Annotated in this window: 99 protein-coding genes and 5 pseudogenes (2 of these 104 only partly in view); 70 read left to right on the forward strand and 34 right to left on the reverse strand. The window is 68.7% G+C overall.

Features of this window, described 5'->3' with window-relative positions:
- The 19 genes from H7J06_RS22995 to H7J06_RS23085 all read left to right on the forward strand — a co-directional run.
- Nucleotides 1-1,106, forward strand: the 3' portion of a protein-coding gene (locus H7J06_RS22995) for a sugar transferase (RefSeq protein WP_264041572.1). The gene continues 391 nt to the left of window position 1, outside the view; the window shows 1,106 of its 1,497 coding nt (coding positions 392-1,497); its start codon lies beyond the left edge, outside the window; it ends in the stop codon at nt 1,104-1,106.
- Between the two features lie 73 nt (nt 1,107-1,179).
- Complete coding sequence (locus H7J06_RS23000; protein WP_264041574.1) at nt 1,180-2,169, forward strand: GDP-mannose 4,6-dehydratase; 990 nt, start codon at nt 1,180-1,182, stop codon at nt 2,167-2,169.
- Entirely contained in the window at nt 2,166-3,617 is a 1,452-nt protein-coding gene (locus tag H7J06_RS23005; RefSeq protein ID WP_264041575.1) for a KamA family radical SAM protein, read from the forward strand. The genes H7J06_RS23000 and H7J06_RS23005 overlap by 4 nt, the downstream gene beginning before the upstream one ends.
- Nucleotides 3,614-4,519, forward strand: coding sequence for a hypothetical protein (locus H7J06_RS23010; RefSeq protein WP_264041577.1), 906 nt, complete (start codon nt 3,614-3,616; stop codon nt 4,517-4,519). Before H7J06_RS23005 ends, H7J06_RS23010 begins: the two co-directional genes overlap by 4 nt.
- On the forward strand, nt 4,504-5,655 hold the full coding sequence (locus H7J06_RS23015) for a GNAT family N-acetyltransferase (RefSeq protein WP_264041579.1): 1,152 nt from the start codon (nt 4,504-4,506) through the stop codon (nt 5,653-5,655). Before H7J06_RS23010 ends, H7J06_RS23015 begins: the two co-directional genes overlap by 16 nt.
- Nucleotides 5,652-7,160: an amino acid adenylation domain-containing protein gene (locus H7J06_RS23020; protein ID WP_264041581.1), complete on the forward strand. Its 1,509-nt coding sequence runs from the start codon at nt 5,652-5,654 to the stop codon at nt 7,158-7,160. Before H7J06_RS23015 ends, H7J06_RS23020 begins: the two co-directional genes overlap by 4 nt.
- Complete coding sequence (locus H7J06_RS23025; RefSeq protein WP_264041583.1) at nt 7,157-7,378, forward strand: acyl carrier protein; 222 nt, start codon at nt 7,157-7,159, stop codon at nt 7,376-7,378. Before H7J06_RS23020 ends, H7J06_RS23025 begins: the two co-directional genes overlap by 4 nt.
- Nucleotides 7,379-7,386: 8 nt before the next feature.
- Nucleotides 7,387-8,757, forward strand: coding sequence for a flavin monoamine oxidase family protein (locus tag H7J06_RS23030; RefSeq protein WP_275079799.1), 1,371 nt, complete (start codon nt 7,387-7,389; stop codon nt 8,755-8,757).
- Nucleotides 8,754-10,172: a hypothetical protein gene (locus tag H7J06_RS23035; protein ID WP_264041585.1), complete on the forward strand. Its 1,419-nt coding sequence runs from the start codon at nt 8,754-8,756 to the stop codon at nt 10,170-10,172. The genes H7J06_RS23030 and H7J06_RS23035 overlap by 4 nt, the downstream gene beginning before the upstream one ends.
- A complete protein-coding gene (locus tag H7J06_RS23040) occupies nt 10,169-11,536 on the forward strand; it encodes an O-antigen ligase family protein (RefSeq protein WP_264041586.1) in 1,368 nt (455 codons plus the stop codon). Before H7J06_RS23035 ends, H7J06_RS23040 begins: the two co-directional genes overlap by 4 nt.
- Nucleotides 11,533-12,687, forward strand: a complete 1,155-nt coding sequence (locus H7J06_RS23045) for a glycosyltransferase (protein ID WP_264041587.1) — start codon at nt 11,533-11,535, stop codon at nt 12,685-12,687. Before H7J06_RS23040 ends, H7J06_RS23045 begins: the two co-directional genes overlap by 4 nt.
- Nucleotides 12,687-13,952 carry a glycosyltransferase family 4 protein gene (locus H7J06_RS23050; protein ID WP_264041588.1) on the forward strand — a complete coding sequence of 422 codons (1,266 nt, stop codon included), beginning with the start codon at nt 12,687-12,689 and terminating at the stop codon, nt 13,950-13,952. The genes H7J06_RS23045 and H7J06_RS23050 overlap by 1 nt, the downstream gene beginning before the upstream one ends.
- A complete protein-coding gene (locus tag H7J06_RS23055; RefSeq protein ID WP_264041590.1) occupies nt 13,949-16,174 on the forward strand; it encodes a bi-domain-containing oxidoreductase in 2,226 nt (741 codons plus the stop codon). Before H7J06_RS23050 ends, H7J06_RS23055 begins: the two co-directional genes overlap by 4 nt.
- Entirely contained in the window at nt 16,171-19,422 is a 3,252-nt protein-coding gene (locus H7J06_RS23060) for a heparinase II/III domain-containing protein (RefSeq protein ID WP_264041591.1), read from the forward strand. The genes H7J06_RS23055 and H7J06_RS23060 overlap by 4 nt, the downstream gene beginning before the upstream one ends.
- Nucleotides 19,419-20,756 (forward strand): nucleotide sugar dehydrogenase, encoded by a 1,338-nt coding sequence (locus tag H7J06_RS23065; RefSeq protein ID WP_264041592.1) that lies wholly within the window; start codon nt 19,419-19,421, stop codon nt 20,754-20,756. Before H7J06_RS23060 ends, H7J06_RS23065 begins: the two co-directional genes overlap by 4 nt.
- Nucleotides 20,757-20,759: 3 nt before the next feature.
- The gene (locus tag H7J06_RS23070; RefSeq protein ID WP_264041593.1) at nt 20,760-22,250 is read left to right on the forward strand and encodes an oligosaccharide flippase family protein; all 1,491 of its coding nucleotides are present in this window, start codon (nt 20,760-20,762) and stop codon (nt 22,248-22,250) included.
- Between the two features lie 10 nt (nt 22,251-22,260).
- The gene (locus tag H7J06_RS23075) at nt 22,261-23,412 is read left to right on the forward strand and encodes a glycosyltransferase family 4 protein (RefSeq protein ID WP_264041594.1); all 1,152 of its coding nucleotides are present in this window, start codon (nt 22,261-22,263) and stop codon (nt 23,410-23,412) included.
- A 9-nt stretch (nt 23,413-23,421) separates the two neighbouring features.
- Nucleotides 23,422-24,456, forward strand: coding sequence for a polysaccharide deacetylase family protein (locus tag H7J06_RS23080; protein ID WP_264041595.1), 1,035 nt, complete (start codon nt 23,422-23,424; stop codon nt 24,454-24,456).
- Nucleotides 24,457-24,462: 6 nt separating this feature from the next.
- Nucleotides 24,463-25,875, forward strand: coding sequence for a hypothetical protein (locus tag H7J06_RS23085; RefSeq protein WP_264041596.1), 1,413 nt, complete (start codon nt 24,463-24,465; stop codon nt 25,873-25,875).
- Here the strand turns inward: H7J06_RS23085 and H7J06_RS23090 are convergent.
- The 4 genes from H7J06_RS23090 to H7J06_RS23105 form a co-directional block, all read right to left on the reverse strand.
- Entirely contained in the window at nt 25,872-26,729 is an 858-nt protein-coding gene (locus H7J06_RS23090; RefSeq protein WP_264041597.1) for a polysaccharide lyase family 20 protein, read from the reverse strand. The two genes, H7J06_RS23085 and H7J06_RS23090, sit on opposite strands and share 4 nt — an antisense overlap.
- A gap of 117 nt (nt 26,730-26,846) precedes the next feature.
- Nucleotides 26,847-27,377, reverse strand: a complete 531-nt coding sequence (locus H7J06_RS23095; RefSeq protein ID WP_264041599.1) for a YdcF family protein — start codon at nt 27,375-27,377, stop codon at nt 26,847-26,849.
- Nucleotides 27,374-28,348 (reverse strand): thioesterase domain-containing protein, encoded by a 975-nt coding sequence (locus H7J06_RS23100; protein ID WP_264041600.1) that lies wholly within the window; start codon nt 28,346-28,348, stop codon nt 27,374-27,376. The genes H7J06_RS23095 and H7J06_RS23100 overlap by 4 nt, the downstream gene beginning before the upstream one ends.
- Nucleotides 28,345-31,542 carry a non-ribosomal peptide synthetase gene (locus tag H7J06_RS23105; protein ID WP_264041601.1) on the reverse strand — a complete coding sequence of 1,066 codons (3,198 nt, stop codon included), beginning with the start codon at nt 31,540-31,542 and terminating at the stop codon, nt 28,345-28,347. The genes H7J06_RS23100 and H7J06_RS23105 overlap by 4 nt, the downstream gene beginning before the upstream one ends.
- A 491-nt stretch (nt 31,543-32,033) precedes the next feature.
- Here H7J06_RS23105 and H7J06_RS23110 point away from each other — a divergent pair, with 491 nt between their 5' ends.
- The 4 genes from H7J06_RS23110 to H7J06_RS23125 all read left to right on the forward strand — a co-directional run bounded on the left by H7J06_RS23110 (nt 32,034) and on the right by H7J06_RS23125 (nt 36,748).
- Nucleotides 32,034-33,194 (forward strand): hypothetical protein, encoded by a 1,161-nt coding sequence (locus H7J06_RS23110; protein ID WP_264041602.1) that lies wholly within the window; start codon nt 32,034-32,036, stop codon nt 33,192-33,194.
- A gap of 80 nt (nt 33,195-33,274) precedes the next feature.
- Nucleotides 33,275-34,360, forward strand: a complete 1,086-nt coding sequence (locus tag H7J06_RS23115) for a hypothetical protein (protein ID WP_264041603.1) — start codon at nt 33,275-33,277, stop codon at nt 34,358-34,360.
- 21 nt (nt 34,361-34,381) lie between these two features.
- Complete coding sequence (locus H7J06_RS23120; protein WP_308205820.1) at nt 34,382-35,089, forward strand: hypothetical protein; 708 nt, start codon at nt 34,382-34,384, stop codon at nt 35,087-35,089.
- A gap of 114 nt (nt 35,090-35,203) precedes the next feature.
- Nucleotides 35,204-36,748 carry a serine/threonine-protein kinase gene (locus H7J06_RS23125; protein WP_264041604.1) on the forward strand — a complete coding sequence of 515 codons (1,545 nt, stop codon included), beginning with the start codon at nt 35,204-35,206 and terminating at the stop codon, nt 36,746-36,748.
- Between the two features lie 5 nt (nt 36,749-36,753).
- On the opposite strand, the gene H7J06_RS23130 is transcribed toward H7J06_RS23125, so the two are convergent.
- From H7J06_RS23130 to kstD, 3 genes are all read right to left on the reverse strand, one after another.
- Nucleotides 36,754-37,647: an MPT63 family protein gene (locus H7J06_RS23130; RefSeq protein ID WP_264041605.1), complete on the reverse strand. Its 894-nt coding sequence runs from the start codon at nt 37,645-37,647 to the stop codon at nt 36,754-36,756.
- Nucleotides 37,648-37,749: 102 nt separating this feature from the next.
- Nucleotides 37,750-38,610: an enoyl-CoA hydratase ChsH3 gene (gene chsH3, locus H7J06_RS23135; protein WP_264041606.1), complete on the reverse strand. Its 861-nt coding sequence runs from the start codon at nt 38,608-38,610 to the stop codon at nt 37,750-37,752.
- Between the two features lies 1 nt (nt 38,611).
- A complete protein-coding gene (gene kstD / locus H7J06_RS23140; protein WP_308205821.1) occupies nt 38,612-40,315 on the reverse strand; it encodes a 3-oxosteroid 1-dehydrogenase in 1,704 nt (567 codons plus the stop codon).
- Between the two features lie 62 nt (nt 40,316-40,377).
- Here kstD and H7J06_RS23150 point away from each other — a divergent pair.
- From H7J06_RS23150 to dmpG, 3 pseudogenes are all read left to right on the forward strand, one after another.
- Nucleotides 40,378-41,269, forward strand: a pseudogene (locus tag H7J06_RS23150) (2-keto-4-pentenoate hydratase).
- Between the two features lie 11 nt (nt 41,270-41,280).
- Nucleotides 41,281-42,279, forward strand: a pseudogene (locus H7J06_RS23155) (acetaldehyde dehydrogenase (acetylating)); the annotation flags it as partial.
- Between the two features lie 179 nt (nt 42,280-42,458).
- Nucleotides 42,459-43,710 (forward strand): annotated as a pseudogene (gene dmpG, locus H7J06_RS23160) (4-hydroxy-2-oxovalerate aldolase).
- A 37-nt stretch (nt 43,711-43,747) separates the two neighbouring features.
- Here dmpG and H7J06_RS23165 read toward each other — a convergent pair.
- Both H7J06_RS23165 and H7J06_RS23170 read right to left on the reverse strand, forming a co-directional pair.
- On the reverse strand, nt 43,748-44,143 hold the full coding sequence (locus H7J06_RS23165; protein WP_264041751.1) for a hypothetical protein: 396 nt from the start codon (nt 44,141-44,143) through the stop codon (nt 43,748-43,750).
- A 169-nt stretch (nt 44,144-44,312) separates the two neighbouring features.
- Entirely contained in the window at nt 44,313-45,620 is a 1,308-nt protein-coding gene (locus H7J06_RS23170; protein ID WP_264041609.1) for a cytochrome P450, read from the reverse strand.
- 113 nt (nt 45,621-45,733) lie between these two features.
- Here H7J06_RS23170 and H7J06_RS23175 point away from each other — a divergent pair, with 113 nt between their 5' ends.
- Nucleotides 45,734-46,408: a TetR/AcrR family transcriptional regulator gene (locus H7J06_RS23175; RefSeq protein ID WP_264041610.1), complete on the forward strand. Its 675-nt coding sequence runs from the start codon at nt 45,734-45,736 to the stop codon at nt 46,406-46,408.
- 76 nt (nt 46,409-46,484) lie between these two features.
- Here the strand turns inward: H7J06_RS23175 and H7J06_RS23180 are convergent, their stop codons facing one another.
- Nucleotides 46,485-47,042, reverse strand: a complete 558-nt coding sequence (locus H7J06_RS23180; RefSeq protein WP_264041611.1) for a TetR/AcrR family transcriptional regulator — start codon at nt 47,040-47,042, stop codon at nt 46,485-46,487.
- Nucleotides 47,043-47,155: 113 nt separating this feature from the next.
- On the opposite strand from H7J06_RS23180, the gene H7J06_RS23185 reads away from it, so the two are divergent.
- From H7J06_RS23185 to H7J06_RS23195, 3 genes are read left to right on the forward strand one after another with little or no spacing between them, the layout of a single operon-like run.
- On the forward strand, nt 47,156-48,151 hold the full coding sequence (locus H7J06_RS23185; protein WP_264041612.1) for a zinc-dependent alcohol dehydrogenase family protein: 996 nt from the start codon (nt 47,156-47,158) through the stop codon (nt 48,149-48,151).
- Complete coding sequence (locus H7J06_RS23190) at nt 48,148-49,131, forward strand: amidohydrolase family protein (RefSeq protein ID WP_264041613.1); 984 nt, start codon at nt 48,148-48,150, stop codon at nt 49,129-49,131. Before H7J06_RS23185 ends, H7J06_RS23190 begins: the two co-directional genes overlap by 4 nt.
- Nucleotides 49,132-49,179: 48 nt before the next feature.
- Complete coding sequence (locus H7J06_RS23195) at nt 49,180-49,527, forward strand: DoxX family protein (protein ID WP_264041614.1); 348 nt, start codon at nt 49,180-49,182, stop codon at nt 49,525-49,527.
- On the opposite strand, the gene H7J06_RS23200 is transcribed toward H7J06_RS23195, so the two are convergent.
- A complete protein-coding gene (locus H7J06_RS23200) occupies nt 49,524-50,420 on the reverse strand; it encodes an alpha/beta hydrolase (protein ID WP_264041616.1) in 897 nt (298 codons plus the stop codon). The genes H7J06_RS23195 and H7J06_RS23200 overlap by 4 nt on opposite strands.
- A 365-nt stretch (nt 50,421-50,785) precedes the next feature.
- Between H7J06_RS23200 and H7J06_RS23205 the strand changes: the two genes are divergently transcribed.
- The 4 genes from H7J06_RS23205 to H7J06_RS23220 all read left to right on the forward strand — a co-directional run bounded on the left by H7J06_RS23205 (nt 50,786) and on the right by H7J06_RS23220 (nt 54,319).
- Entirely contained in the window at nt 50,786-51,865 is a 1,080-nt protein-coding gene (locus tag H7J06_RS23205; RefSeq protein WP_264041617.1) for an alkene reductase, read from the forward strand.
- A complete protein-coding gene (locus H7J06_RS23210; protein ID WP_264041618.1) occupies nt 51,862-52,284 on the forward strand; it encodes a nitroreductase family deazaflavin-dependent oxidoreductase in 423 nt (140 codons plus the stop codon). The genes H7J06_RS23205 and H7J06_RS23210 overlap by 4 nt, the downstream gene beginning before the upstream one ends.
- A complete protein-coding gene (locus H7J06_RS23215; RefSeq protein ID WP_264041619.1) occupies nt 52,277-53,635 on the forward strand; it encodes an FAD-binding oxidoreductase in 1,359 nt (452 codons plus the stop codon). Before H7J06_RS23210 ends, H7J06_RS23215 begins: the two co-directional genes overlap by 8 nt.
- An 84-nt stretch (nt 53,636-53,719) precedes the next feature.
- Entirely contained in the window at nt 53,720-54,319 is a 600-nt protein-coding gene (locus H7J06_RS23220; RefSeq protein ID WP_264041620.1) for a TetR/AcrR family transcriptional regulator, read from the forward strand.
- Between the two features lie 21 nt (nt 54,320-54,340).
- On the opposite strand, the gene H7J06_RS23225 is transcribed toward H7J06_RS23220, so the two are convergent.
- A complete protein-coding gene (locus H7J06_RS23225; protein WP_264041621.1) occupies nt 54,341-55,255 on the reverse strand; it encodes a serine/threonine-protein kinase in 915 nt (304 codons plus the stop codon).
- Nucleotides 55,256-55,384: 129 nt separating this feature from the next.
- A complete protein-coding gene (locus H7J06_RS23230; RefSeq protein ID WP_264041622.1) occupies nt 55,385-56,380 on the reverse strand; it encodes a cytochrome c oxidase assembly protein in 996 nt (331 codons plus the stop codon).
- 60 nt (nt 56,381-56,440) lie between these two features.
- On the opposite strand from H7J06_RS23230, the gene H7J06_RS23235 reads away from it, so the two are divergent.
- On the forward strand, nt 56,441-56,932 hold the full coding sequence (locus H7J06_RS23235) for a MarR family winged helix-turn-helix transcriptional regulator (RefSeq protein WP_264041623.1): 492 nt from the start codon (nt 56,441-56,443) through the stop codon (nt 56,930-56,932).
- A complete protein-coding gene (locus H7J06_RS23240) occupies nt 56,925-57,374 on the forward strand; it encodes a hypothetical protein (RefSeq protein ID WP_264041624.1) in 450 nt (149 codons plus the stop codon). Before H7J06_RS23235 ends, H7J06_RS23240 begins: the two co-directional genes overlap by 8 nt.
- A 13-nt stretch (nt 57,375-57,387) precedes the next feature.
- Here H7J06_RS23240 and H7J06_RS23245 read toward each other — a convergent pair whose 3' ends face one another.
- The gene (locus H7J06_RS23245) at nt 57,388-58,857 is read right to left on the reverse strand and encodes an MFS transporter (protein ID WP_372515391.1); all 1,470 of its coding nucleotides are present in this window, start codon (nt 58,855-58,857) and stop codon (nt 57,388-57,390) included.
- Between the two features lie 156 nt (nt 58,858-59,013).
- On the opposite strand from H7J06_RS23245, the gene cysK reads away from it, so the two are divergent.
- Genes cysK through H7J06_RS23265 form a run of 4 tightly spaced genes read left to right on the forward strand, consistent with a single transcriptional unit; the run spans nt 59,014 to nt 62,366 of the window.
- Nucleotides 59,014-59,949: a cysteine synthase A gene (gene cysK, locus H7J06_RS23250; RefSeq protein WP_264041626.1), complete on the forward strand. Its 936-nt coding sequence runs from the start codon at nt 59,014-59,016 to the stop codon at nt 59,947-59,949.
- 7 nt (nt 59,950-59,956) lie between these two features.
- A complete protein-coding gene (epsC, locus tag H7J06_RS23255) occupies nt 59,957-60,541 on the forward strand; it encodes a serine O-acetyltransferase EpsC (protein ID WP_264041627.1) in 585 nt (194 codons plus the stop codon).
- 14 nt (nt 60,542-60,555) lie between these two features.
- Complete coding sequence (locus H7J06_RS23260) at nt 60,556-61,725, forward strand: sensor histidine kinase (protein WP_264041628.1); 1,170 nt, start codon at nt 60,556-60,558, stop codon at nt 61,723-61,725.
- Nucleotides 61,722-62,366, forward strand: coding sequence for a response regulator (locus H7J06_RS23265; protein WP_264041629.1), 645 nt, complete (start codon nt 61,722-61,724; stop codon nt 62,364-62,366). Before H7J06_RS23260 ends, H7J06_RS23265 begins: the two co-directional genes overlap by 4 nt.
- Here the strand turns inward: H7J06_RS23265 and H7J06_RS23270 are convergent.
- From H7J06_RS23270 to H7J06_RS23285, 4 genes are all read right to left on the reverse strand, one after another.
- Complete coding sequence (locus H7J06_RS23270; protein ID WP_264041630.1) at nt 62,351-63,856, reverse strand: multicopper oxidase family protein; 1,506 nt, start codon at nt 63,854-63,856, stop codon at nt 62,351-62,353. The genes H7J06_RS23265 and H7J06_RS23270 overlap by 16 nt on opposite strands.
- Nucleotides 63,857-64,007: 151 nt before the next feature.
- A complete protein-coding gene (locus tag H7J06_RS23275; protein ID WP_264041631.1) occupies nt 64,008-67,376 on the reverse strand; it encodes an ATP-binding protein in 3,369 nt (1,122 codons plus the stop codon).
- The gene (locus H7J06_RS23280) at nt 67,369-68,067 is read right to left on the reverse strand and encodes a DUF4194 domain-containing protein (protein ID WP_264041632.1); all 699 of its coding nucleotides are present in this window, start codon (nt 68,065-68,067) and stop codon (nt 67,369-67,371) included. Before H7J06_RS23280 ends, H7J06_RS23275 begins: the two co-directional genes overlap by 8 nt.
- Nucleotides 68,064-69,557: a DUF3375 domain-containing protein gene (locus H7J06_RS23285; protein WP_264041633.1), complete on the reverse strand. Its 1,494-nt coding sequence runs from the start codon at nt 69,555-69,557 to the stop codon at nt 68,064-68,066. Before H7J06_RS23285 ends, H7J06_RS23280 begins: the two co-directional genes overlap by 4 nt.
- A 533-nt stretch (nt 69,558-70,090) precedes the next feature.
- On the opposite strand from H7J06_RS23285, the gene H7J06_RS23290 reads away from it, so the two are divergent.
- Nucleotides 70,091-70,822 carry a TMEM165/GDT1 family protein gene (locus tag H7J06_RS23290; protein WP_264041634.1) on the forward strand — a complete coding sequence of 244 codons (732 nt, stop codon included), beginning with the start codon at nt 70,091-70,093 and terminating at the stop codon, nt 70,820-70,822.
- 4 nt (nt 70,823-70,826) lie between these two features.
- Here the strand turns inward: H7J06_RS23290 and H7J06_RS23295 are convergent, their stop codons facing one another.
- From H7J06_RS23295 to H7J06_RS23320, 6 genes are all read right to left on the reverse strand, one after another.
- Nucleotides 70,827-72,695 (reverse strand): potassium transporter Kup, encoded by a 1,869-nt coding sequence (locus H7J06_RS23295; protein WP_264041752.1) that lies wholly within the window; start codon nt 72,693-72,695, stop codon nt 70,827-70,829.
- 146 nt (nt 72,696-72,841) lie between these two features.
- Nucleotides 72,842-74,215: an NtaA/DmoA family FMN-dependent monooxygenase gene (locus tag H7J06_RS23300; RefSeq protein WP_264041635.1), complete on the reverse strand. Its 1,374-nt coding sequence runs from the start codon at nt 74,213-74,215 to the stop codon at nt 72,842-72,844.
- 9 nt (nt 74,216-74,224) lie between these two features.
- Nucleotides 74,225-75,403, reverse strand: a complete 1,179-nt coding sequence (locus tag H7J06_RS23305; RefSeq protein ID WP_264041637.1) for an LLM class flavin-dependent oxidoreductase — start codon at nt 75,401-75,403, stop codon at nt 74,225-74,227.
- Between the two features lie 193 nt (nt 75,404-75,596).
- Nucleotides 75,597-75,983, reverse strand: a complete 387-nt coding sequence (locus H7J06_RS23310) for a DUF2237 family protein (protein ID WP_264041638.1) — start codon at nt 75,981-75,983, stop codon at nt 75,597-75,599.
- Between the two features lie 25 nt (nt 75,984-76,008).
- Complete coding sequence (locus tag H7J06_RS23315) at nt 76,009-76,794, reverse strand: MBL fold metallo-hydrolase (RefSeq protein ID WP_264041640.1); 786 nt, start codon at nt 76,792-76,794, stop codon at nt 76,009-76,011.
- A 60-nt stretch (nt 76,795-76,854) separates the two neighbouring features.
- A complete protein-coding gene (locus H7J06_RS23320; RefSeq protein WP_264041641.1) occupies nt 76,855-77,352 on the reverse strand; it encodes a DUF1990 domain-containing protein in 498 nt (165 codons plus the stop codon).
- 37 nt (nt 77,353-77,389) lie between these two features.
- Between H7J06_RS23320 and H7J06_RS23325 the strand changes: the two genes are divergently transcribed.
- From H7J06_RS23325 to pdxT, 12 genes are all read left to right on the forward strand, one after another.
- The gene (locus tag H7J06_RS23325) at nt 77,390-78,256 is read left to right on the forward strand and encodes an aldo/keto reductase (RefSeq protein ID WP_264041642.1); all 867 of its coding nucleotides are present in this window, start codon (nt 77,390-77,392) and stop codon (nt 78,254-78,256) included.
- Between the two features lie 45 nt (nt 78,257-78,301).
- Nucleotides 78,302-78,925, forward strand: coding sequence for a PaaI family thioesterase (locus H7J06_RS23330; RefSeq protein ID WP_264041643.1), 624 nt, complete (start codon nt 78,302-78,304; stop codon nt 78,923-78,925).
- Nucleotides 78,922-79,344 carry a TIGR02611 family protein gene (locus tag H7J06_RS23335; protein ID WP_264041645.1) on the forward strand — a complete coding sequence of 141 codons (423 nt, stop codon included), beginning with the start codon at nt 78,922-78,924 and terminating at the stop codon, nt 79,342-79,344. Before H7J06_RS23330 ends, H7J06_RS23335 begins: the two co-directional genes overlap by 4 nt.
- 76 nt (nt 79,345-79,420) lie before the next feature.
- Nucleotides 79,421-81,463, forward strand: a complete 2,043-nt coding sequence (gene thrS, locus H7J06_RS23340) for a threonine--tRNA ligase (protein WP_264041646.1) — start codon at nt 79,421-79,423, stop codon at nt 81,461-81,463.
- A gap of 2 nt (nt 81,464-81,465) precedes the next feature.
- Nucleotides 81,466-82,017: an ATP adenylyltransferase gene (locus H7J06_RS23345; RefSeq protein WP_308205822.1), complete on the forward strand. Its 552-nt coding sequence runs from the start codon at nt 81,466-81,468 to the stop codon at nt 82,015-82,017.
- Nucleotides 82,014-82,691, forward strand: coding sequence for a phosphatidylinositol phosphate synthase (gene pgsA / locus H7J06_RS23350; RefSeq protein WP_264041648.1), 678 nt, complete (start codon nt 82,014-82,016; stop codon nt 82,689-82,691). The genes H7J06_RS23345 and pgsA overlap by 4 nt, the downstream gene beginning before the upstream one ends.
- Entirely contained in the window at nt 82,688-83,650 is a 963-nt protein-coding gene (locus H7J06_RS23355) for a phosphatidylinositol mannoside acyltransferase (protein ID WP_372515392.1), read from the forward strand. The genes pgsA and H7J06_RS23355 overlap by 4 nt, the downstream gene beginning before the upstream one ends.
- A gap of 2 nt (nt 83,651-83,652) precedes the next feature.
- The gene (locus H7J06_RS23360) at nt 83,653-84,879 is read left to right on the forward strand and encodes a glycosyltransferase family 4 protein (RefSeq protein WP_264041649.1); all 1,227 of its coding nucleotides are present in this window, start codon (nt 83,653-83,655) and stop codon (nt 84,877-84,879) included.
- Complete coding sequence (locus H7J06_RS23365; RefSeq protein WP_372515400.1) at nt 84,879-85,904, forward strand: NUDIX hydrolase; 1,026 nt, start codon at nt 84,879-84,881, stop codon at nt 85,902-85,904. Before H7J06_RS23360 ends, H7J06_RS23365 begins: the two co-directional genes overlap by 1 nt.
- Before the next feature lie 72 nt (nt 85,905-85,976).
- A complete protein-coding gene (pdxS, locus tag H7J06_RS23370) occupies nt 85,977-86,882 on the forward strand; it encodes a pyridoxal 5'-phosphate synthase lyase subunit PdxS (RefSeq protein ID WP_372515401.1) in 906 nt (301 codons plus the stop codon).
- Between the two features lie 7 nt (nt 86,883-86,889).
- Nucleotides 86,890-87,738: an acyl-CoA thioesterase II gene (gene tesB / locus H7J06_RS23375; protein WP_264041652.1), complete on the forward strand. Its 849-nt coding sequence runs from the start codon at nt 86,890-86,892 to the stop codon at nt 87,736-87,738.
- Nucleotides 87,735-88,316, forward strand: coding sequence for a pyridoxal 5'-phosphate synthase glutaminase subunit PdxT (pdxT, locus tag H7J06_RS23380; RefSeq protein WP_264041654.1), 582 nt, complete (start codon nt 87,735-87,737; stop codon nt 88,314-88,316). The genes tesB and pdxT overlap by 4 nt, the downstream gene beginning before the upstream one ends.
- On the opposite strand, the gene H7J06_RS23385 is transcribed toward pdxT, so the two are convergent.
- Entirely contained in the window at nt 88,313-90,046 is a 1,734-nt protein-coding gene (locus tag H7J06_RS23385; protein WP_264041655.1) for a CocE/NonD family hydrolase, read from the reverse strand. The two genes, pdxT and H7J06_RS23385, sit on opposite strands and share 4 nt — an antisense overlap.
- A 63-nt stretch (nt 90,047-90,109) precedes the next feature.
- On the opposite strand from H7J06_RS23385, the gene H7J06_RS23390 reads away from it, so the two are divergent.
- Together H7J06_RS23390 and H7J06_RS23395 are read left to right on the forward strand one after the other, a co-directional pair.
- The gene (locus H7J06_RS23390) at nt 90,110-90,733 is read left to right on the forward strand and encodes a TetR/AcrR family transcriptional regulator (protein WP_264041656.1); all 624 of its coding nucleotides are present in this window, start codon (nt 90,110-90,112) and stop codon (nt 90,731-90,733) included.
- A gap of 60 nt (nt 90,734-90,793) precedes the next feature.
- Entirely contained in the window at nt 90,794-91,549 is a 756-nt protein-coding gene (locus H7J06_RS23395; protein WP_264041657.1) for a YebC/PmpR family DNA-binding transcriptional regulator, read from the forward strand.
- A gap of 3 nt (nt 91,550-91,552) precedes the next feature.
- Here the strand turns inward: H7J06_RS23395 and H7J06_RS23400 are convergent, their stop codons facing one another.
- From H7J06_RS23400 to H7J06_RS23410, 3 genes are read right to left on the reverse strand one after another with little or no spacing between them, the layout of a single operon-like run.
- Nucleotides 91,553-92,209, reverse strand: coding sequence for an NAD(P)H-binding protein (locus tag H7J06_RS23400; protein ID WP_264041658.1), 657 nt, complete (start codon nt 92,207-92,209; stop codon nt 91,553-91,555).
- Nucleotides 92,209-92,652: a VOC family protein gene (locus tag H7J06_RS23405; RefSeq protein WP_264041659.1), complete on the reverse strand. Its 444-nt coding sequence runs from the start codon at nt 92,650-92,652 to the stop codon at nt 92,209-92,211. Before H7J06_RS23405 ends, H7J06_RS23400 begins: the two co-directional genes overlap by 1 nt.
- 9 nt (nt 92,653-92,661) lie before the next feature.
- Nucleotides 92,662-93,495 carry an alpha/beta fold hydrolase gene (locus tag H7J06_RS23410; protein WP_264041660.1) on the reverse strand — a complete coding sequence of 278 codons (834 nt, stop codon included), beginning with the start codon at nt 93,493-93,495 and terminating at the stop codon, nt 92,662-92,664.
- A 67-nt stretch (nt 93,496-93,562) separates the two neighbouring features.
- Here H7J06_RS23410 and H7J06_RS23415 point away from each other — a divergent pair, with 67 nt between their 5' ends.
- From H7J06_RS23415 to H7J06_RS23435, 5 genes are all read left to right on the forward strand, one after another.
- A complete protein-coding gene (locus tag H7J06_RS23415) occupies nt 93,563-94,183 on the forward strand; it encodes a TetR/AcrR family transcriptional regulator (RefSeq protein WP_264041661.1) in 621 nt (206 codons plus the stop codon).
- Between the two features lie 175 nt (nt 94,184-94,358).
- Nucleotides 94,359-94,913 carry a crossover junction endodeoxyribonuclease RuvC gene (gene ruvC, locus H7J06_RS23420; protein WP_264041663.1) on the forward strand — a complete coding sequence of 185 codons (555 nt, stop codon included), beginning with the start codon at nt 94,359-94,361 and terminating at the stop codon, nt 94,911-94,913.
- Entirely contained in the window at nt 94,910-95,500 is a 591-nt protein-coding gene (ruvA, locus tag H7J06_RS23425) for a Holliday junction branch migration protein RuvA (RefSeq protein WP_264041664.1), read from the forward strand. The genes ruvC and ruvA overlap by 4 nt, the downstream gene beginning before the upstream one ends.
- A gap of 3 nt (nt 95,501-95,503) precedes the next feature.
- The gene (gene ruvB / locus H7J06_RS23430) at nt 95,504-96,571 is read left to right on the forward strand and encodes a Holliday junction branch migration DNA helicase RuvB (protein ID WP_264041665.1); all 1,068 of its coding nucleotides are present in this window, start codon (nt 95,504-95,506) and stop codon (nt 96,569-96,571) included.
- 25 nt (nt 96,572-96,596) lie between these two features.
- The gene (locus tag H7J06_RS23435) at nt 96,597-96,983 is read left to right on the forward strand and encodes a DUF1304 domain-containing protein (RefSeq protein WP_264041666.1); all 387 of its coding nucleotides are present in this window, start codon (nt 96,597-96,599) and stop codon (nt 96,981-96,983) included.
- 32 nt (nt 96,984-97,015) lie between these two features.
- Here H7J06_RS23435 and H7J06_RS32465 read toward each other — a convergent pair.
- Nucleotides 97,016-98,056 (reverse strand): annotated as a pseudogene (locus tag H7J06_RS32465) (GGDEF domain-containing protein); the annotation flags it as partial.
- Nucleotides 98,057-98,463: 407 nt separating this feature from the next.
- Between H7J06_RS32465 and H7J06_RS23445 the strand changes: the two are divergent.
- On the forward strand, nt 98,464-99,156 hold the full coding sequence (locus H7J06_RS23445) for a hypothetical protein (RefSeq protein WP_264041667.1): 693 nt from the start codon (nt 98,464-98,466) through the stop codon (nt 99,154-99,156).
- Nucleotides 99,157-99,166: 10 nt separating this feature from the next.
- Here the strand turns inward: H7J06_RS23445 and H7J06_RS23450 are convergent, their stop codons facing one another.
- Both H7J06_RS23450 and gabT read right to left on the reverse strand, forming a co-directional pair.
- Nucleotides 99,167-100,600, reverse strand: coding sequence for an aminobutyraldehyde dehydrogenase (locus H7J06_RS23450; protein WP_264041668.1), 1,434 nt, complete (start codon nt 100,598-100,600; stop codon nt 99,167-99,169).
- Nucleotides 100,601-100,602: 2 nt separating this feature from the next.
- A complete protein-coding gene (gene gabT / locus H7J06_RS23455) occupies nt 100,603-101,943 on the reverse strand; it encodes a 4-aminobutyrate--2-oxoglutarate transaminase (protein WP_264041670.1) in 1,341 nt (446 codons plus the stop codon).
- A 335-nt stretch (nt 101,944-102,278) separates the two neighbouring features.
- Here gabT and yajC point away from each other — a divergent pair, with 335 nt between their 5' ends.
- The 6 genes from yajC (at nt 102,279) to H7J06_RS23485 (ending at nt 110,466) form a co-directional block, all read left to right on the forward strand.
- Complete coding sequence (gene yajC, locus H7J06_RS23460) at nt 102,279-102,671, forward strand: preprotein translocase subunit YajC (protein ID WP_264041671.1); 393 nt, start codon at nt 102,279-102,281, stop codon at nt 102,669-102,671.
- Nucleotides 102,672-102,740: 69 nt separating this feature from the next.
- Entirely contained in the window at nt 102,741-104,588 is a 1,848-nt protein-coding gene (secD, locus tag H7J06_RS23465; RefSeq protein WP_264041672.1) for a protein translocase subunit SecD, read from the forward strand.
- 4 nt (nt 104,589-104,592) lie between these two features.
- The gene (gene secF / locus H7J06_RS23470; RefSeq protein ID WP_264041673.1) at nt 104,593-105,867 is read left to right on the forward strand and encodes a protein translocase subunit SecF; all 1,275 of its coding nucleotides are present in this window, start codon (nt 104,593-104,595) and stop codon (nt 105,865-105,867) included.
- Between the two features lie 6 nt (nt 105,868-105,873).
- Nucleotides 105,874-107,529 (forward strand): ABC transporter substrate-binding protein, encoded by a 1,656-nt coding sequence (locus H7J06_RS23475; RefSeq protein ID WP_372515395.1) that lies wholly within the window; start codon nt 105,874-105,876, stop codon nt 107,527-107,529.
- Nucleotides 107,526-108,065 carry an adenine phosphoribosyltransferase gene (locus H7J06_RS23480; RefSeq protein ID WP_264041674.1) on the forward strand — a complete coding sequence of 180 codons (540 nt, stop codon included), beginning with the start codon at nt 107,526-107,528 and terminating at the stop codon, nt 108,063-108,065. Before H7J06_RS23475 ends, H7J06_RS23480 begins: the two co-directional genes overlap by 4 nt.
- A 91-nt stretch (nt 108,066-108,156) precedes the next feature.
- Complete coding sequence (locus H7J06_RS23485) at nt 108,157-110,466, forward strand: RelA/SpoT family protein (RefSeq protein WP_264041756.1); 2,310 nt, start codon at nt 108,157-108,159, stop codon at nt 110,464-110,466.
- 30 nt (nt 110,467-110,496) lie between these two features.
- Here the strand turns inward: H7J06_RS23485 and H7J06_RS23490 are convergent.
- Nucleotides 110,497-111,695 (reverse strand): annotated as a pseudogene (locus H7J06_RS23490) (MFS transporter).
- A gap of 65 nt (nt 111,696-111,760) precedes the next feature.
- On the opposite strand from H7J06_RS23490, the gene H7J06_RS23495 reads away from it, so the two are divergent.
- Entirely contained in the window at nt 111,761-112,120 is a 360-nt protein-coding gene (locus tag H7J06_RS23495; protein ID WP_264041675.1) for an ArsR/SmtB family transcription factor, read from the forward strand.
- Here H7J06_RS23495 and H7J06_RS23500 read toward each other — a convergent pair.
- Nucleotides 112,117-113,133 (reverse strand): peptidylprolyl isomerase, encoded by a 1,017-nt coding sequence (locus H7J06_RS23500; protein ID WP_264041676.1) that lies wholly within the window; start codon nt 113,131-113,133, stop codon nt 112,117-112,119. The genes H7J06_RS23495 and H7J06_RS23500 overlap by 4 nt on opposite strands.
- Before the next feature lie 25 nt (nt 113,134-113,158).
- On the reverse strand, nt 113,159-114,055 hold the full coding sequence (locus tag H7J06_RS23505; protein WP_264041677.1) for a peptidylprolyl isomerase: 897 nt from the start codon (nt 114,053-114,055) through the stop codon (nt 113,159-113,161).
- A gap of 102 nt (nt 114,056-114,157) precedes the next feature.
- On the opposite strand from H7J06_RS23505, the gene H7J06_RS23510 reads away from it, so the two are divergent.
- Both H7J06_RS23510 and hisS read left to right on the forward strand, forming a co-directional pair.
- A complete protein-coding gene (locus H7J06_RS23510) occupies nt 114,158-114,820 on the forward strand; it encodes an MBL fold metallo-hydrolase (RefSeq protein WP_264041679.1) in 663 nt (220 codons plus the stop codon).
- A gap of 17 nt (nt 114,821-114,837) precedes the next feature.
- A protein-coding gene (gene hisS, locus H7J06_RS23515; protein ID WP_264041680.1) for a histidine--tRNA ligase crosses the window boundary here: on the forward strand, nt 114,838-115,343 show its beginning. It continues 754 nt past the right edge of the window; the window shows 506 of its 1,260 coding nt (coding positions 1-506); its start codon is at nt 114,838-114,840; the stop codon falls past the right edge of the window.

Genomic DNA, 115,343 nt, shown 5'->3' on the forward strand with positions numbered 1-115,343 from the left:
ATCTCGCCGTCGCCCTCCCGCTCGGCATCTTCGGACTGCTGCTGAGCAGGTGGCTGGGCCGGCGCCACGTTGCGCGCAAGCGGCGCGAGGGCAAGTACCAGACGTCGGTGTTGGCGGTCGGAAACGGCTCGGCCGTGGTCGATCTGGCGAACGAGCTGACCAGGAACCCCGGCGACGGCTTCCAGGTGGTCGGGGCGTGCATACCGGGAGACCCGACCAGAGTTGGCGACTTCCTTCCGGTCCGCGGCGGCGCGATCCCCGTCGTCGGTGCCCAGATCGACGACGTGGAGAAGCTGATCGTCGAGTGCGGCGCCGATACGTTGGCGGTGGTCGGCACCGACCATCTCGGAGTGCAAGAGATCCGCCAGTTGATCTGGAGGCTCGAGCCGATGGGCGTCCAGCTGGTCGTGTCGCCCGGGGTGACCGATGTTGCGGCGTCCCGACTGTCGATGTTGCCGGTTGCCGGGCTCCCGCTGCTGCACATCGACAAGCCGCAGTATCGCGGCGCGGAACGCCTGCAGAAACGAGGTTTCGACCTCTGCTTCGCGGCCGTCGCCCTGGCGGCGGTCCTGCCGATCCTGCTGGCGGCGGCCGCGGCCATCAAGCTGACCAGCCGGGGGCCGGTGTTCTACGCCTCCGAGCGCATCGGGTTCGGCGGCAAGCCGTTTCGCATGCTGAAGCTCCGCACGATGGTGGTAGACGCCGACCAGAAGCTGGCCGAACTGTTGGCGAGCAACGAATGTGACGGCGACCTGTTCAAGATTCGAGACGATCCCCGGGTCCTGCCGGTGGGACGGGTGCTGCGGCGGTTCAGCATCGACGAGTTGCCCCAGTTCATCAACGTGCTTCGGCGCGAGATGAGCGTGGTGGGCCCCCGCCCGCTGTTCGCCGTCAACGGCCACGAGACCGAGAAGGATTCTCGACGAAGGCTTCTCGTCAAACCGGGGGTGACGGGTCTGTGGCAGGTGAGTGGCAGATCCGATCTGTCCTGGAGTGATGCGATCCGGCTGGACCTGTCCTACGTCGACAACTGGTCGATGGCAGCCGACTTGGTGATCATCGCCAAGACCGTCCGGTCGGTCTTCGAGCACCGGGGGGCGTACTGAGAATGCGCGACGTGGTGTCCCGTCAGCGGGCGTGAGTCCGCACATCCAACAGTCCCGAACAGGAGCACGAAGCATGCGTACCCTAGTGACCGGCGCGGCCGGATTCATCGGTTCCACTCTGGTGGACCGTCTGTTGAGCGACGGCCACGACGTGGTCGGCGTAGACGACTTCAGTGGCGGCGGCGTGGTCGCCAATCTCGAGAACGCCCGTCAACACAACAGGATTGGCCGACCGCGGTTCACGCTCGTGAACGTGGACGTGGGTGCTCCCGAGCTCGCCGGGATCGTGGCCGGGTCCAACCCGGACGTGGTCTTTCACCTCGCCGCTCAGGTCGACCTGCGGGCGTCGGTGTCGAATCCGCTGTTCGACGCCCGAATCAACGTGCTGGGCACCGTCAACGTGCTCGAGGCCTGTCGACGGGCCGGGGTGCGGCGGCTGGTGTACGCCGCCTCGGGGGGCTCCCGGTACGGCGCGCCGACGCGACTTCCGGTCGACGAGACCGCCCACCCGAACCCCCTCTCGCCCTACGCGGCGGCGAAGGTGGCGGGGGAGATGTACGTGGGTGCCTACGCCGCGATGTACGGCATCGCGCCGATCTGCCTGGCCCTGTCCAATGTCTTTGGGCCGCGCCAGAATCCGCGTGGGGAGGCGGGCGTCATCACCGTCTTCGGCACCAAGATGATCAGCGGCCACGCCGTGACCGTGTACGGCGACGGCACCTCCACCCGTGACTACGTCTACGTCGACGACGTCGTCGACGCATTCGCCAGGGCCGGTCGGGCGCCGTTGACGACGGTCGGCACCTACAACGTCGGCACCGGAATGCAGACCACCGTCGCCGACGTGCACCGGCTGGTGGCCGAGGCGCTCGACGTGTCGTCGGTACCGCATTTCGCCGAGACCCGCACCGGCGAGTTGCACGCCATCGCCCTGGATGCGACCAAGGCGGCCCGAGAACTCGGTTGGACGCCCGCCGTGGATCTGGCCGAGGGAGTCCGCCGCACCATGCAGTGGCTGCGGGCGACCCTCGATCCGGAGCCGACCCGGCTGGTCGACGCATGACCGCGGTGGAGGGCGACGCCCCGCGGACGGGGTTCACCGCCGCCGCCGAGCAGCCGTACACCTACGTGCGACGGGAGTTGACCGAGCCCGACTGGCGGCGACACCCGGGCTGGGCCACGGTGACGGAAGCGCAATGGCGGGACGCCCAGTGGCAGCGCGCTCATTCGGTGAAGAACATCGCGCAGTTGCGCGCGGTGATGGGCGATCGGCTCGACGACGCCTTCTACGCCGACCTCGACGCCGATCAGCGGTCCAAGGCGACGATGTCGATGTTGCTGCCGCCGCAGATGCTGAACACGATGGCACCGCACGCTGCGCCTGGGCGACAGGACCTCACGGAGGCCTTCTACGCCGACCCGATCCGGCGCTACATGCTTCCGGTGCTCAGCGATCGGGACCCGGAGTGGTGCTCGCACCCGTATGCCGAGCGAGACTCGTTGCACGAGAGCGAGATGTGGGTGGAGGAGGGTCTCACCCACCGCTATCCGACCAAGGTCCTCGCGGAGTTGTTGTCGACCTGCCCGCAGTACTGCGGACACTGCACGCGAATGGATTTGGTCGGCAATTCCACGCCGACCGTCGGCAAGGCGCGACTGGCCATGCACCCGGTGGACCGTCAGGACCGGATGCTGGACTACCTTCGCGCCACCCCCACCGTGCGTGACGTCGTGGTGTCGGGCGGCGACGTCGCGAACGTGCCATGGCCCAGGCTCGAGGCCTTCCTCGGGCGGCTCCTCGAGATCGACACCGTGCGCGACATCCGTCTGGCGACGAAGGCGCTCGCGGGTCTTCCGCAGCACTGGTTGCAACCCGCGGTGCTCGAGGGCGTGCAGCGAGTGTCGGGCATCGCCGCCGCTCGAGGCGTCAACCTGGCACTACACACGCACGTCAACCACGTACAGTCCGTGACCCCGTTGGTCGCCGCGGCGGCGCGGGCCCTCCTGGACGCCGGACTGCGCGACGTCAGGAACCAGGGCGTCCTGATGCGCGGCGTGAACGCCACCGCCGACGACCTGCTCGACCTGTGTCTGGCGCTCCAGGGTGAAGCCAACATCCTTCCGTACTACTTCTACATGTGCGACATGATTCCCAACGCCGAACACTGGCGGACCTCGTTGTGGGACGCCCAGCAGCTGCAGTTGGCGATCATGGGCTATCTGCCCGGCTACGCGACGCCCAGAATCGTCTGCGACGTGCCCTACGTCGGCAAGAGGTGGGTTCATCAAGTGGCCCAATACGATCGAACGTTGGGGATCTCCTACTGGACCAAGAACTACCGTACCGGCCTCGATCAAGCGGAGGTCGACGGTTCGGGTCGCGTCTACCCGTTCTACGACCCGATCGACACCCTGCCGGCGGCGGGTCGATCGTGGTGGCGCCACCACGGCGACGACGACTGCCCGGTGGACGACGACCTCACCGATCGACCTCGAGCGGGCGTCCAATGATGGTTCCCGAGAGCGAACTCGGCGGTGCGGCCGTACGGGGTCGCCGCACGCGGAACCCGAGCGCGGACGTCGTGCCGATCACCGCCGACCACGTCGAGGCGGTTGCGGACTTCCTTCGCGACAACCTCAACGACCTGGTGCCGTGGCACCTCGCGTGTGCGTCGGCGCCGTGGGAGGCGACGTCGCCGAACCACGGATTCATGCTGCGCGACGACCACCGCGTCGTCGGTGCGTTGCTGGCGCTGTACTCCGAGCGCCTCGTCAACGGGCGACTGGAGCGGTTCTGCAACATGGGCTCCTGGTGCGTACTCCCCGAATATCGTTCGCGGAGCTTGTCGTTGCTCAAGGCGCTGCTGGCGCAGGACGGCTACCACTTCACGGTGCTCACGGCGGACGTCGGCCCCCAGGAGATCCTCGCCTGGTCCGGGTTTCGCTACCTCGACACGTCGGCGGCGCTGATCCCGAATCTCCCGTGGTTCGCCGGCCCGACCGGTACCAGGGTCAGCAGTGACCCGGACGTGATCGAGGGCGCGCTGGCCGGCCGCGCGCGCACGCTGTACCGCGACCACGCCACGGCGCTCGCGGCACGTCACCTCGTGCTGACCCGTGGCGGGCAGGCCTGCTACGTCATGTACCGGGAGTCGCGCTTCAAGGACAAGCCGGTGGCCCTTGTCTTGCACGTCAGCAATCGGGAGTTGTTCCACCGTGCCCTGCGGCCGCTGGCAAGTCACCTGCTGATCCGTCACCGCCTGGTGGCCACCCTCGCCGAGCTGGCGATCATCGAACGCAAACCGCCGCTGTCGTTTTCGATCACCAACTGGCCGAAGATGTACCGCAGCGACAGCTTGTCACCCGGCCAGGTCGACTACCTCTACAGCGAGCTCACATGCGTGCCGTGGTAGCCGGCGGGCGCCGGCCCGCACTCGGGGTCGGCGTGCCGGAGCGCGCCGTCGTCCACTTCACCGTCGAGCCCATCGGCGCACTCGACGAACTGGAGCGGGAATGGCGCAGGCTCGAACGGCACGTCTCACCGTCGTTCTTCGTGTCGTGGAACTGGATTGGCACCCTGCTGGAGATGATCCCGCCCAGGGACCGGCCGCTCCTGCTGAGGGGCGTGTCGGCGGGACGGACGGTCGCACTCGCGGTTCTCGGCGACGCGGTCGTGCGCCGGCGCGGCGTCATCCGCGCGCACCGCTGGGTGGTCAACGCCACCGGCGATCCGGCGTTCGACTGCATTCATCTGGAGCACAACGCATTGCTCGCCGACCCCCGGATCGGCTGGGACGGTCTGCTGGAGGCCTTCGCCGCGGCGAAGGACGTCGACGAACTCGGCCTCCCCGGGGTCGCGGCCGCCCCGGCTGCGCACCAGGTCGAGGATCGAGGGTTGCTTCGGATGGAGGCGCGCGAACCGTCGTTCGCGGTGGACCTCTCGACGCTGTCGCACAGTCGCGGTGACGTCGCGGCGATCCTCAGTCGCAACGCCCGTTCGCAGCTGCGGCGGGCCCGGCGCCGGCTCGACCCGGTGTGGGTCGAGGCGGCGACGAGCGAGGCCGAGGCACTCGACTTCTTCCGAATCATGAAGGGATTCCACGTGTCCTGGTGGCAGCGGCGTGGGGTGGCACACGCCTTCACCCACGAATTCTTCGAGCGGTTCCACGAGCGTCTGATCGAACGCGCCTTCGCCGACGGGTCCATCCAGCTGCTGCGGGTGCGCAGCGGTGACCGCACGATCGGAGTCCTCTACAACTTCGTTCTCGCCCAGCACGTGTACGCGTACCAGAGCGGATTCGTCCAGCCGGCGGCAGGTGAGCGTCCCGGCGTCGTCGCGCACGCCCTCGCCGTCGAGCGGGCGTGGCAACAGGGGGCCCGGGTCTACGACTTCATGGCTGGGGAGAACCGGCTCAAGGTCAGCTTCGCCAACTGCACCGACACGCTGTCGTGGACGGTGGTCCAGAAGCCGCGCCTTCGCTTCCGTGCCGAACACCGGGCCCTCGGCGTCGCGTGGCGACCGCGAACCGACGGGCGGTTCGGCTCGTGACCGTCGAGGACGTTCGGACGTCGCCCGTAGTCGACCCCGGCGTCGACCACGGGGACGTCATCGGTGACTTCACCACCGCGGCAACCGCATTCGCGGACCGCACCGCCGTCGAGTGTGACGGGTCGGCGATCAGCTATCGCGACCTCGAGAACGCGGTCCGAGGGTTGGCGGAGAGCCATCGTCCCCGCGGGGACGGTTCCCCCACGCTGATCGGCGGCCTGGTCGGCCATTCGCCCGGTGCGGTTCGGTTCCTGCTCGGAGTGCTGGCGGCCGGCGCGGTCTACTGCCCGGTCGACGCCGCGCTGCCCGTCGCCCGTCGGCAGGCCGTCGCCGACGTACTCGGCGTGGATCGCGTGCACCCGACGGAACCGGCACCGGTCCCACTCCCGACCGGGCCACGACGCGATCCGTCGAGTCGCCCGACGGACCCGGCGTACGTGCTGTGCACCTCCGGCTCCACCGGCGCGCCGAAGCCGGTGGTGGTGTCGCGGCGGGCGCTGACCGTCACGGTGCGCGCCCTTCGCCGGCTCTTCGAGCTCGTGCCCGAGGACCGAGTGCTCCAATTCGCGGCCCTGGCCTGGGACACCTCGCTGGAGGAAATGCTGCCGGCCCTCACCTGCGGCGCCGCGGTCGTCTTCGACGACCGGGCGCAAGCGGGAGCATTGCCGAACTTCGTCAGGATGCTGGCCGACCGCAGGGTGACCGTGGTGGACCTGCCGACGGCGTTCTGGCACGAGCTGGTGCTCTTCCTCCACGAGGAACGGATGGGGCTGCCCGACTGCTTGCGGCTGGTGGTGATCGGCGGCGAGCGGATCGACCCCACCCGGCTGCGGCAGTGGAGGGAGCTCGACGTCGCCGGCGTGCAGTTGCTCAACACCTACGGGTGCACGGAGACGACCATGGTGACGCACTCGGTCCTGCTGAGTGGCCCCGGCGCCGATGCGGCGCTCGACGGCGCACCTCTCGGGCGCCCGCTGCCCCACGTCCGCGATCACGTCACCGCCGATGGTGAACTGCTGGTGTCGGGCCCGGCGCTGGCCAGCGGGTACCTCGGATCGCCGGAGCTCACCGCGGACCGCTTTCCGGTCGCCGACCACGGCCACGGAACCACGCGCTGGTTTAGGACCGGCGACCTGGTCGGCCGTGCCGACGACGGTCTGCTGTACGGCCGCGGTCGCGCCGACGACGAGGTGAAAGTCCTTGGCGTCCGGATACATCCAGCCGAGGTCGAAACTCAGCTGCTGTCTCATCCCGCCGTCGCCGGGGCCGTGGTCGTCGGCGAACGGCGTCTCGGGCGCACGACGCTGGCAGCCTTCGTCGTGCTCGGCGGGAGTGCCACCGCCGCCGAACTCAAGCGCCACCTACGCGAACGGCTGCCGAGCCAGGTCGTTCCCACGCGCTTCGAATTCATTGCCCGCCTCGTCCTTACGGCGAGCGGAAAAGTCGACCGCACGGCAACGGTGAACGCCGCCGCGGACCACAACAACGAAGGAGCGAACACATGAGCCCCGATGACGTCGTCGAGATCTTCCGCAGGGTCCTCGACACCACCGAGGTCGACTCGACCTCGGACTTCTTCGAACTCGGCGGTGACTCACTGCTGGCAACGAGGGTGCTCAGCGCGGTCGCCCGTGACTTCGGGGTGGAGCTCTCCTACGACGACTTCGCCGACGACCCCACGCCGAGCGGCTTGTTCGCCAGAGTCGCCACCACGGTCTCGTGACGGCGGACATGCGCGTCGTCGTCGTCGGAGCAGGCCTGGCGGGGCTGACCGCCGCCGTCGACCTGGCCGCGGCGGGTGCGGACGTCACGGTGCTGGAGGCACGCGGTCGGCTGGGCGGCCGGATGCACGGCGTCCCGGTCTCCGAAACCGTCGTCGCCGACGGAGGCGCGGCCTATCTCGGCGTGCAGCACACCGAGCTGCTCGCCATGCTCGACGAGCACCGACTGGACCTCGCCTCCACCGACATGGTGGGGGACAGCACCTTTCTGGTGACGGAGCGGCGCTCGACGACCGCCAGCCGGGTGCCGCCCCTGGATGCCGTCGCGCTCGGGGGCCTGTTCGACCATCTCGAGGACCTGGTGGGCGACGTACGGCCGGACGCCCCGTGGCAGAGCCCACGGGCCGAGCACCTCGACCGACTGACCGCGGCGCAGTGGCTGGTCGACGAGATCGGGCACGACGACGCGCGCACCTTCTTCCCGCTGTTCGTCGGGGAGATGATGGCGGCGGCTCCGGCCGCGATCTCCGCGCTTCACATGGCCTTCTATCTGCGCTCCGGCGGTGGGATCCGGTACCTCAACGCCTTTCGGGGCGGAGCTCAGCAGTGGCGCGTCGACGGCGGTGCACACCTGCTGTGCGAGGCACTGGGGCGCCGGCTCGGCGACCGAATCAGGTTGAGCCACGCCGTGTCGGCGGTCGACCAGGACGGCGACGACGTCGTGGTGCACGGTACCTCCGTCGGCGACCAAGCCTTCGAATGTCGGGCCGACAGGGTCGTCATGGCGATACCTCCGCTCCTGGCGCAGCAGATCCACTTTCGCCCTGGGCTTCCCGCGCCCCGGGCGACGGCGGCCACCGGTCGAGGCTGTGCGGTCAAGGTTCATCTGAGCTACCCGACGCCGATGTGGCGTGCCCAGGGACTGTCGGGCTGGTCGGTGAGTACCAGCGGTCCGCTGCTGTCCACGGTCGACGACTCCCCGCCCGACGAATCCGTCGGCGTTCTGACCGGATTCGTCACCGGCAGGGCGGCAACGGCCTTCGGTGCCCTGTCGGCGGCCGAACAGCGAGGCACCGTGCTGGCCCACGCCCGCCGGCTGTTTCCGGCGTTGCCACCGCCGACGCGATGCACGGTGACCGACTGGCCGTCCGAGACGTACAGCAAGGGGTGCTACGCCGCGCTGTTCGGCCCGGGGGACTGGTTGGCCCTTGGTCCGACGCTCACCACCCCGCACGGCCGCGTCCACTGGGCCGGCACCGAAACCAGCCTGGAGTACTTCGGACTGATGGAGGGCGCCATCAGGTCGGCGCGCCGCGTCGCCGGGGAACTTATCCACGGCGCCGAGCCGAAGATCACTGCCAGAAGGAGTGTGCTGCTGTGACTTTCGAGACGAGCCTGAGACGACGCGTCGAGCAGGTCAGGCGCCGGTGGTGGGTGGTCCTGGTGATCGCCGGACTCGCGGCGGTGAGCGCGCTGCCCCTGCTGAATGTCACGCCCACGTACGCGGCGACGTCGACGCTCGTGCTGTCCTCTCCGAACCGCAATCCGCTCGAGGACGCGACGATGATCACCGGATACTCCACCCTGTTCAACGATCCCGCGACGGTCGGCCGGCTGAGGACCACGTTCGACGTCCCACCGGACGTCACCTTCGAGGCCCGGATGGTGGGGGCCAGTCCGATCCTGACCATCGAGGCGATCGCCAAGGATCCGAAGGTCGCCCAAGAAGCCGCGCTGAGGATGGCCGAGGCGTTCACCCAGGACATCAACTCGGTGCGACAACGACGCAACGACAACGCAATTCGAGACACTCAGCGTCAACTCGACGCGCTGATGGCCCAGCCCGGTCCCTCCGGCGTGCTGAACCCACTGGCGCCCGTACTGCAACAGCGCCTGGACGTGCTCCGGGCCGATTCGACGGACCAGATGCAGGAACTTCAGCCGCGGGGCGGCGTCACCGAGATCGCGTCCAAGGCCAAGATCGAGCTCCTGATGCGGGTCGGGGGCGGCGTCCTGCTCGGTGTCCTCGCCGCACTCGCCTTGGCGGCCGTGTCCACGAGGCTGGAGAACTCGGGTGACCTCCGTGACAAGACGGGCGTCGACGCGCTGGCCGACCTTCCCGCCGGTGACACGCTGGAGGAGAGCCGGGTGCGGGAGACTCGGCTACACGGCCTCGTCAACGTCGTCAGCCTCCAGGACCTGCCGAAGGCGACGGTGGTCGCCGTGACCGACGCGCGAGGCGCAGGCGGCGCCCGGGAACTCGCCGAAGCTCTCGCGACCCTGTCGGCACGCCAGGGATCTCGAACGGTCCTCGTCTACGCCGACGACGAGGCGTCACCCGCCATCGAGGACATCGGATTCAACGACGCACTGGTCGATCCCGGGGTGGTCGGCAGCGCGTTGAGGGATGGTCCGGTCGAATCGCTGCGGATCATGCCCGTCGGATCCGGAGTCGACGACCGGTGTTCGCGGGTCAGCCGCGACCGGGTGACGGCGGTCGTCGACGAGCTCAGGACGGACGCCGACACGATCGTCGTCTCGGTGCCTCCGATCACCGAATCCGTCGACGCACAGCCCATCTGTGCAGCCGCCGACCGCACCATCCTGGTGGTCGACAAGCGATGGTCGAGGGCCTCGGGAGTCACCGCGGCAGTGGATGCCCTCGCCGGCGTCCGCGCGGTTCTCCTCGGCGCGGTCCTGGTGGGCGGCAGTCGACGGGGGCGGCTCGGGAAGCTGCGGCGCGTCGACCTGGACGCGCGGCCCGAGTTCGAGTCGACCACCGGCGGTCCCGGATGAGCGCAGTCGACCTGCGTCCCGCCGCCACCACCACCCCGGTTGGCGACGACCGGGACTCCGCACCACCCACCGTCGTCGTCGTGGCCACCGTTGCGTTGCTCGTCGCGATGTTCCTGCGGATACCGGTCAAGGCTCTGGTCAGCCTGCCCGTCGAGCTGTTCCTGATCGCCTTCGTGGCGTTGGGGATCGCGCTGGTGCTGTGGCTGGATTGCACGCGCGACCGGTTGCGCGGCATCGGGGTGATCGGTTGGGCGATGACCGCGTACGTCGCGTGGAACGTCTACTCGATGCTGGCTCCGCACCGATACCCCGCCACCGACGTGCTTCTCGGCGCGGAACTCTCGATACCGCGGCTCATCGTGATCGGCGTCATGATCCCGTTCTCGGCGTACGTGGTGGGTCGCTACGCCTTCGATCGCGTCTCGGCGGTGCGGGCACTGTTGTGGACGGTGTTGGCGTTGACCGCGTACTCGGCGGCGGTGAGCATCATGCCGTTCACCGGGCTCGCCGACTGGGTGTGGCCGCGGTACGTGGTCGTGGTCGAGCGGCCGGGCTGGGCGGGGCGGGCAGTGGGCATCTTCAACCAGCCGGTCATCAACGGAATGGTCCTGGCACTGGGGTTTGCGACCGCGATGCTGGTACTCACCCGGCGCAGCGAACCGCGGTGGCAGCGGGTCCTGGCCCTGGTGATCGGTGTCGCGGCCGGCGTCGGACTCTACGAGACCCGCACCCGCGCAGCCTGGTTGGGTGGACTCGCCGTGCTGGTCATCGGTGCGCTTCTGGCCAAGGGATCCCGCCACTGGTACGTCACGGTGCTGGGGGCGCTGACCGCGTTCGTCGCGGTCAACTGGTCGACGTTCACCAGCGCCGATCGGGAGGCCGGCGGCGTGGGTTCCCAGGCAGAGGTCGAATCCCGGCTCAACGACATCCAGACCGCTCTGTGGGCATTCGTGCGAAAACCACTGGAGGGATGGGGGATCGGTCGGTTTCAGGCGGTCAACTCCTATCACCACCAGCAGTGGACGCCGGACACCGTGTGGAGTGCCGGTCTGGGAGAGGTGTCGCACGAGAACGAACTGGCGATCCTGGCCGAGCTGGGCGTGATCGGGCTGATCGCCTACCTCGGGGTGCTCGCACTCGTCGCACGTCGGTTGTGGCGTGCGTACGGGGAGCTCCCGGACCACGACGTGTGCGGCAAGCCCCTGGTGATCCTGTCCGCCATGGCGCTCGCCATCATGGTCCTTGCCGGAATGACCGTGGACCTGCGGTACTTCGACTTCTCCACGACCATCATCTTCCTCATCGTCGGCGTCACCGTCGGATGGGCCGACCGTGCGGTGTCGAGCCATCGGGAGCGTCGATGAGTGCGCGACCGATCCGGCTCCTGTTCGTCGTCCCCGATCTGATGGTCGGAGGTGCGGAGCGTCACGTCACCACGCTCCTGCCACGCCTGGATCCGCAGCGGTTCACGCCGTCGGTGGTCTGCATCGGTGACGAGGGTGGTCTGTTCGCCGACCTCGTGGCTGCCGGTGTGCCGGCCCGGGCCCTCCATCTGGGCGGCAAACTGCAGGCCGGGCGGGCCGTGGCCGCACTCACCGCGATCATGCGCGACGGGCGACCGGACGTCGTCGTCGTGCGCGGCTACAACGCCGAGACCCTCGGCCGGATCGCCGCGCGTGTCGCAGGCGTCGCACACACGGTGATGTGGGTGCACAACATCGGCGACGCAACGCCTCGAAGCACCCTGCGCCGCAACGTCGACCGCGCCCTGACGCGCTGGACGAGCGCGTACTTCGGCGTCGCCGAGGCGCAGCGTCGATATCTCGTGGACGATCTCGGGTACCCCGACGACCGGATCCGCATCATCCACAACGGGGTGGATCCGGCGGCGTTCGATCCCACCACCGACGCGTCACCGCTGGGCGAGTTCGGTTGGACAGCAGGCGATCCGGTGGTGGCCATCGTCGCCGAGCTGAGCCCGATCAAGGACCACGCCACGTTCCTGCGGGCAGCTCGCATCGTCGTCGACGACATGCCGTCGGCGAGGTTCCTCGTGATCGGGGACGGGGCCTGCCGCACCGAGCTCGAGGGGTTGTGTGCCGAGCTCGGGCTCGGGTCCAACGTGCACTTCACCGGGGTGCGTCGCGACGTCGGCCGACTGCTGCGCGCGGTCGACGTCTTCGCGCTGAGTTCGGTGACGGTGGAATGCTTCTCGATCGCGTTGCTCGAGGCGATGGCGTGTGCCAGGCCGGCGGTGTGTACCGCCGTGGGCGGAATCCCCGAGATGATCGAGGACGGCCGGACCGGCTACCTGGTGCCGCCCAGCAGCCCGCACCAGCTCGCCGCCAGGATCGCGACCCTCTTGTCGCGTCCCGAGGCCGCACGACGCATGGGTCTGGCGGGGCGCCGTCGCGTGGTCGCCGAATTCAGTCTGGACCGCAGCGTGGACCTGGCTCAGCGGGCCCTCGAGGACGTGGTCGCCGACCACGCCCTACTCAGTGATCGGAGTCGATGATGACGCGCCACATACTGATTCTCGTCGAGAACCTCTCGGTCCCGTTCGACCGGCGCGTGTGGCAGGAGAGCCGTGCACTGGTCGGTGCGGGATTCAAGGTCACGGTGATCTGCCCGACCGGTGACGGCCAAGACCGGGAGCGGGACGTGGTGGTCGACGGCGTGCGAATCCTGCGCTATCCGCTGCACGCGGCAACCGGTGGCCCGATCGGCTACGTCAGGGAGTACGGGCTCGCGCTCATTCACACGCTGCGCCTGGCGATCCGAGTTCGCCGCGAGGAGCGCGTCGACGTCGTGCACGCCTGCAATCCGCCGGACCTGCTGTTCCTGATCGCGCTGGCACTGCGTCCGTTCGGGGCGAAGTTCGTCTTCGACCACCACGACCTCGGGCCCGAGATGTTCCTGTCCCGATTCCCCGACGGTGGCCGAATCCTCTACTGGCTGACCAGAGTCGTCGAGCGGGTGACCTTTGCCTGCGCCGACGCGGTCATCTCGACGAACGAGAGCTATCGACGCATCGCCGTCGAGCGCGGCAAGGTAGACCCCGACGACGTGGTGGTGGTGCGGACCGCACCCGATCTCAGCCGGTTCGTCCGGCAGGCCCCGGACGAGAGTCTCAAGCGCGGCAAGCCGTACCTGCTGGCCTACCTCGGCGTCATGGGTCCGTCGGACGGCGTGGACTACGCTGTGCGTTCCCTTCATCTACTGCGTGACCAGCTCGGCTGCAACGACTTTCACTGCATCATGATGGGTGCGGGCGACACGTTCGACCAACAGGTGGCGCTCAGCGAGGAACTCGGCCTCTCCGACGTCGTCGAATTCCCTGGCCGGGTGTCCGACGAATTCGTGCAGCGCTGCCTCTCCACGGCCGACGTCTGCCTGGCGCCCGACCCACGCAATCCGCTCAACGACGTGTCCACCATGAACAAGGTCGTCGAGTACATGGCCATGGGACGTCCCATCGTCTCCTTCGACCTGGTCGAATCCCGCGTATCGGCCGGCGACGCCGCGGTATACGTCCCGGCCAACGACGAGCTGGCCTTCGCCACGGCGGTCGACCACCTCCTGCGTACCCCGGGTAAGCGCCGGGTGATGGGTGCTTCCGGCTACCGCCGGGTTGCCCACGACCTGTCGTGGGACACCTCGCGCAGCACCCTCATCCGGTTCTACGAACGTCTGCTTGGGACGACCACCCCGGCAGTGGAAGACGAGCCGTTGGCATCAGTCGTCGTCATCGACGGCGCACGACGTTGGGAGGCGATGTGAAGCAGGCAATTCAGAACCTGAAGTCCGGTGAGGTGTCGGTGAGCGAGGTCCCGCCGCCGCGGCTGCACCGCGGCGGGGCGCTCGTCGCGACCCTGTCGTCGCTCATCAGTGCGGGCACCGAGCGCAGCAAGATCGAGATGGGTGAGAAGAGCATGCTCGGCAAGGCTCGGGCGCGGCCGGAGCTCGTGCAGCAGGTACTGGTCAAGGCCCGCCAGGACGGCATGCGGGAGACCTACCGGACCGTGATGCAGCGGCTCGAGGCGCCGAACCCGTTGGGCTACAGCGCCGCCGGACGCGTCCTCGCGGTCGCACCCGACGTGCCGGGGGTCGAGGTCGGCGATCTCGTCGCCTGCTCCGGGGCGGGTTACGCGAACCACGCCGAGGTCAACTTCATCCCCAAGCACCTGCTGGCCAGGGTGCCCGACGGCGTGACCGCCGATCAGGCCGCCTACGGCACGGTGGGCTGCATCGCGATGCACGGCGTCCGGCAGGCCGAGCTGGGCCTCGGCGACCGCGTGCTGGTGGTCGGGCTGGGTCTGGTAGGTCTGGTCACCGCTCAGCTGGCCAGGGTGGCCGGGGCCAGGGTGTTCGGCACGGATCTCGACCCGGTGGCGTGTTCGCTGGCCGAACGGCTGGGCGTCGAGCGTGCCGTGCCGAGGGGCTCGTCCATCGAGGCCGTCGTCGACGCCGTCACCGACGGGGTCGGGGTCGACGCCGTGCTGATCTGTGCCGCCGCTTCCTCCAACGATCCGATCGAGCTGGCGGCCCAGCTCGCGCGCGACCGGGCCAGGGTGGTGCTCGTGGGCCACGTCGGACTGAATCTTCCCCGAGAACCGTTCTACGACAAGGAGATCGACCTTCGATATTCGCGGTCGTACGGACCGGGTCGCTACGACCCCGCCTACGAGGAGCACGGACACGACTATCCGATCGGGTACGTCCGGTGGACCGAGCAGCGCAACCTCGGTGAGTTTCTGCGCCTGGTCCGCGACGGTCGGGTGGACGTGGCAGGCCTGACCACGCACCACTTCCCGGTCGACCATGCGGCCGACGCCTACGCACTCATCTCGGGCAAGTCCCCGGACGAGACCCGCCCGGTGGGCGTTCTGCTGCACTACCCGAACAGCGAGGCCGCCGCCGAGCGCCGCCGCGTCGAGCTCGACCCGCACCGCCGTCCGTCGGTCGAACGCGTGAGCCTCGGCATGGTGGGTGCCGGGAACTTCGCCACCCGGGTCTTGCTGCCGGCCTTGATGGCCACCGACAAGGTCGAACCCGTCGGCATCACGACCTCCAGTGGCGCCACGGCGCGTCGAGTGGCCGAGACGTATGGCTTCGCCCACGCGACCAGTGACGCCGAGGCGTTGATCACCGATCCGACCGTCGACGCGATCGTCATCGCCACGCGTCACGACTCGCACGCCGGGCTGACCGCCCAGGCGCTGCGCGCCGGGAAGGCGACCTTCTGCGAGAAGCCCCTTGCCACCACCTGGGCGGGCCTCGAGGACGTCGCGTCGGCTTGGGTGGAGACCGGGGCGCCCCTGCTCGTGGGCTTCAATCGGCGGTTCTCGCCACTGACGGCCAAGCTGCGGGCCGCGTTGCCGCCCGGCGTGCCACGCGTGGTGATCGCCCGTTGCAACGCGGGGCAAATGCCGCCCGACCACTGGATGCGCGATCCCATCTCCGGCGGCGGCCGCATCATCGGCGAACTGTGCCACTTCCTGGACCTCTCGTGTTCCCTGGTCGAGGGCCGCCCGGTGCGCGTCTCGGCCGAGGCCATCGCCTCGCCCGATCCCGCCGAGCTGGCCGACACCGTCGTCGTGCAGGTCACGTTCTCCTGCGGTTCCGTCGCGAGCCTGCAGTACCTCGGCAACGGCGACCCGAGCATCCCCAAGGAGCGGATCGAGGTCTACTGCGGTGGAACCGTCGGGATCGTCGACGACTTCTTCGGCCTGGAGATCGGGCAGGGCGGCAAGCGGAAGCGCACGCGCGGCCGCCGTCAGGAGAAGGGCCATCGCGAGGAGATGGACCTGTTCGCCGACCTGGCCGCCGGCGGTCGGGAGGCGCAGGCCGTGGCCGAGGCTGCGTTCTGGTCGAGCGCGCTGACGCTGCAGGTCCCGATGGCGCTCGCCCAGGGCCGGGCGGTCGTCGTCGACCTGCCGGAAGCGCTCGGCGGCCGCGGCGCCGGCGCCGGCATGGCCGGCGAGCAGGAGAGGCCGGAGTGACCGCGAGTCGGCCCGTCACGGTCGCTCTCGTCGGACCGTTTCCGCCACCCTTTGGCGGGATGGGCGTGTACTTCTCGTCGATCGAAGCAGGTCTGCGGCAGGCGGGGCTGGAGCCGCTCCGGGTGCCGGTCCCGTACGCCGCCGTCGGCGGGTGGAGACGGCACCTGGGCCGGGTGGTCGTCTTCGTCCGCGCGGCGATCGCCCTGGTGCGCGCCAGACCCGACGTGGTCCACTGCGTCACGGGGAGCCAGCCCAACCTGATCGGCAACGTCCTGCCCCTGGTTGCCGCCCAGGTGGTGCGTCGTCCGAGCATCCTGTCCATCGCGGGCGGCGAGTTCCCCGCCGCCGTCGCGAGCTACCGGGGTGCCCGACGGTGGCTCGTCCGCTTCATCCTGACCCGGCCGCAGCTGTTGGTGGCGTGTACCGACGAGATCGCCACGGCGCTGCGGAACGTCGGGGTGCGTGAGTCCCGCATCACCACGGTGTCGAATGCGTTGCCCGTGCGGCTCGACCCCCGCGCCGAGCAGGTGCTGCCCGCCGCAGTCGGGGACTTCGCCGACCGGCATGCGCCGCTCGTCGCGTCGATCAGCGGGTGGTACGACTACTACGGCAGCCAGGATCTGGTGAAAGCCGTTCGGCAGCTTCGCGTCTCGCATCCCCGTCTGGGTCTGGTGTTGATGGTCAAGGGCGGTGGGGACGCCGACTTCCGCGCCGAGTTGCTAGACGTCCTCGCCGACGACGACCTGCGCGACGCGGTCCTGGTCCGCGAGGACGAGCGTGCCGTCTTTCCCATCCTGCGCCGGGCGGACGCCTTCGTCCGTACCCCTCACCACGAGGGGGACGCCATCTCCGTTCGCGAGGCTCTTGCCGTCGGTACGCCCGTCGTGGCGAGCGACGTCGGCTTTCGCCCCGGCGGAGTCGTCCGCTACCGCCCCGCCGACTCGGTGGACCTCGCCGCCCGGCTGCGCGACACTCTCGCCGGTGAGGCAGTCGGTGGCGGCGTCGACCCTGGCGAGGGCGAGCAGAACCTCGACCTTCTCCTCGCCACCTACCGGCACCTCGCCGCGCGTACGGATGAGTCACGCCGGTCGCGCCTCGCGTGGTATGCCGGTCGCGCCGCACGGATGTCACCCCGCGAAATGGTTTGGCGCGCAGCGAGAGTGGCGGACACGCTGACTGGGCGGGACGGCCTCCGCGAGCGTTCCGACGCGAGGATCTTGACCGGTCCGGTCGACTGGGACGCATTGCTGACGCGTTTCCGCGAGGCCGATTCGCGGCCGGTGCTGCTCGACCGGGACCGGGCGCGGCAGATGGCGGTGCGACGACCGGCCGAGGTCGGCCGACTGATCGCCGAGGCCGACCGAATCCTGGCCGGCGAACACACCTACCTGGGATACCCGAGCGCGAACGTGGGCCCGGTCGTCGACTGGAACGTCGACCCGCTCAGCGGCTACCGCTGGCCGACGACGGCCGCCAGCAGGCTCGACCACCGGGTGGCCAGCAGCGATCCGAAGTGGATCTGGGAGCTCAACCGCCTCCAACACCTGCCGATCCTGGCGCAGGCCTGGCTCGTCACCGATGACGATCGTTACGCGCAGCGGGCATTCGACCATCTCGACTCGTGGCTGGACCAGAATCCCGTCGGTACCGGGATGGCGTGGCGGGGAGCGTTCGAGGCGGGCATCCGCGCCATCTCGGTGGCCGTCGCCCTGCAGGGCTTGCGGACCTCACCTGAGATGACCGCGCAGCGGTACCGGCGGGTGGTCCGGATGCTGGACGCGAGTGCCCGCCACTGCTGGCACGGTCGCTCCCGCTTTAGCTCGGCCAACAACCACCTCATCGGAGAGCTGGCGGGCTTGGTCACCGTGCACCTCTTCTTCCCCGAACTCGCCTCGCCGGCAAGGGTTTACCAGCGGGCGCTCGACGCGCTCGCCGACGAGGCCGGGCGGCAGATCCTTGCCGACGGTGCGGGTGCCGAGCAGTCGGTGTCCTATCAGGTCTTCACCGCCGAGCTGTTCTCGTGGGTCGTCGGGCTGCTGCGCCTTGGCAACCGTCGGCCGCCGCCCGAACTCGTCGCGGCGCTGGACCGAAGCGCGCGATACCTGGCTTCGCTGGTGGGATCGGAGGACCCCGACCCCCGGTACGGCGACGACGACGACGGCTTCGCGGTCCGCTTGGGCGCCGAGCCGAAGCGCACCGTGCGCCAGCACCTCGGCATCGTGGCGGCGACGACGGCCCACGACACCGCCGGCAGGCACGGCGAGATGACGCTGACTGCAGCGTGGTTCGCGACCGCGCTGGGTACGCCGGTCCACCAGATCGGCGCGGGCGTCGGCCAGGGCGAGTCCGCCGCAAGTGCGTACGCGCCGGATGGCGGCCTGGTGGTCCTGCGCCCGGGGCCGCACCGGCTGACCATGGACGTCGGACCGCTGGGGCACGGGTCGACCGCCGCGCACGGGCACGCCGACGCGCTCGCGGTGACCCTCAGCGCCGGGGGCCACGAGCTCGTCGTCGACCCCGGAACCGGCAGCTACTACGCCAATCCGCAGTGGCGAGTCGCCCACCGTGGCACCGCTGCTCACGCCACGGTCTGCGTCGACGGTCTCGACCAGTCCGAGATCGGCGGCCCCTTCTACTGGAAGCGGCAGGCGAGTACCACCGTGCACTCGGTCGACCTGACGCGCGGCATCGTCGACGCCGAACACGACGGATACCGCAGGCTCGGCGATCCGGTGACGCACCGGCGCTGGCTGATCGCCCCTCCCGGCGACCCGACCATCGTCGTCGTCGACCTCCTCGACGGCTCGTCGGTGCACGACGTCTCGGTGTCCTGGCCCCTGCACCCCGAGCTGGACTGGATTCCCACCGCCGACGGGCACCTCGTCGACCGGGGCGACGGGCCGGTGCTTCAGTTGTGTTACGCCGCAACGACCTCCGTCGTGTTCGGCCAGATCCGCGCCGATGCCGACTCCGGGCTGGGGTGGTGGTCGGATCGTCTGGAGGCCAGGACGCCGACCTGGTTGCTGACGGCCTCGACCCGCAGTGCCCTCCCGCTCGCGATGCTCTCGCTGTTGCGCACCGCCGACGCCGGGGCGGTGACGAGGCCCGAGATCGTCCGGGCCGGGGACCGCCTGGAAATCAGCTGGTGGGAGCACGACGTCCGACGTGACCTGACGATCGACGTCACGACCCCTGGCGCGGTGACGATTTCGCCTCCGTCGACGATGAGATTGGTGAGTGAACGATGAATCAGCACCTTCGGGAATCGGTAAGCCTCTTCGGCCTTGGCTACGTCGGCTGCGTGAGCGCCGCATGTCTGGCTTCGCGGGGTCACCGCGTCGTCGGCGTCGACGTGAGCGCCGAAAAGGTCGAGTCGCTCCGGCAGGGCCGGTCGCCCGTCGTCGAGGACGAGATCGGCGAACTCACGGCAGACGTCGTCGCCGCGGGCAGCCTCGTGGTCACCGGCGACGCCCACCTGGCGGTCCTGACCACCGACGTCTCCCTGGTCTGCGTCGGCACCCCGTCGACCGCGGGCGGGGGCCTGTCGACCAGATACCTCGAGGAGGTGACCGCCGAAATCGGTGCGGCGCTTCGTGACAAGGACTCGTGGCACGTCGTCGTGTTTCGCAGCACGATGGTGCCCGGAACCTGCGAGGAATTGCTCATACCCCTGCTGGAACGGACATCGGGACGACGCGCCGGAGTCGACTTCGGCGTGTGCGTCAACCCCGAGTTCCTCCGTGAGGGCACCAGCGTCCGGGACTTCCTGGACCCGCCGAAGACCGTCGTGGGCGGCACCGACCCCCGCGCCCGGGACACCGTCCTGCGGCTGTACGACGGCTTGCCCGGCCCGCGCTTCGACGTGCCGATCCGCGTTGCAGAGATGACGAAGTACGTCGACAACGGCTTCCACGCGCTCAAGATCGGGTTCGCCAACGAAGTCGGTGCGCTGTGCGCCGCCCTGAAGCTGGACTCGCATGCCGTGATGGACGTCTTCGTCGCGGACACCAAGCTGAACATCAGCCGGGCCTACCTTCGGCCGGGGTTCGCCTTCGGCGGGTCGTGCCTGCCCAAGGACCTTCGAGCACTGACCCACACCGCGCGGCGCAACGACGTGGACCTGCCGCTGCTGTCGAACGTGCTGGTCTCCAACGAGGTTCATCTGCGCCGCGCGCTCGACCTGGTGATCGCCGACGGGCGGCGCAAGGTCGGAATCCTCGGTCTCTCCTTCAAGGCGGGCACCGACGACCTGCGGGAGAGCCCGTTGGTGGAGCTCGCCGAGCGTCTGATCGGAAAGGGCTTCGACGTCAAGATCCACGACGCCAACGTCGTACTGTCCCGCCTGATCGGCGCCAACCGCACCTACATCGCCGAGCGACTGCCCCACATCGGCGAGGTCCTGACCGACGACGTCGACGCCGTGATCGAGCACGCCGACGTGCTGATCGTCGGCTCGGCTTCCGCCCAGGTCGTCGACGCGGTGGCACGACTCGGAACGCAGCGCCTGATCATCGATCTGGTGCGCCTGCCCAACGCCGTGGAGTTGCGCGAGACGCCGAACTACCAGGGCATCGGTTGGTAGCCGATGACGGCGAGTCTGAGCGGCATTCTCAAACGGGGCGTGGGCTATTCGGCGGTCGGGGTCGTCGTATGCCAGCTGGCCGTCATCGTCCAGACGATCGCGCTGGGCCGAATCCTCGGACCCGGGGAGGTGGGCGTCTACGCAGCCGGGTCGGTGTTGTCGGGTTTCCTGTTGGCATTCACCCAGAGCACCCTCGCTCAAGCGTTGATCCAGCGCGACGACGACATCGAGGACGCCGCCAACACGGTGTTGATCGTGACGTTCGCGGCGGGGGTTCTGCTCGGGATCGGAGTGCTGATCGCCTCGCCGGTGGTCGGGTATCTGTTCCATGACGCGAGAGCCGGGCAGATCTCGGCGGCGACGTCCGGGCTGGTCGTGCTCTACATGTGCGTCAGCGTCCCCGAGGTGCTGATGCAGCGCGACCTGCGGTTCAAACAACGAATGGTCATCCAGCCCGCGGCGAAGATCGCGTTCGCCGGGGTGTCGATTGCGTTCGCCAGCATGGGCTTTGGCGCGTGGGCTTTGGTCGTCGGTTCCTACGCGTCGATCACCGTTCTGCTGGGGCTGAGCTGGTGGATGGCCAGGTGGCGCCCGTTCCGCGGGCGGTTCTCCGTGGCGCTGTGGCGGGAGATGGCGGTGTTCTCGTTCCCCCTGCTCCTGGACAACGTGTCCCACAGCATCCGCGAGGCGTTCCAGCAGGTGCTGCTGGGGCGCCGGCTCGGGACGGCCGATCTGGGGCAGTACCGCTACGGGTCTCAGATGGCCGCGATGCCCGCCATGGCGATCGTCGAGGTGTTCGGCTACGTCCTGTTTCCGGCGTTCACGCGCGTCTCGGCCGACCCGGCGAGATTCCGCGACGCGTTCCTGCGGGCGCTGGGCTGGACGTGGTTCGGCGCACTCCCGGTGGGGGTGCTGCTGCTGGTTCTCGGCAGGCCCGTCGTGGTGCTGCTCCTGGGCGACGCATGGCATCCCGCGGGTACCGCCGCCATGGCGATGTCGGGAATCGCGGTGGGTGCCGCGCTTCAGGCGCTCGGCATCACGGCGATCAAGGGGGCCGGCCGGTCGTCGCTGGTGAACTGGCTGAGCGCCTTGGGGTTGGCGCTGCACATCCCGCTCATCCTGTTGCTCTTGCCCTTTGGCCTCGTCGGAGTCGGCATTGGCCTCTCCGTGACGTACCTCGCTTGCGGCGTCGTCGCCATTCTGCTCGCCCGCTCGGTGGTCGAGGCGTCGCTGCGCGACGTCGTCGACGTAGTCGCCCCGTCGACTCTGGCCGCGGCGGTCGCCCTCGCGGTGGTCTTCCCGCTCGAGCACGTGGTCACGCGGTCGGACCGGTTCGTCGAGCCGGTCGGCCTGGCGGCGGTGGCCGTCGAGTGCGTTCTGCTCGCCGGGATCTACGTCGGCGTGCTGCGGCTGGTGTCGCCGTCGCGGTATCGATCCGTCCGGGGGCTGGTCGGGAACCTGGCATCCCGCCTCGGGGGTGCCGTGCCGAGATGAGGGGGAACGAATGGGACTGAAGGTGTTGATGATTGGCACGTATCCGCTCGAGCCGGGCGTGATACGGGGCGGAGTGGAGTCGGCGACGGGCACCCTCGTGGCCGCACTGGCCGAGCGCGACGACGTCGAGAGCATCACCGTCCTGCGTTTCCACCACGGGGAGGTGCCGTCGGGAGTCCGGCAGGAGTCGCCCAAGGTGCAGGTCCGCTACGTGCGTGGCCAGTACCGGTGGCGCATGCTCACCCGGTCCTACCTGGACCTGCGTCGGGCGCGAAGGGTGTTCGAGGAGGTGAGGCCCGACGTGGTGCACGGTCAGGAGATGGGGGTGAACGGCGACGTCGCGGTGCGTTGCAGCCCCAACGCCGTGGTCACCGTGCACGGGATCACCTACGTCGAGACCCACCTCTACCACGCGCCAAGTCTGCGAACCACCCTGCGAGCCAAGCTGATCCGCGGTCTGGCCAAACGGGTGCTGCGACGCGCCAAGGTCGTCGTCTCGATATCGAAGTACGACGCCGAGGAGCTCTCCGGTTTGGTGCGGGGGACGCGCACGAGCATCGCCAATCCCACCGCCCCCGAGTTCTTCGCGCTGGCGCCCCCGGCACCGACCGCGCCGCGACTGCTGTACGCGGGCGCGCTCATCCCACTGAAGAATCCGCTGGGCCTGGTCAACGCGTTCGCTCAGTGCCGCGCCACGGTACCCGACGCCCGGTTGGCGCTGATCGGTCCGCAACCGGATGCGCACTACCTCGACGAGGTGTTGGGCCGCGTGGCCGCCCTGGGCCTCACCGACTGCGTCGACGTCGTCGACCAGGTGGACAACGATCGGCTGCGACGGGAACTCACCGATGCTCGGGCGGTCGTGTCGTTCTCGCGGCAGGAGAATGCACCGACGATCATCGCCCAGGCCATGGCGGCGGGTAAGCCGGTCGTCGCCACTCGGGTGGGTGGTGTGCCCGAGATGGTCGACGACGGCGAAACCGGATTCGTCGTGGAATCCGAGGACGAAGTGAAACTGGCCGACCGGTTGTGGGCGCTGCTCGACGATCAAGGGCTTTGCCTTCGGATGGGCCGTCGCGCACACGACGTGGCGGTACTTCGCTACGCACCCGACACGATTGCCGAGAAGACGGTCCAGGCCTACCACGCGGCAATGAGATAGGAGGAATCAGTGACCAGTGTTCTGACCCGCGCGGCCGCCAAGCAGCTGATCGCCCGGCTGCTCTGTGCCGTCGGCGTGCCCGCGGTGACCCGGTGGCGCAAGTCCCGGCGACTCGCGATCCTGATGTTCCACGGGGTCGAGGGTGAGCCGGTCGACCCACCCTGTAGTTACGTCCTCGACGCCGCGACCCTGCGCCGAGAGTTGACGTACGTGCGCAAGCACTTCCACGTCCTGCCGCTCGAGGAGGCCGTTGAGCGGCTCCGCGACGGAAGCCTGCCCCGGCGGGCGGCGGCACTGACCTTCGACGACGGTACGCACAACCTCCTGACCCACGCCGCGCCGGTCCTGCGTGAACTCGGGCTGCCCGCGGCGGTCTTCGTCGCGACGGGTCCGATGGGAACGGGTGAGGCGCTGTGGCCCGACCGACTCTGGCTGGCGTTCGCCCGCACGACGCAGCCCGAGGTCGACCTGGCCACCATCGGGCTCGGTACCTGCTCGTTGCGCAGCCCCTCGGACCGAGTCACGGTGCGCGATGACGTGATCCAGCACTTCAAGCAGCTCCCGGACGCGGAGCGGCTGGCGCAGGTGGAGGGGTTGGTGACCGCGTTGGGGCCGGAGTCCGACGCCTATGGCACTCCGTTTCAGATGCTGTCCTGGGACGACGCACACGAGCTTGCCGCCGACGCGAACGTCTCCCTTCACCCGCACACCGTGACCCATCCGATTCTGTCGCGTTGCTCCGACGAGAAGGTCGACCACGAAATCTCCGAATCGTGCGCGACGCTCGAACGCGAGACCGGTCGTGCCCCGGAGATCTTCGCCTATCCCAACGGCGGCGAACAGGACTTCGACCATCGGGCGCGGGAGGCATTGCGGCGCAACGGTGTCCGCTGGGCGCTGTCGACGACGAACGGCTTCGCCGATCGCGACTCCGATCCGCTTGCGCTGCCCCGCATCGGCATCGCGAGTCAGCATTCCCACGCGGTGTTCCGGCTCAAGGTCTCGGGATTCGAGATGCGCCGACCTGCCCTTCGTGCCGGGTAGACGACCGTGGCCACGACGCTGGGCAGCACCGGCACCAGAGCGCTCACCGGCGCCAACTCCACCTCGGGGGTGACGGCGCTCGTGGTCGTCGCCGTCCTGCTGACTCGCCTGCCCCTCCTGGGACACGGTTACGGCGGCGATCCCGACGCATGGCGTGCGATCTCGGCGGCTCGACACCTGGTGGACACCGGCGTCTACGTCCCGTCGCGGGTACCCGGCTACCCGTTGCCGGAGTACGTCGACGCCGTGATGCTGTACCTCGGGGTCGGATCCAGCGTGGGAATCGGGGTGCTCTCGACACTGTTGTCGGCGGCGTCGGCGGTGTTGTTCCTTCGATTGCTGTTGCCGCTGGGGCGTTCCCGCGCGGTGGCCGGAGCCCTCGCGATGTCGTTCACCCCGGTCGTCTACGTGGCTGGGCTCGGCGCCATGGACTACGTCTGGGGTTTGACGTTCTTTCTCGCGGCCACGTCGTGCGTGCAATCGGGCCGCCTCTGGTGGGCCGCGACGTTCCTGGGTTTGGCGGCGGCCTCCAGACCGACATATGCGCTGGCGATCCTTCCGCTGGCCGTGCTGTACGTGCACGGCGACGTCGGACGACTGCGCAGTGCGGCGGGGTGGCGCCGGCTGGCCGTCCTGGCTGGGTGGTCGGGGGCGATCGCAGTGGCGTTCTTCCTGCCGGCGTTCCTCGCCGTGGGTGTGCAAACGCCCACGGCGTACGGCGACTGGAAGTCGTTGGTCTACAACGTTTCCGTCGGGCTGTTCGGCGTCGTGGGCTCCCTCGGGGTGGCGTGCGCCGCAGTGGCGGCGTGGTTCAACCGGCGGCGCGGGGTCACGCTGCCCGAGCCCGACGATCGCGTCATGAACGGCTGGGCGTTGACCACCGTCGTGCTCTTCGCTCTGCCCTTCGTCTGGCTGCCCGACGAGGCGTCCTATCTGATACCCGCGCTGGTGGGCGTGTACTGGCTGCTGTGCCGGTACGCCCCGCACGTCGTGCTTTGGATTTTGGCGGCGTCCTTGGCGTTGTCCTGCTTCGTCTTTGCGGTGGATCGCGACCACGGTCGCGTGCGTCTCTCCGTGGCGGGCCCCGTCCTTCGGGAGATCGAGATCCAGGCCGAGCGGCGATGCGCGGCGGGTGTGGTGACGCGCGCGCTCGCGGCCGACGGTGACGAGTACGTCATCGCGGGTGCGTACCGCCCCCAGCTGCTGGTCGAGGTGGGCCTGCCGCTTGCCGATCGGATTCTCTACTCCGTGCGCCCCGGCGACGACGGGCGGCTGGTCGACACCGAGCGGGTGCCCGTCCCCGACGACGCCCGACTGCTTCTGCTGGACCGAGCCGCGGATCAGCAGTCGGAGGAATGGTCGATGCCCACCGGCCGGGCCTCCGTTCTGACGACCTACCCGGAGTGCGCCGGTGGTTAGAGCGCCTCGCGTGTGTCCGCGGACCGAAACGCCGAGTGGTAGACGATGCCCGTCGGCGCGATGCCGTTCTGGCGGTAGTACCCCTCCTTGTAGTACACGGAGGATGGTGAACCGCCGGGGACCAGGGTGCGCACGTGGTAGGTCTGCGAGCCGTCGGTGAAGGTCTGGCGAACGCCGTTGTGCCACAACTCGACGAATCCCGTCGAGTCGGACGCCGACCACAGAATCTGCATGTCCACCTCGTGCCAGGTGCCGGGGTCGAGGGGGACGCTGAACAGGGCCACCTTGCCGAGATAGCCGCCAGGCGACGACTGCCGGTCGGCGAGCAGCGTCCATTGCCCGTCCTGGTAGCTGACGCTCCAATTGAGCGGCGGCGAGCCGTCGTTGGAATCGCCATGCCACTGATTGGTCAACCCCCACCCGAGGCTTGCGTGATCGGCCGGAAAGGTCGGGTCGAACATCGTCGCGAACCGATACCACCGAGCCTGCCCCTCGAACCCGAGCGTCTTCTCACCGCCGCTCACCTCGGAACGCTCACCGCCGCCGAACGGGGGAACGTCACCCTCGCGTACCTCGAAGCGGGCGGCGTAGGCGTGCACGGGATCCGGTACGACGGACGCCGAGTACGAACCCGGGAAGGCGCGTCCCGCGCCGTTGTAGTCCTTGCATTGAACCCACCACTGACTGAAGTTGCCGGTGCCGTAGTCGCCGACGAACGACTCGGCGCTGGCGTCGACCACCCGTGCCGTCGCACTGGCGGGTGCCGTGGGCTTGGGCGGTGGTTGGGGAGCGCAGGCGGCGGTGACGGCGGCCGTCGTCACGAGGGCCAGGCGGCCGAATCCTCGGCGGTCCACCGTCGGACCACGCGGCATTGCTGAATCGGCACGGACGTGCTCATGCATGACGTTCAGTATGCCACCGGTTGGGCGTTGAGGTTTGCCGAATGGCCAACGGTCCCAGCGTCACCGGGCTCAGCAACCGGGCTGTGCGACCGCGCGTAGATACCCCGCCGTTTGGTAGAGGTATTCGAACGCCCACCTGGACACCGAAATGCGATCCGGGCTGGCCGCCATCACCACGTCACCGCCGAAACATTGGTGAAGGATGAACCGGGCTCGGGACACGTGGGGCCGAAAGGTGACGACGATGAGCGTGCGCCAACCGTGTTCCGAGGCCAGGTTACGCAGTTGACGCCCCTCGCCCTTCGTCGTCGCCGGGTCCGGATCGAAGCAGTACACGGTGACTCGGGGATGTGGCGCCGCACAGAACTGCGTCAGAGGCGAGTCGGCCGCCGGGTGGGGATTCGAGATGACCAGATTGGAGGCCCACCCCTGCTCGGCCAGATCGAGGCCGAACGGGTATCGCGAATGGTGCGGCCCGCTGAGCACGACGACGGCGTCAGCGTGACGCAGCTGGTCGACCTGGGGTCGCACGTACACGGGTATCCCCGCCGCCGCACCGACCAGCAGCACGCACGCGAACAGCAGGAGGCCGCGCGTCACGGACGGCGCTGTTGAGCCTCGGCGACGAACGCGCTGAACGGCGCGACGTGCTCGGGCAGTAGCATCAGGTCGTTGCTGCAGCCGTCGGGGCCGACGAATTCGCACGAGCTGGTGGCCAGGGGGCCCCAGCGCAGCGGACGGGCCCACGACCGGGTGAACGAGCGGCAGGGGATGACGAAGTCGACGTGACACCGCGCCGGTTGCGGTGAATATGCCCGCGCCGCAGCGATCGTCGCCCTTTCCACCTTGCCGCGCCGGATCAGGACGGGGTCGGTGGTCTTCTCCTCCCGGTCCGCCAACTTCCCGCGCACGCGCCCGGCAACGTACCGAACGCGCTCGCGTGGCGAGGCTCCCCGCATCGCCCGAGCATGGATGGTGCCCCGGCGAATACCCTCCTGCACCACTGCCAACGCCTGACCTGGAACGCGGTACGACCCGGAGTACGGTGCGCCGAACAGCAGCAGATTGGACACCTGCGCGCCCGACTCGGTGAGCTGGCGGGCTAGTTCGAATGCGATCGTGCCGCCGGCGCAGTAGCCGGCGATCGTCATGGGGCCCGTCGGATGGAATTCGCGAATCTGTTGCGCGAAGTACCCGGCCAGGTCCTCGACGCGCGTCAGGGGTGTCGACCCCTCGTCGAGTCCGGGTGGCTGGAGGCCGTAGAACGGCTGATCCGGTGAGAGATGATGCGCCAGAACGCGATAGGTGAACACGTCGCCGTTGTGACCGGCCACCGCGAAGATGGGGGTTCGCGTTCCCGACGGGGAGAGTGGCACGATCGCACGTTGCTGCGCGGCGAGCTGCTGCGCCTCGCGGAGAAATGCGATGAGTTCGGACTTGCGCTGCGCCACATCGCGTTTGTGGTCGTCGGTCAGCACTCCGGCGGGCGCGTTGACGCGGAGTCGATCACCGTCGAGCACGACGTGCACGTCCAGAGCGCGTAGCTCCTCGAGAAGTTGGGAGGCGCTCACAGCTCGAATTCCTCTCGCTCGCCCTGGCCGGCCACGGCGAGCTGGGCGCTGCCCGCGGCAGCCCAGGACAGTACGTCGATGGCAACGGCGAGCCGCTCTGGTGTCGGACGTTCGAACAGATTTCGCAGGGGCAGGTCGACGTGGGCCGCGTCGCACAGCTTGGCCACGACCCGAGTGGCCATCAACGAATGACCGCCGAGATCGAAGAAGTCGTCCAGAACGCCCACGTCGCGCCGGTCGAGGGCCTCCTTGAACACCGAGACCACCAGTTCCTCGTTGGCGGTGCGGGGGTCGACGATCAGACGGGGCGCCGAACGGTGTTGTCGCGGCGTGGGAAGTGCGTTGCGGTCGAGCTTGCCGTTGGGCGTTCGCGGCAGGTCGTCTACGTGGAGGAAGTGCGTGGGAACCATGTAGTCCGGTAGCCGCGCGTGCAGGGCCTCACGGAGGTCCGCGATCAGGTTTGGAGGCGGTGCGTCGGCGACGAGGTAGGCGATGAGGTTCTTCTCGCCGGGCACGTCTTCGCGGGCGATCACGGCGACCTGACGCACGGCCGGGTGTTCGGATATCGCGGCTTCGATTTCGCCCGGTTCGATGCGGTGGCCGCGAATCTTGACCTGTTGGTCGATGCGGCCGAGGTATTCGAGGTCGCCGTTCTCGTGGCGCCTGGCCAGGTCCCCGCTGCGGTACGCGAGCCCGTCGTGGAACGGATCGGGCAGGAACCGTTCCGCGGTCAGGTCGGGCCGGTTGAGGTAACCGGCGGCGACGCCGGGACCGGCGATGTAGAGCTCGCCGGGCACGCCGACTGCCACCGGCCTGAGGCGGGCGTCCAGGACGTAGAGGCTCAGGTCGGGGATGGGAACGCCGATGACGCTCCCTCCGTCGAGGTCGGCGCGGGTGACGGGTCGATACGCGGCGTACACGGTGGCTTCGGTGGGGCCGTACATGTTGACCAGCCGCGGACTGGTGTCGCCGTAGCGGTCGATCCACGGCTTGAGGATGTGTGGTTCGAGTGCCTCACCCACGAAGATGATGTCGCGCAGAGCGAATGGCGCGGCCGGACCGCGCTCGTCGACGTCGATCAGCGACCGGAACGCCGTGGGGGTTTGGCACAGCATGGTGACTCGCTCGCGGTGCAGCAGCGCGTGGAATGCCTTCGGGTCGCGGCTGACGTCTCGCGTCACGACCACGAGCCGCCCACCGGACAGCAGCGCCCCCCAGATCTCCCAGACCGAGATGTCGAAGGAATAGGAATGGAACAGCGTCCACACGTCGTCGGGACCGACGTCGAACCACTCGTCGGTGGCGGCGAAGAGCCTCAGCACGTGGTGGTGAGTGATGGGCACGCCCTTCGGCTTCCCGGTGGATCCCGAGGTGTACATCACGTAGGCGAGGTCGTCGCCGGTGGGGTGACCGGGTTGCGGTGGGGTGCGCGGCGCGGGTGGCAGCGGCGCGTCGAGGCAGATGCACTGCACGGGTAGAGCGGCCAGCTGCCCGGCCAGTGCCCGTTGCGTCAGAACGACTCTGGCCTGGGCGTCTTCGAGCATGAAGGCGACGCGCTCGCTGGGGTAGACCGGGTCCATGGGGAGGTAGGCGCCGCCTGCCTTGAGGATGGCCAGCATGCCGACGACGACGTCGGCGCCGCGTTCGACGCGCAGTCCGACGGGTTGGTTCGCGGTGACACCGAGGCTGCGCAGGTGCGCCGCCACGGCTTCGGCTCGACGATCCAGGTCGGCGTAGGTCAATTCCTCGCGGCCCGTGGGCGTTTCGACGCTCACCGCGACGGCCTCCGGCGTGGCGGCGGCCTGGCGGGCGAACCCGGCGTGCAACGTCACGTCGGGGGTGTCGAACACCGGACGTGGCCCCGGGCCCACCAGAACCGCCCGCTCGTCGTCGCCCACCGGGTCCAGATCACCTACGTAGGCCGCGTCGCCGTCCGCCAGGCGCGTCAGCAGGTTCACCAGGTGAGCGAGCATGCGCGCGACCGCGGCGTCGGAGAAGCGCTCGGTCGAATACTCCAGCCGCACCAGCATTTCGTCGTCGCCATACGCCCGCAGCGCGATCGGGAAGTTCGTCTGACCGACGTAGTCGAAGTGGCGTCCGGGCATCTGCAGGAATCCGTCGAGTGTCCTGTGGTCGTAGATGACGATGCTCTCGAACAGCGGCGTGCGGCGGTCGACGGCGCTCCATCCGTGCACGGCCGCGAGCGGGGTGTGTTCGTACGGTCGTAGCGCGACCTGCTTCGCCCGCAGCGACCGCAACCACGGCCCGATTCGCGCGTCGTCGTCGACGTCGACGCGCATCGGAAGTGTGTTGATGAACAGGCCGATCCGCACGTCGGTGTCGTCGGAGCCCGTCCAGCGTCCCGTGCGGGTGGCACCGAATACCACGTCCGATTCGCCGCAGTGGCGACTCAACAACACGGCCCAGGCAGCCTGGAACATCGTGTTGACCGTGACGCCCGTGTCGCGGGCCGTGTCGCGAAGGGGATCCGACAAGGTCCGAGGCAGGCGCAGCTGAACGGCTCCGTGGAGTTCTTCGCCCGAGACGGCCTTTGGCGCGTCCGCTCCGATCGGCGTCGGAGCGGAGAAGGTGCCCAACTCGTTGCGCCAGAACGCTTCTGCGGACGTGAGATCGAGCGACCGGCGCCACTCGACGTAGTCGCGGTACGGACGCGCAGGCGCAAGCGTCACGGTCTCGCCCCGCAGGGCGGCGTCGTAGAGCGCGAACCATTCGAGCAACACGACGCACGAGCGGCCGTCGCCGAGAGCGTGATGAAAGGTCCACAGGACACGGGATCCGCCTCCGGGGAGGTGGGCGACGAACAGTCGCAGGATCGGCGCGCGAGAGAGGTCGAAGTCCTGGCGGCGGTCGGCCTGAAGTTGCGCCTCGAAACGCTGCTCGGCCTCCTCGGGTTCGAGGCCGCTCCAGTCGGCGACGGTCGCCGGCAGCTCACCGTCGGCGACCACCTCCTGGCACGGCTCGTCCACGTCGCTCCAGCGCAATCGCGTCCGCAACACCGTATGACGCTGCATCACTGGCAGAAACGCTCGTTCGAAGGTCTCCACGTCGAGTGGTTCGCTCGTCATGACGATGATCTGTTCGACGTCGACGCCGGTGCCCGACGTGCTCAACGCGTGTAGCAGCATGCCCTGCTGCAGGGGCACCAACTCGTAGCGGTCGACTACCTCGGTCATGTTCAACAACCCCCGCTCATCCGGAGAACGAAAAGCCATGTGAGGTAGCGCCTTTTGTCAGCGAAGGCGGTAGCCCCCCGGCTCCTTGACGCCCCCATGCCCGACCTCGAAGCGGCTAGGCGACCGCCTCACGTGTGGCGAAGTCTACGAAATGGTAGCCGAATGCGCCATACCCGATCTCTGGTGCGAATGTTTGCGGTGACTACGAGTTCGCGTTCGCCGCGTCGCGTCGAGGCGGGACTCGAGCCATCCGGAGGCCGTATGTGGGTCGTGCACGAAACGGGCGTGACCACAAGTAGATCCAACGATCCATGCACCCGTCGATCGAACGATCCAGGACGACCCGAAACGTCCCGACGAGTCGCATCACCCGGTGGAGCGCATGCCTCGTGTCGTTCGCCAAAACTGCAACACTGGGTGTTGACCGGTGCGTCGGCCGAGTCGTACGCTCGCACTCGGGGCATCTGGGAACGGTGCCGGGGGCGGTGAACATGGTGGATTACACATCGACGAATACACGGCGCCGCAGTGTTTCTCGGGCAACGAGCACGCAGGGCCGGCAGATCGTGGCGCTGCTCGCCGCGTCCGGGGTGGTGATCGCGGCGTGGGCGGTCTTCCCGTCCTTCGTCGAGTCCCGAGTGTATGTGCCCCTTCCCCAGGCGTCGGACCCGACGGCCGTCGACGCCGTCGACCACCCGGGCCAGGGCGTCGTCGAACGATTCGTGGCCCAAGCGGTGTTCAAGACGATGTCGGCGTCTGGGCCGACCAACGTTCGAATCGGGCTCGAGAGTTCGAGTCGGTCGCTCGTCGTGCAACAGGTGCCACTCAGGTCGAAGCTGACTGCGCTGCTGGCGTTGCTCTCGCAGACAAGCGAATTGGAGCGGCCCGCTCTCGAGGCGAAGATACGAGCGCTGCTCGAGCTACCCGACGTCGCGTTGGCGCAACTGCTGCAGCACCCTGACCTCGCGGACCTGTCCAAGACGCTGGACGCGGTGTTCCTTGGTACGTCCGACGTGTCGCAGGTGAAGACCGAACTGGACAAGATCACCGTGACGTCGGTGCCGGGCGAATCCGAGAAGATTCACGTGATCGCGGTGAGCGGTAAGCCGGCCTACGAGGTGCGGACCCCGATCAGTGCGGTGCCCTCGGCGATGTCGGTAGCGGCGATGTCGGTCGCGCCGGTGGCGCCGCAGGTCGACGAGCCGTCCGCCACGGTCGTCACCACCTTCGCGCTGGAGCCGAGCGTCGATCCCCTCCCTCCACCGCCACCTCCGCCACCCGTGATCGAGCAAGCGCGCTTCGCCGCGCCCGCCATCGACGTGGCGCCAAGCGTCGACGACACCCCGCCGCCCCCGCCCCCATCTCCAACCCCTGCGCCGGAGCCGGCGGCACAGTCGGGCGCGTCGACCGAGGTCACCGGGACCTCGCTGGACGTCATGGACTCGGGCAACAAGTTCGAGCCCGGTGAGACGGCCGCCCAACCGGTCGCAGGCAACTCGCCGACGACGGAAGCGACTGCATCGCAGACCTCGTCGCCGCCGGAACCGACGGAGCCACCGTCAACCGGCGCCACCGCCGTGAACGAGCCGGCCGGCGACGGCGGGAAAGCCGCACCGAGCGGAGGCGGGTCGGCCGGCGAAGGCGACCAGTAGCTCTCCTTTGGTGCATCTCGCGCCCGGATTCGACGGTAATCTCGACCTACGTAGCAAAACGCGCGGGAGGGAGCCGAGTCGTGGGTGTGCCACCCGACAGCAGCCCGTTTGGTTCACAGACGGTGACGGGGCCTGGCTGGCCGAACGTCGACGAGGAGTCGCTGGCGGCTGCCGCGGCCTCCTACGAGGCGCTGGCGGCCAAGATAACCGGCTCGGTGGTACCGCAGCAGCAGGGCCAGATGATGAAGATGGCCGATCAGTGGAAGGGCGCCAGCGCGCTTGCCGCCGGGGGTGAAGCCACCACGATCGTCGCCGGTCACGAGGCCAATGCCGCCCAGGCCGCGGCAATCGCCCTGAAGCTGCGCACCATGGAGGCCACCGTGGCGAAGACGAAGATGTTGGTCAACGTCACCGCCCAAGAGGTTCAGCACGAATGCGAGGCGTTGTCGGCGATGCCCTTCGGCAACGCCCAGGAGCTGGTGCAGAGCCGGATCAAGGCGGGTCTGTCGCAGAACATCGCCATGGTGAACGCGAACTCGGCCGAACTGGCGTCCGGCCTCGGCGTGCCGCCCAACATCCCCAATCCGGGTGCCCCTCCTGGGACCGCTCAGGTGTCGCAGGCCGCAGACAAGGGCTCGCAGCAGGCGATGCAGATGATGATGCAGATGGGCCAGATGGCGATGCAGCTCCCGCAGCAGATCGGCGGCATGTTGACCCAGGCACCGCAGCAGCTGATGCAGCCGCTGCAACAGATCATGCAGCCGTTGCAGCAGCTGATGTCGGCGGGCAAGGGCAGCTCCGGCATGGGTTCGTCGGTGTCGCCCTTCTCGGCGTTCTCCAACCACCCGCTGGCCGGTGGCTCGGGTGCGGGTGCCGGAGGCGGCATGGTGAAGGCGGCGGGGCTGCCAGGATCTGGCGGTCTGTCACCGCAGTCACCGGCCCTGGCCAGTCTGGTCGGCAGCTCCGGTGACGTGTCGGTGCGGCCCGCGGGCGCGAGCGGGGCGGCGATCGCGGGCTTGGCGCCGGTCAGCGCGGGCGCCGGTGGCATGGGCGGCGGCATGGGCATGATGGGCCAACAGCGCGGCGAAAGCGGTGGCACCGGCTCGTCGCTCGCCGCTCCGGCACCGCTCGACTACGGCGAGGAAGAAGTCGACGATGACTGGTGAGCTAGGGGGAGGTGTTTCCTGATGTCCATGGATCCGATGCACACGCCGGGCGCCCTGAACTGGGATCCCGCCAGTGTCGAGCTGCCCCAGATTCCGATGCTCCCTCCGGGTGAGGACGCCATGAGCATGACGATCGCCGGCGTGCTGCCGACCTTGACGGCGCCGATGGCGGCGAGCGTGACCGCGCTGCAGGCCAAGGAGACCATGTTCGCCGGCAAGTTGGGTTCGGCGCAGAGCGCTTACGAGAACGCCGACGACCAGGGCGGTCAGTCCGTCGGCCAATTCGGTCAGATGCTGGGACAGCTCGGTCAGATGGCGGGGCAGGCCGGCGCGCCCGCGCAGCAACTCGGCCAGCAGGCAGGCCAATTCGGCTCGATGATTCAGCAGGCCATGCAGGCGGCCCAGGGCGGCGGGGGTGGCGGTTCCCACGGCGGGTCACGAGGAGCCAGCCAGCCAGCCGGGCAACCAGCAGGTCAGTCAGCCGGGCAGCCAGCCGGCGGTCAGCCGACGGCCGGCCAGGGTGCGGGTGGCGCAGGCGCACCTCCGCCGCAGCAGTCACCCGAGCAGCGGGAACGCGAGGAGCGAGACGAGCGCGCAGAACGGGAGCGGGCTGGCAGGGATGGCCGGCCACCGCTCGACCACGCCGCCGCCGGCCCCGCACCCCATGGCGCGGGCCCCGCGCCCGTCGCACCACCGCAGCGTGGAGACGGCCTCGAACGCAACATGTGACCGCCGAGCACTACGCTCGTTACTGACGCGCAAGCATGCAAAAGTCAGATCGAGCGACTCGGAGGTACGGGAATGAGTTCGCCACCACCCGATGAGTGGCCTTCTCTCCCGCCCTTGCCGGATGACGAGCTGACCATCGGTCAGACCTTCGCCGGATACGAGATCATCGCCCTGCTGGGCTCCGGCGGGATGGGTCGGGTGTATCTGGCGCAGCATCCTCGGCTACCGCGGCGCGACGCGCTGAAGCTGCTTCCGTCGGCTTGGTCCGCCGACACCGAGTACCGCGCCCGCTTCAACCGCGAAGCGGATCTTGCCTCCACGCTCTGGCATCCCAACGTCGTCGGGGTGCACGATCGCGGCGAGGCAGACGGCCAGCTGTGGATCTCGATGGACTACGTCGACGGACTCGACGCCTCGCGGCTCATCGCCGAGCGACATCCCGCCGGCATGCCCGCCGACGACGTGGCACGCATCGTCACCGCCGTCGCCAGCGCCCTCGACGGGGCCCACAAGCGCGGCCTGCTGCACCGGGACGTCAAGCCGGCCAACATCATGCTGACCCACCTCGACGACGACGGCGAACAGCGAATCCTGTTGACCGACTTCGGCATTGCCCGCGACATCAACGAGTCCGACGACGTGTCCGCGTCGACGACGGCGATCGGCACCGTCGCGTACTGCGCACCGGAACAATTGTCCGGCGACGAGGTCGGTCCCCGGGCCGACCAGTATGCGCTCGCGGCAACGGCGTATCAGCTTCTGACCGGCGAGCCCCTGTTCCCGAGCTCGGACCCCGCCGAGGTGATCCACGACCACCTCAACTCGAAGCCGCCGACGCTAGCGTCGAAGCGGCCGGAGCTCGCCGCGCTCGACCCCGTCCTGACGGTCGCGCTGTCCAAGCGGCCCGAAAGTCGTTTCGCCCGTTGCGCGGACTTCGCGCGCGCCCTGAACGAGAAGATCGCGACGTTGGGCCCGCGCTCGGCGGTCGCCCCGCCGAACTACGGCCCACCGCCCGCGGGAGACACCTTCGCCAACCTCTACACCGAGCCGTTGACCGTTGATCCGCGGGCGGTCGGGCCCAAGGCCAGGAAGTTCCCCGTTGGACCGGTCGTGGCGGCGGGCGCGGCGGCGGTGGCCGTCGCGGTGCTGGCCGTGTGGGCGTTGTGGCCGTCGTCCGACGGACCCGACTCGTCGGCGGACGCGACGACGTCGACCACCACGTCGTCGGTGAATTCGGCTGCGCAGCAGCGACTCCGCGGAGCTCTTCCGCCGGGCTACTCCTCTGAGGCATGCACCCCGGCGGACGTGCCGCAAGCCGCGGCGGCGAAGGTCGTATGCACCCAGAACACCGATGCCGGCGGACCGCCTGCCTCGACGTTCACCTCGTTCGAGGACGTCGCGGCGGTGCAGGCGGCCTTCGGCGCGGTGGTGGCTGACATGCAGGTGGTCAACTGCCCCGGCAACATTCAGTCACCGGGAGCCTGGCGCCGCAACGCCACTCCGCAGCTGGTCAGTGGCACGCTCGTCTGCGGCTACCGCGACAGTGTGCCCACCCTGACCTGGACCGACAACGCCAAGCTGATGCTCGCCTCGGTCGACGGCGCCGCGAACGGCCCCAATCTCGACCAGCTCTACGTGTGGTGGTCGAGCCACTCCTGATCTGATCAGGCCGGCGGCGGCACGATCACCGTCGTCGAGGGCGCGGCCGGCCCAGCAGCCGCGGGTGCGGCAGCCGGCGCCGGCGTGCCGACCGGCAACGGCGTGCCCTGGCTTCCGGTGGGCGCGGTGCCCCCCTGAACGCTCGCGGGCAGCGGTGCCCCCTCGGTACCCGCCGGGACGGGTGTCGTCGGCGTGGCGCCGGGGACCGGCGTGCCCTGGCTGCCAGGTGCGAGCGGGGTGCCCTGGCTACCGGCTGGAATCGGCGTGCCCGAGCTGCCCGCCGGTTGGACGGCGCCCGGCGCGGGGACGGCCTCGGCGCCCATCGGCGCGCCGGGGACTGCACCTGGCGCCGGCGTCGCGGGGGTGGTGGACGCGGGGGAAGACGACGAGTAGCTACCCCCGCCCCGCTGCGTGGGCAGCTGCGGCGGCGGCTGGACCCACACCAGGAGGTCATGGCTGCCGTCGTTGTAGACGACGCTGTCGGGCGTGTCGCCGGTGACGTCGAAGTACACCTTTCCGGTGGTCCGCTCACCCTGGGTGAGCGTCGCCGGGTTCACGCCCTGCGGGGTCGCGACACCGAACAGCACGCGGTAGGTCTCGCCAGTCTTGGCGCGCGCGTTCAGGTTCGAGACGATGGGGGTGACGTTGCCCTCGATGGCCTGATCGGTCGCGGTGGCCTCCCACAGCGTGCCCGCGACCGGGTAGGGGATCACGTCGGTGCTGGGCTTCAGGTTGGTGATCGTCCAGCCCTGCACCACGTTCCCGTTGGTCAGCCTGGCTTCGTTCCCGATCGTGGTGGTGGTCAGATCATCGGCGGCGGCAATCGGCGTTCCGACGAACCCGATCGAGCCAACTGCGGCAGCGGCAGCGGCTGCTGCCAATGCTGTGGTGATCTTCACGTGACGTGCCTCCCCATGAGTCAACGACGTTCCCACGACGGAAACAGTCGTATGCCTGAAGCTATCAGGTCCCCAGCAAGTGTCCGGTCACCAATTTCCGGACTAGGCCGGTGTCAGCTCCACGCCGGAGAGCACCACCGCGTCGTCACGATCCGGAGCCACGAAGACCGCGAGCAGCCGTCCGTCGTCCTCCCATACGCGCGCCACCAAGGTCTCGCCGGGAAAGAGGACTCCTGCGAAACGAGCGCCGTACGAACCGACGCGTGCCACGTCGCCGTCGAGGAAGCGGTCGACGAGCGCCTTGGCTCCGATGCCGTAGGTGCACAGTCCATGCAGGATCGGCTTCGGAAAGCCTGCCGCTGCGGCAAATTCGGGGTCGGAGTGCAGCGGGTTGCGATCACCGCAGAGCCGGTACAGCAGGGCCTGCTGCGGCAACGTCGGGATGGACAACTCGACGTCCGGGGCGCGGTCCGGCGGCTCGGCCGAGGACGAAGAGCCACGCTCGCCGCCGAAGCCGCCCTCCCCGCGGGCGAAGATGGAGCGTCTCTGGGTCCACAACAGATCGCCACCGGGAGTGGTCACCGTCGTCTCCGACCAGATCACCGCCGCCTTGCCCTTGTCCCAGATGTCGGTGAAGCGGGTGACGGCCCGTCCCGTTCCCGACGGCGGGATGGGACCGGGAACGGTGACGGTCTCGCTGGCGTGCAGCACCTTCGACAGCTCGATGTCGATGCCGGGGAACTTCACCGTCGGCGCCTCGGTCGCGTGGAACGTCTGCGCGACGCATCCGAACGTCGGCAGCACCTGGGGCGTGTCGTCGGCCAGGTACCGGAGCTCGCGGGCGTCCAGCGGATCGGCGCCGGCTCCCAATCCGAGGTGATACAGCTGAACGTCGCTGCTGCTCCAAGAGAACTCGACCGGCGGCAGTTCGGCTCCGATGGCCTCGTCGAGGTCGATCGGCACGTCAGGCCGTTCCGGAGGTGGTCGACGCCAGATGCAGCGCAGCGAGGTATCCGAACGTCATGGCGGGGCCGATGGTACCGCCGGGACCGGGATAGGTGTGGCCCATCACCGGTGAGCTGACGTTGCCCGCGGCGTACAGCCCCTCGATCACCGATCCGTCGTCGCGCAGCGCCCGGCCGTTCACGTCGGTGCGCACGCCGCCCTTGGTGCCGAGGTCGCCCGGCACCAACTTGGCCGCGTAGAACGGACCGTGGTTGATCTCGCCGAGGTTGGGGTTGGGCTTGTTGGTCGGGTCGCCGTAGTAACGGTCGTACGCGCTCTCGCCGCGATGGAAGTCCTCGTCGACGCCCGCGCGGGCGAAGCCGTTGAACCGCTCCACCGTGCCCTTGAACTCGCCGAGCGGCAGTCCGGTCGTCTCGGCCAGTTCCTCGATCGTGTCGGCCTTGACGACGACGCCGGACTCCAGCCATCGCTTCGGAATGCGCTGTCCCGGTTGCAGACCCGCGAAGATGTAGCGGTCGCGGTATTGCTGGTCGAACACCAGCCAAGAGGGCACGTTCTCGCCGGGGCCCTCCCCCTGGCCGAACTCGCCGCCGTACATCCAATGACACGCCTCGACGTACGGCATCGACTCGTTCATGAACCGCTTGCCGCTGGTGTTGACGATGATCGAGCCGGGAGAGTTGCGCTCGGACAGCGCGAACCACGGCGCCCCGACGAGCGGCACGGTCGGGCCCCACCAGGCGTCTTCCATCAATTCCAGTGCGGCACCGAGCTTCTCGGCGGCGATGATGCCGTCGCCGGTGTTGGCGACCGCTCCGACGGTCCACTCGGTGGTGATCGGTGCGCGCTGGTACTTCACCCGCATCTGCTCGTTGTGCTCGAAGCCGCCGCTTCCGAGGATGACGCCACGGCGCACGCGAATTAGCCGCGGCTCGGCGCTCTCGGGTTCCGTGGTGTCGCGCACGTAGACCCCGCGGACGACGCCGTCCTCGACGTACAGATCGGTCAGGGCAGTGTTGAGTTGGACTGGCACGCCGGCCCTTTGGAGGCCGATCCGCATGGGGGCGATCAGGGCGCGGCCCATGCCGACCAGGTTCTTGCCGGTGACCTTGGCCCAGGTCGCGCGGATGCCCACCTTGAGACTGCGCAGTACGCCACGTGGATGCCGCTTCAACTGGTTGAGCCGCACGTAGTCCTGCTGCATGACGACCATGTTCATGGGGACCTTGCCGTACGGCGGTTCGAGTCCCGACTCGTCCGGCCCGAGCTTCTTGGCGTCGAACGGCTTGGGCTCCACCGATCGACCCGTGGGCTTGCCGCCCGCGGCCTCGGGGTAGTAGTCGGAGTACCCGGGCACCCAGCACAGCTTGAGCGGCGAGTGCTTCAGCACGAACGACAACATCTCCGGTCCGCGGTCCAGATACGTGTCGATCTTCTCCGGCTCGACGGCGTCGCCGATGATCGTGTGCAGATAGGTGCGGGCGGCGTCGGCGGTGTCCTTCACCCCGTCCCGCTTGAGCACTTCGTTGTTCGGAATCCAGACTCCACCACCCGACCGGGCAGTGGAACCGCCATAGTGCGGAGCCTTCTCGACGACTAATGTCGAGAGTCCCTGGTGGGCGGCGGTGAGTGCGGCCACCATCCCGGCGGCGCCGCTTCCGACCACGACGACGTCGTACTCCTGTTGAGTCATGTAGAACACGTTATAGAATTGCCCGGCCGACCCACAACTGTGCCGGTCGACGAAACGAGGGGACTTCACCGATGTTGTCGTCTGCAGTGCGTGCCGAGTTGGCCGCGGAGTTGGCCGAGGCTGAGCGGGGCAGGGTGCCGATGACGCCGTTGACTGATCGGTACGTCGAGATCGACGTGGTCGACGCTTATGAGATTCAGCTGTTGAACATTCGTCAGCGGGTGGCCGAGGGTGCGCGGGTGGTCGGGCACAAGGTGGGTTTGTCGCCGAGATCGACGTGGTCGACGCTTATGAGATTCAGCTGTTGAACATTCGTCAGCGGGTGGCCGAGGGTGCGCGGGTGGTCGGGCACAAGGTGGGTTTGTCGTCGGTGGCGATGCAGCAGATGATGGGCGTCGACGAGCCGGATTACGGTCACCTGTTGGCCGACATGGAGGTCTTCGAGGACAAGCCGGTGCCGGCGGGCACGTTCTTGTATCCGCGGGTGGAGGTCGAGGTCGGGTTCATCCTGGCNGATGATCTGCCGGGGGCGGGGTGCACCGAGGACGACGTGTTGGCCGCGACGGCGGCGTTCGCGCCGTCGATCGAGTTGATCTGATCGACACCCGCATCACCGACTGGAAGATCANGTTGTGCGACACGATCGCGGACAANGCGTCCTCGGCGGGGTGGGTGTTGGGTACCGATCGGGTGTCTCCGAAGGACGTCGACGTCAAGAACATCGACGCGGTGTTGACNCGTAACGGTGAGGTGGTCGCCGAGGGGCGCAGTGATGCGGTGTTGGGCAATCCGGTGACCGCGGTGGCGTGGTTGGCCCGCAAGGTCGNCCAGTTCGGGGTGCGGTTGCGGGCNGGGGACATCGTGTTGCCCGGGTCGTGCACGCGGGCGATTGACGCGCGTCCGGGTGACGACTTCGTCGCCGATTTTCTGGGGCTGGGTTCGGTCCGTTTGTCGTTCGAATAGGGAGTGTCTGCATGGGTGAGAAGGCGACCGTCGCGATCGTCGGGTCCGGCAACATCAGTACCGACTTGTTGTACAAGTTGCTGCGTTCGGAGTGGTTGGAGCCACGCTGGATGATCGGGATCGACCCCGAGAGCGAGGGGTTGGCGCGGGCCCGCACATTGGGGTTGGAGACCTCTCACGAGGGGGTGGATTGGTTGCTCGCCCAGTCGGAGAAGCCGGATTTGGTGTTCGAGGCGACCAGTGCCTACGTCCACCGCGCCGCCGCGCCGCGCTACGCCGAGGCGGGGATTCGGGCGATTGATCTGACCCCGGCGGCGGTGGGGCCGGGGGTGATTCCGCCGGCGAATCTGCGTGAGCATTTGGACGCGCCGAACGCCGAGGCGGGGATTCGGGCGATTGATCTGACCCCGGCGGCGGTGGGGCCGGGGGTGATTCCGCCGGCGAATCTGCGTGAGCATTTGGACGCGCCGAATGTGAACATGGTGACCTGTGGTGGGCAGGCCACCATCCCGATGGTGCACGCGGTGTCGCGGGTGGTGGAGGTGCCGTATGCGGAGATCGTGGCGTCGGTGTCGAGTGCGTCGGCGGGGCCGGGGACGCGGGCCAACATCGACGAGTTCACCAAGACCACCAGTGCCGGGGTGCAGCACATCGGTGGGGCGCGTCGGGGGAAGGCGATCATCATCTTGAATCCGGCGGAGCCGCCGATGATCATGCGCGACACGATCTTTTGTGCGATTCCGGAGGACGCCGACCAGGATGCGATCACCGCNTCGATCATGGAGGTGGCCGCGCAGGTGCAGACCTATGTGCCGGGGTATCGGTTGCTCAACGAGCCGCAGTTCGACCCGCCGTCGGTGCATTCGGGTGGTCAGGCGGTGGTGACGGTGTTCGTCGAGGTGGAGGGTGCGGGGGACTACCTGCCGCCGTATGCGGGGAATTTGGACATCATGACCGCCGCCGCCACGAAGGTCGGCGAGGAGATCGCCAAGGAACAGGTGGAGGGTGCGGGGGACTACCTGCCGCCGTATGCGGGGAATTTGGACATCATGACCGCCGCCGCCACGAAGGTCGGCGAGGAGATCGCCAAGGAAATTTCTGGCTGCGGCGATGAGCGCTTGCGCGAAGAGCAGACAGTACGGTCGGGAGGCCACGCATGAGGGTCAGCGAGGAGCGCAGCGGATCGCGCATGGACACCGAGGTCTGGTTCGACGCGAGTTGGGATGTCCGGATGACCGACACGTCGTTGCGTGACGGGTCTCATCACAAGCGTCACCAGTTCACCGCCGAGGAAGTGCAGTCCATCGTGTTCGCGTTGGATGCGGCGGGGGTGCCGGTGATCGAGGTGACTCACGGCGACGGGCTCGGCGGGTCGAGCTTCAACTACGGGTTCTCCAAGACCCCGGAGCAGGAGCTCATCAAGCTGGCGGCCGAAACGGCGACGACCTCGAAGATCGCGTTTCTGATGTTGCCGGGGTTGGGCACCAAGGACGACATCAAGGAAGCCCAGCAGAACGGCGGCTCGATCTGCCGCATCGCGACCCATTGCACCGAGGCCGACGTGTCGGTTCAGCACTTCGGGTTGGCCCGCGATCTGGGGCTCGAGACCGTCGGGTTCCTGATGATGGCCCACACGTCGCCGCCGGAGAAGCTAGCCGCCCAGGCCCGGATCATGGCTGATGCGGGCTGTCAGTGCGTGTACGTCGTGGACTCGGCCGGGGCGTTGGTGCTCGAGGGGGTCGCCGACCGCGTGGCCGCGTTGGTCGCCGAATTGGGATCGGATGCGCAGGTCGGGTTTCATGGCCACGAGAACCTCGGGTTGGGGGTGGCCAACAGTGTGGAGGCGGTGCGGGCGGGGGCCAAGCAGATCGACGGCAGTACCCGGCGTTTCGGGGCGGGTGCGGGCAATGCGCCGGTGGAGGCGATGATCGGGGTGTTCGACAAGATCGGGGTGAAGACCGGGATCGACTTCTTCGAGATCGCCGACGTTCGGGGCGGGTGCGGGCAATGCGCCGGTGGAGGCGATGATCGGGGTGTTCGACAAGATCGGGGTGAAGACCGGGATCGACTTCTTCGAGATCGCCGACGCNGCCGAGGACGTGGTGCGCCCGGCGATGCCGCAGGAGTGNCTGNTNGATCGCAACGCGTTGGTGATGGGGTATTCGGGGGTGTACTCCAGCTTCCTCAANCACGCCATCCGCCAGGCCGACCGCTACGGGGTGCCNGCCCATCAGCTGCTGCACCGCGCCGGGCAACGCAAACTCATCGGCGGCCAGGAAGACCAACTCATCGACATCGCCCTGGAAATCAAACGCGAACAGGACGCCGCCCAGCTGCTGCACCGCGCCGGGCAACGCAAACTCATCGGCGGCCAGGAAGACCAACTCATCGACATCGCCCTGGAAATCAAACGCGAACAGGACGCCGCCCCCACCGCGTAGCAAGGGGGAGACGCCGTTACCTCGGCGACTCGTCGAGCTACATCAACGACAGTGTGAAGGGATAGGAATACGTGCCGCCCGGGGCTCCGTCGCATCCGGTAGTGAACGACGATTCCATCGTGCCCTGCAGCGTCGTCGCATCCCACGAATAGACGTCGCGGGTGGGTACGACCGGGCCGTAATAAACGTTGCCGCAACGCAGCCCGTCGGGGACGTCGACGACGAGCGTGTAGCGGCCGTCGACCAGCGGTGCCTCACCCGTGTAGGGAAATGCCTTCGCGACCGGCATGGGTATCGCAGTGACGCTCCGGCACTCGGACGTGGTTTCACAGCGCGAGATGGCCCATATCCAGGTGTGGAAGTCGTACCGCCCGGTGATGTCCAGTGCATAGTTGCCGGCGTTCATGACCGCGCCCGCGGGTGGCGCAAGCATCGTCACGGCCGTCGCCAGTGCACAGAACACCACGAGGCTGATACCCGTCTTGCCCAGGCTCGGGAACTTCACAATGACTGAAGGTACGCCGAAGCGACCTGTGACCAGCCCGTTGTCTCGCTGAGTGGCATACGGTGCGGCGGACCGGGCCCACGACGATGGGAGTCCGTCAGACCGTGGGCGGAGTGCCGACCATCTGGCGATGACCCAGTTGACTTGGCAGATGCGCGAATCCGCGTAGGTTGACGAGTCCGCGGTGTTCGACGTCCGTGGTGACCCGAACGTCGGGGAACGTGTCGAACAGAGCACGAAGCGCGGAACGGCCTTCGATCCGGGCCAGCGGTGCGCCCAGGCAGACGTGGATGCCGGAGGCGAAGGCGAGATGGTCACGGGCGTTGGACCGGGTGACGTCGACGCGGTCGGGGTCGGGGAAGACCGCCGGGTCTCGATTGGCGCCCCCGAGCAACAGCGTGATCGTGTCGCCCGCGCGAATGTCGGCGCCCGCGAGTGTGACGTCGCAGATGGCCGTGCGAGCCGTCATCTGGACGGGGCTGTCGAAGCGCAGGAGTTCCTCGATCGCGTTGGGCCACAACGATGGGTCGTCGTGCAACGCGGCGAGTTGATCGGGGTGGCGCAGCAGTGCGACGATGCCATTGCCGATGAGGTTGACAGTGGTCTCGAACCCGGCGCCGACGAGAAGGATTGCGTTGGAGGTGAACTCGCGAGCCGTCAGTTCGCCGGCGAGTCTGCTGAAGGGGCCCCCGGCGGTTGACCCGGCCCGTAGGGCGGCGAAGTGGTCACGCAGCACCGCGTCGGCGTCGCGCAACGCGTCGATGGCCTCGCGGTAGGTCCGCCAGCCGATCCCGACGTCGAGCAGTGGGGCCGCATGGTGACCCCAGTGCAACATCCGGGGCATGACCTCGGCCGGTAGTCCAAGCAATTCGGTGATGATTTCGAGAGTTAAACGCGTGGCGAAGTCGTCGATCAGATCGGGCTGGGGGAGACCAGCGATTCGATCGATCAGCGCGTCGGTCACCTCGGTGACGCGGGTGTCGAGCTGGGCGATCGCGCGTGGAGTGAAGCTGTGTGCGACCAGCTTGCGGTATCGCGTGTGATCGGGCGGGTCGACGGCGACCATGGCCGGAGGCTCGATTGGGTTGGCCACGGCGGGGTCGGTCCGCTCGACCAGTGCACGCAGTGGCCGCGGAAGGCTGACTGCCGAGGACGGCGTAACCTTGAACCTGTTGTCGCGCAGGATCTCCCGAGTAATTCCGTAGTCGACCGTGACCCAGGTCGACTTGGTCCGCACCAGCGGTCCCCTAGCTCGGATGGACTCCATCATCGGATAGGGATCGTGACCGTTGGTCCGTCCGACGAGCAGCGCCGACAACGGATCGCCCCCGCGGGCACTCGTGGTCAGGTAGGCCCGCGGCGCGCCGTGCATCGCCAACCACCTGGCATACAGTCCGATCCTCATGGCAATCCTCTCGACTCACGATCTGCATGGCGATGAGACAAATATACGCAAAACGTCTCACAGTCTCGACCACGACGCTACACTGACACGACCGAAGCGCAAGGAGTGAGTTGGTGAACGGAAGCCGCACCGAGGAGTTCATGCAGTATCTGAGCGCGCTCGACGCGGATGCGATCGCTCACCTCGAGCAGCCCGACGATCTCACCGCCCGGATCCTCGACGCCACCCGTGAACAGGCCATGGAGGTCGGGTTCCGGCGGATCACCATGGACGACGTGGCTCGGCGCAGTGGGTTGGGCCGCGCCACGCTGTATCGGCGCTTCCCCAACAAGGCGGCACTGATCGACGCCCTGGTGTTGACCGAGGCCCGGCGGTACCTCGCCGGCGACGCGGAGGCCTGGGCGCGGGGCACCACCCTCGAAGATCGGATGTTCCGCTCCACCATGTTCGGGGTGACGTTCCTTCGAGACAACGAACTGTTGCACAAGTTGATGCGCACCGAACCAGATGCGCTGCTGCGCAGCCTCACGGTCGACGCCGGGCCCATTCTCGATTTCGCCGCCGAACAGACGGTGACCCTACTTCGGACCGCGCTTCACGGAGACTCCCACATCTCCGCTGCACAGCAGCGCCACCTGCGGACCGTGGCCGAACTGCAGACCCGGCTGACCTTGTCGTTCATCGTCACTCCGCACACCTCCATCGAGCTGACCACCCCCGCCGAAGTCCGCGCCTACGTGCGCCAATACCTTCTGCCGATGATCACTACGCCCCCGGCACGGGGCTGACGCCAACCGCGATCGCCGGCTCGGTGGTCGACCGCACAGGTGTGTGACCTTCAGCGGGCCGAGGTGATGCGGACGGTCACAGGCTCTCGAGGAAGGCCTCCGCCGCGTCGTGAACCCGGTCGTGCTCGCCGGTGGCCAGCAGGTCGAGCAGAAGACCTCGAATCGTGGCGATCACCAGGGTCGCCCTCCGCGCGGCTGTCACCGGGTCGACGTCGGGGCCTTGTGCCGTGCACAGTGAGCCGATCCAGTCCGACACCACCTGGTCGAGAAAGTCCGAGAATTGTCGTGGTGCTTGCAGAGCGCGCCCGTACACCGCGAAGAAGAGCCGAAACTCCTGCGCTCGCTGCGGGGCAGAAGTCCACTCCCAGGTCGAACGAGCCGCTGCCGCCAGGTCGGCGGGACCCACGAGCATGTCACTGGTAGCCGCGACGAGGCGCTCCCGCAGGCGTTGCAGGACCGCCTGAAACATCTGCTCCTTCGTGCCGAAGTGATGCACGAGTGTGTTGGAGGTGACCCCGACTGCGGCAGCGACGGGGCGCCAGGTCAACTCCGAGAACCCCTGCGCGACCGCGTAGTCGGTGATGGCGTCGAGCAGCTCGGCCCGTCGCCGATGGTCTACCGGTCGTCCGGCCATCGAGTGCCTCCTGGCGTGGTTGTGGCATTACTTGTACGAGTGTATAACTAATAGGGTGGCATGGCCCGCCTCCGTCGCGGTGGTTCGGCCACACCATCATGAAGGAGACGACCATGGCCCAAGTTGTAGTGTTCGACGAGTTCGGCAGCGCCGATGTCCTCTCGATCGTCGACGAGCCGATCAGTGAGCCGGACGCGGCCGAATTGCGGGTCAAGATCCAGGCTTTCGGGGTCAACCGTCTCGACCAGATGATGCGCGCAGGGGAGTATCCCGCGCCGATCCGACTACCGCGTGCCCATTTGGGCGTTGAGGGCACCGGTACCGTCGACGCACTCGGTCCGGGCGTCGAGGGCTTCTCCATCGGAGACGACGTCATCATCACCGCGGTGCCCGACGCCGACATTCGCGGGACCTACGCCGAATACGTGAACGTTCCGGCCGACCGAGTCATCGCGCGGCCCAACGGCCTCGACGCAGTTGGCGCCGCGGCGCTCTGGGTGTCTTACTCCACCGCCTACGGCGCCCTCGTCGAGAAGGCCATGATGCGGCCCGGTGACCATGTCCTGATCACCGCCGCCTCGAGCGGCCTGGGCCTGGCGGCCATTCAAATCGCCAACCAGGTCGGCGCCATTCCGCTGGCCGTCACGCGCAGCCCCGAGAAGACCGACCTACTGCTGCGCGCGGGCGCGGCCGCCGTGTTCGGCGCCGACGCCACGGATGTCGCCCAGGCTGCCAGAAGTCATACCGGCGGCGCGGGCGTCGACGTCGTCGTCGACTCGGTGATGGGCCCCGGGCTCGCTCAGTTGGCCACCGCGGCGAAGACGGGAGGAACTCTCGTCACGGTGGGGTGGTTGGATCCACGACCGGCGTCCTTTCCGATGAATCCCCTCACGATCCACCGGTACGCGAGCTTTGAGCACACACTCGATCCTGCCGCCGTTAGGCGGATCGCCGCATTCCTGAACGCTGGGCTGCGCACGGGAGCGCTTCGGCCCACCGTCGACCGAGTGTTCCCGTTCGCCGACATCGCCGATGCGCACCGCTACCTCGAGCGGGGGCAGCAGATGGGCAAGGTCGTCGTCGCACATCCCTCGGCGTCGGCAGCATGAACGTCGTCGGCCTCGAGGAGCACATCGCCACCGCCGACCTGTTCGCGGCGTGGCGACGGTTCGGCCCCAACGACGTGGCGATGCAGATGACCGAGCGAGCCGCACAGCCGCTGATGGACCTGGGTGAGGGCCGGTTGCGGGCGATGGACGAAGCGGGCGTCGACACTGCAGTGCTGTCCGTCACCACACCGGGACTGCAGCAGCTGCCGGCATCCGAGGCCCTCGCCCTACAGGCCCCCACCAACGACGTCATCGCCGACGCGGTGCACCGACACCCCGGCCGCTTTCACGGCTTCGCGACGTTGGCCACCTCGTCGCCGGATGCGGCAGCGCGCGAACTCGAACGTTGCATCGTCGACCTCGGGTTGCACGGGACCATGCTTCACAGTTTGGCCGGCGACGACTTCCTGGACGCGCCGCGGTACCGCGAGATCTTCGAAGCGGCCCACCATTACCAAGTGCCGATCTACCTGCACCCCAGCTCGCCGCCCGCCACGATCGGTGCAACGTATTACGGAGGCCTTGGCGACGCCGTCGGGGGAATGCTGGGAACCGGCGCACCTGGTTGGCACTACCAGACCGGTGTCGCTCTGTTGCGCCTCATCCTGTCCGGACTATTCGACCGTCTTCCCAATCTTCAGGTCATCGTGGGGCATTGGGGAGAAATGGTCCTCTTCTATCTCGACCGCATTGCCGTGCTCGACGGGTTCTCCAGGCTGGATCGCCCGCTGGAGGACTATTTCCGCACCAACGTGTTCGTCACTCCGGGCGGCATCGCGAGCCACCGATATCTTCGCTGGGCCGTCGACGTCGTCGGCGTCGACCGCATCATGCACGCGTCCGACTATCCGTTCAACAGCGCACGGGACTTCGCGGCGCGCGACTTCCTCACCACGGCGCCGCTCAGTGGCGAGGATCAACGGAAGGTCGCATCCGAGAACTGGAACTCCGTCCTCCAGCAGATTCGTCGCGTGCACTGAACCCGTTGCGCAACAGGGCATTCACCGCCACTCATTCAAGGAGTCTTCATGCATGTCGCCGCTCTCATCCTGTCCGTCGTGCTCGGCCTGGCGATGCTGGCATCCGGGGTGATGAAGCTCATCCGCGCACCGAGAATCGTCAGCATGATGGCAGCGGTTCACGTCACGCCCCCTCAGCTCACCGCCCTCGGGGCGCTGCAAGTCGCCTCGACGATCGGTCTCGTCGCCGGCATCTGGTTCCCACCACTGGCAATCGCCGCTGCGATCGGGTTGGTCCTCTACTTCACCGGCGCCATCGTCGCCCACGTCCGTGCCGGCGATCCCGCCATGCAAGGGGCGGTCGCGTTTCTGCTTCTCGCCGGCGCCACGACCGTCACGCTCGTTCTCGACTACTAGGACGCCAGGTGGTTGCGGATGAACGCCCCGGCGTTGGACAACGCCGTGCGCGCTTCGTCGAGGATGCCGGCAAACCCCTGGAAGACGTGCGGCACACCGGCTGTGATCTCGAGGGTGACGGTGAGGTCCGCGGCGGCAGCGTACGTGGCGAGTCGTGTCGCGTCGTCGAGGAGGACTTTGTGCGACCCGGCTTGAATCAGCAGCGGGGGGAGGCCGTGGAGGTCGGCGAACAGCGGGCTGATCAGGGGCGCTTTGCGGTCATGTGTTCCGACGTAGTCGTCGGCGCGCCGTCGCAGGGCCGCTGCACTCAGAACGGGATCGGCGGCGGCCTTGTTCGTCATGCTGACCGCGCTGAGCGTGACGTCGACCCACGGCGACATCAGCACCGCCGCACGGGGCAACGGCAGGCCGGCGTCCCTGGCTGCGATCAAGGTGGCCAAAGCCAGTCCGGCCCCGGCCGATTCACCGGCGATCGCGACGCGCGACGCCGGTTGGCCCTCTGCGAGCAGCCCGCGATATGCGGCGAGTGCGTCGTCGACTGCTGCGGGGTGAGGATGTTCGGGGGCGAGTCGGTAGTCCACCGAGGTAGCTCGCGCCCGTGCGTGGCGGCCGAGGTCCGAGGCCAGCCCGAGCGACGTCGACGCCGATCCCAATGCGTAACCACCGCCGTGTAAATAGACGATGACGTCGTCGGTGGTGGAGACCGAGGCTACGTCGACGTCGACGACGGGGATGCCGCCGAGGACACGGTGGGTGACCGCGACGTCGTCGGGCAGTGGCTGTGCGCCGGCCATGGCCTCGAAGAGGGGGCGTTGGACGGCGACGTCCCCGCCGATGTCCAGTGGCCCATCCCGTAGCAATTGGTCCAACGCGTCGCGCTGTTGCCGGCTCATCCCTGCGACCGTCCCACTGCAGACACGCGTGCCGCCTTCCCGGTTATCCGGACGAATGTGTCCGCTTCAGTCTAAGCCGGTTTTCGCGGCCGTGGCAGTGCGTCGACGACGCACTGTGTGCGAGCGACGTCCGCGGCGCCTGGACGGGTGTTCCAAGATTGCTGTGTGGCAATGGTTCTGATGACGATTCCGCCGCGTCGACCTCGGGGGCCGAGGCCCGCTGGTGTGGGTGTGGTCTGCCGTGGCGACCGCTTGACGAAATGGCTCAGGGGAGGGATGCTCAGCTTAATCGGAATAAATCGTCCGTATATGTGTCGCTGCACGCGCACCACTCGACCACCGAGCGGCCTCGAGAGGAGTGAGACATGACCGACATGTGGGATCCGATCACGATCGGGCGCATGCGGCTTCCGCAGCGAATCACCATGTCGCCCATGACCAGAAGCCGCGCCCTCGACGACGGCACGCCGGCACCGATGGCCGTCGAGTACTACGCGCAACGCGCCGCATTCGGCCTGCTGATCACCGAGGGGACGCAGCCATCGGCTGACGGCCAGGGCTATCTGAACACGCCGGGGATCTACACCCCGGAGCACGTCCGGGGGTGGCGCGCGATTGCCGACGCACTGCATGCCCGTGGCGCACACCTCGTCATTCAGTTGATGCACGTCGGACGCATGGCCCATCCCGACAACACCCCACATCACCGCGTACCGGTGGCGCCGTCGGCGATCGCCCCCGGCGTGGACATGTTCACGCCTACCGGCAAGCAGCCGGCCCCGACGCCTCGCGCGCTGACCGTCGACGACATCGCTTCGACCGTCGAGGACTTCGCCCACGCCGCTGAGATGGCGATCGGAGCCGGTGCGGACGCCGTGGAGATTCACGGCGCGAATGGCTATCTGCTGCACCAGTTTCTGGCACCGAATGCCAATCACCGCACCGATGCCTACGGTGGCTCCATCGAGAACCGGTCGCGGCTCACCCTGGAGGTCGCCGCGGCGGTGAGCGCCCGCATCGGCGCCGACCGCGTCGGCATCCGGCTCTCCCCGGGTGCCCCACTGGGTGGGCTGGACGAGGGCCCCGAGACCCACGAGTCGTACCGGTACCTGGTCGCCGAACTCGCCAAGCTCGACTTGGCGTTCCTCGACGTGTACTCCTTCGACGATCACGGGCTGCTCGCCGACCTCCGCGCACTCTGGCCCAACCCGCTGCTGCTGATCAGGGATGGCCGGACTCTCGACGCACTCGGTGACGACGTGGCGGCCGGCCTCGCCGACGTCGCGCCGGTAGCCAAGTGGGCGTTGGCCAATCCCGATTTTCTGGACCGATTGCGGGCCGGCGCGCCGCTCAACGATCCCGACCCCGCGACCTTCTACACCGGCGGGGAGCACGGTTACACCGACTACCCGGCGTTGACCGACGTCGACGAGGAGGCGTCATGACCGACGACGACTTCAATGCGCGCAACATCGAGGAGTTCCGCGCCAACCACGGCAAGCTCGGCGGAAACTTCGAGGGTGCCCCAGTTCTGTTGCTGCACAGTATCGGTGCGAAGAGCGGTGAGGAACGGGTCAGCCCGATGATGTACATGGCCGACGGCGATCGCTACCTGGTGTTCGCTTCGGCCGCGGGTGCCGACCGCAACCCGGCCTGGTACTGGAACCTGACCGCGCACCCCGACGTCAGCATCGAGGTGGGGGACCGGCAACTCGACGTCCGCGCGGTCGAGCTCACCGGTGCCGACCGCGACGTGACGTACGCAGAGCAAGCCAAGCGCTATCCCGGATTCGCTGACTACCAACGCAAGACGACGCGCGTCATCCCCGTCTTCGCACTCATCCCGAGGGGGCACGATGACTGAGGCCCTCGTCGCGGTTCTGCGTGCGGAGCTGCCCGGTGTCACGCACCAACCGGGAGACGACGTGTACACCGCGGCAACGACTCCGGACAACTCAAGCTTCCCGCAGCATCCCGCCGCCGTGGTGACGGCGCGGTCGACCGACGACGTCGCGCGTGCAGTCACCGTCGCGTCGAAATCGGGCAGCCGTGTCATCGTCCAGGCCACGGGGCACGGTGCAGCCGCACCGATCGGTCCTGAGGCCGTGCTCCTGGACACGTCCGCGCTCGACTCCGTCGACGTCTCGGCGGGTGTCGCGCGAGTCGGCACGGGCGCGATGTGGCCGGCAGTGCAGGCCGCAGCGGCACCGCACGGACTGCTCGGGTTGAGCGGCACCTCGCCGACCGTCGGCGTGGGCGGCTATACGTTCGCCGGCGGAGTCGGCTGGTTCGTCCGCAAGCACGGACTGGCCTCGGCGTCCCTGCGATCGGTCGAGTACGTCGACGGCACCGGGCGAATTCGGCGGGCGGTTGAGGATGCCCCGGAATCGGTTGACCGAGAAGCACTCTGGGCGTTCCGAGGCGGAGCGCCAGTCGGGATCGCCACGTCGATCGAGCTCGACCTGGTCGACGTCCCCGAATTGTGGACCGGTTACCTCTTGTGGCCGGTCGATGCCCTTCCCGCGGTAGCGGCGGCGTGGGCCGCAGCCACCGCCACGGTCAGCGACTCGGTCACCAGCTCGCTGTCGTTGTTACACCTGCCGCCCGACGGCCCATTCCCCGACGATCTACTGGGCACCACCGTCGTGCACCTGTCCTACGCCTCACCCGACGGCGGTGAACACCTCGGGCCGATGCACGACGCCGTGTGTGCGGCGGCACCACCGGTGGTCGACACCACCGCAGCAGGTGACATCGTGTCGCTGGCGCAGATCCATCTCGACCCGCCCGCCGCCGTACCTGCCCGTGGCACCGGTCGGTGGCTCGGTGCCGCCGGTGCAGACCTCGCCACCTCGATGTTCGACGCGGCACGAATCGGGCAACCCGGTGGGCTGAACATGATTGAGTTGCGCCACACGGACTCTCGGACAGTCGGTCCCATGGGTGCGATGACCACCGTACCCGCGCCGTTCCTCCTGCACGCGGTGGGCATCGGCGCCGACGACGGCAGCCGTCACCGGACCGACGAGGTACTCCGCGCCGTCGAGAATGCGGGGCGCGCTGCCGACGTCGGACGGTCCGCCCCCTCGTTTCGGGAGGGGCAGCCCGATTCCGCCGATGCCCTGCCACCGGTCGACCGAGACAGACTCCGCGCCATCAGGGACGCCCTCGATCCCGACCGCGTGCTGGCGTTTGCCCGTCACCCCGTGCCGTGAGCATCGGTGGCAGCTACACCTGCCCGGCGGCGGTGACCAATGGCCGGTTCCCTACCGGTGACGAGTCTGTGTGAGACTCGGTCGATGCCCGGTGGAGAGCCTCCGCGTCGGCGCCCGCGAGCCGAACGGCGGGACGCCGTCGAAAACAGAGAGAAGATCCTGCGCACGGCTGCCGACCTCATCGCGGTGCGCGGCTACCAAGTGCCGTTGAGCGAGATCGCGGACGCCGCTGGCGTCGGCGTGGGCACGTTCTACCGTGCGTTTCCCGACCGTGCCGGTTTGCTCGAGGAGTTGCAGCGCCGTGGCTACGAACTGCTGCTGACGACACTGAGCCGCATCAAGGCGGACGGGCTGACCGGTGCCGACGCCGTCGAGGCCTACCTGGAGGAGTGCCTGACCATCGCGAATCAGCTGGTGGCCATGCCACTTCGTGGTGGCCAACCACTCGCCGACGACGCCGCCCTCGAGGCGAAGGCGCGCATCGGCGCGGCGATCGGCGACTTCCTCGCCGAAGGTCGAGCAAATGGATCCGTCCATGCCGATGTGACGGCGCTCGACGTCATCGTGTGCGGCACGCTCATCGCCATGCCGTTGCCGTACGGTCCGGACTGGGGAGCCACTGCACGGCGGCATATCGCACTCTTCATCCGTGGAATGAGAAGCACCCCAGACGTTCTGCCGTGACAGCGCACGAGCACCTGCCGCTCAGTGGCGGCGAAACCCCTTGAGAAGCCCACGTACTCGCGTCGCCCCGCTGGTCGAGCGGGCCGGCACGCGGATGGGTCGCCGCGCGGCGGCGATCTCTTCGGCGAACTCCGTTCCGTTCGCCGGTCGCCGGCGGGGGTCCTTCTGCAGGGCCCCGGCGATGAGGGCTTGGAGTGGCTTGCCGACGGCGTCGGGCAGCGGGGTGGGCTCGTCCTCCATGTGACTCATGGCAATGGCCAGCGGATCCTGGCCGGCGAATAGCGCTGTGCCGGTGATCATCTCGTATCCGACGACCGCGAGCGAATAGACGTCGCTGGCCGCGGTGGCGACGTCGCCACGGGCTTGCTCGGGTGACATGTACCGCGCCGTTCCCATCACGGTTCCGACGTGGGTCAGGGTGGCCTCGCCCAATACCCGCACGATGCCGAAGTCGGTGAGCTTGGCGGAGCCGTCCTTGGTGACCAGGATGTTGCTGGGCTTGACGTCGCGATGCACCACGCCGGCGGCGTGTGCGTGCCCGAGCGCGCGGGCGATGCCCTCGAGCACGTTGAGCGCCCGTCCCGGCGGCAGTCGCTCGGATCGGTGGATCAGCGCGCTGAGGGATTCACCACGGATGAACTCGGTCGCCAGGTACGTGATCGTGCGCCCGCCAAGCGGGGAGGGGTCGGGGACGTGGCCGTAGTCGACGAAGCGGGCGATGCCGGGATGGTCGAGCGAGGCAATCGTGTCGGCTTCGCGCCGGAACCGCGCCTGGGTGACCACGTCTTCGGAAACCTCGTCGCGCAGGATCTTCAGGGCGACGAGGTCCTTGGTTCGCAGATCCGTCGTCTCCCAGACCTGGCCGGTGCCGCCAAATCCGATGAGTCGCTTGAGCTTGAAGCGGTCGGCGACCACGAGCCCAGCCATGCGCGTCATGGCAGTGCGTCCTTCCGGCCGGACGGATGACCGCGATCCGCCACGTGGGCAAGGGCGCGGGTGCCTCTTACGGTATCGCAGCGGGGCTGCCCGGACGTGCCGTTGGCCCGTCGGGTGTCGAGGCTTTCGTCACCGCCCTCGGCCGTGACGGGTGGCGTCGTGCAGCGCGGCAAGCCGGGCGTTGTAGGCCGCGAGCGCCGCCTCGTCGTCGTCCATGTCGACCGAGCCGTCCGACGTCGAGTCGGCACCAAGGGTCGCACCCCTGCGCACGCCGTCCAGCCACGGCCCGAGGCTGGCGCCGGCCCGGTCACCCTTGGACACCCACCGACCGCCGACGACGACCATGAGCACCATCATCAAGCCGTCGCCGCCGAACCACATGATCGCTCCGGCGGTCGCCTGGTCGACCAGGGCGGAGGGTCCCCAGTCACGCGAGGCCGCGTATGCCGGTGCCAGGGGCGTGCTGGTCATCATCAGCATGATCCCGACCAGGGTGTCGGGGAACATGCAGATGGCGAGCACGACGAATTTGAGCAAGTGGGCCAGCGGGGGATCGGTGGTCAGTTCGTCGCCGACCAGGGGAAGCAGCAGGAGGTATCCGGCGACGAAGTAGAGCACCAGCTCGCCGTCATGGATCCACTCGTGTTGGCTCATGGCCTCTTGAAAGCCGGTGAGGTGGGTGAGTACCAGAACCGCGGCGTAGAGCGGCACCGTGAGCCGCGGCGAGATCAGCCACCGAAACGTCCGCCCGTGCCGTATCCGGTCGACGCGGTCGCCGACGAGCGGGCCGCCGGCATCGTGGAGCAGCCGGATGGGCTGCGCCCAGACCAGCAGGGCCGGCACGACGGTGATGAGCACGAGATGCACGATCATGTGCACCCAGAACAAATGATGCGAATAGACGGCCAACGGACCGTTGACCACCACGACGAGCAGCACGGCGGCGGCCGCGGCGGCCGACGTGCGCAACGGTGCCCACCGCTGTCCGCGCCTGCGTAGCTTGACGAGCGCGGCGAGGTAGGCCGTCAGGCCGAGGATGATCAGCAGATCGGCCACCGGCGACGCCGTCCAGGCCACGAGTACGGCGGCGAGGTCGGGCGGTGGCGCCGCGTCCATGTTCACCATTGCAGTATGCAACAGTTGCTCCTACCCTCAGGCGAGGTCGGATTCGGACGGAGGAGTCACATGCCGGCGCGAGGCGCAACCGACGCGCAGGATTCGGTGGATGCGATCACCGACGCGCTCCTGACCGCATCACGTCTGTTGGTCGCCATCTCGGCGCGCTCCATCGCCGAGAACGACGAGACGCTGACGATCGCCCAGTTCAGGACCCTGGTGATCCTGTCGACCCGCGGGCCCGTCAACCTCGCCACCCTGGCCGGCCTCCTCGACGTGCAACCGTCGACGACCGGCAGGATGGTCGAGCGGCTCGTCGGTGCCGGGCTCATCGACCGACGACCGAACCCGCAATCGCGGCGCGAGCTGGTGGTGAACCTCACGGATCGGGGACGGCAGGCCGTCGCCGCCGTCACCGACGAGCGGCGTCGAGTACTCGCCGACACCGTCGCCAAGATGCCCGCCGACGAACGCCGGGGACTGGTCCGCGCACTGACCGCGTTCACCCGTGCGGGGGGCGAACCGGCCGTGCGGCAAGTAAGCGACGGCTTCCTTGTCTGACCCCGTGCCCGGCCGGGCCCTCGTGCTCGGCGCACTGGCGGCGTGCCTGCTCGGCGGCTGTTCGAGCACCCTGCCGGGATATCCACCCCCGGCGTCGTCGGCCGTGGCTCGTCCCTCGACGCTGGCTACGACGGCCACCCGTGGCGGCGAGCTGGGCGCCCTGAGCGCCCGCGGCGTCGTCAACGCGTTGGTGGCGGCCGGTCTTCCCGCTCCCAACGCCGTGGACACCACCGCCCAAGAATGTCCTGCCAGCGCGTGTGAACAGTCGGTGGTCACCGACACCGTGCGCGTGAAGTCCTTCGACACCACGGCGCGCGCACAGAACTTCGCGGCGTCCCGTGATCTCTTCCAGCTCGAGACGATCGTCGTCGAATTCGCGCCACCGCTGTCCGAGCAGGACCGAGCCCGGTACCGAGCCGAGCTCGAAGTGCTCGTCCGGTGACGGCGTCGCCCATTCACTCCGATGCGCGGGTCACCGGCGTGCGCGGCATGGCGGCCACCGCCACGGCGGTTGCCGCCGCGACGACGAGGACGCCGGTGAACACCGCCGCCGAGCCCGCCTGAATGGCCGCCGGCCCCACGGCGTGGATGTCACCGGCGCCGAAGATCGAATTGGCGATCGCGCCGAAGATCGCGACGCCGATGGCACTGCCCAACGAACGGGCGAACATGTTGTTGCCCGTCACCACGCCGCGTTCCTCCCACTCGACGCTGGACTGCGCGGCGATCAAGGTGGGCACCGCCAGCAGTCCCATGCCGCCGCCCATCACGAAGCACGCCGCCGCCACCACGGCCACGTTCGGATGGCCGACCGTGGCCACCAGCGCTGAGGCGCCCACGATCACCAGCGCCACGCCGACCGTGGCCGTCCACTTGAAACCCCAACGCAGATAGAGCCTTCCGGCGACCGCCGCGGTGGCCGGCCAACCGATCGTCAGGGCTGCCAGGGCGAGACCCGCGACGATGGGTTCGACGCCGAGGGAGCCCTCCAGGAACGTCGGCACGTACGACGTCAGCCCCATCAAGATGGCCCCGACGCCGAACGCGACGATCGTGGTCGCACACAACAGTCGGCGGGAGAACACCCACAGGGGCAGAATCGGCTCGGCAGCTCGCCGCTCCACGAACACGAACGCGATCAGCAGGACGACGCCCGTCGCGAACGCCGCGATGCTCGGCACGGAGATCCACGCCCAGCTCTGCCCACCGCCGAGAACGCCGAGCACCAATGCCGTCATCGCCAGGGCCAGCAGCACGGCGCCCGTCGAGTCGACCGCCCGATGCCGCCGCTCGACGGTCTCGTGGAAGTGCCGGTTGAACATCCACGCGGCGACCAGACACAGCGGAATGTTGATCAGGAACACGCCACGCCAGATGCCGAGTTGGGAGAACGCGCCGCCGAGCATCGGGCCGACGACCGAGGATATCGCCCACACGCTGGCGAGATATCCCTGCACTCTGGCGCGCTCGGCCACGGTGTAGACGTCTCCGACGATGGTCATCGCCGTCGGTTGGACGGCACCGGCACCGAGGCCCTGGACCGCTCGAAATACGATGAGCGCCAGCATGTTCCACGCGCCGGCGCACAGGATGGAGCCCACCAGGAACAGGCCGATGCCCAACAGCAGGATCGGTTTGCGGCCGAAGACGTCGGAGAGCTTGGCGTAGATCGGAGTGGTAACGGCCTGCCCCAGCAGGTAAGCGGAGAACAACCACGGGAACTGGTGGAAGCCGCCCAGTTCGCCGACGATCGACGGCACGGCCGTCGCCAACACCGTCGAGTCGATGGCGACCAGGCCGGTGCTCAGCATCACCGAAATGAGTACGGGGCCGCGCTCGGACCGGAATCCGACCGCGGCTCTACTGGTGACGGTCAACGCCGCAGCTCCTCTCGTTCGGGCCGACACGACCCGCGGCGACCCCATCGGTTATGCCCGCCGCCGTCGAAACCTACGCCGCGAACCTGGTACGAATTCGTCACTGCCACCGGGCCGGGTGCCCGCGCCGACTCGCCCCGACGACCTCGCGCATAAACTCGAGACACGGCGCCGGTGCCGACCGGCCACGACGAAGGGTCAGCCATGGGCAGGATCTACGAGAACGTCAGCGAGCTGGTCGGGCGCACCCCGCTCGTCCGGCTGAACCGGTTGACCGACGGACTCGGTGCGCAGGTCGTGGCCAAACTCGAGTTCTACAACCCGGCCAACAGCGTCAAGGACCGCATCGGCGTGGCGATCATCGACGCGGCCGAGCGGTCCGGCGAGCTGAAGCCCGGCGGCACGATCGTGGAGGCGACCAGTGGCAACACCGGCATCGCCCTGGCCATGGTCGGCGCGGCCCGCGGGTACAAGGTGATCCTGACGATGCCGGAGACGATGTCCACCGAGCGGCGGGTGATGCTGCGCGCCTACGGTGCCGAGATCGTCCTCACCCCGGGGTCCGAGGGCATGGCCGGCGCCGTCGCGAGGGCCAAGCAGATCATCTCCGAGACGGAGAACGCGGTGGCCGCCGACCAATTCGCCAACCCCGCGAACCCGGCCATCCACGAGGCGACCACCGCCGAGGAGGTCTGGGACGACACCGACGGGAAGGTCGACATCTTCGTCGCCGGAATCGGTACCGGCGGCACCATCACCGGTGTCGGGCACGTCCTGAAGGCCCGCAAGCCGGGCGTCCAGATCGTCGGTGTCGAACCGCTGGATTCGCCGCTGCTGACCAAGGGTGAGGCCGGCCCCCACAAGATCCAGGGCATCGGCGCGAACTTCGTCCCCGAGATCCTCGACCGGGGGAGTTACGACGAGATCATCGACGTCACGCTCGACGACTCCGTGCGGGTCGCCCGCGAACTGGGCACCGAGGAGGGCATCCTCGGCGGCATCTCCTCCGGTGCGATCATTTGGGCGGCACTGGAATTGGCGAAGCGACCGGAGAACGCCGGGAAGCTGATCGTCGCCGTCGTCTGCGACTTCGGCGAGCGCTACATCTCCACCGTGCTGTTCGACCACATCAGGGATTGACCGCCACGTGACCCTGCTCTCGACCCTGCGTGAGGATCTGGCGAACGCGCGGGCGCACGACCCCGCCTCGCGTGGTGACGTGGAGAACGCGATCGTCTACTCGGGCTTGCACGCCATCTGGTCGTACCGGCTGGCCCACCGACTGTGGGCGAAGCCGGCGCTGCGCGGGCCCGCGCGGATCCTGACGCAGCTGACGCGCTTCCTCACCGGCATCGAAATCCATCCCGGCGCGACGATCGGTCGGCGCTTCTTCATCGACCACGGCATGGGTGTGGTCATCGGCGAAACGGCCGAGGTCGGCGACGACGTGATGATCTATCACGGGGTCACCCTGGGCGGCCGGACCCTGCAACAGGTCAAGCGCCATCCCACGATTGGCCACCGGGTGACCATCGGCGCCGGCGCCAAGGTGCTCGGCCCACTGACCGTGGGGGACGACAGCGCGATCGGAGCCAACGCCGTCGTGACCCGTGACGTGCCCGCGGGGTCCATTGCCACCGGCATTCCCGCCGTCGTGCGGGTGCGGACGGAGAAGCAGCGCGAAGAGGGCGTCGACCCGACCTACTACATCGACCCCGCGATGTACATCTGAGGATCGAGCCCGCGGTGACCTCCCGTGCGGACCGGGTCCGGTGGGCGATTCGGCTGGCGCCACTGCTGTTGGTGCCGGTGATGTTGGCGGCGAGCACGTTCCCCGGTCGGTTCCACGTGTCGGCCACCTACTGGGTGCTCGCGGTCGCGGCCGCCGTCACCTTCGCCGCGGGCAGGTGGTGGCCCGTCGCGGCGTCTCTCCTCCTGTCCGCACTGGCGGTGCCGTTGTTCGCCGCCGAGGCGTGGGGTCTGTCCGGCCTGGTGCCCTACCTCGGTGCCGTGGCCGTCGCGGACGTCGCGGCGCGAAGCGACCGGAATCGAGCCGTGGTGGTGGTGGCCGCGGCGTGGCTGACCGCACTGCTGCTGGGCAACTGGTTGGACGCCTACTCTGCGCTCTGGAGTGCCACCAACGCGGTGACACTCGTCGCCGGTGTCGGCCTGCCCCTTCTGCTCGGCCTCTACCTGCGTGGCCAGCGGCGCCTTGCGGCCACGTATCGGGAGCGGGTTGCCGATGCCGAATCGCGAAGAATGGCAACGGAAGTCGCCGTCCGTGCCGAGGAGCGCACGGCCATGGCGCGCGAGCTCCACGACCTGGTCGCGCATCACATGGCCTCGATCGTGGTGCGGATCGGCGTGGCCGAGCACGTCCTCGAGGGCCTGGACCCGCGGGTGGTCACGGTGCTCGCCGACGTGCACGACACGGCCGCGGATGCGCTCACCGACATCCGACGGCTTCAAGTTGCGCTGCGGGATCCGATTCTCGGCGAGATCGCGATGATCGAACCCGAGGCGGTGTGGGCCGAGGTCGACGCGGCCGTCGCACGGGCCCGGGCGGCCGGGTTCACCGTCGTTTCGCGGATCGACCGTCGGCTGGTCGGACTGGATGCGATAGCGCGGCTCACCCTGCTGCGCGTGACGCAGGAGGCGCTCACCAACGTGATGAAGCACGCGGATCCGTCGACCCCGGTCGAGGTGGACGTCGAGGGGCGCGACGCCGGCGTCTCGGTCCGCGTCGTCAGCGGGGTCGTACCGGGACCGTCGTCCGCCGAGGGGCACGGAATCATCGGCATGACCGAACGTTTGGAGCGCGTCGGCGGCCGATTCGAGGTTCGGCGGGGTCCGAACGAGTGGGTCGTCGAGGCGTGGCTGCCGACGTCCCCGACCTCCGAGGAGGTACCGCGATGACCGCGATCCGCGTGCTGATCGTCGACGACCAGAGGCTGGTTCGGGCCGGGCTGCGCATGCTGTGCGAGTCGACCCCGGACCTCGACGTCGTCGGAGAGGCCGCCGACGGAGAACAGGCGGTGAAGTCCGCGCTCGAACTGGTTCCCGACGTCATCCTGATGGATCTGCGGATGCCGGGGCTGGACGGCATCGAAGCCACGCGCTTGGTCATGTCGGCCCGGCCGGAGTCGAAGGTGTTGGCGCTCACCACCTTCGACGACGACGCCCACCTGTATCCGGCGCTCGCCGCCGGCGCGGCGGGATTCCTGGTCAAGGACACCAGTCCGGCGGAGCTCCTCGACGCCATCCGTCGCACGGCGCGTGGGGACTACTCGCTGTCCCCGCACCTGTTGCGGCGGTTGGTCGCCAGGGCGACCGACGCCCAGGCCGCCACGCCCGCCGGGCCACCCGCGGACCCGCTCACCGCACGCGAGCTCGACGTCCTGCCGTTGGTCGTCGAGGGGCTGTCCAACCAGGAGATCGCCGATCGACTCCATCTGGGTGTCACGACGGTGAAGACGCACGTCGCGAACCTGATGGAGAAGACCGGATCGGCCAACCGAGTTCAGTTGGCCGTCCACGGGTATCAGCGCATGGCGTGATCGGGCATGTCCATCTGCTCTGGCGCGGGCTCCTCGCCGGGTGCGAGGACGAGGAACTGGCCCATCATTCCCTGATCCTCGTGCATCGCGAGGTGGCAGTGGTACATGTACGGGCGGGTGCGGTCCGTGTAGTCCGAGAACCGAAGCGCGAGCCGAAACCGTTGTCCCGGAGGGGTGTACACGGTGTCCTTGTACCCCGCGAGCGCGGCGGGGGGTGGCTTCCCGTCGACGTCGAGAATCCGGAACTGGGTGTCGTGGACGTGGAAGTTGTGCGGCCAGTCGTCGACGTTGCGCACGGTCCAGATCTCGTCCGTGTCGACCGTGCTGCAGAAGTCGACGCGGTCCATGTCCATCCGCTGCGAGTTGATCATGTGCCACTGCAGATCGAACGACCTCGCCGTGTGCGCCCGAGATGCCGCGGGCTCGGGGAGGTGCGTCAGGATCGCAGGCAGGGCTGCACTCGCGGCCAGTGTCCGGTACGGCCGGAGCTCGAGGACGTCGAAGGAGTCGTCGACTCCGAACTGGTGGGCCTTGCGGGAGGGCAGCCCGGCCCGTGCCTCGATCGGAAAGGACCGCAGCAGCGCGGGGGTCCCGGGGTTTACCGCGACGACGATCTCGACCCGCTCGCCGGGGCTCAGTTGAACGCGTCGGGCCGCGACGGGGTCGGCCAGCAGACCGCCGTCACTGGCGACCAGATGGAATTCCCGGTCGTCGGCGAAGCCCAGGTTGTACAACCGGCCGCCGGAGCCGTTCAGGATGCGGAGTCTGACCTTTTCCGATTGCACCGAAAGGTAGGCGTCCGCAATGCCGTTGGTGACGATCGTGTCTCCGAGCAGGCCGACGTCCGTCGCGTCGGACTCGTCGAGAGCGCCGGTCGAGGTGAACTTGCGGTCCTGGATGATCAGCGGAATGTCGTCGACGCCGTAGTCGTGGGGCAGTGCGTCGGGCGAGGCGTCGTCGTCCACGATGAACAGGCCGGCCAGTCCGCGATACAGGTGCTTCTCCGTCTGTCCGTGCGGATGCGGGTGATACCACAGCGTGGCCGCGGGCTGTCGAATCGTCCAGGCCGGGCGCCAGCGTCCGCCTGGGGCGACGGTCTGATGCGGACCACCGTCACACTGGGCAGGTAGATGCATGCCGTGCCAGTGCACGGTGGACGCGACGGGCAGCGCGTTCTCGAACTCCACCGCGACGGATTCCCCTTGGCGCGCCCGCAGGGTGGGTCCGAGAATCGAACCGTTGTAACCCCAAGTGGCCGTGGCCATTCCGGCGACGATGGAGCTGGTGCCCGGTTGGGCCCGCAGACTGAACGTCCTCGTGCCCTCCTGGTCGAGGGTCGAGTCTGCGAGTGGCGGGATCGGCAACCGGCGGCGACGGCCCTCGTCGTCCGACGGTGGGCGCGGCGCGTCCGTTGCCGAGCACGACAGTGCGAGCGCGACCGGGCCCGCCGCGAGACCGACGAGAAAGCGTCGGCGAGATGGGGATGGCACGGTGTCCTCCGAAGGGCTGTTGGTCGACCAACTGACCCCTCGAGTCTTCGTCGTGGCAGCACGGGACGAATCCGCCGACGGGCCGCCAATTCCGGGCTCGGGTTCCTCCGACTGGGCCTTGCGGCACCACCGCCATTCTGGTAGCGGCGTGTCAGACGGTCGCCGGCACCCGTGCCGTCGCCGCGGAGACCATCATGTCTTGCTTCAGGGCGGTGAAGTCGGAGATGGTCTTGGTCGCCACCGTCGCGACCGGCCGCGCGTTGCGGCCGGTGGCGTCGGCCTTGGACACCATCACCACGCTGTCGATGTAGGGCTGGATGGTGGTGGCGTTCTGCACCGTTGCGACGATGACGAGCTGGAAGCCGAACTTGCGGAACGCCTGCAACGCCTGCTGCGCGAACTGCGGATCGGACTTGGAGAACGCCTCGTCGAGCATCAGCTGCGCGAACACCGGTCGGTTGTCGGCACTCTCGGGATTTGCCAGGTTGAAGCTCAGGGCACCGGCGAGGCAGAACGCCATCAGCTTCTCCTGCTCGCCGCCCGAGTTGTCGCCGGCGTTGCTGTGGGTGCGGATCAATTCCTCGGTGTGGGTGTCCCATTCGGCGCAGTCGAAGGTGAACCGGTTCCGTACGTCGAGCGCGTCGCGCGTCCACGCCTTGTCCTCGGGTGCGGTGGACGCCAACCGGTTGCGCAGCCGCAGGATGTCGGCGTACTGGTCGAGGATGGCCTGCTTGTCGCCCAGCCCGACTTCGGCGATCCGCCGCGAGATGGCCTTGACGACGTCGGTGAGCTCGGCGACGGCGGTCAGGCTGCGCGGGGTGGCGCGCAACGTCAACCGGGTGCCGCGGTTGAACTCCACGGAGCCCAGGCCGGTGTTCACCCGCGTGATCTGCTCGCTGATGCGCCGCGTCTCCTGCTCGGCCACCCGGTGCAGTGTCAGGATCGCATCCGGGGCCTGCTCGGTGACCAGTCGCATCATCCGCTCGTAGGCCTCTGGGAGCTCCCGCTCGTCGATGTGCCGGCACAGCGCCACGTAGTCGTGGACGCGCTCGTCGAAGGCGTCACTGTCGTTGGGGATCGCGTCGGGGAACGCGGTGTCGAAGGTGTTGAGGATGCGGGCGAGCTCGTCGTAGGAGCGCCTGCGACTTTCGCGGAGTTGTTCGCGCTCGCGGCGAATCGCGGTGAACACCGCCTCCCGGTGGGGTTCGGGGTTGAGCAGTTCCAGCGTCACCGGCACGTCGCCGGCATAGCGGTTCAGCAGCTCGGTCAGCGGCTCCGAGACGAACGCCGGGGCCAGGCGCTCGACGAGTTCGAGCAACCGGGTCCGCCGCCCGTCGAGGTCGTCGCGGCGGGTCTGAATGGCCCCGCGACGCGTCATGAGCGTCTGGATCTCGTCCCAGCACTCGTCGGCGCGCGCGTTGAGGGCCTCGATGTCGGGGTGTTCGGCCAGCAGCAGCTCGTACTGGTCGCGGAGCCGGTCGGCGTGACCGTCGGCTGAGACGACGTCGACCTGATTCCACTGGGGGAACTGCTCGCAGATGGCCTTGCAGGCCGCGGCGCGGTCACGCACGAGTTGGCGCTCGGCGGCGATGGCGTCGGCGGCGCTGCGGGCCTGGTGGTAGGCCTGCTCGGCGGCGGCCAGGTCGACGGTCAGTGCGTCGATCTTGGCGGCGACGTCGCCCTGGAAGATGTAGTCCGCCTGGCGAAGTGGGCGCCTGTCGTCCTTGACGGCCAGCCGGTCGGAGTCCTTGTACAGACCGGTGTCGGTGACCGCGCGGCGGAAGCGGGGGAACACGTCGGGGACGTCGACGCAGACGTGGTCACCGGCAGCGGCGACGACGTCGGCCGCCTCGGCGGCGCAGGGGTGGCGCTCGTCGACGACGAACAGCTTGCCCGCCAACGTGTTTGGTTCGGCCTCTGCGGGCTGGGCACCGACGAACTTCGCGCGGACGTGATGCAGCTGCAGGCGCCCGCCCATGTTGGTGTCGTTGACGAATCGCAGCACCGCCGCATAGTGGCTGTCGGGGACCAGTAGTCGCAGTCCCACGCCGCGCAGCACCTTCTCCACCGCCACGCGCCAGCGGCCGTGCTCGGGCCGCAGGTCCATCAGCTCGGCGATGTAGGGCAGCTCACCGGCCTCCACGCCGACGGCGGCGCAGATGTGGTCGCGCATGGTGATCGCCGATTCGGGCAGCGCCGACCCGACGTGCTCCACGCGGCGCAGTTCCTTGGTCGCGTCGTCACGGGCGATCCGCGCGACCTTCTGGGCGTACTCGGCGTCGGTGGAGGCGTCCCGGCCGCGGTCGAGCTTGGCGAGCAGTTCGTTGGCCTGCGTGCTGAGCTCCTCCCGCAGATTCCAGAACTCGTCGGCAGTCTCGGGGATCCGGACGTCGTGCGGGGCGAGCATGGCCTCGTAGGCGGCGCGCCGGCGCGATACCTCCTCGGCCTGCGCCTCGGCCGCGGCGACCTGCGACTGCAGCGGTCCGATGCTGGCGCTGGATCCGCTGATCTGCGCGTTGAGTGAATCAGCTTCGGCCTTGGCGAGATTCAGCGACCTGGTCACGTCCTCGTACTCGTTGCCCAGCTGGTCGATGGTGGCGTCGAGTGAGTCGATCTGCGTCGGTGCCTGGGCCAGTCGGACGTGATCGGTGTAGGCCCGCACCATCGGTTGGTCGACGAGGTCGATGATGCCGAGGTCCGAGGACTCCGACCCGTAGCGCTGCTGAATCTTCTCGATGTCGCCGAGGATCTTGCGCTTGCGTTGCGCGACGGCAAGCAGCTCGCGGGCGTCGACCAGGGGGTCGATCTGCTTGAGTGCGTCTGGCAACCGGGTGAGGCTGCTGGGCTCGTCGAGCATGAACTCGCGGACGAATTGTTCGAGTCCGCCGACGCTCTTGAGCGACTTGGCCTTTCCGAGCAGCTGTTGGGCCGCGTCGGAGGCGCGGATGCCGATGGTCGCGTAGAGCTGCGCGAGGTACTGGGACTCGACCTTGGTCGAGAATCGCCAGTCGTCCTTGAACACCCCCGCGTCGAACCGGTTGGACGCCCACCGGTTGCAGACGTCTTCGACGTCGCGGTCGCCGTCGGCCAGGACGAACCGGCTCGAGGAATCCGAACGTGATTCGCCGGTAAGCCATTTGAGCACCAGCCCGGTGACGGCGCGGCCGGTGTTGCTGGTGTAGGTGACGGCCACCGCCGACCACGCGGCGCCGTCGCCCCGGAGGTACATCACCTTGCTGGCGCCCGCCTCGCTGCGCTGGCCCCAGGCGCCGCGCACGTACTTGTCGACGGTGCGGCGCCCGGCGCTGGACCCGGCCGCGGAGTTGTCGCCCGAGGCGTTGAAGTTGCGACGGTTGAACGGAAGGAAGCCCAACGAAATGGCGTCCAGCAGTGAGGACTTGCCGCTTCCGGAGGCACCGGCGATCAGCGCGCCGCCTTCACTGAACGGGATGGAATGGTATCCGTCGAACACGCCCCAGTTGACGACCTGAAGGCGGGACAGGTGAAATTGCTCAGACATCCAGTGTCACGTCCACTTCGCTTGGCAGGCCGGTGCTTCCACCACTGAGGAGCAACTCGAACTGCTGTTGTAATTCGGTGATCACCGACGCCGTCATGACCGCGGTGATGACGGGGCTGACGGTGTAGCTGTCCTCGTCGTCGCGGCTCCTGCGGAGGATCTCCAGCGACGCCAGCCGTGCGATCGCGCCGTCGATCCTGGCGGTGAACGTCACGACGTCGCGGTCGACGTCGTTGAGGACACCGGCGAACAGGCCGTGCACCTCGTCACGGCTGATCAGCACGGTGTCGTCACCGGAGGCGCGCATCATCTGGGCCAGGTGCAGCGCCAGGATCGAGTCGTAGGTGCCGAGCGGTTCGCGGCGCAACAGCTTGACCCCGCGCGCCGATTCGTACCGAGCCTGCTCGACGAACGCGACGTCGACCCCTTCGATCACCTTCAGCACCAGGTCGAGTTCGGAGAGGCGGACGGTGAGTTGACTGCGGTACTCCAGCACCCAGGTGTAGAGGTCGCGTTCGGTCTCGGCGTTGATGTAGCGCCGGGTCAGCAGATGTTGCAGCGCCCAGCAGGCGCGGTCGGGCAGCTCGCTGACGTCGCCGTCGAAGCGTGGCTTGCGTTGGTGCGGAGGGCGGGCGGACTGGTCGACCTGGGGCAGCGACGAGAAGTCGATGTCGCGCTCGACGCCGGTCACGACGCCGCGCCCAGCAGGCTCGAGACGGGTTCGGTGAACATCAGGTGCGGAACCTCCATTTCACGGTCGCGCCCGTCCAGGGACTGGAAGCGCACCGTGGTCGACGCCGTCGTGGGCGCGGCCGGGCTGGTGGGAGCGGGTTGTTTGAGGGCCCAGGACCACAGCACGATGACGTGGCCCAGGTACGCGGCGTCGAGCATGTCTACGGCGTCGGGCAGCGAGAGCGGGCCGTCGGCGATCGCGGTGTTGATCAGTTCCGACATGGCGGGGGCGTCGACCTGCGTGGTCAGCGCGGCGAAGCTGGACAGGTCGACCTCGCTGCCTGCGGCGCGGGCGGGTCGCGGGTTGGACAGGTCGCCGATGCGGAAGCTCAGCGCGCCGATCGAGCTGATGGCGTGGCGGGCCAGGGGCAGTTCGAGGTCGAGGCGGGAGTCCGTGAGCGACGACTTCAGCAGCGTTCGGGCGGCGCCGATGGCCTCGTTGAGCTGACGCGCCACGCCGCGGCTCTGCTCGAGGGTGCCGAACGCGGTGAACCGCTTCACGCGTTGGGCGCAGCGCTGCTGGATGCGTTCGACCTCGTCGATCTGGTGGCCGACCAACTCGAAGAAGCCGGCCATGACCTTGCGCAGGGCCGGGTCGAGCGCGGGCAGGGCCTCGGCGACGGCGGCGACGTCGGCCTCGAATTCGGCGCGCTGGTCGGGGTCGTTGATCATCCGCAGGAACGCGCGGTGGGAGTCACGGCCCTGCGAGTCCCAGGCGGCCTGGTAGTCGGCGTACATCTGGCGTTGGCGGTCGCGGTACTCCAGGTTGCTGTCGATCGGCTCGTCGAGCGCCGCGGTCGCCTGTTCGATCATCGTCCCGTACTGGCCGATGTCGGTGATCAACCGCTCCATCTGCAGGGCGATGGCGCGTGCCTCGTCGTAGACGTCGGTCAGGTCCGGCTCGGGACGGATCACGTCGTCGTCACCGTGGTCCAGCGCGTCCAGCGCGGCGTGCAGCGCGGCGATCTCGGACTCGATGCCGGCGCGCATGCGGTCGGGGTCGTTGCCGACGCGCAGGGCCACCTGCTTGAGTCGCGCGGCGATGCCGTTGATCGAACCGCCGGTGGCGATGGTGTCCTGCCGGCGCATCCCGCGAAGGAAGTCCAGCGCCCGACGGGCGTCCTGGGTGAGGTAACAGAGGTTGCGTTCCACGCCGGTGCGCTGGTCGGCGACGCGGTGCAGCCAGCCCTGGCTGGCCCACGACTTGATCAGGGCGAGTCCCGACTGCTCGCCGCCGGGACGTCCCAGGTCCTCGAGGTCGCGTTCCAGCCGGACCACCAGGTCGGTCTCGCCGATCACGCCGTCGTTGAGGTGGCGTTCCATCAGCGTGCCGTACACCCCGAGGTTGGACGTGGCCAGTAGCCGGATCGTGGGCGAGCCCTGGATGTCGCGGTTGAGTTCGAGGAGCTCGGTTGCCGACGGGGGTGGTGCCTCCGCCGCGTCGTCCACCTGAGGTCCTCCTCGTCGTCGTTCTTCGTCGTGTGTCGTTCGTCGACGGTCCAAGATAGGGGTTCAAGATATGGCACGCCGCCGACGGGGATCGCGTGACGCGCAGGGACCAACCGGTCGTCCTGCCCGAGTTCGTCACATGGGCCTCAACAGTCGCGCAAGCCCCACCGAGCTCTGCCGTGACGGGGCCCCAACTCGGGCCGACTCCGGCCCGGCAGAATCGTTCCGGCAATCCAGTTCAATCGGATCCGGGCGCCCGAACTTTGGCAGTAATACTCCCCAAACTTATTGAGGGCGTTGACTTTTGGGCTCACGGAAGTTGCCCCCGACCGGGGTGGGCGGGTATGGTCGTGGCAACGAAGGGGAGTAGCCCCCAATCCGGCAGTCGACATGCTGGCAGCGCGTGCGCCGCCCGGTTGCCAGGACCGGTCCACCGACCGGTGGGCGAGACCTTCGGCCGCTTTGACCATTGGGTTGTCGGCCGGAGGCACGTCCGCGTCCTCCTGCGAGGCCCACCGACCGAGGAGTGTTGGGTGCTCGCCGCGCTACTACTCAGTTTCGCCGTCATCTTCGTCGCCGAAATGGGTGACAAGTCTCAGCTGATGGCGATGATGTTCGCCCTTCGCTACAAGTGGTGGGTGGTGCTCGCCGCCATCACCGCGGCGACCACCGTCGTGCACGTGCTGTCGGTGGCCATCGGCCACTACCTCGGGGCCGCGCTGCCGACGCACCTGCTTGGGATCGTCGCCGGAGTCATGTTCGTCATCTTCGGTCTGTGGACTCTGCGCGGGGACAAGCTCACCGATGCCGACGCCAACCGCGCCCAGAAGGCGGCCGCGCCGGCGTTCTTCGTGGTCACCTCCGCCTTCCTGCTCGCCGAACTGGGCGACAAGACCATGCTCGCGACGATCACCCTCGCCGCCGACAACGACTGGGTCGGCGTCTGGATCGGATCCACCGTCGGCATGGTGGTGGCCGACGGCCTCGCCATCCTCGTCGGCGCGGTGGCGGGCAAGCACCTTCCCGAGCGGTTGATCCAAATCTCGGCGGCCGCGTTGTTCCTGCTCTTCGGCGTCTACATGCTTCTGGAGAGCTTCGTCCCGACCATGCCCGTCGCGCTGATGGTCGCCTGCTCGGCCGGAGTCGTCGCGTTGTTCGGTGCCGTCCTGTGGCGGCTGCCGGAGCGGTGGCGTCCGTCGGTCCTGCGGACCCCGACGCCGGCACTGAATCGCACCGACGGCGCGGAGTCCGCGGCACACTCCTGATCGCTCAGAACTCGATGCGCGAACCCATGACCACGGTCCGGTCGTGGGGCAGGTGGAAGAAGTCCGCCGCGTCGGCCGTCAAGTAGGACGTCGCGACGAACAGCCGCTTGCGCCACGGGGCCATGGTCGGTTCGGGCCCGGCGTCGAGCTCGAGCTTGGACAGGAAGTACGACGCCTCGTCGACGTCGATGGTCCCCTCGGTCTCCTCCGCGGTGAGCAGACGCAGCGCGGCCGGGACGTCCGAGGGCTCCATGTAGCCGAATCGTGCCGTCACGTGGACGATTCCGTCCTGGACGTAGCCCAACGAGTCGACGTCGGTGCGCTGGTCCTCGGGGATGCGCGGCACCGGCTCCGTCTCGATGGTCATGATCACCACGTGGTCGTGGCGGACGTGACTGTGTTCGACGTTGGCCCGCATCGCCAGCGGCGCCGTCTCCTTGCCGCGGTTGAGGAACACCGCGGTACCGGGCACGCGGGACAGCGGCGGATCGTAATGGGACAGCCCCTCGACGAACTCCTGCAGCGGCCCCTCGGCCTTCTCCCGTGCCGCGGTGACGAGCTTGCGACCCCGTTCCCAGGTCATCATGACCGTCCACGCCGTGACGGCGATGAGCAGCGGCAGCCAGGCGCCGTGCACCAGCTTGGTCAGGTTGGCCGCCAGGAAGAGGGCGTCGACGAGCAACAGTGCGCCACCGCCGATGACGACCATCCACAGCGGCGTGCCCCATCGAGTGCGGGCCAGGTAGAAGAACAACAGCGTGACGATCGAGATGGTTCCGATCACCGCCATTCCGTACGCGTAGGCCAGCTTGGCCGAGCTCTCGAAGGCGAACACGAGGATCAGCACCGACACCATCAACATCCAGTTGATCGCCGGCACGTACACCTGCCCGTACGCCGACGCCGAGGTGTGGACGACCCGCAGCCGCGGGAGCAGGCCCAGTTTCGCGGCCTGAGACGCGACCGAGAACGCCCCGGTGATCACCGCTTGCGACGCGATGATGGTGGCCGCGGTGGCGAGCAACACCATCGGCAGCCGCGCCCAGTCGGGTAGCAGCAGGAAGAACGGGGCACTGACGGTCCGTTGGTCGCCGATGATCAGCGCGCCTTGACCGAAGTAGTTCAGCATGCACGCGGGCAGGACGATGAACAGCCACGCCAGCGTGATGGGGCGCCGACCGAAGTGCCCCATGTCGGCGTACAGGGCCTCGGCGCCCGTGACGGCGAGGACCACCGCCGCGAGCGCGAAGAAGGCAATGTGGAAGTGCCCGAACATGAATGACAGCGCGTAGGTGGGGGAGACGGCCTTCAGGATCTCGGGGTGGTCGACGATTCCCCCGATGCCGAAGGCGCCGATCGACACGAACCACAGAATCATCACGGGTCCGAAGAGCCGGCCCACCTTGGCCGTGCCGAAGCGTTGAGCCATGAACAGGCACACGATGATGACTGCGGTGATCGGCACGATCCAGTCCTGAAGATCTGGCGTGACGACCTTGATGCCCTCGATCGCCGACAGCACCGAGATCGCCGGGGTGATCATGCTGTCACCGAAGAACAACGACGCGCCGAACAAGCCGAGTGCCGCGAGCACCGCCGCGGTCCGCCGACCACGGGACGCCGCCCCGTGCTTGAGCATCGTGATGAGCGCCATGATGCCGCCCTCGCCGTCGTTGTCCGCGCGCATCACCAGCGTGATGTAGGTCAACGTGACGATGATCATCACCGACCAGAAGATCAGGGACACAATGCCGTACACGTTGTCGACGCTGATCGGCACCGGGTGCGGGTCAGCGGGGTCGAACAGCGTCTGCAGGGTGTAGATGGGGCTGGTGCCGATGTCGCCGAACACCACCCCGAGCGCGCCGAACACCAACGCGACCCGAAACGGCGGGGTGTGATTCGCGTGGGCCGGCCGGGAAGGCGACGTAGTGGCGTCGGGGTTCGTCTGCACCGCGGTGTCCTTGCGTTAGGCCGGCAAACTCCGATCGTAAACCGCGGTGTCGGAGAAGCTCCGCCTCACACGGCCGACGCCGCGTCCACGACGTTCGCCGGTGCGGAAAGCCCGAGGTGGTCGCGCAGCGTGGTGCCCTCGTAGTCCGACCGAAACGTCCCGCGTTCCTGCAGCAGCGGCACCACCCGGTCGACGAACGGGTCCAGGCCACCGGGTGTCACGTGCGGCACGAGGATGAAACCGTCGCTGGCGTCGGCCTGGACGAGGTGGTCGATGCGGTCGGCGACCGTCTGCGCCGACCCCACGAAGTTCTGCCGTCCGGTGACCTCCACGATCAGTTCGCGCGACGTCAGTCCCTCCGCCTCGGCCCGCGCCCGCCACTCGCGGGCCGTCGCGACGGGATCGCGGTACATCCGCACGCTGGCCCGGCCGCGGGCGATCGTGTTCTCGCCGACCACCGGGTCCACCGAGGGCAGCGGACCGTCGGGGTCGTGATCGGAGAGGTCCCGGTTCCACAGCTGTTCGAGGAACTTGATGGCCGTCTGCGGCGAGACCTGCGCGAGCCGTACCTCCTGCGCGATCTCCGCCGCCTCGGCGTCGGTGTCGCCGAGGACGAACGTCGCCGCGGGCAGGATCAGCAGTTGGTCGTGGCGGCGACCGTACTTGGCGAGGCGGCCCTTGACGTCGGCGTAGAAGGCCTGGCCGTCCTCCAGGGTGCCGTGCCGGGAGAAGATCGCGTCGGCACCTGCGGCGGCGAACTCGCGCCCGTGGTCGGAGTCACCCGCCTGGAAGATCACCGGCCTGCCCTGGGGGCTGCGCGGCACGTTGAACCGGCCGCTGATGTCGAAGTGCTTGTCCGAGTAGGCAAACGACCCCGCGGCGGCGTCGTCGAGGAAGGTCCCGCCGTCCTTGTCGGCGGTGACCTCGTCGCCGCGCCAGGAGTCGAAGAGCGTGTGGGCTGCGGCCAGGAAGCTCTCGGCGCGCTCGTAACGTTGGTCTTCGGCCAGGTAGCCGCCGCGCCGGAAGTTCTCCCCGGTGAACGCATCCCACGACGTGACGACGTTCCACGCGGCGCGCCCGTCGGAGAGGTGGTCGAGCGAGGCGAACTGCCGCGCGACCTCGTACGGTTCGTTGAACGTCGAGTTGATGGTGCCCGTCAGTCCGAGTCTGTCGGTGACCGCGGCCAGGGCAGCCAGCACGGTGAACGTGTCCGGCCTGCCGACGACGTCCAGGTCGTAGATCTCGCCGCCCTGCTCCCGCAGCCGCAACCCCTCGGCCAGGAACATGAAGTCGAACTTGCCGCGCTCCGCGGTCTGGGCGAAGTGGACGAACGAACCGAAGTCGATGTGGCTGCCGGAGGCGGGATCGCTCCACACCGTGGTGTTGTTGACGCCGGGGAAGTGTGCGGCGAGGTGAATCTGCTTGACGGGCTTGGACATCGAGTGTTCCTAAGAGGTCGCGACGGTGGAGTAGCGGTTGGCGGGTCGGCCCAATCCGAGTGCCTCGCGAAGGGTCGTGTGCGCATACGAGGCGCGGAACAGGCCGCGCGCGCGCAAGTTCGGAACCAGGCCGTCGGTGATTTGGAGCAGGTCGTGTGGCAACGTCGCCGGCCGCAGCCGGAACCCGTCGGCCCCCGCGTCGTGCCACTGCGCGAGCAGGTCGGCCAACTCGGCCGGCGTCCCAGCGAAGATCTCGGCGTCACTGCGAAGAGCACGCCCGGCCACCTCGTCGAGCCGGTCCCGGCGGGACCGCGCGGCCTCGGCCGTGTCGTCGAGGAACACGATCAGGTCGGCGAACACGCGCACCGCCGCGCCACCCGTGCGGTGCCCGGCGATCTCCTCGACGATCGCCGTCGTCTCCCGGGCGTCGTGGGGGGTGATGAACCCGACGTCGGCACCGGCGGCGATGAGTCGGTACGCCGCGTCGACGTGTCCCAACGCGGCGACGATCGGCTGTCCTTGCGGCGGCCGCGGGGTGATCGACGGGCCCTTCACCGAGAACCATCGCCCCTCGAAGTCGACGTAGTGCAGCTTGTTCTTGTCGACGAACCGGCCGGTGGCGACATCGCGGATCTCCGCGTCGTCCTCCCAGCTGTCCCACAACCGGCGGACCACCTCGACGTAGTCGGCTGCCTCGTCGAGAAGATCGGTGCCGGCCCCCTCGGGAATGGCCCGACGGCCGAAGTGCCGGGCCGCCACGGGACTGGCCGACACCTGGATCCGGACGCCGGCGCGACCCGCGCTCACGTAGTCGAGGGTCGCGATTGCCTTCGAGGCGTGGAACGGCTCGGTGTGGGTGGCGATCACCGTGGGCACCAACCCGATGAGACGGGTGCGGGGCGCCACCCGTGCGGCGACGAGGGTGGCGTCGAGGCGGCCGCGCACCCGGTCGGTCCGGTCGTCGGCCCGCAGCGGATGTTCGGACTGCAACGCCAGACCGTCCTCGATGGTGACGAAGTCGAGCAGGCCTCGTTCGGCCTCGCCGACCAGGTCGGTCCAATAGCCGGCGGTCAGCAGGTCGGCCGGTCGGGCGTCGGGCTCACGCCACGACGCGGGATGCCATCCCGTTCCGTCGAGCGCGAGGGCCAGATGAAGTGGATCGGAGCTACCGGGCACGGACGTTCTCACTTTCGGTCACGGTCACCAGCACAACGCCGTTGCGCGTGCGCGTCATTCCAGCCGTGCGCCGCGACGGTACCCGCCCGTGCGTCCAGCCGTCGCCGAATCAGCCCGTCGTCGCAGGTCACCCCGTCAGTGTCGGCGTTCGTGCGCCGTCGTCGCAGAGATCGGCGCAGGGTGATGCCAAATGCCGCCGCCGCGGTCAGAGGCCGGCGAGGTCGTCGGGCACGTCGACGGCGTGGGCGCGAAGGACCTCGAGCGGCACGACGTCGAGCGTGCGCTCGTGACTGGCGGCCAGCACGACGGGGGTGCCAACGCCATCCCGTTGCGCCCGTAGCCAATTCGTGGCGGTGACGCACCACCGGTCCCCGGGCACCAGGCCGGGGAACCGGTACTGCGGCATCGGTGTGGTCAGGTCGTTGCCGATGCCTCGCTGGTGGTCGAGGAATTCGGTGGTGACGACGGCGCAGATGGTGTGCAGGCCGACGTCCTCGGGACCCGTCGAACAACAGCCGTCGCGGTGGAAACCGGTGAGCGGGTCCGTGCCGCACGGGTCCAAAGGACCGCCGAGGACGTTGCGATCGGGCATGACGCCAGTATCGCCCACGCACCCGCTACGCGTCGGTGGCGATCGCGTTGGCCAGCAGCCTCGGGTCGTGCGCGGAGACGATCAGCAGGTTGGGATCGCGGTGGGCGTACAGTTCGGCAAGCCGGGAGTGGTTGTCGCGCATGGCCTTCCGGTCGAAGGCAACGAGCTTCTCGGACACCTTGAGCCCCCACGGAACCCGGGACCGGCCGTCGAGGGTGCCCTCGTAGTAGAAGGCGTCGCCGCAGTGCAGCACCCAGCGGTGACCCGCGTCGACGGCCACGCAGGCGTGCCCGCGGGTGTGGCCGGGCAGCGAGACCAGCACGATTCCCGGGGCGATCGAGTCCAGTTCCTTGGCGGCGGCGAAGCCGCGCCACTTCTCGCCGGTGGGTTCGTGCTCGACGATGTGCGGCCCGTGCGCCCACTGCGTGCGCCGGAAGCGGAACCTCTCCATGCGCGTCGGCGGGGTCGTCGCGCCGAGGGCCTCCGCGGCGGTGACGTGAATCTGCGCGTCGGGGAAGTCGGCGATGCCGCCGACGTGGTCCATGTCGAAGTGCGTCGCGACGACGTGGCGCACGTCCGTGCGGTGAAAGCCCAAGGCCTCCACCTGGCGGGCGGCCGTCTCGTTCACGTCGAAGCGCGGCCGGATCACCCGCCGCGACGGCCCGACGCGACGGGGGTCGGCGCAGTCGAGCAGGCCGAACCCCGTGTCGACCAGAACCAGGCCGTTGCCCGTCTCGAGCAGCAGGACGTGGCACACCGTCGGCGCACCGGGGGAGTCCATCGTCCCGCAGTTGAGGTGGTGCACCCTCATCGTCTGCTCACCCTCCGCCGTGGTTCACCCGTCGGCCTCGCCGTCACGCTAGCGCGGCGGTCAGAGCGCACGCAGATACCGTCTGCTCACGACGCGCTGCATCAGCGACGTGAACGGCCCGGCCAGCTTGCTCCACCACGTGCCGTGCCGCGAGAAGGCGCTGATCTCGGCGTGGACGGTGTCGTCGCCCGGGTCGAATCGCACGGCGAACAGTTCCTCGCCGATCTCGGCGTGACCGGGCAGCGTGCCGTAGGCGAACCCCCGGCGGTCGGGTTCGTCGACGACGTAGACCACCCGGCAGGGCGCCCGTACCGGGCCCAGTCCGACGACGACCTCCGACCCGACGGCCGCCACCTCCGTCGTGGCGGTCACGCGCAGCCCGGCGCCGCGGAGCATGCCCCATCGCATCACCTCGGCGGCGGCCTCCTCGAACCTCGCCCGCCCGTGCCCGATGACCGCCGAGGCGTGCAGGTGGTGGTAGCCGGGCGGTGGCGGGCCCGCGGTGGCACCGACTTCGGCGTAGGTGAAGGGCAGTCCGGCGAGGTCGCGCAGTATCACCAGCCCACCATGCCACTGCGGCGGTACCGTCGAGGACGTGACCACTCAACCCGTCGCTCAAGCATCCGGAACGTTCACCATCGGTGGCGATCTCACCGTCAACCGGCTGGGATTCGGCACCATGCGTCTCACCGGCAACGGCATCTGGGGACCGCCCGACGACCGTGCCGAAGCCATTCGCGTTCTGCGGCGCGCCGTCGAACTCGGCATCGACTTCTTCGACACCGCCAACTCCTACGGCCCGTACGTGGCCGAGGAGCTCATCCGTGAAGCGCTGCACCCGTATCGGGACGGCCTCGTCATCGCCACCAAGGCCGGTCTGGTGAGGACCGGCGAGAACGAGTGGGCCCCTCTCGGCTTCCCGGCGTACCTGCGTCAGGAGGTCGAGATGAGCCTGCGCCGGCTCGGCACCGACCGCATCGACCTCTTCCAGTTGCACCGGATCGACTCGAAGTTCCCCGCCGAGGACCAGGTGGGGGAGCTCGCCGCGCTGCAGAAGGAGGGCAAGATCCGGCACATCGGACTCTCCGAGATCACCGTCGACCAGCTGACGGCGGCGCAGAAGGTCGCCTCGATCGCGTCGGTGCAGAACCGGTACAACATGGCCGAGCGCGGTGCCGATCCACTCCTCGCGGCCTGCGAAGAGCAGGGCATCGCGTTCATCCCGTGGGCGCCGCTGGGCTCCGGGCCGCTCGTCGCCGACGGTGGCCCCCTGCAGCGGATCGCGTCCCAGCACCGCATCAAGCCCTCGCAGTTGGCCGTGGCCTGGCTGCTCAAGCGCTCGCCGGTGATGGTGCCCATCCCCGGCACCTCGCGCGTCGCCCATCTCGACGAGAACGTCTCGGCGGCCGAGGTCACGCTCACCGACGAGGAGTTCGCCGCGCTCGCCGACACCGACCAGTAGCAACCGGGTACGCGCCGCCACTCGCCGAGGCAATACGGTGGGCGGGTGAAGCCCGACCCCGAACACCTGCAATCCGGCGGCGGCTTCAACCCGCCGGTGCCGACGACCAACGGCGGCCCCGACTACGGGCGGTTCGTCGAGGCGGTCCGCACGCTGCAGGACCTGACCCGCAGCGCCGACGCTCCCGACGACGTCGTGACGCGCGCGGCCGATCTGATCGAGGACGTCAACGCGTTGCTGACGCCGTATGACGCCGACGAGTGGCGGTCGCCGTCGGGGCGCCGGATGGACCTGCCGAACCGGGGCAACATCATGCAGGTTCCGGTGAACCTCCGCGTCGTCGACGACGGAGTCGCAGGGACGGCGCGCTTTCGCCGGTTCCACCTCGGCCGCAACGGCGCGGTGCACGGCGGCGCGCTGGCGTTGCTGTTCGACTCGCTGCTCGGCTACACGGCGTTCAAGCTCAGCGAGAGCCCGCGGCAACGCACCGCGTTCCTGCACGTCGACTACCGCAAGATCGTGCCGGTGGAGAAGGAGTTACGAGTGGACGCGGGCATCGACCGGATCAACGGTCGCAAGATCTTCCTCACCGGCCGCCTCCTGGACGGCGACGCCGTGCTGTGCGAAGCCGAGGCCCTGTTCCTCAAGCTCCTGCCGGGCCAGCCATGAGCAGGCTCGGTGACGTCAAGCACCGGTGGTCGCGGTGGCGCGACGGGCTGCGCGACCGACCCACCTACGACCTCGTCTACCGCATCGTGGTCGGCGTGGTGGGCTTGGCGGTGCTTGGCCTCGGCATCCTCGCGATCCCGTACCCGGGGCCGGGGTGGGCGATCGTCTTCCTCGGACTGGGCATCTTGGCGACCGAATTCGAATGGGCCCATCGACTCCTGCGGTACACCAAGGAGCGCTACGACCGCGTGATGGAGTGGTTCGGGGAGCAAGGCCTGTGGGTCAAGGTGCTCGGCGTCGTGCTCACCGGCGCCGTCGTGATCGCCACTCTGTGGTTGTTCGGCGCGCTCAGCTTCGCCGCCGGACTGTTCGGCATCGAGCAGCCGTGGCTGAAGAGTCCCATCGGCCTGGGGTCTTGAGCGTTCGCACCGACACCCACCCCGATACCATGGTCGCGTCCAACGCGCCCGTACCGCTTGATCAGGAGACCCACCGATGACCGCCGTCGCCAGCATCGCCCCAGCAGCCCCGATCCGGGTCGCTGCCGGGACCACGGCCGGCTCGGCGGTACGTGACGCCGGGCTGCCCAGTCGAGGAGCCACCGACGCGATCGTCGTCGTGCGCGACGCCGAGGGCCGGCTACGGGACCTGTCGTGGATCCCCGACGCCGACGCGGAGGTCACCCCCGTCGCCGCCGACACCGAGGAGGGGCGCAGCGTCATCCGCCACTCGGCGGCACACGTCCTCGCCCAGGCGGTCCAGGGCATGTTCCCCGAGGCGAAGCTGGGCATCGGTCCGCCCATCACCGACGGCTTCTACTACGACTTCGAGGTGCCACGCGCCTTCACCCCGGAAGATCTCACGGCGCTGGAGAAGCGCATGCAGAAGATCGTCAAGGACGGACAACTGTTCGACCGCCGGGTGTACGCGTCCAAGGACGAGGCGCGCGAGGATCTCGCCGACGAGCCCTACAAGCTCGAGCTGATCGACGACAAGTCCGGCGACCCGGACGTCATGGAAGTCGGCGGCACCGAACTCACCGCCTACGACAACCTGAATCCCCGGACCAGAGAACGCATTTGGGGCGACCTGTGCCGCGGTCCGCACATTCCCACCACCAGGTACATCCCGGCGTTCAAGCTGACCCGTAGCTCGGCGGCCTACTGGCGGGGCAACCAGGCCAACGCCAGCCTGCAGCGCATCTACGGCACCGCCTGGGAGTCGCAGGAAGCACTCGACCGTCATCTCGAACTGATCGAGGAGGCGCAGCGGCGCGACCATCGCAAGCTCGGCGTCGAGCTGGATCTGTTCAGCTTCCCCGACGAGCTGGGCTCCGGCCTGCCGGTCTTCCACCCGAAGGGCGGCATCATCCGGCGCGAACTCGAGGACTACTCGCGCCGCAAGCACGAGCAGGCGGGCTACGAGTTCGTCAACACCCCGCACATCACCAAGGAGCACCTGTACATCACCTCGGGGCACCTCGAGTGGTACGCCGACGGCATGTTCCCTCCGATGCACGTCGACGAGGAACTCAACGAGGACGGCACGGTGCGCAAGCCCGGCCAGAACTACTACCTCAAGCCGATGAACTGCCCGATGCATCACCTCATCTACCGGGCGCGCGGACGGTCCTACCGCGAACTTCCGTTGCGGCTCTTCGAGTTCGGCTCGGTGTACCGCTACGAGAAGTCCGGCGTCGTGCACGGGCTGACCCGGGTGCGCGGCATGACCCAGGACGACGCCCACATCTACACCACCCGCGAGCAGATGCGCGACGAGCTCACCTCGCTGCTGCGCTTCGTGCTCGACCTGCTCGCCGACTACGGTCTCGACGACTACTACCTGGAGTTGTCCACCAAGGACCCCGACAAGTACGTCGGCTCGGACGACGACTGGGAAGAGGCCACCGAGACGCTCCGCGAGGTCGCCGAGGCGTCCGGGCTGGACCTGGTGCCCGATCCCGGCGGCGCGGCGTTCTACGGACCGAAGATCTCGGTCCAGGTCAAGGACGCGCTGGGCCGGACCTGGCAGATGTCGACCATCCAGCTGGACTTCAACATGCCCGAACGCTTCGAGCTGGAGTACACCGCGGCCGACGGCAGCCGGCAGCGGCCGGTGCTGATCCACCGCGCCCTCTTCGGGTCGATCGAGCGGTTCTTCGGGGTGTTGACCGAGCACTACGCCGGCGCCTTCCCGGCCTGGCTGGCACCGGTCCAGGTGGTCGGCATCCCCGTCGCCGACGCATTCGTCCCGTACCTCGAAGACGTTGCTGCGCAACTGAAGGCGCGGGGTGTTCGGGTCGACGTCGACGCCAGCGACGACCGGATGGCCAAGAAGATCGTCAACCAGACCAACCAGAAGGTGCCGTTCATGCTGCTCGCGGGGGAGCGCGACGTCGAGGCGGGTGCGGTGAGCTTCCGTTTCGGTGACCGCACCCAGATCAACGGCGTGCCCCGCGACGTCGCCGTGGAGACCATCGTGAACTGGATCGCCCGACGCGAGAACGCTGCTCCGACAGCGGAACTGGTGACGGTGTGACGGTGGACCCGGAGAACACGATCGTCGACCGCGGGGTCGGCGACCCCGACCACCTTCAACGGCTGTGGACTCCGCACCGGATGAACTACATCGCCGAGGGAAAGGTAGAGGGCGGCTCGGCTGCGTCGTCGGAACCGTTCACCGACATCCCGGCGATGTCCGACGAGGACGGTCTGGTGGTGGCGCGCGGAGAGCTCGTCTACGCCGTGCTGAACCTCTACCCGTACAACCCCGGACACCTCATGGTGGTGCCCTACCGCAGAGTCTCCGAACTCGAAGACCTCACCGACGCCGAGAGCGCGGAGCTGATGGCCTTCACGCAGAAGGCCATTCGGGTGATGAAGTCGGTCTCTCGGCCGCACGGCTTCAACGTCGGCCTGAACCTCGGGCACTCGGCGGGCGGAAGCCTCGCCGAGCACCTCCACATGCACGTCGTGCCGCGGTGGGGTGGGGACGCCAACTTCATCACCATCATCGGCGGCTCCAAGGTCATCCCGCAGTTGCTTCGCGACACCCGCCAGTTGCTGGCAGACGAGTGGGCGGCTCAGTCGTGAGCGACTTCTACCTGCTGACCAGGGCGGCGTATGCCAAGCTGAGCCGCCCGGTGGCGAAGGCCTCGCTGCGCCTCGGTCTCACCCCCGACGGCATCACCGTCATCGGTACCGCGGGAACCGTCATCGCGGCGCTGACGCTCTTCCCGATGGGACAGTTGTGGTGGGGCGCGTTCACGGTGTTCGTCTTCGTCCTGGCCGACATGCTCGACGGTGCGATGGCACGCGAGCGCGGGTTCAGCACCCCCTTCGGGGGCGTCCTGGACGCGACGTGTGACCGCATCGCCGACGGCGCGATCTTCTGCGGGCTCCTGTGGTGGGCGACCTTCGGGGTGCACAGCACGTCGCTGACAGTGGCCACGATGATCTCGCTGGTCACCTCGCAGGTGATCTCTTACGTCAAGGCCAGGGCCGAGGCCAACGGGCTCAAGGGCGACGGCGGATTCATCGAACGTCCGGAGCGGCTCATCATCGTGCTGGCGGGCGCCGGGCTGTCCGGGGTGTCGTTCCTGCACGTGCCGTGGCTGCTTCCCGTCTCCATGTGGGCATTGGCGGTGGCCAGCCTGGTCACGCTGGGCCAGCGACTTCACTCGGTACGCGTCTCGCCGGGCGCCGCCGAACCGATCCGCACCACCCCGCCGCCCAACGACTCCGAAGCGGAGGCGAGCGAGCCGTGAGCACCCCATCTGGGGGGTTGCCGCGTGTGCGCGGGGTCCGGGTTCCCCTCGGGGGCCAATTGTCCGACCTCGGCTACGCCGCCGGATGGCGGGTGGTGCGAGCGCTGCCGGAGTTCGCCGCCCGCAACGCCTTCGAGGCCGGCGCGCTCTACGCCGCCCGTGGCGGCGGCCCCGAACAGCTCCGCAAGAACCTGGCCAGGGTGATCGGCGTCGCACCCGCCGACGTGCCCGCCGAACTGGTCCGGGCATCACTGGCGTCCTATGCCCGTTACTGGCGGGAGGCGTTCCGGCTGCCGTCGATGGACCACCAGGTCCTGGCCCACCAGCTCGACGAAGCGGCCATCGGCGGGGAACACGTCGCGGCGGCACTGGACGCGGGCCGCGGTGCGGTCCTGGCGCTGCCGCACAGCGGCAACTGGGACCTGGCCGGGGTGTGGCTCACCAACACCTACGGTCGGTTCGCGACGGTGGCCGAACGCCTCAAACCCGAGTCGCTGTACAAGCGGTTCCTCGACTACCGGGAGAGCCTCGGGTTCGAGGTACTGCCCCTCACCGGCGGCCCGCGGCCACCCTTCGAGATCCTGGCCGAACGGCTCCACGACAACGGGCTGGTGTGTCTGATGTCGGACCGCGACCTGACCAGGAGCGGTGTGCAGGTCGATCTGTTCGGCGAGCCGACGATGCTGCCCGCCGGCCCCGCCAAGTTGGCCATGGCCACCGGTGCCGCGCTGCTGCCGGTGCACTCGTACTACACACCCACGGTCACGGTCACCGACATCGGCGCCCCGCTGGACACCTCCTCGGGGGACGTCACGGCCGTCACGCAGGCGCTGGCCGACCGGTTCGGCGCCAACATCGCCGCCCACCCCGCCGACTGGCACATGCTGCAGCCGCAGTGGATCGCCGACCTGTCGGAGGAGCGCCGGGCCAGGCTCGACCAACCCTCCGGCGGGCGATAGCCGTGCGGATCGGGATGGTGTGCCCGTACTCGTTCGACGTCCCGGGCGGCGTACAGGCGCACGTGTTGCAACTCGCCGAGGTGATGCGGGGCTACGGACACCACGTGAGCGTCCTGGCACCGTCGTCACCGGAGGCCAACCTGCCCGACTACGTCGTCTCCGGCGGCAAGGCCATTCCCATCCCGTACAACGGGTCGGTCGCGCGGCTGCGGTTCGGTCCCGCCACCCACCGCAAGGTCAAGAGGTGGCTCGTCGACGGTGACTTCGACGTGCTGCACATCCACGAGCCCAATGCGCCGAGCCTGTCGATGCTGGCGCTCATGATCGCCGAGGGGCCGATCGTCGCGACGTTCCACACCTCGACCACGAAGTCGTTGACGCTCAGCGTGTTTCAGGGCATCCTGCGGCCCTGGCACGAGAAGATCGTCGGGCGCATCGCGGTGTCCGACCTGGCCAGACGCTGGCAGATGGAGGCGCTCGGCTCCGACGCGGTCGAGATTCCCAACGGCGTCGACGTCGACTCGTTCGCCTCGGCACCCGTTCTCGACGGCTACCCGAGACCCGGCCGGTCGGTCCTGTTCCTCGGTCGGTTCGACGAACCGCGCAAGGGGATGGCCGTCCTGCTCGCCGCGTTGCCCGCCCTGGTCGAGTCGTTCCCCGACGTGGAGATACTCGTCGTCGGACGTGGCGACGAGGAGGAGTTGGCCGAGGAGGCCGGCGACCTCGCCGGCCACCTGCGTTTCCTGGGGCTGGTCGACGATGCCGGGAAGGCGTCGGCGATGCGCAGCGCCGACGTGTACTGCGCCCCCAACACCGGTGGGGAGAGCTTCGGCATCGTGCTGGTCGAGGCGATGGCCGCCGGCACGGCGGTGGTGGCCAGCGACCTCGACGCGTTCCGCCGGGTCCTCGAGGACGGGGCCGCGGGCCGCCTGGTGCCGATCGAGAACCCGACGGCGTTGGCCGCGGCCCTCGTCGAGATGCTCTCCGACGACGCTGCGCGCCGACGGTACGTCGAGGCCGCCTCCAGGGTGGTGCGCCGCTACGACTGGTCGGTGGTGGCGCGGGAGATCCTGCGGGTCTACGAAACCGTCTCGGGGGCCGGGGTGAAGGTGAGGGTCGAGGGCACCACCGGCAACGGGGAGCCGACCACGAGCAAGCCGCCCGGTCGCCGAGCGGCCAGGGCGAGCGCGAAGGCCGCCGAACGTGAAGCGGCGAAGGACATGGCGTGATCATCTGGCTGATCGTCGCCGCCCTCGTGCTGCTGGCGGCGGTGCTGCTGGTCGGCGGCATCTGGGCGTTCCAGACCGCCCACCGACTGGACCGCCTCCACGTGCGCTACGACCTGTCCTGGCAGGCGCTCGACGGCATCCTGGCCCGGCGTGCCGTCGTCGCCCGCGCCGTGGCGACCGACGCCTACGGAAACGCCCCGGCAGGCAGACAGCTGGCCGCACTGGCCGACGCCGCGGAACGGGCCCCGCGCAACGCCAGGGAGGCCGCGGAGAACGAGCTGTCGAACGCGCTGGCGGCGGTCGACCCGACGTCGCTGCCCGTGGCTCTGGTCGCGGAGATGGCCGACGCGGAAGCGCGCGTGCTGCTGGGGCGACGCTTCCACAACGATGCCGTGCGCGACACGCTGGCGCTTCGCGAGCGGCCACTGGTGCGGTGGTTGCATCTCGGCGGAACCGCGCCGATGCCAAGCTATTTCGAGATCGCCGAACGCGCCGCCCAACGCTCGTTCGGGCAGCAGGTCTACAAGCGCACGTCGGCCCGCATCGTCCTGCTCGACGAGCTGGGGTACGTCCTGTTGTTCTGCGGATCCGATCCGGCCGCCGAGTCGGCGCCGCGCTGGTGGTTCACCGTGGGCGGAGCCGTCAAAGCCGGGGAGACCCTGCCGGACGCCGCCGTTCGAGAGCTCGCCGAGGAGACCGGTCTGCGGGTCAGCAAGGCGGACTTGATCGGACCGGTGTGGAAGCGGGACGCGGTCTTCGACTTCAACGGTTCGGTGATCCGCAGCGAGGAGATGTTCTTCGTCTACCGCACCCTGCGGTTCGAACCGTCGTCCGCGGGCTTCACCCCGTTGGAGAAGCGCACCATTCACGGGCACCGTTGGTGCGACGAGGCCGCGATCGCGCAGCTGGTCGAGGGCGGAGAGACGGTGTACCCGCTGCAGCTCGCGGAGTTGCTCGCCGAGGCCAACGCGTTGGCCGCCCCTGGGTCGACCGGACCGGCGCGGCAGCTGCAATCGATCAGATGACCGCCGGCGCCACGTGCGGATCGAACGGATTTGGCCCGGTGACTACACTGTTTCAGTACTGATTTGGAGGAGATTGACGTGGATTCCCTTGAAACACCGTTGACTGGCACCGCTCGGGTGAAGCGCGGCATGGCCGAGATGCTCAAGGGCGGCGTCATCATGGACGTGGTCACGCCCGAGCAGGCGCGCATCGCCGAGGCTGCCGGTGCCGTTGCGGTCATGGCGCTCGAGCGGGTGCCCGCCGACATCCGCGCTCAGGGCGGTGTGTCGCGGATGAGCGACCCCGACATGATCGAGGGCATCATCGAGGCGGTGACCATTCCGGTCATGGCCAAGGCGCGCATCGGCCACTTCGTCGAGGCGCAGATCCTGCAGAGCCTGGGCGTCGACTACGTCGACGAGTCCGAGGTGCTGACGCCGGCCGACTACGCCAACCACATCGACAAGTGGAAGTTCACCGTGCCGTTCGTGTGCGGCGCCACCAATCTCGGTGAGGCGCTTCGACGCATCAACGAGGGTGCGGCGATGATCCGCTCCAAGGGCGAGGCGGGCACCGGCGACGTGTCCAACGCGACCACGCACATGCGCAAGATTGGCGGGGAGATCCGCCGGTTGACGTCGCTGTCGGAAGACGAATTGTTCGTCGCGGCAAAGGAATTGCAGGCGCCGTATGATCTGGTGGTCGAGGTGGCGCGGGCCGGCAAGCTGCCCGTGACGCTGTTCACCGCCGGTGGCATCGCCACCCCGGCCGACGCGGCGATGATGATGCAGCTCGGTGCCGAGGGCGTCTTCGTCGGATCGGGCATCTTCAAGTCGGGCAACCCCGAGGAGCGCGGTGCGGCGATCGTGAAGGCCACCACCTTCTACGACGACCCCGACGTGCTGGCCAAGGTGTCGCGTGGGTTGGGCGAGGCCATGGTGGGCATCAACGTGGAGGACATCGCGCAGCCTCATCGGCTCGCCGAACGCGGCTGGTAACGCACTGGTGTCGATCGAAGAGATCCTCGATCTGGAACAGATCGAGGTCAACATCTACCGCGGGGGCGTGTTCAGCCCCGAGTCCGGATTCCTGCAGCGCACCTTCGGCGGCCACGTCGCCGGGCAGTCGCTGGTGTCGGCCGTGCGTACCGTCGACCCGAAGTTCCAGGTGCACTCGCTGCACGGCTACTTCCTGAAGGGCGGTGACGCCCGCTCGCCGTCGGTGTACACCGTCGAGCGAATCCGCGACGGTGGGTCGTTCTGCACCCGGCGGGTGACGGCGATCCAGCACGGCGAGACGATCTTCTCGATGTCGGCGTCGTTCCAAACCGACCAGAGCGGCATCGAGCACCAGGACGCCATGCCCATGGCGCCACCGCCGGACGACATCCCGGACTTCAAGTCGGCGAGCAAGGTGTTCGACGACGCCAGCTTCCGGCAGTTCGACGAGTGGGACGTGCGGATCGTCCCCCGCGAGCAGATGAAGTTCCTGCCCGGCAAGGCCTCTCAGCAGCAGGTGTGGTTCCGGCACCGCGACCCTCTGCCCGACGACCCGGTGCTGCACATCTGCGCGCTCGCATACCTCAGTGACCTCACGCTGCTGGGTTCGGCGCAGGTCAACCATCCCGACGAGCGCAAGCACCTGATGGTCGCGTCGCTCGACCACGCGATGTGGTTCATGCGGCAGTTCCGGGCCGACGAGTGGCTGCTCTACGACCAGTCCTCGCCGTCGGCGTGCGGTGGTCGTTCCCTGACGGAGGGCAAGCTGTTCAACCGGTACGGCGAGATGGTCGCCTCGGTCATGCAGGAGGGCCTGACCCGCTACGTTCGCGACTTCACCCCGCCGGCACCGTGACGGTGCGCGTCGGTGTCCTGGCCTTGCAGGGCGACACCAGGGAGCATCTGGCGGCGCTGACCGAAGCCGGCGCCGACGCGGTCACCGTCCGGCGCCGCGCCGAGTTGGACGCCGTCGACGCCCTGGTCATCCCCGGCGGTGAGTCGACGGCGATGAGCAAGCTGCTGCGTGAGTTCGAGTTGCTGGAACCGCTGCGAGCCCGTCTCGCCGACGGCATGCCCGCCTACGGCTCGTGTGCCGGGATGATCCTGTTGGCGAGCGAGATCGCCGACGCCGGGGTTCCTGGTCGAGAGGCCCTGCCGCTGGGCGGAATCGACATGACGGTGCGGCGCAACGCCTTTGGCCGACAGGTCGACTCGTTCGAGGAGGACGTCGCGTTCGAGGGCCTCGACGGATCGATGCACGCGGTGTTCATCAGGGCGCCGTGGGTCGAGAGGGTCGGACCCTCGGTCGAGGTGCTGGCGCGCGCCGGCGGTCATCCCGTCGCGGTGCGCCAGGGTCGCACGCTGGCCACGGCGTTTCACCCCGAGATGACGGGCGACCGTCGCGTGCACCGCCTCTTCGTCGACTCCCTCTAGAGGTTCGAGCCGTCGGAGGCTAGCACGGGCAAGACGAGCCGCGACGACGAGCGGATGGTGTTCAGGCTGCTGGTGCCGACGCTGGCGTGCCGGAATCCCATGATGGCGGGCGTCTCGGGATTCTGATCGTCGCTGGTGACGGTCAACCGGATGCGGTCGCCGGCGGCGAATCGACGAGCGTTGGCCACCAACGGAATTCGATACTCCACGTCCTCGCCGACGGGCACCGCCACCGCGGTTCGGCACGGCAGCACCGGGGCGCCGGGGGTGCTGGCGGCCTCGTCGACGTCGCGCAGGCTGGCCCGCAGCCAGCCGGCCGTGACGTCCTCGACGGTGTCGTCCGCGGCGACGTGTTGCAGCGTCGCCATCCAGGCCGTGTCGGCGGCGGTGGCCGCCGCGGTCAACCGAAGTTCCACGTTGCCGACGACGTCGAGCGCGGCCGGCAACGGGGCGCTGGTCCACGACAGCAGCGCGGGCGGGTCGACGGGGCTGGACGTGACCCGGCCGAGACCGCCGCCGAGCGCCATCAGTTCCCTGGCTCCGGCGGCGCCCTCGTCGACGGCGAGCACTCCGTCGGCGCGCAGCGCCCACTCGGTCAGCCTCGACCCCGCGGGTGGCCACTGGTCGGCGGTGCGCCAGCCGTCACCACCGGGTAGCACGTACCGAATGGGCGGCCCGTCCATGATTCCGGTGTCACGTCCCTTGAGCCAGTGGTCGTACCAGGCCAGCGCCTCGGTGTGGAGGCTCTCCCACGGCCAGGTCAGGCCGAATCGGCCCAGCATCCCCATGCGGACGTTCGGGTTGTGCGCCAACGCCTTCCACGCGACGAAGGTCGACGGCAGGTGCAACGGAACGTTCTCCCAGTCGCAACCGAGGTAGACCGGCACCTCGATCCGGTCGAGCAGGCCGGTGAGATCCCGGTCGTCCCACCAGGCATCTCGCACCGGGTGCTTCACCATGACGTCCAGCCACAGGTCGTCCCACGGGTGCGGGTCGTGGGGCAGCTTGAGCATCTGGCGCAGCACGGTCACGGCCGCCTCGCCGTTCATCGTGCCGAACCGGCGGTGCAACGGGGGAGCGTGTAGCACCTTGCGTGCCACGTCCAGTGGCGGACTCCGCCAGAACCGGCTGCTGCGCTCCGAGGTCAGCCCCACCATGGACAGGAACGGCGTGATGAACGACGAGCTGGTCAGGCCGTGGTGGGTGGCGGAGTCGTACAGGTCGGCGGTGACGGCGAGGGGAAAGATCGCCTTGAGGTGCGGCGGGCGCTCGACGGCGGCCTCGAGTTGGGTCATGGCGAAGTAGCTGATGCCGATCATGCCGACGTTGCCGTCGCACCACGGCTGGGCGGCGGCCCACTCGACGAGGTCGTACATGTCCCGGCGTTCTTGGGCGTCGAAGAAGCCGAATTCGCCCCCGGACCCGCAGGTACCGCGCACGTTGGCGATGAGGTGGACGTAACCCCTGGTCACCCAGAAGTCGGTGTCGCCGGCCTCGACGAATCCCATTGGCGCGCCCAGGTTCTGGATTTGGCGGGGATAGGGGGAGGCGGCGATGAGCACCGGGAAGCGCCCGTCGGCGTCGGGGCGGTGTACGTCGGCCAGCAGGTCGACGCCGTCGCGCATCGCCACGGCGAGGTCGTGGTCGTGGTGGACGCGGTACGTCGGCTCGCTGAGGTGGCGGTAGTCCCGGCCGGTGGTCTGCGGGCCGTTGAGCTGGATCGGCGACATGAGTCTCACGCTACGTTGAGACATAGTCTCAACGCAAGGGGAAACTCTTGCTAGGCTTCCCGAATGCCGAAGAAGACCCCGCCCGGTCCTCGCGACGAGAGGGGCGTGCTGTCGGGGCGCATCCTGGCCGCCGCCCGCGAGGAATTCGCCACCCACGGGTGGGCGGGCACCACCCTGCGGGCCGTTGCCAGGTCCGCCGACGTCGACCCCGCCCTGATCTATCACTACTTCGGCTCCAAGGAGGGGCTGCTCGACGCTGCGACGACGCCCCCGCAGCGATGGCTCGACGCCGTTGCCGCGACCTGGAACACGGCGCCCGACGACCTCGGGGCCGCGCTGCTGCGCTTGATGTTGAGCGCGTGGGCCGACGACGAGATCGGGCCCGTGCTGCGCGCGGTGCTGCTGACCGCCGCGCACGAGCAGTCCACGAGGGAGAAGCTGCGCCGCATCGTCGAGGGCAGCCTGATGGGCGTGTCCCGGCTCGGAGCCGACGACCGCGACCGCGCGGTGCGCAGCGGGTTGATCTCGTCGCAGATGATGGGTCTGGCGCTGATGCGCTACGTGTGGCGGGTGGAACCGATCGCCTCGATGACCGACGACGAGCTCGTCGGTGCGGTGGGCCCGAATCTGCAGCACTACGTCGAGGGGGAGCTCGCGGCCGAACCGACGTCGCAGCACGTAGACTGATCGATCGGACTTCGCCATAGAGCACCAACTTCGCAGTAGAGAAGAAGAGGTAGTACCTGCATGAGCGGCCATTCCAAGTGGGCCACCACCAAGCACCAGAAGGCTGTCAAGGATGCCCGCCGCGGCAAGGAGTTTGCGCGGCTGATCAAGAACATCGAGGTGGCGGCCCGGACCGGCGGTGGTGACCCGGCGGGCAACCCGACGTTGTTCGACGCCATCCAGAAGGCGAAGAAGACCTCGGTCCCCAACGACAACATCGAACGGGCCCGCAAGCGCGGCGGCGGCGAAGAGGCGGGCGGCGCCGACTGGCAGCCCATCACCTACGAGGGCTACGGGCCCAACGGTGTCGCGGTACTCATCGAATGTCTCACCGACAACAAGAACCGCGCGGCCAGCGAGGTGCGCATCGCGATGACCCGCAACGGCGGCAACATGGCCGACCCGGGTTCGGTGTCCTACCTGTTCACCCGCAAGGGCGTGGTGACGCTCGAGAAGAACGGCCTGACCGAGGACGACGTGTTGACGGCGGTCCTCGAGGCGGGCGCGGAGGACGTCGTCGACCACGGCGACACCTTCGAGATCGTGTCCGAGCCCACCGACCTGGTGGCCGTCCGCACGGCCCTGCAGGACGCCGGCATCGAATACGACTCGGCCGACGCCAGCTTTCAGCCCTCGGTCTCGGTGCCGGTCGACGTCGAGGGTGCCCGCAAGGTCCTCAAGCTCGTCGACGCCCTCGAGGACAGCGACGACGTGCAGGACGTCTGGACCAACGTCGACATCTCCGACGAGGTCGCCGCCCAGCTCGACGAGGACTGAGCGCTAGGGCGTCAGCACCGCGACGGCTTCGGAGATCGACGCGTCGCCGGAGACGAGTTCGAACGTCACCCCGCCCGTCGCGGGGGCGTCGAGCAGCGCCACCAGCATCGCCGCCACGTCGGCGCGGGGAACGGTTCCGCGGCCGGTCGACTCCGCGATGCGCACCCGGCCCGTGGCGGGCTCGTCGGTCAGGCCGCCTGGCCGCACGATGGTGGTGTTGAGCGCCGGGCGTCCGCGGACCGCCTCGTCGGCGGCCGCCTTGGCCGCGAGATAGGCGGTGAAGACCGGATCGTCGCCGGTAGCAGGCTCGTCGGCCCCCATTGCGGAGACCATCACATAGCGGCCGACCCCGGCCGCCTCGGCGGCGTCGGCCAGCAGGATGGCGGCGTCGCGGTCGACCGTGGTCTTCCTGTCCACCCCGCTGCCCGGGCCGGCACCCGCGGCGAAGACCACTGCGTCCGCACCTCGGAGATGCTTGGCGGCCTCGTCCACGGTCGCGTTCTCCAGGTCGACGACGACGGCCTCCGCGCCCACGGCCTCCAGGTCGGCGGCCTGGTCGGGGTTGCGGATGAGACCCACCGCGGAGTCGCCGCGCTCGGCGAGCAGCTTCTCGAGGATCAGGGCGATCTTTCCGTGTCCGCCTGCGATGACGACGCGCATCAGTTGTTCTCCTCCGTTGCGAATACCTGGGAATCATCGGCAAATGCCTTGAACTCCAACGCGTTCCCCGCCGGGTCGAGCAGAAACATCGTCCACTGTTCTCCGGGTAGGCCCGCGAAGCGCAGATAGGGCTCGATGACGAACTCGACGTGGTTGGCCCGCAGCCGCTCGGCGAGGCGGTGAAACTCGGCCACCGACAGCAGCAGCCCGAAGTGGGGGACCGGGACGTCGTGGCCGTCGACCGGGTTGTGCGCGCGGGCCGGACCGCTGGGAGCCAGGTGGGTGACCAGCTGATGGCCGTGCAGGTTCCAGTCGACCCAGGACTCCGCGCTGCGGCCCTGCTCGAGTCGAAGCACGGTGCCGTAGAACGTGCGGGCCGCGCCGAGGTCGTCGACGGGTACGGCCAGATGAAAGCGCGGGATGGGAGAGTCGAGAACCGTCACGTCTCCAAGCTATCCCGAGGCGAGGAATGCGCCGATCGCACGGGCGGTCTGCTCGGGCTGGTCGAGCATGATCAACACGTGCGCGTCGTCGACGTAGCGCAGGGTGGCGTTCGTCAGCTCGGTCAGCCGGTGGGCATGGCGATCGGGCATCACCGGGTTGCGGCTCCACAGGACCAGCACGTCGCCGTCGAAGCGGGCCAGGCTCTCGGTGGCCCGCACCAGCTCGCTCGTCACGAACCGGGACCTGGCGTACTTGATCAGATCGCGGCGCAGCGCGGTGTGCCGCAACGCATGGGCGAACCAGCGGTCCACGAGGGCCTGAGGGATCGGCTTCTTGGCCATCATGCCGAACACCAGGTATCGCCGCCGTAGCCAGCCGACGGCCAACATCCGCATCGCGATCGACACCGTCAGGGGGGTGCGGGTCACCAGCCAGGTGACCTTGCCGGGCAGGCCGGGCGGGAAGTTCTCGAAGGCCTCCGACGGGCAGACGATCATCCGGCCGACCCGATCGTCGCGGCCCACGTCGGTGAGGAAGAGCGGTCCGCCCCAGTCGGTGACCACCAGGACGACGTCGGTCAGGTCGAGCGCGTCGAGGAAGTCGGCGACGAGGTCGACCATGCCGGGCATCGTGAGATCGGCGTCGGGTCGCATCGGTATGCGATGTCCGCCCATCGGCAGCAGGGGCAGCAGATAGCGATGGCCGGCGGGCAGTAGCGGGAGCACCACATCCCACTGGGCGTCGTTCATCAGGAGTCCGTGCAGCAGCACGACCGGTGGCCCGGCCGGATCGCCCTCCTCGCGGTACTCGACGGTGCCCGCGGTGACGTCAACCGACTTCAACTGCCCCACCCCTCGTTAGAACGGACATTCTAGAACACATGCTCTAGTGTGTCTGGAGGAGGCGACGATGGCAAGGACGACCAGGGAGACGATTCTGACCGCGACGGCGGAGTTGATGCGCGTCAAGGGATTTGGCGCCGTCGCCATGAAGGACGTCGTCGCGGCGTCCGGCGCGCCGATCGGATCGCTGTATCACCACTTTCCGGGCGGCAAGACGCAGATCGCGCGGGAGGCGCTCGTCGCCGCCGGCGCGGCGTACGGCCTGCTGATCCCGACGCTGATGGCGCCCCACGACGACCTCGGCGAGGGCGTCGAGGCGGTGTTCATGCAGGCGGCGACCGACATGGCCGAGACCGGCTTCGCCAACATGTGCCCGGTCGGCAGCGTGGCGGCCGAAGTGGCCGACACCGTCGAGGAACTCCGCGAGGCGACCGCGGCCGTCTTCACCGACTGGGTCGACGGCGGCACCGCCTACTTCGCCTCGCGGGGCCTGGGCACGACGGCCGCTCGCGAGGTCACCGTCGCGATCGTGACGGCGTTGGAGGGTGCCTTCCTCGTCGCCAGGACCCTTCGCGACACCGAACCGCTGACGACGACCGGACGAGTCCTGGCTCGCGGCTACGTCGGGGTGCCGCTGGCCGCCGCGGCGGAGTCCGCCGTCCCACGGGTGACGACCTCTTCTGCGTGAATTCGCGAATGCGTTGGTGTCGCGATGCCGAGGGCGTGCGCTGGACGGTTCGGCGCGCGTGCTGAGTTGACTCGGCGATTGCGGGCATGTCGTTGACCGTCGTCGCGCACGGAGCCGTTAAGGTATCGAACAGCTGTTCGTACCGTCGGCAGCGCTTCGTCGGCAAGGAGTCGCAGTGCGGGTGATGGGCGTCGACCCTGGGCTGACCCGATGTGGGCTGTCGGTCATCGAGAGCGGGCGTGGCCGCCAGGTGATCGCCCTGGACGTCGACGTGGTCCGGACCCCGTCCGACCAGCCGCTGCACAAGCGGTTGCTGACCATCAGCGACACCGTCGAGCACTGGCTCGACACCCATCACCCCGACGTGCTCGCGATCGAGCGGGTGTTCGCCAACAACAACGCGAACACGGCGATGGGCACAGCGCAGGCGGGTGGCGTCATCGCCCTGGCCGCCGCTCGGCGCGACATCGACGTGCACTTCCACACTCCCAGCGAGGTCAAGGCGGCCGTCACCGGCAACGGTCGCGCCGACAAGGCGCAGGTCACCGAGATGGTCACCAGAATCCTTGCGCTGCAAGCCAAGCCGACACCGGCCGACGCCGCCGACGCGCTGGCCCTTGCCATCTGTCATTGCTGGCGCGCGCCGATGATCGCGCGGATGGCCGAGGCCGAGGCGATGGCCGCCGAACAGCGCCGCAAGTACAAGGCCAAGCTGAAGGCGGCCACGTGATCGCCTCGGTGCGCGGCGAGGTCCTCGACATCGCCCTCGATCACGCCGTCATCGAAGCCGCCGGCGTCGGGTACAAGGTGATGACCACGCCGACCACGTTGGCGACGCTGCGACGCGGCACCGAGGCCAGGCTCATCACCGCGATGATCGTGCGCGAGGACTCGATGACGCTGTACGGGTTCGCCGACGCCGAATCGCGCGACCTGTTCACCATCCTGCTCTCGGTCTCCGGGGTGGGTCCGAAGATCGCGCTGGCCACGCTGGCCGTCTACGACGCCCAGACCCTTCGTCAGGCGCTGGCCGACGGCGACGTCACCGCTTTGACCCGGGTGCCCGGCATCGGCAAGCGGGGCGCCGAACGGATGGTGCTGGAGCTGCGGGACAAGATCGGCTCGGTGGTCGGCGCCGGTGGGTCCACTGCCGTCGGTGGTCACGCCATCCGCGGGCTGGTCGTGGAAGCCCTTGTCGGACTTGGCTTCCCGATCAAGCAAGCCGAGGAGGCCACCGACAAGGTGCTCGCCGCGGACTCCGACGCCACGACGTCGAGCGCGTTGCGCGCCGCGTTGTCGATGCTGGGGAAGAATTAGCCCGTGGGCCGCTTCGACGAGGACGAGCACGAAGACACCACCGACCGCGAGGTGTCCGCCGCGCTGACGGTCGGGGAGGGCGACGTCGACGCCAGCCTTCGACCCCGCTCACTGAAGGAGTTCATCGGCCAGCCACGCGTGCGTGAACAGCTGCAGCTGGTGCTCGAGGGTGCCAAGAACCGCGGCGGCACGCCGGACCACATCCTGCTGTCCGGGCCGCCGGGTCTTGGCAAGACGTCACTGGCCATGATCATCGCGGCCGAACTCGGCACGTCGCTGCGGTTGACCTCCGGTCCGGCGCTGGAGCGCGCCGGAGACTTGGCCGCGATGTTGTCGAACCTCGTCGAGCACGACGTCCTCTTCATCGACGAAATCCACCGCATCGCCCGACCGGCCGAGGAGATGCTGTACCTCGCCATGGAGGACTTCCGCGTCGACGTCGTCGTCGGCAAGGGGCCGGGCGCCACATCCATTCCCCTCGAGGTCGCGCCATTCACGCTGGTCGGGGCGACCACCCGATCCGGCGCCCTGACGGGTCCACTGCGCGACCGGTTCGGGTTCACCGCCCACATGGACTTCTACGAACCCGCCGAACTCGAGCGGGTGCTGACGCGGTCGGCGGGCATTCTCGGCATCGAGGTCGGGGCGGACGCCGCCGCGGAGATCGCCCGGCGCTCGCGGGGTACGCCACGCATCGCCAACCGCCTGTTGCGCCGTGTTCGCGACTACGCCGAGGTCCGCGCCGACGGCGTCATCACCCGGGACGTCGCGAAGGCGGCACTGGCCGTCTACGACGTCGACGAGCTCGGCTTGGACCGGCTCGACCGCGCCGTGCTCAGCGCGCTCACCCGGAGCTTCGGAGGTGGCCCGGTGGGCGTGTCCACGCTCGCCGTCGCCGTCGGGGAAGAGGCGACGACCGTCGAAGAGGTGTGTGAACCGTTTCTGGTGCGCGCGGGCATGATCGCCCGCACCCCGCGTGGCAGGGTCGCGACCAGCCAGGCTTGGATGCATCTGGGCATGACGCCGCCGAGTGGCGTCATGGGCCTCGGGCAGCAAGCCCTCTACGACTGACGACCGAACGGGATACCGAACGACCATGACCACTGCTGGTGTCATCTTCGCGGCGCTGGCCGCCGTACTGCACGTCTACATCTGGATTCTGGAGTCGTTCCGGTGGACGGCCCCGCGGACGCGCGCGACGTTCGGCACGTCGGCCGAGGAAGCGGAGACCACCAAGCTGATGGCCTTCAACCAGGGCTTCTACAACCTCTTCTTGGCAGTGGTGACCGTGGTCGGGGTGGCGTTCACGATCTCCGGGGGGACCCGCGTCGGCGCCGCGCTGCTCTTCGCCGGTGTCGGATCGATGCTGGCCGCGGCCGCCGTGCTCCTGGCCTCCGCTCCGGACAAGGCGCGCTCCGCGGTCGTCCAGGGAGCGTTCCCGTTGCTCGCCGTCGTGCTGCTCGCCATCGGCTTCTCGACGTAGGTCTCCTGCGGATGGCCGACCACGTGGACGCGGTTGCCGCCGGAACGCTTGGCCCTGTACATCGCCCGATCCGCCGATTCGACCAGGCAGTCGACGTGGGTGATCAGGTCGCGAGGTGGTACCCGGTACAGCGATGCGCTGGCCACGCCAATGCTGGCGGTGACCCGCATGGGCGCCGACGCGATCTCGCGGCGGATCCGCTCGGCGAGACCGATGGCGTCCTTGCGATTGCCCGACACCGCGACGACGAACTCCTCACCGCCGATGCGCGCGGCGATGGAGTCGCCACGGCGGATGTGTTGGAGGATGCCGCCCACCACCACCAGGGTCTGATCGCCCGCCGCATGCCCCGCCGTGTCGTTGATGCGCTTGAAGTCGTCGAGGTCGACCATCACGACGGACAGATGGGCCGCGCCGTCGCGACTCGACTCGGCGGCCAGAATGCGGACCGACCGCCGGAAGGCCCGCCGGTTGGGCAGGTCGGTCAAGGGGTCGATGTCGGAGTTGAGTGCGTCGATGCCAAGGGTGTGCACCAACACCTGCACGCAGAACGGCACGGCCAGCACGCTGACCCCGAGGATCATCAGATTGCTCGCCGCCAGCGGCGTGTCGCCGGCGATCGCGATCTGCGCGGCGCACGCGAGCGCGGTGCCGACGGCGGTTGCGAGGGTGAGTGCCAGATACCGGGCGGTGTGGAAGAAGGCGACGTAGCCGGCCAGTGCCGCGAAGGCGGTCGCGCCCTGGATGCCGGTGCCCGGCTGGAAGGCGAGCAGGCACGTGGCCGCCAGGCAGGCGTTGGCGACGACGACGAAGACGGCGGACTGGTTCCGGTTGGGCCACCTCGTCGCCCACAGCACGGCCATCACCGCGCAACCCGCCGCGACCGCGAGTGACGCCATCCGGGCGGCCGGAAGCTGCGGTCCGGCCGGGGTGAACAGCATGAGCACCGGCACCACGCCGAGGGCGAGCACGATGGCGGCCATCATGTATCGGGTGAACCGTAGGAGGTTGCGGACGGCCAGGTACGCCGACAGCCACTGGTAGTGATCGGGCTGCCGCCACCAGCGGCCCATCCAGTCCACTTTGCGTGTTCGCCCTTGCCAGTCGTGTGCCTCAGCCGTCACGGCGTGATCTCAGCTCAAGTGACGAACTCCCCAGCCGGATCGTACAAGAACCATCGACAGTTTGCCGGAGGTCGGTGAGATCCCGCCGACGGATCGCCGTCCGCGGGCATCCGGATCGAGTGCCGGGTGGTGGCACCGTCTGCGGTCCGCGGCCCATCGATCGTGGTGGGCAACGGTTGCGGCGTTGCCGACCCGTTGCTGGCGACCTCCGTCCGACGCTCGGCAAGGCGCGCAGAGCGGGCGGATGCGCCGGTGTCACGGCGAGAGCTAACTTCGCTGGGGTCGCCAAGAACAAGGTCCGCAGGGGGTTGGTTCGCGAACGAATTGGGTACTCCGGCGCCAACGAGGAGGCCGACATGTCACGGGTCGTTGCGGGTGAAGAAGTGCAAGAAGTGCGGGGCGGCAGAATGCGCATTCCGCGCAGCCGTGGTGCGGCCAGTGGGCTGTTGGTGGTCGTCTTGGGTCTGTGGGGCGCGTTGGTGCCGTTCGTCGGGCCGGCGTTCGACTTCGCCTACAACCCGGACGTGGGTTCGGCCTGGAGCGCCGCTCGAGGCTGGCTGGAGGTGCTGCCGGGTGCGGTCGCGGTCGTCGGTGGCTTCCTGCTGCTCACGTCCCGCAACCGGGCGACGGCGATGCTCGGCGGGTGGCTCAGTGTCGTCGCGGGTGCATGGTTCGTGATCGGGCGGGTGATGGCCACCACGCTGACCATCGGCGAGATCGGCGGCCCGGTCGCGGAGACCGACACCAAGGCGGCGTGGTTGGAACTGACGTACTTCTACGGGCTCGGCGCGCTGATCGTCTTCCTCGGCGCGATGGGCCTCGGGCGGCTGTCGGTACGCAGCGTGCGGGACGTCGGGTACGCCCAGCGGATGGCGACCGCCGACCGCGTCGAGCACGTCGACGCCCGCGAGCACCCGACCACGGTCCTGCCCGCGAGCCGGCCGACGCCCGCGGGAGAGACGTACCCGGAGGGCACGAACCTCCCTCGGCGCGGCTGGCGGGACCGCCTCACGGGCCGCGGCCCGAAGGACACCCTGGTCGATCGGTAGCGACGCGCAGCTATCCGGTGTAGACCATCACGTGCTTGATGCGGGTGTAGTCCTCCAGGCCGTACATCGACAGATCCTTGCCGTGCCCCGACGACTTGAACCCACCGTGGGGCATCTCGGCGACGAGCGGGATGTGGGTATTGATCCACACGCAGCCAAAGTCGAGGGCGTTGGACATGCGGATGGCGGTCGACACGTCCCTGGTCCACACCGACGAGGCCAGGGCGTACTCCACGCCGTTGGCCTTCTCCAGCGCGTCGTCCTCGTCGACGAACGACTGGACCGTGATGACGGGGCCGAACACCTCGGACTGCACCAACCGGTCGCCTTGCCGCACGCCGCCGATGACGGTCGGCGCGACGTAGAAACCGTCGACGCCCTGGCGATGCCCGCCAGCCGCGACGGTGGCGTGGTCGGGGACGTCGTCGAAGAAGCCCAGCACGCGCTCCATCTGGTTGACGTTGTTGACCGGCGGTACCCAGGCCTCCTCGTCGTCGGCGGCCCGGCCGAACGTGGTCAGCGCCTTGCCTGCCTGCTCGGCCAGTGCCGCGGTCAGCTCGTCGACCACCGATGCGTGGGCGAGCACCCTGGTGGCCGCCGTGCAGTCCTGCCCGGCGTTGAAGTAGCCGGCGGTGGCGATGCCCTCGGCCGCCGCCGCGACGTCGGCGTCGCCGAACACGACGACCGGTGCCTTGCCGCCCAGTTCGAGGTGAGTGCGCTTGAGGTGCGTGCCCGCGCTGACCGCGACCGCCCGGCCCGCTTCGACCGATCCGGTGATCGACACCATCGCGGGCGTGCGATGCCCGACGACGGACGCGCCGGTGACCCGGTCACCGGTGACGACGTTGAGCACCCCGGGCGGAAAGTGCTTGGCCGCCAACTCGGCGAGCATGACGGTGGTGACCGGCGTCGTGTCGCTGGGTTTGATCACGACGGTGTTGCCGGCGGCGACGGCGGGGCAGAACTTCCAGATCGCCATCATCATCGGGTAGTTCCACGGCGCGACCTGTCCGATCACGCCGACGGGCTCGCGGCGGATCCACGACGTGTGGTTCTCCAGGTATTCGCCGGCCGACTTGCCCTCGAGAACTCGAGCGGCACCGGCGAAGAAGCGAATCTGGTCGACCATCGGCGGAAGCTCTTCGACCCGGGTGACGTGGTGGGGCTTGCCGGTGTTGCGTCCCTCGGCGGCCACCAGCTTGTCGGCCGCGCGCTCCACCTCGTCGGCGAAGTCGAGCAGCGCCTTCTGCCGCGCCGACGGGGTGGTCCGCTTCCAGTCCGTGAACGCCGTGGCGGCCGCGGCGTAGGCGCGGTCGACGTCCTCCTGGTTGGACACCGGGGCGGTGCCGTAGCGCTCGCCGGTGGTGGGGTCGACCAACGGCATCGTCGCGCCGCTCACCGAGTCGACCAGTTCACCGCCGATGAAGTTCTTCACCGTGGTCACGGTCAGAGGTCCTTGAGGACGAGGGCGAGAACGTCGAGACCTTCCTCGAGAAGGTCGTCGCCGATCGTCAGCGGCGGCAGGAAGCGCAGCACGTTTCCGTAAGTGCCACAAGACAATACGATCACCCCGGCCGCGTGCGCTCCGGCGCACAGCGCCTTGGTCAGGTCGGCGTCGGGCTCGGTGGTGCCGGACTTGACCAGTTCGACGGCGATCATCGCGCCCCGACCGCGGACGTCACCGAGGCGGTCGTCGTCGGCCTGCATCCGGCCGAGCCGCTCCTTCATGAACGTCTCGATCTCGCGGGCCCGGGCGACCATGCCGTCGGCCTCGATCGTCTCGATGGTCGCCAGGGCGGCGGCACACGCGATCGGATTGCCACCGTAGGTGCCGCCGAGGCCGCCGACGTGGGGGGCGTCCATGATCTCGGCGCGGCCCGTCACGGCCGCCAGCGGCAGCCCGTCGGCGATGCCCTTGGCGGTGACGATGAGGTCGGGTTCGATGCCGTCGTGCTCGCAGGCGAACATCGCACCGGTGCGGGCGAAGCCGGACTGCACCTCGTCGGCGATGAAGACGACGTCGTTCTTGCGGCACCAGTCGAGCAGGGTCGGCAGAAATCCCTCGGCGGGGACGATGAAGCCGCCCTCGCCCTGCACCGGTTCGATGATCACCGCGGCCAGATTGCCGGCACCGACCTGCTTGTCGATCACGTTGATGGCGCGTTTGGCGGCCAGTTCCCCGTCGGTGGCGAGTTCCTTGCCGAACTCCGCGTCGCGGTAGGGGTAGGACATGGGTGCCCGGTAGACCTCGGGGGCGAACGGGCCGAAGCCGTGCTTGTAGGGCATCGACTTGGCGGTCAGGGCCATGGTGAGGTTGGTCCGGCCGTGGTAGGCGTGGTCGAACGCGACGACGGCCTGCTTGCCGGTGTAGGTGCGCGCGATCTTCACCGCGTTCTCGACGGCCTCGGAACCGGAGTTGAACAGTGCCGACCGAGCCTCGCCGGCGATGGGCGTCAACCGGTTGAGGTGCTCGCAGACCGCGACGTAGCCCTCGTAGGGCGTGACCATGAAGCAGGTGTGGGTGAACTGCGTGGCCTGCGCGGCGACCGCCTCGACGACGCGGGGCGAGGCGTTGCCGATGGTGGTGACCGCGATGCCGGAACCCAGGTCGATCAGCCGGTTGCCGTCGACGTCCTCGACGATGCCGCCACCGGCACGGGCGGCGTAGACCTGCATGGTGTTGCCGACGCCGCGCGCGACCGCCCCGGTCTTGCGGGCAATCAGGGCCGACGACTTGGGGCCGGGGATCGCGGTGGCGAGGTGGCGGCTTTGTTCGATGGTGCTCACGTCATGACTCCTGTGAAGGAAGAGGGGGAGGAGACGCCGGAACGTCTCGTCGAAGCCTAGTCGCCGGGTTCGACCGCGCGAACGGAAACCTCGGTACGGGTGCGGCGCGACGGCTGAATTCGCACCTCGGGGACGTCTTTTACTGCGCTTTCGGTGGCGTCGTCCGCCACGGGCGACGAAACCAGCGTTTAGTGGTACTAACCTCCGTCACGTCGTGACGGGGCAGGTCGGCGGATGGTCGCGGTAATGGCACACTGGTCGGTGACTAGGCCCCCGTGTGTTCGCATCCGTTCCGGGGAGCCACGACCGAAATCGATACGAAAGTCAGAGTTGACATGGATCTCGCCATCTTCGTCCCGCTGCTCGTCGTCATGGGCGCGTTCATGTTCTTCGCGTCCCGTAAGCAGAAGAAGGCCATGCAGGCGACCATCAACCTGCACGACTCGCTGACGGTCGGCGACGAGATCATGACCACGGCCGGGCTCTACGGCACCATCACCGCCGTCTCCGATTCCAAGGTCGACGTGGAGATCGCCCCCGGCGTCGTGGTGACGATGCTGAAGCTCGCCGTCAAGGAAAAGACCGTGGTCGACGAGGACGAGTACGAGGCGGACGAGTACGAGGACGACGACACCGTCGCCGCCGAGGAGCCGACGGCGCGGGAACTCGACCGGCCCGGCGTCGGCACCGAGGTCAACCCCGACCCGAACCGACTCACCAAAGACTGACGGCCGAGCACACAGCGCAACCACGTACTCTTTGCGGGTTGACGTACCGATCTGAGGAGAACCAAGAACGTGGCATCGCCTTCGGCGCCGGTGCATCCCTACCGTTACCTGACGCTTTTTCTGGTTCTACTCATCGGTGTTTATCTGCTGGTGTTCTTGACCGGAGACAAGCAACCGAAGCCCAAACTGGGCATCGATCTGCAGGGCGGCACCCGCGTAACCCTGACCGCCCGCACCCCGGACGGCACCCCTCCCACCCGTGAATCCCTCGCCCAGGCGCAGGAGATCATCAGCTCCCGCGTCGACGGGCTCGGCGTGTCCGGCTCCGAGGTGGTCGTCGACGGCGACAACCTCGTGATCACGGTCCCCGGCAACGACGGCAACGAGGCACGCAACCTCGGACAGACCGCGCGGCTGTACATCCGCCCCGTCATCCACGCCATCCCCGCGTCGGGTCAGACGCCGCCGGCAGGTCAAGCCCCGGCCGGCGCACCACAGGGAGCCCCTGGCGTCATACCGGGCATGCCGGGAGCGCCCGGCGGTGCGCCTGGCGCACCGGGCATGCCGCCCCTGATCTCACCCGCCGAGCCGGGTGCCCCGATCGTTCCGCCCAGCCAGGACGGCCCGGGGGCCACGCCCCCTCCCGCCGGCGCCCCCGCACCGGCCGAACCTGCGCCGCAGCCGCGGCCGTTCCCCCAGGAACCGGCACCGACGCCCGCGCCGTCGCCCGCACCCGGGCAGGCTCCGGCGCCGGGCGCACCGGCACCCGGCGGTCCCGCGAAGCCCAACCCCAACCCCAAGGGGGCGGACCTGGCGCAGCGGATCTCCGACGAGAAGGCGTTGCGGCAGAGCACCGATCAGCAGATTCAGCTCCTGGCGCTGCAGTTCCAGGCGACCCGCTGCAACGACGAGGACGTGCTGGCGGGCAACGACGATCCCAACCTCCCCCTGGTGACCTGCTCGCAGGACCACAAGGAGGTGTACCTGCTCGACAAGTCGATCATCAGCGGCGAGCAGATCGAGAGCGCCTCCTCGGGTCTTGACCAGCAGCGCGGCGAGTACGTCGTCGACCTGCAGTTCAAGAGCGCGGGCTCCGACGTCTGGGCCAACTTCACCGCCGCCAACGTGGGCACGCAGACGGCGTTCACGCTCGACTCGCAGGTGGTCAGCGCCCCGCAGATCAACGAGGCGATTCCCGGTGGCCGCACCCAGATCACCGGCAACTTCACCCAGGATTCCGCCCGAGAGCTCGCCAACGTGCTGAAGTACGGCTCGTTGCCGCTGTCCTTCGAGTCCTCCGAGGCCGAAACCGTCTCGGCGACACTGGGTTTGACGTCACTTCGGGCCGGCCTGATCGCCGGCGCGATCGGACTGGGGCTGGTACTGCTGTACTCGCTGCTTTATTACCGCGTGCTCGGCCTGCTGACCGCGCTGTCGCTGATTGCCTCCGGCGCCATGGTGTTCGCGATCCTGGTGCTGCTTGGCAGGTACATCGGGTACACGCTCGACCTGGCCGGCATCGCCGGTCTGATCATCGGCATCGGCACCACCGCCGACTCGTTCGTGGTGTTCTTCGAGCGCATCAAGGACGAGATCCGGGAGGGGCGGTCCTTCCGGTCGGCTGTACCTCGAGGCTGGGCCCGGGCCCGCAAGACGATTCTGTCGGGCAACGCGGTCAGCTTCCTGGCTGCCGCAGTGCTCTACGTCCTGGCGGTCGGACAGGTCAAGGGCTTCGCGTTCACCCTCGGCCTCACCACCATCCTCGACGTGGTCGTGGTGTTCCTGGTGACCTGGCCGCTGGTGTTCCTCGCGTCGAAGTCTCCGACGTTGTCCAAGCCGGCATTCAACGGCCTCGGTGCGGTGCAGCAGATTGCCCGCGAACGCCGGGCCGCCGCTACGTCAGCGGGAGGGAGGTAGCGACATGGCCAAGCATGAATCCAAGAACGACGTGACCGACGAGGGCGGAGCCGTCGAACTCGACGACGCCTCGGCTGCCGAGGAACTGGGCTCGGCGTCGTCGGGCGCGCCTCAGCACGGCTTCTTCGTCCGGCTCTACACCGGCACCGGCGCGTTCGACGTCGTCGGCAAGCGCAAGCTGTGGTTCGGCATCAGCGGTGCGATCGTCCTGATCTGCCTCGCCAGCATCGTGCTGCGCGGCTTCACCTTCGGCATCGACTTCGAGGGCGGCACCAAGGTGTCGATGCCCGCGTCGGGTGCGCAGGGCCAGGTGACGACCCAGCAGGTCGAGGACGTCTTCAGCAAGACACTGGGTTCTGCGCCGGAGTCCGTGGTGCAGGTTGGCAACGGGGCCTCCGCCACCATTCAGGTGCGCACCGAGAAGCTGAGCAATCCGGACAACGACAAGCTCCGCACGGCGTTGTTCGAAGCGTTCCAGCCGAAGGGGCCCAACGGGCAACCCAGCAAGGACGAGGTCAGCAGCTCCGACGTGTCGTCGACCTGGGGTGACCAGATCACCAAGAAGGCGCTCATCGCGCTGGTGGTCTTCCTGGCGTTGGTCGCGGTGTACATCGCCGTGCGCTACGAGCGGTACATGGCGGCGGCGTCGCTGGCGGCGTTGGTGTTCGACCTGTTGGTCACGGCCGGGGTGTACTCCCTGGTCGGGTTCGAGGTCACTCCCGCCACGGTGATCGGTCTGCTGACGATCCTCGGGTTCTCGCTCTACGACACGGTGATCGTGTTCGACAAGGTCGAGGAGAACGTGCACGGTTTCGAGCACACCACCCGCAGGACCTTTGCCGAACAGGCCAACCTGGCGATCAACCAGACGTTCATGCGGTCGATCAACACCAGCTTGATCTCGGTGCTGCCGATTCTCGCGCTGATCGTGGTCGCGGTCTGGCTTCTCGGTGTCGGCACCCTGCAGGACCTTGCGTTGGTCCAGCTGGTCGGCGTCGTCGTGGGCACGTACTCGTCGATCTTCTTCGCCACGCCGCTGCTGGTGGCCATGAGGGAGCGCACCGACCTGGTCAAGGCACACACCCGGCGCGTCACGAACCGGCGCAAGGGCAAGGGCTCGACCCTGGATGCGGGCGCGGATCCCGTGGACGCGGTCACCGTCGCCCAGCCCGAGAAGGTGTCGGTCTCGGCCACCCCCGCCCCCGAGAAGCCGGCCCCTGGTGCGAAGCCGAGCCGTCCCACCGGTAGGCCGTCGGGTAAGCGGAACGCCAGGCGGTAAGCCTCGATGATGGTCAGACCCCGGCGGGTCTCGATCCTGGCGGCCGTGATCGGGTTGGTCGGCTGCCTCGGCCTGTCCTCGTGTGCGAGCGGCCCGGCCGACGAGATCGACTACGCCGTCGACGGCACGCTGATCACCTACAACACGAACACGGTGGTGGGCGCGGCCTCGGCGGGTCCGCAGGCCTTCGCGCGCGTCCTCACCGGGTTCAACTACCACGGGCCGGAGGGGCAGGTCGTCGGCGACCGTGACTTCGGCACCATCTCGGTGGTGGGGCGGGCGCCGTTGGTGTTGGACTACGTGATCAGCGACGAGGCCGTGTACTCCGACGGCAAGCCCGTCACGTGTGACGACATGGTGTTGGCGTGGGCAGCGCAGTCCGGCCGGTTCCCCGGCTTCGACGCCGCCAGCCGGGCCGGCTACGGCGACATCGCCGACGTCGACTGCGCCCCCGGGCAGAAGAAGGCCAGGGTGTCGTTCGCCCAGGATCGCGGGTTCGTCGACTTCGGCCAGTTGTTCGCCGCGACCGCGATGATGCCGTCTCACGTCATCGCCGACGAACTCGGCGCGGGCGACGGTGCGGTCACCGCCGCGCTCCAGGCTGGTGACCTGCCCAGGATCGAACGCATCGCCCAGTTGTGGAACACCGTCTGGAACCTGGGCCCCGATGTGGACCTGAAGCGCTTCCCGTCGTCGGGGCCATACAAGCTGAGCTCGGTCGGCGCCGACGGGACGGTCGTGCTCGTGGCCAACGACAAGTGGTGGGGCGCGAAGCCCGTCACGGGAACGATCACCGTGTGGCCGCGCGGCGCGGACGTCCAGGAGCGGGTGAACTCGGGGGCGTACGACGTCGTCGACGTGGCGGCGGGATCGTCGGGGGTGCTGACCCTGCCTGCCGACTACGTGCGGACCGACAGCCCGTCGGCGGGCATCGAACAGCTGATCTTCGCGCCGAGCGGCCCGTTGTCGAACCCCGACGCACGACGCGCGCTCGCGCTGTGTACGCCGCGCGACGCGATCGCCGAGAACGCGCAGGCGCCGATCTCCAACAGTCGGCTGAATCCGACCGCGGAGGACTCGATGACGGCTGCGGAGAACGCGGCGGAGGGCGGTCGGTTCAGCACGTCGAATCCCGCGGCGGCGCGCGACGCGCTCGGAGGGAACCCGCTGACGGTGCGCATCGGCTACCAGAGCCCGAACGCCCGCCTGGCGGCCACCGTGGGCGCAATCGCCAAGGCCTGTGAGCCGGCGGGCATCTCCGTCACGGACGCGGCATCGGATGCGATCGGCCCGGAGTCGTTGCGGCAGAACCAGATCGACGTGCTGCTGGCGAGCACGGGCGGCGCGGCGGGCAGCGGCTCGTCCGGTTCGTCGGCGATGGACGCCTACGACCTGTTCAGCGGTAACGGCAACAACCTGTCCGGCTACGCGAACGAACAGGTCGACGGTGTCATCGGGGCATTGGCGGTGACGTCCGACCCGAAGGAATACGCCCGCCTGCTGGGCGAGGGTGCGCCCGTACTGTGGGACGACATGCCCACCCTGCCGCTGTACCGTCAGCAGCGAACTCTGCTGACGTCGTCGAAGATGACGGCGGTGAACAGCAGTCCGACGCGATGGGGTGCGGGGTGGAACATGGACCGTTGGGCGCTGACCCGATGAGCGACTCCTCCGGAGGCGACGTCGCCGCGGTGATCCAGTCGTTGATGCGCCAGGTTCCCGATTTCCCGGAGCCCGGTATTCAGTTCAAGGACCTCACTCCGGTGCTCGCCGATGCGCGCGGGCTCGCGACGGTGACCGACGCGCTGGCCGCCGTCGCCGGCGAGGTGGACCTGGTGGCGGGCATCGACGCCCGCGGCTTCCTGTTGGGAGCCGCCGTCGCGATCCGCCTCGGCACCGGCGTCCTGGCGATTCGCAAGGGCGGCAAGCTGCCGCCGCCCGTGCACAGTGAGACCTATGACCTGGAATACGGCAGCGCAACCCTGGAGATTCCGGCCGACGGAATGGACTTGGCCGGCCTGCGCGTTCTGTTGGTGGACGACGTGCTCGCCACAGGGGGCACCTTGGCGGCTGCCACCACGTTGTTGAGGACTGGTGGCGCGACGGTCAGCGACGCCGCGGTGGTGCTGGAGCTGTCGGCTTTGAACGGGCGCGCGGTGCTGCCGGATCTGGCAGTCGCGAGCCTGTACGTGGTGTGATGAGCACGAGCGCATATCCTCGATGAATAGCGGTACGGGGCAGGAGGTGAGCACGGTGGCCGACGACCATGCCCTGACTCAAACGCAGCCGATGCCCGTCATCACCCCCGACGCGGTCGCGCCGGAGAACGCCAAGACCTCCTCGAGTGCATCGCGGCGCGTGCGGGCCCGGCTGGCCCGTCGGATGACCTCTCAGCGCAGCGCGGTGAACCCCGTCCTGGAGCCGCTGGTCGCCGTTCACCGGGAGGTCTACCCGAAGGCCGATCTGGCTCTGCTGCAGCGCGCCTACGAGGTGGCCGAGAAGCGGCACGCCGATCAGTTGCGCCGCTCCGGGGACCCCTACATCACCCACCCCTTGGCGGTCGCCAACATCCTCGCCGAACTCGGCATGGACACGACGACGCTCGTCGCCGCCCTGCTGCACGACACCGTGGAGGACACGGGTTACACCCTGGAGGCGCTGACCGCCGACTTCGGGGTGGAGGTCGGCCATCTGGTGGACGGCGTCACCAAGCTCGACAAGGTGGTGCTGGGCAACGCCGCCGAGGGTGAGACCATCCGCAAGATGATCATCGCGATGGCCCGCGACCCGAGGGTCCTCGTCATCAAGGTCGCCGACCGTTTGCACAACATGCGCACCATGCGGTTCCTGCCGCCGGAGAAGCAGGCCCGCAAGGCACGCGAGACGTTGGAAGTCATTGCCCCCCTTGCCCATCGGCTCGGCATGGCCACGGTCAAGTGGGAGCTCGAGGATCTCTCGTTTGCGATCCTGCACCCGAAGAAGTACGAGGAGATCGTGCGACTGGTGGCCGACCGGGCGCCGTCGCGGGACACCTATCTGGCCAAGGTGCGGGCCGAGATCGCCAACACCGTCAACGCGTCGAAGATCAACGCCACCGTCGAGGGCCGGCCCAAGCACTACTGGTCGATCTATCAGAAGATGATCGTCAAGGGCCGCGACTTCGACGAGATCCACGACCTGGTGGGCGTGCGGATCCTGTGCGACGAGATCCGGGACTGCTACGCCGCCGTCGGCGCCGTCCACTCGCTGTGGCAGCCGATGGCGGGTCGGTTCAAGGACTACATCGCCCAGCCGCGCTACGGCGTCTACCAGTCATTGCACACCACCGTCGTCGGGCCCGAGGGCAAGCCGCTGGAGGTGCAGATCCGCACCCGCGACATGCACCGCACCGCGGAGTACGGCATCGCCGCGCACTGGCGGTACAAGGAAGCCAAGGGCCGCAACGGCGTTCCGGCCAACAACGCCGCCGCCGAGATCGACGACATGGCCTGGATGCGTCAACTCCTCGACTGGCAGCGGGAAGCTGCCGACCCGGGCGAGTTCCTCGAGTCCCTGCGCTACGACCTTGCGGTCCAAGAGATCTTCGTCTTCACCCCCAAGGGTGACGTCGTGACGCTGCCCACCGGGTCGACGCCGGTGGACTTCGCCTACGCGGTGCACACCGAGGTCGGGCACCGCTGCATCGGGGCGCGGGTCAACGGCCGACTGGTGGCGTTGGAGCGCAAGCTCGAAAACGGCGAAGTGGTCGAGGTCTTCACCTCCAAGGCGCTCAACGCGGGCCCGTCGCGGGACTGGCAGACGTTCGTGGTGTCGCCGCGGGCCAAGGCCAAGATCCGGCAGTGGTTCGCCAAGGAGCGACGGGAGGAAGCCCTCGAGTCGGGCAAGGACTCCATCGCCCGTGAGGTCCGCCGCGGCGGACTTCCGTTGCAGCGCTTGATGAATGCCGAGTCGATGGCGGCGTTGGCCAGGGAGCTGCGCTACGTCGACGTGTCGTCGCTCTACACCGCCGTTGGCGAGGGGCACGTCTCGGCGCGTCACGTCGTGCAGCGGTTGGTCGCTCAGCTCGGTGGGGACGAAGAGGCCGAGAACGAGATCGCCGAGCGGTCGACGCCGGCGACCATGCCGGTGCGACAGCGCACCAGCGAGGACGTCGGTGTCGCCGTTCCCGGTGCGCCGGGCGTGCTGACCAAGCTGGCGAAGTGCTGCACGCCGGTACCCGGTGACAACATCCTCGGCTTCGTCACACGCGGCGGCGGCGTCAGCGTCCACCGCACCGACTGCACCAATGCGACGTCCCTGGAGGAGCAGTCCGAGCGCATCATCGACGTCAAGTGGGCGCCGTCGCCGTCGTCGGTGTTCCTGGTCGCCATTCAGGTGGAGGCGCTCGACCGGCACCGGCTGCTGTCCGACGTGACGCGGGTGCTGGCCGACGAGAAGGTCAACATCCTGTCCGCGTCGGTGGCGACGTCCAACGACCGCGTGGCCATCAGCAGGTTCACCTTCGAGATGGGCGATCCCAAGCACCTCGGGCACGTGCTGAACGTGGTCCGCAACGTGGAGGGCGTCTACGACGTCTACCGGGTGACCTCCGCCGCCTGACCGCTTCCGGGGTGGCCGGCGGGGGTTGGGTCAGCGGCCGCGCGTGGTGACAGCGCCGATGCCGGCCGCGAGCAGACAGGCGACGGCGACCGCCGAGGCGAACCACGGGAACACCTCACCCAGCGACCAGTGGGTCGCGGCCCAGCCCGCCGCGATGGTCGGCACGGCCATGGCGCTGTAGGCCATCAGGTAGAACGCCGACATGGTCTCGCCGCGGCGGTCGGCGGGCACCACGTGCGACAGGTGCCGCAGTGAGCCGCCGAAGCCGAGGCCGAACGTCGCGCCGAGGACCGCGGCCGCGGCGAGCACCAGGGGCCAGCTGTGGGTGGCCAGGACCGGGATGGTGAGGACCAGCGCGATCGCCATGCCGACGTCGCCGATGATGGCCGACGGCGCGCCGGTATCCGAGTGGAGAAGAGTTGGACGACGGCGGCGGCGAACGCCGTCGTGCCGACCACCGCGCCGCCGAACGCCAGGTTGTGGACGTGCGTCTGCTGGGCCGCCAGCGACGGATAGAGCGACAGCAGCACCCCGAGCACCGACCACGACGCGGTGGCGCCGAGTGCGGCGAACCAGAAGTCGCCGCGGATCTCGGCGGGCACGGCCGGTTTGGCGATCCGGATGGGCCCACGCGTGCGCGTCAGGTGAGGCTCCCGCAGTGCGAGGACCCCGATGCCGAGGACGGCGCAGATCACCGCGACGATCGCATACGGGGTGCGCATGGGGTGCGGTGCGTATTGCGCCAGCACGGCCGAGCCGACGATCGCGACCGTCATGCCGATGTTGAAGGCCACCCCGCTGAGCTGCCCAGAGCGGACCCCGTGGTGGGGGCGCAGATCCAGCAGGGCCGCCGCTCCGGCCACCACGATCGAGCCGACGGCCGCGCCGTGGATCACGCGGGCGAGCATCAGCATGGCCATGCCGTCGGCGATCAGGAAGACGCCGAGTCCGGCGATCATCGCGACCAGGGCGCCCAGCAGCACGGGTTTGCGTCCGACGACGTCGGAGACCTTGCCGGCGACCAGGACCGCGCCGAGTGCGGCGATGGCGTACACCGCGAAGACCAGGGTGGTGGACAGCGGCGAGAGGTGCCACTTCTCCTCGTACATCCCGTACAGGGGTGCGGGCAGACCGGACACCCCCAGGGCAACGCCGCTGAGGACGAGCAGCAGGGTGTACGCGCCGCGCTGGGTCTCGTCGGTGCGCGGTGCGGCTGCGACCACTGCCACGATTCCTCCTCGAGTCGGCGTCGGTTCGACGAAGGTCGAACCGGGTCAAGGGTACGCTCGGTTGGATGAGCGTCGAACCGGTCGTGAGCCAGAACACGGTGGCGACGCCGTTTCCGACCCGTCCCGTCGCCGGCGTGCAGCAGCTTCTGGTCGCCCTCGCCGACCCGGTGCGGCTGGAGATGGTGCGACGGCTGATGAACGCGCGGGCGCCGATGCCCTGCGCCCGCCTGTACGACGGCATCAACAAGTCAACGGCCACACACCATTTCACGACGCTGCGCGAAGTCGGCCTCATCGAGCGGCTCGTCGTCGACGGGCACACGCTTCAGCGGCTGCGCATCGACGAGGTCGGCGCGGCGGTCCCCGGCCTGCTGGACGCGGTCGTCGCGAAGGCAAACGGCGAAGCCGATTTGCGCGACGCCTAGTCCAGCCTGATCGATCCGATGGTCACGCCGACCGCGGGTGCGCCGTCGTCGCTGCCGTCCTTGACCCCGCCCGCGGCGACGCGGTCGACGACGGCCAGGCCGGTCTCGTCGACCGTGCCGAACACCGTGTAGGTCGGCGGCAACTCGGAGTCCCGGTAGACGATGAAGAACTGGCTCCCGTTGGTGCCCTGCCCGGAGTTGGCCATGGCCAGCGTGCCCCGCGGGTAGACCACCGACGACTGCAGCGCCGGGTCGGCCAACCGGTACTGGTTGGTCGGGTACTCGTTGGGGAAGCGGTAACCCGGTCCGCCGTCACCGGTGCCCGTCGGATCGCCACACTGCAGCAGTCCGAGACTGCTCGAGGTCGTCAGCCGGTGACACGGCGTGTTGTCGTAGAACCCTTGCTGGGCCAGGCTGACGAAGTTGTTGACGGTGCAGGGCGCCTTCCCGTTGTCCAACTCCAGGCCGATCGCACCGCCGGTGGTGGTGATGGTCGCCGCCACGTCTTCGGGCGTGGTGGGGATGCGGCCCGTCCGCGGCGGCTGCACCGGCTTGCCTGCGGGTGCGGTGGTGGCGGGGTACTGGCAGTTGGCCCCGAGGGTCGCCGACGGTTTGAAGGGCGGCAGCGGCTGTCCCGTGGCCGTGGCGCCCGGCCCGCCAGGTGCGCCCGACCGCGAGCGCTGTGCGTTCAGGTCCTCGGCCACGCGGACCAGCACGCCGGCGAGCGCGATCGTGGCGACCACGGCCACCACCGTCAGCGCCGCCACCACGTAGCTGACGACGAGTCCCGCGACGGCCAGTCCGTGACCGCCCTCACGGGTCTTCTTGATCTGGGACAACGACACGTGGCCGAACACGATGCCCAGCGGAAAGAACAGGAACGCGCAGATCAACGACGCGATCGCAAACCCGTTGGTGGTGGGCGGCGGCGGCGCGGGCGGATAGCCCGGAGGGGGCGGGCCGGGCGGCAGCGGCGGATACCCCCCGTACGGCGGGGGAGGCGGGAAGGTCACGGTCGTCGCCCGGTTCGGTCCGGCGTCAGTCCAGCTGGAGTGACTTGATCTGGACGGGCGTCTTCGGCGCACCGTCGTCGGCTCCCCGGTCGCCGGGGACGACGCCGGCCGCGGCGATCTTGTCCAGCGTGGCCAAGCCGGTCGCGTCGATCGTGCCGAACGCGGTGTAGTTCGGGGGCAGCTGCGAGTCCTTGTAGACCAGGAAGAACTGGCTGCCGTTGGACCCCGGCGCACCGGTGTTGGCCATCGCCAACGTGCCACGCGGGTAGACCACCGGCGACTGCAGGGCCGGGTCGTCGGGCCGGTACTGGTCGCTCGGGTACTCGTTGACGAAGCCGTAGCCGGGCCCGCCGGTGCCCTTGCCGGTCGGGTCCCCACACTGCAGGACCGACAGGCCCGGTGACGTCGTCAGGCGGTGGCAGGGGGTGTCGTTGAAGTAGCCCTGCTGCGCGAGGCTGGCGAAGCTGTTCACCGTGCACGGCGCCTTGGCGTTGTCGAGCTGGAGCCCGAGGTTGCCCTCCGAGGTGGTCATGGACGCGCTGATCTGCGCCGGTTCCGTCGGCACCTTGCCCGACCGTGGGGGGTTGTTCTTCTTGCTGGCGGGCTCGCCCGGCGTCGCCGGGTACTGGCAGTCGGCACCGAGGTTGGCCGGGGCGACGAACGGGGGAAGACCGCCACCGGCCGGCGGCGACGTCGACGGCGCGCCGGTCGACGGCGTCGTCGTGTCGGCCGAGGCCTGGGTGTCGGAGTCCTTGCTGGTCAGGACCACGGTCGCGACGACGGCGCCGATGACGAGCAACACGCCCACCACCGAGCCGACGATGGTGACGAGGCGCCGCCTGCGCTCCTGGGCGGCTCGGCGTTCGAGCTGGCGCTCCAATTTGCGCTTGGCCGTTTCCCGCCGCTGTTCGTTGGTCGGCACCGCGGAGTCCTCCTCGTATTCGTGATCGGCAACGAGTGTGCCAGCAATGCCTGAGAAGAGGCGCCGCGACCCACGGGTGGGGTGGATGGGAAACTGGTCCCCGTGTTCCTCACAGGGTTTCCCGCCGGGATGTTGCAGTGCAACTGCTACGTGCTGGCCCCCAAGCAGGGATCCGATGCGATCGTCGTCGACCCCGGCCAGCGGGCCATGGCGCCACTGCGCAAGATCCTCGACGAGAACCGGCTGACTCCGGCCGCCGTCCTGCTGACCCACGGCCACGTCGACCACATGTGGTCGGCGCAGAAGGTCGGCGACACCTACGGGTGCCCGGTGTTCATCCACCCCGAAGACCGCGAGATGCTCACCGACCCCATCAAGGGATTGGGGCCCAGGCTCGCGCAGCGGGCGTTGTCGACGATGTTTCGTGAACCCCGCCAGGTGGTCGAGTTGGACCGTGACGGAGACAAGATCGAGCTGGGTGGCGTCACCGTCACCGTCGACCACACGCCGGGGCACACCAGGGGGTCGGTCGTGTTTCGGGTCTGCCCGGGAACCACCGCTGAGCTGGCCTTCACCGGCGACACCCTGTTCAAGAAGTCGATCGGTCGCACCGATCTCTACGGCGGTAGTGGGCGCGACCTGCTGACGTCGATCGTGTCAAAACTGTTGGTGCTCGACGACGACACCGTGGTACTACCGGGGCACGGTCCCAAGTCCACGATCGGCGACGAGCGTCGCACCAACCCGTTCCTCGAAGGAATCTGAAGTGAAACGTGCCGCACGTGAGTGACTTTCAGGCGCCCAAGGGCGTACCGGATTACCTCCCGCCGGAGTCGGCGCAGTTCGTGGCGGTCCGCGACGGCTTGCTCGACGCGGCCCGTCGGGCGGGTTACGGCCACGTCGAGTTGCCGATCTTCGAGGACACCGCGCTGTTCGCACGCGGGGTCGGTGAGTCGACCGACGTGGTCAGCAAGGAGATGTACACCTTCGCCGATCGCGGTGAACGGTCGGTGACGTTGCGGCCGGAGGGCACCGCAGGCGTCATGCGCGCCGTCATCGAGCACAACCTGGACCGCGGCCAACTTCCCGTCAAGCTGCGCTACTCGGGACCCTTCTTCCGGTACGAGCGGCCGCAGGCAGGTCGGTACCGGCAACTGCAACAGGTCGGCGTCGAGGCCATCGGGGTCGACGATCCCGCTCTGGACGCCGAGGTGATCGCCGTCGCCGACGAGGGGTTCCGCTCGTTGGGCCTCGACGGGTTTCGGCTGGAGCTCACCTCACTCGGCGA

It is taken from the genome of Mycolicibacterium hodleri (assembly GCF_025822245.1).
Classification (GTDB): domain Bacteria; phylum Actinomycetota; class Actinomycetes; order Mycobacteriales; family Mycobacteriaceae; genus Mycobacterium; species Mycobacterium hodleri.

Excerpts from the sequence above, each read along its gene's own strand:
- H7J06_RS23000 (WP_264041574.1), top strand. The coding sequence starts at position 1,180 with ATGCGTACCCTAGTGACCGGCGCGGCCGGATTCATCGGTTCCACTCTG.
- H7J06_RS23005 (WP_264041575.1), top strand. The coding sequence starts at position 2,166 with ATGACCGCGGTGGAGGGCGACGCCCCGCGGACGGGGTTCACCGCCGCC.
- H7J06_RS23010 (WP_264041577.1), top strand. The coding sequence starts at position 3,614 with ATGATGGTTCCCGAGAGCGAACTCGGCGGTGCGGCCGTACGGGGTCGC.
- H7J06_RS23015 (WP_264041579.1), top strand. The coding sequence starts at position 4,504 with ATGCGTGCCGTGGTAGCCGGCGGGCGCCGGCCCGCACTCGGGGTCGGC.
- H7J06_RS23025 (WP_264041583.1), top strand. The coding sequence starts at position 7,157 with ATGAGCCCCGATGACGTCGTCGAGATCTTCCGCAGGGTCCTCGACACC.
- H7J06_RS23030 (WP_275079799.1), top strand. The coding sequence starts at position 7,387 with ATGCGCGTCGTCGTCGTCGGAGCAGGCCTGGCGGGGCTGACCGCCGCC.
- H7J06_RS23040 (WP_264041586.1), top strand. The coding sequence starts at position 10,169 with ATGAGCGCAGTCGACCTGCGTCCCGCCGCCACCACCACCCCGGTTGGC.
- H7J06_RS23045 (WP_264041587.1), top strand. The coding sequence starts at position 11,533 with ATGAGTGCGCGACCGATCCGGCTCCTGTTCGTCGTCCCCGATCTGATG.
- H7J06_RS23050 (WP_264041588.1), top strand. The coding sequence starts at position 12,687 with ATGACGCGCCACATACTGATTCTCGTCGAGAACCTCTCGGTCCCGTTC.
- H7J06_RS23065 (WP_264041592.1), top strand. The coding sequence starts at position 19,419 with ATGAATCAGCACCTTCGGGAATCGGTAAGCCTCTTCGGCCTTGGCTAC.
- H7J06_RS23070 (WP_264041593.1), top strand. The coding sequence starts at position 20,760 with ATGACGGCGAGTCTGAGCGGCATTCTCAAACGGGGCGTGGGCTATTCG.
- H7J06_RS23075 (WP_264041594.1), top strand. The coding sequence starts at position 22,261 with ATGGGACTGAAGGTGTTGATGATTGGCACGTATCCGCTCGAGCCGGGC.
- H7J06_RS23105 (WP_264041601.1), bottom strand. The coding sequence starts at position 31,542 with ATGACCGAGGTAGTCGACCGCTACGAGTTGGTGCCCCTGCAGCAGGGC.
- H7J06_RS23110 (WP_264041602.1), top strand. The coding sequence starts at position 32,034 with ATGGTGGATTACACATCGACGAATACACGGCGCCGCAGTGTTTCTCGG.
- H7J06_RS23120 (WP_308205820.1), top strand. The coding sequence starts at position 34,382 with ATGTCCATGGATCCGATGCACACGCCGGGCGCCCTGAACTGGGATCCC.
- H7J06_RS23165 (WP_264041751.1), bottom strand. The coding sequence starts at position 44,143 with ATGCTTGCGCCACCCGCGGGCGCGGTCATGAACGCCGGCAACTATGCA.
- H7J06_RS23170 (WP_264041609.1), bottom strand. The coding sequence starts at position 45,620 with ATGAGGATCGGACTGTATGCCAGGTGGTTGGCGATGCACGGCGCGCCG.
- H7J06_RS23180 (WP_264041611.1), bottom strand. The coding sequence starts at position 47,042 with ATGGCCGGACGACCGGTAGACCATCGGCGACGGGCCGAGCTGCTCGAC.
- H7J06_RS23185 (WP_264041612.1), top strand. The coding sequence starts at position 47,156 with ATGGCCCAAGTTGTAGTGTTCGACGAGTTCGGCAGCGCCGATGTCCTC.
- H7J06_RS23190 (WP_264041613.1), top strand. The coding sequence starts at position 48,148 with ATGAACGTCGTCGGCCTCGAGGAGCACATCGCCACCGCCGACCTGTTC.
- H7J06_RS23195 (WP_264041614.1), top strand. The coding sequence starts at position 49,180 with ATGCATGTCGCCGCTCTCATCCTGTCCGTCGTGCTCGGCCTGGCGATG.
- H7J06_RS23200 (WP_264041616.1), bottom strand. The coding sequence starts at position 50,420 with ATGAGCCGGCAACAGCGCGACGCGTTGGACCAATTGCTACGGGATGGG.
- H7J06_RS23205 (WP_264041617.1), top strand. The coding sequence starts at position 50,786 with ATGACCGACATGTGGGATCCGATCACGATCGGGCGCATGCGGCTTCCG.
- H7J06_RS23210 (WP_264041618.1), top strand. The coding sequence starts at position 51,862 with ATGACCGACGACGACTTCAATGCGCGCAACATCGAGGAGTTCCGCGCC.
- H7J06_RS23215 (WP_264041619.1), top strand. The coding sequence starts at position 52,277 with ATGACTGAGGCCCTCGTCGCGGTTCTGCGTGCGGAGCTGCCCGGTGTC.
- H7J06_RS23220 (WP_264041620.1), top strand. The coding sequence starts at position 53,720 with ATGCCCGGTGGAGAGCCTCCGCGTCGGCGCCCGCGAGCCGAACGGCGG.
- H7J06_RS23225 (WP_264041621.1), bottom strand. The coding sequence starts at position 55,255 with ATGACGCGCATGGCTGGGCTCGTGGTCGCCGACCGCTTCAAGCTCAAG.
- H7J06_RS23230 (WP_264041622.1), bottom strand. The coding sequence starts at position 56,380 with ATGGTGAACATGGACGCGGCGCCACCGCCCGACCTCGCCGCCGTACTC.
- H7J06_RS23235 (WP_264041623.1), top strand. The coding sequence starts at position 56,441 with ATGCCGGCGCGAGGCGCAACCGACGCGCAGGATTCGGTGGATGCGATC.
- H7J06_RS23245 (WP_372515391.1), bottom strand. The coding sequence starts at position 58,857 with ATGGGGTCGCCGCGGGTCGTGTCGGCCCGAACGAGAGGAGCTGCGGCG.
- cysK (WP_264041626.1), top strand. The coding sequence starts at position 59,014 with ATGGGCAGGATCTACGAGAACGTCAGCGAGCTGGTCGGGCGCACCCCG.
- H7J06_RS23265 (WP_264041629.1), top strand. The coding sequence starts at position 61,722 with ATGACCGCGATCCGCGTGCTGATCGTCGACGACCAGAGGCTGGTTCGG.
- H7J06_RS23275 (WP_264041631.1), bottom strand. The coding sequence starts at position 67,376 with ATGTCTGAGCAATTTCACCTGTCCCGCCTTCAGGTCGTCAACTGGGGC.
- H7J06_RS23300 (WP_264041635.1), bottom strand. The coding sequence starts at position 74,215 with ATGTCCAAGCCCGTCAAGCAGATTCACCTCGCCGCACACTTCCCCGGC.
- H7J06_RS23310 (WP_264041638.1), bottom strand. The coding sequence starts at position 75,983 with ATGCCCGATCGCAACGTCCTCGGCGGTCCTTTGGACCCGTGCGGCACG.
- H7J06_RS23315 (WP_264041640.1), bottom strand. The coding sequence starts at position 76,794 with ATGAGGGTGCACCACCTCAACTGCGGGACGATGGACTCCCCCGGTGCG.
- H7J06_RS23335 (WP_264041645.1), top strand. The coding sequence starts at position 78,922 with ATGAGCAGGCTCGGTGACGTCAAGCACCGGTGGTCGCGGTGGCGCGAC.
- thrS (WP_264041646.1), top strand. The coding sequence starts at position 79,421 with ATGACCGCCGTCGCCAGCATCGCCCCAGCAGCCCCGATCCGGGTCGCT.
- H7J06_RS23385 (WP_264041655.1), bottom strand. The coding sequence starts at position 90,046 with ATGTCGCCGATCCAGCTCAACGGCCCGCAGACCACCGGCCGGGACTAC.
- H7J06_RS23390 (WP_264041656.1), top strand. The coding sequence starts at position 90,110 with ATGCCGAAGAAGACCCCGCCCGGTCCTCGCGACGAGAGGGGCGTGCTG.
- H7J06_RS23395 (WP_264041657.1), top strand. The coding sequence starts at position 90,794 with ATGAGCGGCCATTCCAAGTGGGCCACCACCAAGCACCAGAAGGCTGTC.
- H7J06_RS23400 (WP_264041658.1), bottom strand. The coding sequence starts at position 92,209 with ATGCGCGTCGTCATCGCAGGCGGACACGGAAAGATCGCCCTGATCCTC.
- H7J06_RS23415 (WP_264041661.1), top strand. The coding sequence starts at position 93,563 with ATGGCAAGGACGACCAGGGAGACGATTCTGACCGCGACGGCGGAGTTG.
- H7J06_RS23435 (WP_264041666.1), top strand. The coding sequence starts at position 96,597 with ATGACCACTGCTGGTGTCATCTTCGCGGCGCTGGCCGCCGTACTGCAC.
- H7J06_RS23445 (WP_264041667.1), top strand. The coding sequence starts at position 98,464 with ATGTCACGGGTCGTTGCGGGTGAAGAAGTGCAAGAAGTGCGGGGCGGC.
- yajC (WP_264041671.1), top strand. The coding sequence starts at position 102,279 with ATGGATCTCGCCATCTTCGTCCCGCTGCTCGTCGTCATGGGCGCGTTC.
- secF (WP_264041673.1), top strand. The coding sequence starts at position 104,593 with ATGGCCAAGCATGAATCCAAGAACGACGTGACCGACGAGGGCGGAGCC.
- H7J06_RS23475 (WP_372515395.1), top strand. The coding sequence starts at position 105,874 with ATGATGGTCAGACCCCGGCGGGTCTCGATCCTGGCGGCCGTGATCGGG.
- H7J06_RS23480 (WP_264041674.1), top strand. The coding sequence starts at position 107,526 with ATGAGCGACTCCTCCGGAGGCGACGTCGCCGCGGTGATCCAGTCGTTG.
- H7J06_RS23485 (WP_264041756.1), top strand. The coding sequence starts at position 108,157 with ATGCCCGTCATCACCCCCGACGCGGTCGCGCCGGAGAACGCCAAGACC.
- H7J06_RS23495 (WP_264041675.1), top strand. The coding sequence starts at position 111,761 with ATGAGCGTCGAACCGGTCGTGAGCCAGAACACGGTGGCGACGCCGTTT.